This window comes from Corynebacterium gottingense, from assembly GCF_003693265.1.
In the GTDB taxonomy this organism is placed as follows: domain Bacteria; phylum Actinomycetota; class Actinomycetes; order Mycobacteriales; family Mycobacteriaceae; genus Corynebacterium; species Corynebacterium gottingense.
This window is the reverse complement of the sequence record NZ_RDRE01000007.1, coordinates 1-113,220: the sequence shown is the minus strand read 5'-3', so window position 1 is coordinate 113,220 and position 113,220 is coordinate 1. Positions and strand designations below refer to the sequence as shown.

The 113,220-nt window shown below is 66.6% G+C and carries 104 protein-coding genes, 3 tRNA genes and 2 pseudogenes (1 of these 109 only partly in view); 73 read left to right on the top strand and 36 right to left on the bottom strand.

Annotated features, from left to right (window positions below; genetic code table 11):
* Window positions 1-1,493: the 5' portion of a long-chain fatty-acid--CoA ligase gene (locus EAW56_RS06235; RefSeq protein ID WP_122085699.1), read on the bottom strand. It extends 280 nt beyond the left edge of the window; the window shows 1,493 of its 1,773 coding nt (coding positions 1-1,493); the start codon lies at window positions 1,491-1,493; its stop codon lies beyond the left edge, outside the window.
* 393 nt (window positions 1,494-1,886) lie between these two features.
* Between EAW56_RS06235 and rho the strand changes: the two genes are divergently transcribed.
* The 19 genes from rho to EAW56_RS06140 all read left to right on the top strand — a co-directional run bounded on the left by rho (window position 1,887) and on the right by EAW56_RS06140 (window position 18,623).
* Window positions 1,887-3,707, top strand: coding sequence for a transcription termination factor Rho (gene rho, locus EAW56_RS06230; protein ID WP_122085698.1), 1,821 nt, complete (start codon window positions 1,887-1,889; stop codon window positions 3,705-3,707).
* Window positions 3,707-4,780, top strand: coding sequence for a peptide chain release factor 1 (gene prfA / locus EAW56_RS06225; RefSeq protein ID WP_095553094.1), 1,074 nt, complete (start codon window positions 3,707-3,709; stop codon window positions 4,778-4,780). Before rho ends, prfA begins: the two co-directional genes overlap by 1 nt.
* A gap of 10 nt (window positions 4,781-4,790) precedes the next feature.
* On the top strand, window positions 4,791-5,621 hold the full coding sequence (gene prmC / locus EAW56_RS06220) for a peptide chain release factor N(5)-glutamine methyltransferase (RefSeq protein ID WP_122085696.1): 831 nt from the start codon (window positions 4,791-4,793) through the stop codon (window positions 5,619-5,621).
* 24 nt (window positions 5,622-5,645) lie between these two features.
* The gene (locus EAW56_RS06215; protein WP_095275998.1) at window positions 5,646-6,305 is read left to right on the top strand and encodes an L-threonylcarbamoyladenylate synthase; all 660 of its coding nucleotides are present in this window, start codon (window positions 5,646-5,648) and stop codon (window positions 6,303-6,305) included.
* Window positions 6,306-7,508: a glycosyltransferase family 4 protein gene (locus EAW56_RS06210; protein WP_095553092.1), complete on the top strand. Its 1,203-nt coding sequence runs from the start codon at window positions 6,306-6,308 to the stop codon at window positions 7,506-7,508. It abuts the gene before it with no gap.
* An 8-nt stretch (window positions 7,509-7,516) separates the two neighbouring features.
* A complete protein-coding gene (locus tag EAW56_RS06205) occupies window positions 7,517-7,984 on the top strand; it encodes a Cg1360 family ATP-synthase-associated protein (protein WP_369825011.1) in 468 nt (155 codons plus the stop codon).
* A 440-nt stretch (window positions 7,985-8,424) separates the two neighbouring features.
* Window positions 8,425-9,219, top strand: coding sequence for a F0F1 ATP synthase subunit A (gene atpB / locus EAW56_RS06200; protein ID WP_095276005.1), 795 nt, complete (start codon window positions 8,425-8,427; stop codon window positions 9,217-9,219).
* A gap of 101 nt (window positions 9,220-9,320) precedes the next feature.
* Window positions 9,321-9,566, top strand: coding sequence for an ATP synthase F0 subunit C (locus EAW56_RS06195; protein ID WP_095276007.1), 246 nt, complete (start codon window positions 9,321-9,323; stop codon window positions 9,564-9,566).
* Between the two features lie 54 nt (window positions 9,567-9,620).
* Entirely contained in the window at window positions 9,621-10,193 is a 573-nt protein-coding gene (locus EAW56_RS06190) for a F0F1 ATP synthase subunit B (protein ID WP_095536947.1), read from the top strand.
* Between the two features lie 5 nt (window positions 10,194-10,198).
* Window positions 10,199-11,032, top strand: a complete 834-nt coding sequence (locus EAW56_RS06185; RefSeq protein WP_095276012.1) for a F0F1 ATP synthase subunit delta — start codon at window positions 10,199-10,201, stop codon at window positions 11,030-11,032.
* Window positions 11,033-11,042: 10 nt separating this feature from the next.
* A complete protein-coding gene (gene atpA, locus EAW56_RS06180) occupies window positions 11,043-12,707 on the top strand; it encodes a F0F1 ATP synthase subunit alpha (RefSeq protein ID WP_095276014.1) in 1,665 nt (554 codons plus the stop codon).
* 56 nt (window positions 12,708-12,763) lie between these two features.
* Complete coding sequence (locus tag EAW56_RS06175; protein ID WP_095546156.1) at window positions 12,764-13,738, top strand: F0F1 ATP synthase subunit gamma; 975 nt, start codon at window positions 12,764-12,766, stop codon at window positions 13,736-13,738.
* A gap of 3 nt (window positions 13,739-13,741) precedes the next feature.
* Window positions 13,742-15,250, top strand: a complete 1,509-nt coding sequence (atpD, locus tag EAW56_RS06170; RefSeq protein WP_238397074.1) for a F0F1 ATP synthase subunit beta — start codon at window positions 13,742-13,744, stop codon at window positions 15,248-15,250.
* A gap of 9 nt (window positions 15,251-15,259) precedes the next feature.
* Window positions 15,260-15,631: a F0F1 ATP synthase subunit epsilon gene (locus EAW56_RS06165; RefSeq protein ID WP_095546155.1), complete on the top strand. Its 372-nt coding sequence runs from the start codon at window positions 15,260-15,262 to the stop codon at window positions 15,629-15,631.
* Between the two features lie 219 nt (window positions 15,632-15,850).
* A complete protein-coding gene (locus tag EAW56_RS06160; RefSeq protein WP_095535050.1) occupies window positions 15,851-16,309 on the top strand; it encodes a DUF2550 domain-containing protein in 459 nt (152 codons plus the stop codon).
* Window positions 16,310-16,383: 74 nt separating this feature from the next.
* The gene (gene nucS / locus EAW56_RS06155; protein ID WP_095276025.1) at window positions 16,384-17,076 is read left to right on the top strand and encodes an endonuclease NucS; all 693 of its coding nucleotides are present in this window, start codon (window positions 16,384-16,386) and stop codon (window positions 17,074-17,076) included.
* Window positions 17,077-17,092: 16 nt separating this feature from the next.
* Window positions 17,093-17,380 (top strand): hypothetical protein, encoded by a 288-nt coding sequence (locus EAW56_RS06150; RefSeq protein WP_095276028.1) that lies wholly within the window; start codon window positions 17,093-17,095, stop codon window positions 17,378-17,380.
* 25 nt (window positions 17,381-17,405) lie between these two features.
* Entirely contained in the window at window positions 17,406-17,750 is a 345-nt protein-coding gene (locus tag EAW56_RS06145; protein ID WP_122085693.1) for a thiamine-binding protein, read from the top strand.
* Window positions 17,751-18,623 (top strand): tetratricopeptide repeat protein, encoded by an 873-nt coding sequence (locus tag EAW56_RS06140; protein ID WP_122085692.1) that lies wholly within the window; start codon window positions 17,751-17,753, stop codon window positions 18,621-18,623.
* Here EAW56_RS06140 and glgB read toward each other — a convergent pair.
* Complete coding sequence (gene glgB / locus EAW56_RS06135; RefSeq protein WP_122085690.1) at window positions 18,620-20,824, bottom strand: 1,4-alpha-glucan branching protein GlgB; 2,205 nt, start codon at window positions 20,822-20,824, stop codon at window positions 18,620-18,622. The genes EAW56_RS06140 and glgB overlap by 4 nt on opposite strands.
* Before the next feature lie 38 nt (window positions 20,825-20,862).
* Window positions 20,863-22,887 (bottom strand): maltotransferase domain-containing protein, encoded by a 2,025-nt coding sequence (locus EAW56_RS06130; protein WP_122085688.1) that lies wholly within the window; start codon window positions 22,885-22,887, stop codon window positions 20,863-20,865.
* Between the two features lie 188 nt (window positions 22,888-23,075).
* On the opposite strand from EAW56_RS06130, the gene EAW56_RS06125 reads away from it, so the two are divergent.
* The 5 genes from EAW56_RS06125 (at window position 23,076) to EAW56_RS06105 (ending at window position 28,371) form a co-directional block, all read left to right on the top strand.
* Window positions 23,076-23,933 carry an ABC transporter ATP-binding protein gene (locus EAW56_RS06125; protein WP_122085686.1) on the top strand — a complete coding sequence of 286 codons (858 nt, stop codon included), beginning with the start codon at window positions 23,076-23,078 and terminating at the stop codon, window positions 23,931-23,933.
* Window positions 23,934-23,985: 52 nt separating this feature from the next.
* The gene (locus tag EAW56_RS06120) at window positions 23,986-24,858 is read left to right on the top strand and encodes an NUDIX hydrolase (RefSeq protein ID WP_095546150.1); all 873 of its coding nucleotides are present in this window, start codon (window positions 23,986-23,988) and stop codon (window positions 24,856-24,858) included.
* Window positions 24,839-26,008: a THUMP-like domain-containing protein gene (locus tag EAW56_RS06115; RefSeq protein ID WP_122085684.1), complete on the top strand. Its 1,170-nt coding sequence runs from the start codon at window positions 24,839-24,841 to the stop codon at window positions 26,006-26,008. Before EAW56_RS06120 ends, EAW56_RS06115 begins: the two co-directional genes overlap by 20 nt.
* Window positions 26,009-26,029: 21 nt before the next feature.
* The gene (locus EAW56_RS06110; protein ID WP_415528531.1) at window positions 26,030-27,166 is read left to right on the top strand and encodes a cysteine desulfurase family protein; all 1,137 of its coding nucleotides are present in this window, start codon (window positions 26,030-26,032) and stop codon (window positions 27,164-27,166) included.
* A 101-nt stretch (window positions 27,167-27,267) separates the two neighbouring features.
* Window positions 27,268-28,371 (top strand): glycoside hydrolase family 25 protein, encoded by a 1,104-nt coding sequence (locus tag EAW56_RS06105; protein WP_122085681.1) that lies wholly within the window; start codon window positions 27,268-27,270, stop codon window positions 28,369-28,371.
* A gap of 13 nt (window positions 28,372-28,384) precedes the next feature.
* On the opposite strand, the gene EAW56_RS06100 is transcribed toward EAW56_RS06105, so the two are convergent.
* The 6 genes from EAW56_RS06100 to EAW56_RS06075 form a co-directional block, all read right to left on the bottom strand.
* Window positions 28,385-29,215: a spermidine synthase gene (locus EAW56_RS06100; RefSeq protein ID WP_122085679.1), complete on the bottom strand. Its 831-nt coding sequence runs from the start codon at window positions 29,213-29,215 to the stop codon at window positions 28,385-28,387.
* A gap of 31 nt (window positions 29,216-29,246) precedes the next feature.
* The gene (locus tag EAW56_RS06095) at window positions 29,247-29,996 is read right to left on the bottom strand and encodes an ABC transporter permease (protein ID WP_122085678.1); all 750 of its coding nucleotides are present in this window, start codon (window positions 29,994-29,996) and stop codon (window positions 29,247-29,249) included.
* Between the two features lie 2 nt (window positions 29,997-29,998).
* Window positions 29,999-30,745: an ABC transporter permease gene (locus tag EAW56_RS06090; protein ID WP_122085676.1), complete on the bottom strand. Its 747-nt coding sequence runs from the start codon at window positions 30,743-30,745 to the stop codon at window positions 29,999-30,001.
* A complete protein-coding gene (locus EAW56_RS06085; RefSeq protein WP_122085718.1) occupies window positions 30,742-31,656 on the bottom strand; it encodes an ABC transporter ATP-binding protein in 915 nt (304 codons plus the stop codon). The genes EAW56_RS06090 and EAW56_RS06085 overlap by 4 nt, the downstream gene beginning before the upstream one ends.
* Before the next feature lie 83 nt (window positions 31,657-31,739).
* Window positions 31,740-32,441: a response regulator gene (locus EAW56_RS06080; RefSeq protein ID WP_173783208.1), complete on the bottom strand. Its 702-nt coding sequence runs from the start codon at window positions 32,439-32,441 to the stop codon at window positions 31,740-31,742.
* Window positions 32,438-33,496 (bottom strand): sensor histidine kinase, encoded by a 1,059-nt coding sequence (locus EAW56_RS06075; protein WP_167457401.1) that lies wholly within the window; start codon window positions 33,494-33,496, stop codon window positions 32,438-32,440. The genes EAW56_RS06080 and EAW56_RS06075 overlap by 4 nt, the downstream gene beginning before the upstream one ends.
* Before the next feature lie 242 nt (window positions 33,497-33,738).
* Here EAW56_RS06075 and mnmA point away from each other — a divergent pair, with 242 nt between their 5' ends.
* The 3 genes from mnmA to EAW56_RS06060 are packed head-to-tail and all read left to right on the top strand — an operon-like array spanning window position 33,739 to window position 36,060.
* Window positions 33,739-34,833, top strand: coding sequence for a tRNA 2-thiouridine(34) synthase MnmA (gene mnmA / locus EAW56_RS06070; RefSeq protein ID WP_122085672.1), 1,095 nt, complete (start codon window positions 33,739-33,741; stop codon window positions 34,831-34,833).
* A 10-nt stretch (window positions 34,834-34,843) separates the two neighbouring features.
* Entirely contained in the window at window positions 34,844-35,689 is an 846-nt protein-coding gene (locus EAW56_RS06065) for a uroporphyrinogen decarboxylase/cobalamine-independent methonine synthase family protein (RefSeq protein WP_122085671.1), read from the top strand.
* Window positions 35,686-36,060 carry a hypothetical protein gene (locus EAW56_RS06060; protein WP_122085669.1) on the top strand — a complete coding sequence of 125 codons (375 nt, stop codon included), beginning with the start codon at window positions 35,686-35,688 and terminating at the stop codon, window positions 36,058-36,060. The genes EAW56_RS06065 and EAW56_RS06060 overlap by 4 nt, the downstream gene beginning before the upstream one ends.
* Here the strand turns inward: EAW56_RS06060 and EAW56_RS06055 are convergent.
* Window positions 36,057-36,743 carry a 3'-5' exonuclease gene (locus EAW56_RS06055; RefSeq protein WP_095537056.1) on the bottom strand — a complete coding sequence of 229 codons (687 nt, stop codon included), beginning with the start codon at window positions 36,741-36,743 and terminating at the stop codon, window positions 36,057-36,059. The two genes, EAW56_RS06060 and EAW56_RS06055, sit on opposite strands and share 4 nt — an antisense overlap.
* Before the next feature lie 153 nt (window positions 36,744-36,896).
* On the opposite strand from EAW56_RS06055, the gene EAW56_RS06050 reads away from it, so the two are divergent.
* Both EAW56_RS06050 and ligA read left to right on the top strand, forming a co-directional pair.
* Entirely contained in the window at window positions 36,897-37,637 is a 741-nt protein-coding gene (locus EAW56_RS06050; protein ID WP_122085668.1) for a cyclase family protein, read from the top strand.
* Window positions 37,638-37,712: 75 nt separating this feature from the next.
* The gene (ligA, locus tag EAW56_RS06045) at window positions 37,713-39,776 is read left to right on the top strand and encodes an NAD-dependent DNA ligase LigA (protein ID WP_122085666.1); all 2,064 of its coding nucleotides are present in this window, start codon (window positions 37,713-37,715) and stop codon (window positions 39,774-39,776) included.
* Here the strand turns inward: ligA and EAW56_RS06040 are convergent.
* The 4 genes from EAW56_RS06040 to EAW56_RS06025 all read right to left on the bottom strand — a co-directional run bounded on the left by EAW56_RS06040 (window position 39,773) and on the right by EAW56_RS06025 (window position 42,342).
* On the bottom strand, window positions 39,773-40,294 hold the full coding sequence (locus EAW56_RS06040; RefSeq protein ID WP_122085664.1) for an ArsR/SmtB family transcription factor: 522 nt from the start codon (window positions 40,292-40,294) through the stop codon (window positions 39,773-39,775). The two genes, ligA and EAW56_RS06040, sit on opposite strands and share 4 nt — an antisense overlap.
* 5 nt (window positions 40,295-40,299) lie before the next feature.
* Window positions 40,300-40,560, bottom strand: a complete 261-nt coding sequence (locus tag EAW56_RS06035; RefSeq protein WP_122085663.1) for a hypothetical protein — start codon at window positions 40,558-40,560, stop codon at window positions 40,300-40,302.
* The gene (locus EAW56_RS06030; protein WP_122085661.1) at window positions 40,557-41,588 is read right to left on the bottom strand and encodes a serine hydrolase domain-containing protein; all 1,032 of its coding nucleotides are present in this window, start codon (window positions 41,586-41,588) and stop codon (window positions 40,557-40,559) included. The genes EAW56_RS06035 and EAW56_RS06030 overlap by 4 nt, the downstream gene beginning before the upstream one ends.
* A gap of 64 nt (window positions 41,589-41,652) precedes the next feature.
* A complete protein-coding gene (locus tag EAW56_RS06025) occupies window positions 41,653-42,342 on the bottom strand; it encodes an ACT domain-containing protein (protein WP_095548277.1) in 690 nt (229 codons plus the stop codon).
* Between the two features lie 87 nt (window positions 42,343-42,429).
* Here EAW56_RS06025 and EAW56_RS06020 point away from each other — a divergent pair, with 87 nt between their 5' ends.
* The 6 genes from EAW56_RS06020 to EAW56_RS05995 all read left to right on the top strand — a co-directional run bounded on the left by EAW56_RS06020 (window position 42,430) and on the right by EAW56_RS05995 (window position 48,548).
* Window positions 42,430-43,581 (top strand): cytochrome P450 family protein, encoded by a 1,152-nt coding sequence (locus EAW56_RS06020; protein WP_122085659.1) that lies wholly within the window; start codon window positions 42,430-42,432, stop codon window positions 43,579-43,581.
* A gap of 115 nt (window positions 43,582-43,696) precedes the next feature.
* On the top strand, window positions 43,697-43,999 hold the full coding sequence (gene gatC / locus EAW56_RS06015) for an Asp-tRNA(Asn)/Glu-tRNA(Gln) amidotransferase subunit GatC (RefSeq protein ID WP_095276076.1): 303 nt from the start codon (window positions 43,697-43,699) through the stop codon (window positions 43,997-43,999).
* On the top strand, window positions 44,000-45,511 hold the full coding sequence (gene gatA / locus EAW56_RS06010) for an Asp-tRNA(Asn)/Glu-tRNA(Gln) amidotransferase subunit GatA (RefSeq protein WP_122085657.1): 1,512 nt from the start codon (window positions 44,000-44,002) through the stop codon (window positions 45,509-45,511). It begins immediately after the preceding gene.
* A 45-nt stretch (window positions 45,512-45,556) separates the two neighbouring features.
* Window positions 45,557-46,903 carry an MFS transporter gene (locus tag EAW56_RS06005; RefSeq protein WP_244213367.1) on the top strand — a complete coding sequence of 449 codons (1,347 nt, stop codon included), beginning with the start codon at window positions 45,557-45,559 and terminating at the stop codon, window positions 46,901-46,903.
* Between the two features lie 70 nt (window positions 46,904-46,973).
* The gene (locus EAW56_RS06000; RefSeq protein WP_095276080.1) at window positions 46,974-48,005 is read left to right on the top strand and encodes a 6-phosphofructokinase; all 1,032 of its coding nucleotides are present in this window, start codon (window positions 46,974-46,976) and stop codon (window positions 48,003-48,005) included.
* Entirely contained in the window at window positions 48,006-48,548 is a 543-nt protein-coding gene (locus EAW56_RS05995; RefSeq protein WP_095553070.1) for a mismatch-specific DNA-glycosylase, read from the top strand.
* Here EAW56_RS05995 and EAW56_RS05990 read toward each other — a convergent pair.
* Both EAW56_RS05990 and EAW56_RS05985 read right to left on the bottom strand, forming a co-directional pair.
* Complete coding sequence (locus EAW56_RS05990) at window positions 48,488-49,309, bottom strand: PrsW family intramembrane metalloprotease (protein WP_095553069.1); 822 nt, start codon at window positions 49,307-49,309, stop codon at window positions 48,488-48,490. The genes EAW56_RS05995 and EAW56_RS05990 overlap by 61 nt on opposite strands.
* Entirely contained in the window at window positions 49,306-49,839 is a 534-nt protein-coding gene (locus EAW56_RS05985) for a hypothetical protein (RefSeq protein ID WP_143340105.1), read from the bottom strand. The genes EAW56_RS05990 and EAW56_RS05985 overlap by 4 nt, the downstream gene beginning before the upstream one ends.
* Window positions 49,840-49,924: 85 nt before the next feature.
* On the opposite strand from EAW56_RS05985, the gene gatB reads away from it, so the two are divergent.
* Complete coding sequence (gatB, locus tag EAW56_RS05980; protein WP_122085714.1) at window positions 49,925-51,424, top strand: Asp-tRNA(Asn)/Glu-tRNA(Gln) amidotransferase subunit GatB; 1,500 nt, start codon at window positions 49,925-49,927, stop codon at window positions 51,422-51,424.
* 83 nt (window positions 51,425-51,507) lie between these two features.
* On the opposite strand, the gene EAW56_RS05975 is transcribed toward gatB, so the two are convergent.
* Window positions 51,508-52,962, bottom strand: a complete 1,455-nt coding sequence (locus EAW56_RS05975; RefSeq protein ID WP_122085655.1) for a YkvI family membrane protein — start codon at window positions 52,960-52,962, stop codon at window positions 51,508-51,510.
* A 308-nt stretch (window positions 52,963-53,270) separates the two neighbouring features.
* Here EAW56_RS05975 and EAW56_RS05970 point away from each other — a divergent pair, with 308 nt between their 5' ends.
* A complete protein-coding gene (locus EAW56_RS05970; protein ID WP_122085654.1) occupies window positions 53,271-53,753 on the top strand; it encodes a GNAT family N-acetyltransferase in 483 nt (160 codons plus the stop codon).
* On the opposite strand, the pseudogene EAW56_RS05965 reads toward EAW56_RS05970, so the two are convergent.
* Window positions 53,750-54,710 (bottom strand): annotated as a pseudogene (locus EAW56_RS05965) (glutathione S-transferase C-terminal domain-containing protein). The gene EAW56_RS05970 and the pseudogene EAW56_RS05965 sit on opposite strands and share 4 nt — an antisense overlap.
* Before the next feature lie 105 nt (window positions 54,711-54,815).
* Here EAW56_RS05965 and EAW56_RS05960 point away from each other — a divergent pair.
* Window positions 54,816-55,592 carry a DoxX family protein gene (locus tag EAW56_RS05960; protein ID WP_122085652.1) on the top strand — a complete coding sequence of 259 codons (777 nt, stop codon included), beginning with the start codon at window positions 54,816-54,818 and terminating at the stop codon, window positions 55,590-55,592.
* On the opposite strand, the gene ilvD is transcribed toward EAW56_RS05960, so the two are convergent.
* The 4 genes and pseudogenes from ilvD to EAW56_RS05940 all read right to left on the bottom strand — a co-directional run bounded on the left by ilvD (window position 55,589) and on the right by EAW56_RS05940 (window position 60,158).
* Window positions 55,589-57,427, bottom strand: a complete 1,839-nt coding sequence (gene ilvD / locus EAW56_RS05955; RefSeq protein ID WP_122085650.1) for a dihydroxy-acid dehydratase — start codon at window positions 57,425-57,427, stop codon at window positions 55,589-55,591. The genes EAW56_RS05960 and ilvD overlap by 4 nt on opposite strands.
* Before the next feature lie 62 nt (window positions 57,428-57,489).
* Window positions 57,490-58,008 (bottom strand): PH domain-containing protein, encoded by a 519-nt coding sequence (locus tag EAW56_RS05950; protein WP_122085649.1) that lies wholly within the window; start codon window positions 58,006-58,008, stop codon window positions 57,490-57,492.
* 55 nt (window positions 58,009-58,063) lie between these two features.
* A pseudogene (locus EAW56_RS05945) lies at window positions 58,064-58,498 on the bottom strand (TlpA family protein disulfide reductase); the annotation flags it as partial.
* Between the two features lie 178 nt (window positions 58,499-58,676).
* On the bottom strand, window positions 58,677-60,158 hold the full coding sequence (locus tag EAW56_RS05940; protein WP_122085647.1) for a multicopper oxidase family protein: 1,482 nt from the start codon (window positions 60,156-60,158) through the stop codon (window positions 58,677-58,679).
* A 197-nt stretch (window positions 60,159-60,355) separates the two neighbouring features.
* On the opposite strand from EAW56_RS05940, the gene EAW56_RS05935 reads away from it, so the two are divergent.
* Window positions 60,356-60,682, top strand: a complete 327-nt coding sequence (locus tag EAW56_RS05935) for a heavy-metal-associated domain-containing protein (protein ID WP_095553060.1) — start codon at window positions 60,356-60,358, stop codon at window positions 60,680-60,682.
* Window positions 60,683-60,695: 13 nt separating this feature from the next.
* Here EAW56_RS05935 and EAW56_RS12995 read toward each other — a convergent pair whose 3' ends face one another.
* Window positions 60,696-60,956, bottom strand: coding sequence for a hypothetical protein (locus EAW56_RS12995; RefSeq protein ID WP_233126915.1), 261 nt, complete (start codon window positions 60,954-60,956; stop codon window positions 60,696-60,698).
* Here EAW56_RS12995 and EAW56_RS05930 point away from each other — a divergent pair.
* Window positions 60,882-62,990, top strand: coding sequence for a copper-translocating P-type ATPase (locus EAW56_RS05930; protein WP_239216831.1), 2,109 nt, complete (start codon window positions 60,882-60,884; stop codon window positions 62,988-62,990). The genes EAW56_RS12995 and EAW56_RS05930 overlap by 75 nt on opposite strands.
* Before the next feature lie 37 nt (window positions 62,991-63,027).
* Complete coding sequence (locus EAW56_RS05925; RefSeq protein ID WP_122085643.1) at window positions 63,028-63,714, top strand: DUF305 domain-containing protein; 687 nt, start codon at window positions 63,028-63,030, stop codon at window positions 63,712-63,714.
* Window positions 63,715-64,230: 516 nt separating this feature from the next.
* Here EAW56_RS05925 and EAW56_RS05920 read toward each other — a convergent pair.
* Window positions 64,231-65,790 carry a mechanosensitive ion channel family protein gene (locus EAW56_RS05920; protein ID WP_122085641.1) on the bottom strand — a complete coding sequence of 520 codons (1,560 nt, stop codon included), beginning with the start codon at window positions 65,788-65,790 and terminating at the stop codon, window positions 64,231-64,233.
* Between the two features lie 315 nt (window positions 65,791-66,105).
* Between EAW56_RS05920 and EAW56_RS05915 the strand changes: the two genes are divergently transcribed.
* The 3 genes from EAW56_RS05915 to ilvC all read left to right on the top strand — a co-directional run bounded on the left by EAW56_RS05915 (window position 66,106) and on the right by ilvC (window position 69,644).
* A complete protein-coding gene (locus tag EAW56_RS05915; protein WP_122085639.1) occupies window positions 66,106-67,995 on the top strand; it encodes an acetolactate synthase large subunit in 1,890 nt (629 codons plus the stop codon).
* Window positions 67,996-68,514 (top strand): acetolactate synthase small subunit, encoded by a 519-nt coding sequence (ilvN, locus tag EAW56_RS05910; RefSeq protein WP_095536910.1) that lies wholly within the window; start codon window positions 67,996-67,998, stop codon window positions 68,512-68,514.
* Window positions 68,515-68,630: 116 nt separating this feature from the next.
* Entirely contained in the window at window positions 68,631-69,644 is a 1,014-nt protein-coding gene (ilvC, locus tag EAW56_RS05905) for a ketol-acid reductoisomerase (RefSeq protein WP_122085638.1), read from the top strand.
* A 100-nt stretch (window positions 69,645-69,744) separates the two neighbouring features.
* Here ilvC and EAW56_RS12855 read toward each other — a convergent pair whose 3' ends face one another.
* On the bottom strand, window positions 69,745-70,371 hold the full coding sequence (locus EAW56_RS12855; RefSeq protein WP_208636492.1) for a hypothetical protein: 627 nt from the start codon (window positions 70,369-70,371) through the stop codon (window positions 69,745-69,747).
* Window positions 70,372-70,674: 303 nt separating this feature from the next.
* On the opposite strand from EAW56_RS12855, the gene EAW56_RS05895 reads away from it, so the two are divergent.
* The 9 genes from EAW56_RS05895 (at window position 70,675) to EAW56_RS05855 (ending at window position 81,924) form a co-directional block, all read left to right on the top strand.
* Complete coding sequence (locus tag EAW56_RS05895; RefSeq protein ID WP_122085636.1) at window positions 70,675-71,571, top strand: cation diffusion facilitator family transporter; 897 nt, start codon at window positions 70,675-70,677, stop codon at window positions 71,569-71,571.
* Between the two features lie 20 nt (window positions 71,572-71,591).
* Entirely contained in the window at window positions 71,592-73,409 is a 1,818-nt protein-coding gene (locus EAW56_RS05890; protein ID WP_122085634.1) for a DUF262 domain-containing protein, read from the top strand.
* Entirely contained in the window at window positions 73,387-74,250 is an 864-nt protein-coding gene (locus tag EAW56_RS05885) for a hypothetical protein (RefSeq protein WP_095536906.1), read from the top strand. The genes EAW56_RS05890 and EAW56_RS05885 overlap by 23 nt, the downstream gene beginning before the upstream one ends.
* An 87-nt stretch (window positions 74,251-74,337) precedes the next feature.
* Window positions 74,338-75,921 (top strand): phosphoglycerate dehydrogenase, encoded by a 1,584-nt coding sequence (gene serA / locus EAW56_RS05880; protein ID WP_122085632.1) that lies wholly within the window; start codon window positions 74,338-74,340, stop codon window positions 75,919-75,921.
* 113 nt (window positions 75,922-76,034) lie between these two features.
* Window positions 76,035-77,051, top strand: coding sequence for a 3-isopropylmalate dehydrogenase (locus EAW56_RS05875; RefSeq protein WP_122085631.1), 1,017 nt, complete (start codon window positions 76,035-76,037; stop codon window positions 77,049-77,051).
* A gap of 56 nt (window positions 77,052-77,107) precedes the next feature.
* Window positions 77,108-78,610 carry a cell wall-binding repeat-containing protein gene (locus tag EAW56_RS05870; RefSeq protein WP_122085629.1) on the top strand — a complete coding sequence of 501 codons (1,503 nt, stop codon included), beginning with the start codon at window positions 77,108-77,110 and terminating at the stop codon, window positions 78,608-78,610.
* Between the two features lie 41 nt (window positions 78,611-78,651).
* The gene (locus tag EAW56_RS05865) at window positions 78,652-80,523 is read left to right on the top strand and encodes a DUF294 nucleotidyltransferase-like domain-containing protein (RefSeq protein WP_122085628.1); all 1,872 of its coding nucleotides are present in this window, start codon (window positions 78,652-78,654) and stop codon (window positions 80,521-80,523) included.
* 1 nt (window position 80,524) lies between these two features.
* Window positions 80,525-81,094, top strand: coding sequence for a 3'-5' exonuclease (locus EAW56_RS05860; protein WP_095553048.1), 570 nt, complete (start codon window positions 80,525-80,527; stop codon window positions 81,092-81,094).
* Between the two features lie 38 nt (window positions 81,095-81,132).
* Window positions 81,133-81,924 (top strand): fumarylacetoacetate hydrolase family protein, encoded by a 792-nt coding sequence (locus EAW56_RS05855; RefSeq protein WP_095535166.1) that lies wholly within the window; start codon window positions 81,133-81,135, stop codon window positions 81,922-81,924.
* A gap of 12 nt (window positions 81,925-81,936) precedes the next feature.
* On the opposite strand, the gene EAW56_RS05850 is transcribed toward EAW56_RS05855, so the two are convergent.
* Complete coding sequence (locus tag EAW56_RS05850) at window positions 81,937-83,070, bottom strand: isochorismate synthase (RefSeq protein WP_122085626.1); 1,134 nt, start codon at window positions 83,068-83,070, stop codon at window positions 81,937-81,939.
* Between the two features lie 138 nt (window positions 83,071-83,208).
* Between EAW56_RS05850 and gltX the strand changes: the two genes are divergently transcribed.
* The 8 genes from gltX to EAW56_RS05810 all read left to right on the top strand — a co-directional run bounded on the left by gltX (window position 83,209) and on the right by EAW56_RS05810 (window position 90,413).
* Complete coding sequence (gene gltX, locus EAW56_RS05845) at window positions 83,209-84,699, top strand: glutamate--tRNA ligase (protein ID WP_095548299.1); 1,491 nt, start codon at window positions 83,209-83,211, stop codon at window positions 84,697-84,699.
* 260 nt (window positions 84,700-84,959) lie between these two features.
* Window positions 84,960-85,031 (top strand) — tRNA-Gln (locus EAW56_RS05840).
* A gap of 35 nt (window positions 85,032-85,066) precedes the next feature.
* Window positions 85,067-85,139: transfer RNA gene (locus EAW56_RS05835), tRNA-Glu, on the top strand.
* Window positions 85,140-85,296: 157 nt separating this feature from the next.
* A complete protein-coding gene (locus tag EAW56_RS05830; RefSeq protein WP_415528532.1) occupies window positions 85,297-86,355 on the top strand; it encodes an ABC transporter substrate-binding protein in 1,059 nt (352 codons plus the stop codon).
* Window positions 86,356-86,368: 13 nt separating this feature from the next.
* Window positions 86,369-87,991 carry an ABC transporter permease gene (locus EAW56_RS05825; protein WP_095536897.1) on the top strand — a complete coding sequence of 541 codons (1,623 nt, stop codon included), beginning with the start codon at window positions 86,369-86,371 and terminating at the stop codon, window positions 87,989-87,991.
* Entirely contained in the window at window positions 87,988-89,064 is a 1,077-nt protein-coding gene (locus EAW56_RS05820; RefSeq protein ID WP_122085623.1) for an ABC transporter ATP-binding protein, read from the top strand. The genes EAW56_RS05825 and EAW56_RS05820 overlap by 4 nt, the downstream gene beginning before the upstream one ends.
* A complete protein-coding gene (chrA, locus tag EAW56_RS05815) occupies window positions 89,061-90,251 on the top strand; it encodes a chromate efflux transporter (protein WP_122085621.1) in 1,191 nt (396 codons plus the stop codon). Before EAW56_RS05820 ends, chrA begins: the two co-directional genes overlap by 4 nt.
* Before the next feature lie 89 nt (window positions 90,252-90,340).
* Window positions 90,341-90,413: transfer RNA gene (locus tag EAW56_RS05810), tRNA-Glu, on the top strand.
* 306 nt (window positions 90,414-90,719) lie between these two features.
* Here EAW56_RS05810 and EAW56_RS05805 read toward each other — a convergent pair.
* Window positions 90,720-92,657, bottom strand: a complete 1,938-nt coding sequence (locus EAW56_RS05805; RefSeq protein WP_167457400.1) for a purple acid phosphatase family protein — start codon at window positions 92,655-92,657, stop codon at window positions 90,720-90,722.
* A 145-nt stretch (window positions 92,658-92,802) separates the two neighbouring features.
* On the opposite strand from EAW56_RS05805, the gene EAW56_RS05800 reads away from it, so the two are divergent.
* Entirely contained in the window at window positions 92,803-94,491 is a 1,689-nt protein-coding gene (locus tag EAW56_RS05800) for an alkaline phosphatase D family protein (protein ID WP_122085618.1), read from the top strand.
* Window positions 94,492-94,505: 14 nt separating this feature from the next.
* Here EAW56_RS05800 and EAW56_RS05795 read toward each other — a convergent pair whose 3' ends face one another.
* A complete protein-coding gene (locus EAW56_RS05795) occupies window positions 94,506-95,219 on the bottom strand; it encodes an IclR family transcriptional regulator (protein ID WP_122085616.1) in 714 nt (237 codons plus the stop codon).
* A 49-nt stretch (window positions 95,220-95,268) separates the two neighbouring features.
* On the opposite strand from EAW56_RS05795, the gene leuC reads away from it, so the two are divergent.
* Window positions 95,269-96,690 carry a 3-isopropylmalate dehydratase large subunit gene (gene leuC / locus EAW56_RS05790; RefSeq protein ID WP_122085615.1) on the top strand — a complete coding sequence of 474 codons (1,422 nt, stop codon included), beginning with the start codon at window positions 95,269-95,271 and terminating at the stop codon, window positions 96,688-96,690.
* A gap of 40 nt (window positions 96,691-96,730) precedes the next feature.
* Window positions 96,731-97,321: a 3-isopropylmalate dehydratase small subunit gene (gene leuD / locus EAW56_RS05785; RefSeq protein ID WP_122085613.1), complete on the top strand. Its 591-nt coding sequence runs from the start codon at window positions 96,731-96,733 to the stop codon at window positions 97,319-97,321.
* Window positions 97,322-97,326: 5 nt separating this feature from the next.
* Here leuD and EAW56_RS05780 read toward each other — a convergent pair whose 3' ends face one another.
* The 3 genes from EAW56_RS05780 to EAW56_RS05770 are packed head-to-tail and all read right to left on the bottom strand — an operon-like array spanning window position 97,327 to window position 99,328.
* On the bottom strand, window positions 97,327-97,782 hold the full coding sequence (locus EAW56_RS05780) for a YbjN domain-containing protein (RefSeq protein WP_095536889.1): 456 nt from the start codon (window positions 97,780-97,782) through the stop codon (window positions 97,327-97,329).
* A complete protein-coding gene (locus EAW56_RS05775; RefSeq protein ID WP_122085611.1) occupies window positions 97,782-98,279 on the bottom strand; it encodes a YbjN domain-containing protein in 498 nt (165 codons plus the stop codon). The genes EAW56_RS05780 and EAW56_RS05775 overlap by 1 nt, the downstream gene beginning before the upstream one ends.
* Before the next feature lie 14 nt (window positions 98,280-98,293).
* A complete protein-coding gene (locus EAW56_RS05770) occupies window positions 98,294-99,328 on the bottom strand; it encodes an NUDIX hydrolase (RefSeq protein ID WP_122085610.1) in 1,035 nt (344 codons plus the stop codon).
* Between the two features lie 141 nt (window positions 99,329-99,469).
* Between EAW56_RS05770 and EAW56_RS05765 the strand changes: the two genes are divergently transcribed.
* Both EAW56_RS05765 and EAW56_RS05760 read left to right on the top strand, forming a co-directional pair.
* The gene (locus EAW56_RS05765) at window positions 99,470-100,465 is read left to right on the top strand and encodes an NAD(P)H-dependent glycerol-3-phosphate dehydrogenase (RefSeq protein ID WP_095534995.1); all 996 of its coding nucleotides are present in this window, start codon (window positions 99,470-99,472) and stop codon (window positions 100,463-100,465) included.
* 42 nt (window positions 100,466-100,507) lie between these two features.
* Window positions 100,508-101,554 (top strand): D-alanine--D-alanine ligase family protein, encoded by a 1,047-nt coding sequence (locus EAW56_RS05760; protein ID WP_095546319.1) that lies wholly within the window; start codon window positions 100,508-100,510, stop codon window positions 101,552-101,554.
* Window positions 101,555-101,556: 2 nt separating this feature from the next.
* Here the strand turns inward: EAW56_RS05760 and EAW56_RS05755 are convergent, their stop codons facing one another.
* Window positions 101,557-102,516, bottom strand: a complete 960-nt coding sequence (locus tag EAW56_RS05755) for a DUF3515 domain-containing protein (RefSeq protein ID WP_122085608.1) — start codon at window positions 102,514-102,516, stop codon at window positions 101,557-101,559.
* Between the two features lie 35 nt (window positions 102,517-102,551).
* On the opposite strand from EAW56_RS05755, the gene EAW56_RS05750 reads away from it, so the two are divergent.
* Genes EAW56_RS05750 through EAW56_RS05720 form a run of 7 tightly spaced genes read left to right on the top strand, consistent with a single transcriptional unit; the run spans window position 102,552 to window position 109,722 of the window.
* Window positions 102,552-103,517 carry a thiamine-phosphate kinase gene (locus EAW56_RS05750; protein ID WP_095536884.1) on the top strand — a complete coding sequence of 322 codons (966 nt, stop codon included), beginning with the start codon at window positions 102,552-102,554 and terminating at the stop codon, window positions 103,515-103,517.
* Window positions 103,514-104,158: a uracil-DNA glycosylase gene (locus tag EAW56_RS05745; RefSeq protein WP_095546316.1), complete on the top strand. Its 645-nt coding sequence runs from the start codon at window positions 103,514-103,516 to the stop codon at window positions 104,156-104,158. Before EAW56_RS05750 ends, EAW56_RS05745 begins: the two co-directional genes overlap by 4 nt.
* Window positions 104,159-104,169: 11 nt before the next feature.
* Entirely contained in the window at window positions 104,170-105,771 is a 1,602-nt protein-coding gene (locus EAW56_RS05740) for a DAK2 domain-containing protein (RefSeq protein ID WP_122085606.1), read from the top strand.
* A gap of 3 nt (window positions 105,772-105,774) precedes the next feature.
* Window positions 105,775-107,877 (top strand): ATP-dependent DNA helicase RecG, encoded by a 2,103-nt coding sequence (locus tag EAW56_RS05735; RefSeq protein WP_095548317.1) that lies wholly within the window; start codon window positions 105,775-105,777, stop codon window positions 107,875-107,877.
* Window positions 107,878-107,909: 32 nt separating this feature from the next.
* Window positions 107,910-108,500, top strand: a complete 591-nt coding sequence (rsmD, locus tag EAW56_RS05730; RefSeq protein ID WP_095534988.1) for a 16S rRNA (guanine(966)-N(2))-methyltransferase RsmD — start codon at window positions 107,910-107,912, stop codon at window positions 108,498-108,500.
* Window positions 108,497-108,973, top strand: a complete 477-nt coding sequence (gene coaD, locus EAW56_RS05725) for a pantetheine-phosphate adenylyltransferase (protein WP_122085604.1) — start codon at window positions 108,497-108,499, stop codon at window positions 108,971-108,973. The genes rsmD and coaD overlap by 4 nt, the downstream gene beginning before the upstream one ends.
* Window positions 108,970-109,722, top strand: a complete 753-nt coding sequence (locus tag EAW56_RS05720) for a sulfite exporter TauE/SafE family protein (protein WP_338126940.1) — start codon at window positions 108,970-108,972, stop codon at window positions 109,720-109,722. The genes coaD and EAW56_RS05720 overlap by 4 nt, the downstream gene beginning before the upstream one ends.
* 18 nt (window positions 109,723-109,740) lie before the next feature.
* Here the strand turns inward: EAW56_RS05720 and EAW56_RS05715 are convergent, their stop codons facing one another.
* From EAW56_RS05715 to EAW56_RS05700, 4 genes are all read right to left on the bottom strand, one after another.
* Entirely contained in the window at window positions 109,741-110,514 is a 774-nt protein-coding gene (locus EAW56_RS05715; protein WP_269150535.1) for an amino acid ABC transporter ATP-binding protein, read from the bottom strand.
* Between the two features lie 3 nt (window positions 110,515-110,517).
* Entirely contained in the window at window positions 110,518-111,465 is a 948-nt protein-coding gene (locus EAW56_RS05710) for an amino acid ABC transporter permease (RefSeq protein ID WP_095536880.1), read from the bottom strand.
* A 6-nt stretch (window positions 111,466-111,471) separates the two neighbouring features.
* On the bottom strand, window positions 111,472-112,386 hold the full coding sequence (locus EAW56_RS05705) for an ABC transporter substrate-binding protein (protein ID WP_122085603.1): 915 nt from the start codon (window positions 112,384-112,386) through the stop codon (window positions 111,472-111,474).
* Between the two features lie 88 nt (window positions 112,387-112,474).
* Window positions 112,475-113,026 (bottom strand): hypothetical protein, encoded by a 552-nt coding sequence (locus EAW56_RS05700; protein ID WP_095276195.1) that lies wholly within the window; start codon window positions 113,024-113,026, stop codon window positions 112,475-112,477.
* Window positions 113,027-113,220 lie beyond the last annotated feature (194 nt).

Here is a 113,220-nt window from a genome sequence, read left to right as displayed (position 1 = left end):
ACCGCGAGCGGGCGCTCGCCCCACTTCTTGTCGGGGATGCCGATGACGGCGCACTCGACGACGACGTCGGACTCCATGATGAGATTTTCCACCTGTGCGGAATAAATCCACTCGCCGCCGGAGCGGATGACGTCGCGGGCGCGGTCGTAGAGCGTCATGAACCCATCGTTGGTCACGGTGCCAACGTCACCGGTGCGGAGCCAGCCGTCGGCGGTGAAGTGCTTGCGGGCGTCGGTAATCTGCTCCCCGCGGAACTCGGAGGCGATTTTTCCGGGCTCCTGGGTCGGGGAGTGGTAGTAGCCCTTGGCCACGAGGTTGCCGCGGACCTGGATCTCGCCCTGGGTCAGGTCCGTCGAGGCCATGATCTGGCCGTCGTTGACCACCCGGTACTCCAGTGACGGCGAGAACCGGCCCTGGGAGATGCGGTACGCCCAGCGAGCCTCGCCGGACGCGCCCGACGGCGGGCGTGCAACCGTGCCCACCGTGGACGTTTCGGTCATGCCCCACACGTGGACAACGTCGACGCCGTAGCGCTCCTCCCACATCTTGATCAGCGCGGGCGGGGCGGGGGAGCCGCCGACGTAGAGCTCCTGCAGGCTCATGCGCTCCGGGGGATTGTGCAGGTAGTGGACCATCAGCTGGATCCAGAGTGTCGGCACGCCGTGGGCGACGCGCGGGTGCGTGGTGGCGATGAGCTTGGCCAGCGTCGGCGCGGACATGTCCGAGTCGGGCAGGACCAGGGGCGCGCCGGCGAGGAACGCGGCGAAGGGCACACCCCAGCTCAGCACGTGGTAGATGGGGATGCAGCAGAGGAATGATTCGCCATGGGTCACGGCGAGCGAGTCCATGGCGCGCAGGCTTGTCGCCTCGAGCCACAGCGAGCGGTGCGAGTACGCCACGCCCTTCGGCGCGCCGGTCGTCGCGGTGGAGTACACCAGGGCGGCGGCCGTGTTTTCGGGGAGGGTGGGCCAGGGGAAGACGGTGCTGCGGCCGTCGAGAAGCTGCTCATAGCTCGCCGTGCGAACTCCCTCCGGAATCTCCTCCGAGGGTTCCGCGATGGGGTAGAGGCCGGTGAACACGACCGTCTCTACCAGCGGGCAGTGTGCGAGCAGGCGGCCGAGTTTGGGCGCGAGGCGCGGGTCGGCGACCACGACCTTCGCCTCGGAGTGGTTGACAATGTAGGCGATCTGGTCCTCCATGAGCTGGATATTCAGCGGCGTGAAGACCGCGCCCTTCGCGGCGACGGCGAACATCACCTCGAGGTGCTCGGCGCAGTTGTACATGAAGGTGGCCACGCGCTGGTCGCCGTCGATCCCCAGGTCATCGTGCAGTGCGTTGGCGAACGCCCCGGCGCGCGCGCCAATGTCCGCAAACGTGCATTCCTCTGCGCCGGTCGCGCGCCAGGTGGTGCACTTGGTGGACCCGTGGGTGTGCTGCCCGTAGTGCAAAATCTGCGCGACTGAGAACGGCACTTCCTGCATCGTTGAAAGCATGCGGTCTAGTCTAGCCAGTCCGACTCGCCGGAAAACAAGGGTAGGAAGTACACGTGTTGCGTCATGCGCTACACTGTTCGCGGGTTCGACATAGTGCCTGGGCGCTTGACGCGCAGTCGGGGTTCCAGGTAGTTCCCACCAACCCTCCGCACTCGTCGCGTCGCGCACGCAGGCGGCGTACGAATGGTGCGAGGCCAGTGATGCCTTGGCCACCACGACCTCGAGGCCTTTGAGGGGAACACTCGCGGTGAGCAAGTGCCGCATAGAGATTGACACGCCGGTTTAGGCGATGAACGTCCCACATATTGCGCACGGAAACGCGATCGCTTCCGGAGCGCCCGCCGGCTCCTTGGCGGGGGACACCACAACTGGTCAAGCGACGAAAGGACATTCGTGACCGACACGGGTAACGCGGCAGCAGGCGGCAACGCCGATCTTTCCGCACTCAAGATCCCCGAGCTGCGCAAGATGGCGGCGGAAAAGGGCCTGAAGGGCGTCTCCGGTTTGCGGAAGGGCGACCTGATCCAGGCGATTGTGACCGGGGAGGTTCCGCGCAAGGCACGCGCCGCGGCGGCCGAGGCAGCAGCCGAGGAACACACCAACGAAGGGCATCACCGCCGCGCTTCTCGACGCTCCGCTGGTCCCGCGGACGGTGAGCACGCAGCGCAGGACGCGCAAGCGGAACAGCCGCAGCAGGGCGAGCAGGCTGAGAGCGAGGGGCAGAAGTACGAATCGCGCTCGGCCGCGCGTCGGGCGCGCCGCAACCGCGCACGCCAGGACCAGGACGACAACAACAATCGCGACGACAAGCGCGATGAGAAGCGTGACAACAACGATCACGACAACAACAACGACAACAACGGTCGCGGCGGCAAGCACAACAATCGCGGCGGCCGAAACAATAGCAACAACAACGACGACGGCAACCAGGGCGGTGGCGGACGCCGCGGCCGCCGGAACCGCCGCAACCGGAACCGAAACCGGGACAACCGCGACAACCAGCACAATCAGAACGACAACAACCAGCAGTTCGACCCGGAGGAGCTGCAGGAAGTTGCCGGCATCGTGGACATCGTGGACAACAACGCCGCGTTTGTCCGCACCACCGGTTACCGCAAGAACAGCGCTGACGTGTACGTGAACCAGAAGCTGGTGCGCCAGAACGGCCTGCGCGCGGGCGACGCCGTGATCGGCCAGGTTCGCCAGAACGGGCAAAGCCATTCCCACGGCAACGGCCGCAACCGCCAGCGCTACAACCAGCTCGTCCGCGTCGACTCCGTCAACGGGATGACCACGGAGGAGGCGAAGCAGCGCGCCGAGTTCCACAAGCTCACCCCGCTGTACCCGAACAAGCGCCTCCGCCTGGAGACCGAGCCGAAGATCCTCACCACCCGCGTGATCGACCTGGTCATGCCGATTGGTAAGGGGCAGCGCGCGCTGATCGTCTCCCCGCCGAAGGCTGGTAAGACGACGATCCTGCAGAACATCGCCAATGCGATCGCCACCAACAACCCGGAGTGCTACCTCATGGTCGTTCTCGTCGACGAGCGCCCGGAAGAGGTCACGGACATGCAGCGCAGCGTGAAGGGCGAGGTCATCGCGTCGACCTTCGATCGCCCGCCGTCAGAGCACACTGCCGTCGCGGAGCTCGCCATCGAGCGTGCGAAGCGTCTAGTGGAGATGGGCCAGGACGTCGTCGTGCTGCTCGACTCCATCACCCGCCTGGGCCGCGCGTACAACAACTCCTCGCCGGCGTCGGGCCGCATCCTTTCCGGTGGTGTGGACTCCAACGCCCTGTACCCGCCGAAGCGCTTCCTGGGCGCAGCCCGAAACATTGAGGAGGGCGGCTCGCTGACCATCATCGCGACCGCCATGGTGGAGACCGGTTCCGCCGGCGACACCGTCATCTTCGAGGAGTTCAAGGGCACCGGTAACGCGGAGCTCAAGCTGGACCGGAAGATCGCGGAGCGCCGCGTGTTCCCAGCGGTGGACGTCAACCCGTCCGGTACGCGCAAGGACGATCTGCTCATGAGCCCGGAGGAGACGCGCATTATGCACAAGCTGCGCCGCATCCTTTCGGCGCTGGATCCGCAGCAGTCCATCGATATGCTGATTAAGCAGCTGAAGAAGACGAAGTCGAACGGCGAGTTCCTCATGGGCGTGGCCAACTCCGCTCCCATGGTCGCGGACAAAGACGAAGAGGAGTACAAGTAATGGCGAATGAAGTCTCACTTGTAGACGACTACGTCTCCGAGTACCAGGGCATCCAGGCCCAGATGAGTGACCCGGAGGTGACCTCGGACCAGAACCTGTTCCGCAAGCTGTCCAAGCGCTACGCCGAGTTGCAGCCGATCATCAAAGCGAACGACGCGCTCCAGCAGGCCAAGGACGACCACGAGGCGGCAGCCGAGATGGCTAGCGAGGACAAGGAGTTCGCGGAGGAGGCGGAGCGCCTCGAGGGCGAGATCGTCCGCCTGGAGGAGGAGCTCGCAGACCTCCTCGCCCCGCGAGACGAGCACGATGGCGACGACGTCATCATGGAGCTCAAAGCCGGTGCGGGCGGCGAAGAGGCCGCCCTGTTCGCGGGCGACCTGGCGCGCATGTACCAGAAATACTGCGAGAAGAACGGCCTGAAGTGGGACGTCCTCGACGCCGCGGAGACCGACCTCGGCGGCATCAAGGACATGACGGTGTCCGTCAAGGCGAAGAACCCGTCGCGCGACGGCGCCTGGTCCAAGCTGAAGTTCGAGGGCGGCGTCCACCGCGTGCAGCGCGTGCCCGTCACCGAGTCCCAGGGCCGCATCCAGACCTCCGCGGCAGGCGTCTACGTCTTCCCGGAGGCCGACGAGGTCGAGTCCGTCCACATCGACGAGAAGGACATCCGCGTCGACGTCTACCGCTCCTCCGGTAAGGGTGGCCAGGGCGTGAACACCACGGACTCCGCGGTGCGCATCACGCACCTGCCCACCAACATCGTGGTGACCTGCCAGAACGAGCGCTCCCAGATCCAGAACCGCGCCCGCGCGATGCAGGTCCTGCAGGCCCGCTTGGACCAGCTGGAGCGCGAGAAGGCCGAGGCCGCCGAGGCCGAAGGCCGCGCCTCCCAGGTCCGCACGATGGACCGCTCGGAGCGCATCCGCACCTACAACTGGCCGGAGAACCGCATCTCGGATCACCGCATCAACTTCAAGGCGAACAACCTGGATTCGGTCCTCGACGGCAACATGGAGGACCTGATCACCGCGCTGCAGACCCACGAGCGCCAGGAGCGACTTGAAGCCGAGTAGGCGCGCCGCAATGCGGGAGCAGCTTCTCGACGCCACCTCGATCCTCGCCGACGCCGGCGTCCCCACCCCGGACGGCGACGCCCGCCTGCTCGCCGCCCACGTGCTGGGCATGAGCCCGATGGCGGTGACGTTTGCGGAGGTGGACGAGACGTTTGCTGAGCGTTTCGCTGGCGTCGTTAAGCGTCGTGCGCAGCGCGAGCCGCTCCAGCACATCACGGGCACGGCCCCCTTCGGGCCGCTCGACCTCGCCGTCGGCCCGGGCGTGTTCATCCCGCGCCCGGAGACGGAAGTCCTGGCCGATTGGGCCGTGTGCACCCTCGCCGGCACGCCGGCACCCACCGTGGTGGACATGGGCACCGGCTCGGGGGCGCTGGCTATCTACGTTGCCAGCCATATCCCCGAAGCGCGCGTGTACGCCGTCGAGCTCTCCGCCACCGCGCGTGAGTACGCGGCGCGCAACGCCGCCTCGCACGGGGTGCGCATCACGCTTGTCGACGCCTCCATGACCGACCCCCAGCTCCTCCGCGACCTCGACGGCGCGGTGGATCTCGTGGTGGCCAACCCGCCGTACGTCCCGGACACCCCGGACCTCGAGCCGGAAGTATACCGCGATCCGCCCGAGGCCGTCTTCTCCGGCGCCGACGGCATGGACGCGATCCGCGGGCTCGTGCCGGTGGCCCAGCGCCTGCTGCGTCCCGGGGGATGGTTGGGCGTGGAGCATGATGACGTGACGTCGACAAGCACCTGCTCCGTGATTGAGGCTTGCGGCGGCTTCGGTCCGCCGACGGTACTGCGCGACCTGGCCGGGCGGAACCGGTTTGTGTGCGCGAGTAAGCTGTAGCCGAAACGGAACCGAAGGAGCGATATGGGGAGCATGATCTACAACTGCCTCGAGCCGAGCGGGCGCGAGGCGGGGCTGACCGCTGCGGTCGAACAGGTGCAGGCGGGTCGCTGCGTCGTGCTGCCCACGGACACGGTCTACGGGATCGGCGCTGACGCCTTTAATAACGACGCCGTGGCGAGCCTCCTGGCCACCAAGCGCCGCGGGCCGGACATGCCGGTGCCGGTGCTCGTCGGTTCCTGGACCACCATTCAGGGGCTTGTGCGGGAGTTCTCCGACACGGCGAAGACGCTGGTCGAGGCCTTTTGGCCGGGCGGGCTCTCCATCGTCGTCCCGGAGGCGCCGAGCCTGCCGTGGAACCTGGGCGATACGCGCGGCACCGTGCTGCTGCGCATGCCCAACCAGCCGCTCGCGCTGGAGCTGCTGCAGCGGACGGGGCCGATGGCGGTGTCGTCCGCCAACATCTCTGGTAATCCGCCGGCGCTCAACGCAGCGAACGCGAAGCAGCAGTTTGGCGACGCGATCGGCGTGTACCTCGACGGTGGCGACGCGCAGGTGGGAGAGCCTTCCACGATCATCGACATTTCCGGCCGCCACCCGCAGATCTTGCGCGAGGCAGCGATCAGCGCCGAGCGGCTCGGTGAAGTCCTGAACCTTGACCCGGAGAGCTTGCGGAGGAAGTAGATGACGGGAGCTGGCGTCCCGCTGCGCGAGCTCGGCCTCGTCCTGCTCGTAGCCGCCGCAATCACGTACCTAGCCACCGGCCCGGTGCGCTCATTGCTCGTGCGCACCGGGCGTGTCGCGGAGGTCCGCAAACGAGACGTGCACACGCAGCCGACGCCGTCCGTGGGCGGGCTTGCTATGTTCACCGGCTTCGTTTGCGCCGTGTTCCTCGCACAGCAGCTTCCCGCGCTGACCCGCGGGTTTGCGCCGATCACCCCGGAGATGACGGCGGTGCTGGCGGGCGCGTTTGCGATCGTCATCGTGGGTATCGTGGACGACCTCTACGAGCTCGGCGCGATGACGAAGCTGCTGGGGCAGTTCTTGGCCGCCATCATTATGTGCCTGATGGGCATCGCGTTCACCGTGTTCTACGTGCCCTTCGGTGAGGGCACCACGCTGATTCTGGACCAGATGCAGGGGATGGTGATCGCTGCCGTGTTTACGGTGCTGCTGGTCAACGCCGTGAACTTCGTTGACGGCATCGACGGGCTCGCCGCGGGGATCGGCGTCATCGCCGGCGCAGCGATCCTGGTGTTTTCGCTCACCGTCCTGCACGAGCAGGGCGGCGCCGTGTCCGCGTATCCGCCTGCGATCATCTGCGCGGCGCTCGTGGGCATCTGCGCGGGTTTCCTTCCGCACAACTTTGAGCCGGCGCGCATCTTTATGGGCGACTCGGGCGCGATGCTGATCGGATTGTTGCTGGCTGCGGCGTCGATCTCGGCGTCGGGCAAAATCAACATGTCGCTGTACGGGACCGCAGACCTGGTGGCGTTGATCAGTCCGATCATCGTGGTCGCTGCTGCGATTGCGCTTCCGGTGGTGGACCTGGTTTGGGCGGTGATTCGACGCACCGCGAGGGGGCAAAGCCCCTTTGCTGCGGACGCCGGGCACATCCACCACAGGCTGTTGCGCTTGGGTCATACGCACCGACGCACCGTGCTTGTGCTGTACTTTTGGGTGGCCGCAGTGGCGTTTGGCGCGGTGAGCTTCTCGATCGTCCCGGTGCGGGTGGCAGCGGTGTTCACCGCTGTACTCTTGCTCGGCGCCTTTCTGCTCACTCTCGTCCCGTTGATGGCCGGAAAGATTGGGCCGAAACCGGTCGAGGCCCCGCTGGGGTCCGGCGAGGGGAGAGGGCGCGGGGAGATCGAGCACGCGCGTAGGTAAACTTACCCATCGTGACTACTTCCAGCCCGAATCCGGAATCCCAGCCCCGCGACCTTAACGTCCGCGACGCTTCCGAATACACGGACCAGCGTCGGCCAATCATCCGAGCCCTCAAGGTTGCCGGGGGAGCGCTCGTCGCGCTCACGTTGATCAGCCTGATGGCATGGGGCGCCACGCGCGATCTCCCCGGGATCTGGGCCGTGCTCTTGGGCGTGGCCATTGGCGGTGGGTTCGTGCTGGCTACCGCGGTCACCGTCCTGGTGACCTCCGAATCCTCGCCCAGCACCACGATGGCGGTCGTCCTCGGCGGGTGGCTGGTCAAGATGGTGGTCTTGATTTTACTCTTCGTCTGGTTGCGTAACTTCAACTTTTATGATTCGACGGCGTTCGGTGTCACCACGCTCGCGGCGCTCGTCGTCGCGCTGGCCGCCGAGGCGTGGGGCGTTATTACGACGAGGACGTCGTACCTGAGCTAGCCCCGAGCTATCCCCGATCCGGCCTGCCCCCGGAGGTGCGCAACCGGGGGTAGCCAGGCCCACGCCTTGGCCAAAGAAGGGGAAAATTCCACCCCTTTTCGCGTGTGTGTGACTGATGTTACAGGAGGGCAAATCTGCAGGCTGTTGAGTCAAAGTTGGGCGCAAACTTCCCAGGTTGAGGGTGCATAGTGTCCGAGTCCCCCCAAAGTCCAGGAAACTCATGACGACCTGTTAAAGTATCCGCTGGGCTTACTTGAGGCAGGGGACTGCCCAGCGCCGCTGGGTCTCGCTGCCTGAAGAGACTCCCCTGTCCCCGCGGAAGCAGATGTGCGACGGAGTCCGCCGCGGGAGACAGCCTTGATGAAGACGTCCATCGCACCGCATTCTTTGAGGATGCGGCCCGAGAACGGGAGAGAACGCTGAGCGTTACAACTTTGGCCATGAAGGGTTCATTCCACGCACCCGAACTTGGTCCAGAAATTTTCCCGGGGCACACGTACGACCAGTTCATTGGTGAAGACTTTGCCAATGGATGGTTCGCGCTCGACCGCATTATGCTTGTCCGACTTCTTGTCGCGGCAATCCTTGTGGTCCTCTTTGTTATTGCCTTTAGGAAGCCGAAGCTGGTTCCTAAGGGGCTGCAAAACTTCGCAGAGATGGGCGTGGACTTCGTCCGCGTCAACATTGCAGAAGATACGTTGGGGAAGAAGGATGGAAACCGGTTCCTGCCGGTCATTGCCACCATCTTCTTCACCGTGCTGTTCATGAATGCCGCGACGATCATTCCGTTCCTCAACATCTCACCTAACGCACGTATCGGCATGCCGGCCGTGCTGGCGGTTGTTGCCTACATCGCGATGATCTACGCGGGCGTCCAGCGCTACGGTGTGGCGTTTTTCAAGCACTCCACCGTCATTCCTGGACTGCCTTTCTTCCTCCACTTCCTCGTGGTGCCGATTGAGATCTTCTCAACCTTCATCCTGCGTCCGGTCACCCTGGCAATTCGTCTGATGGCGAACTTCCTGGCCGGCCACATCATTTTGGTCCTGCTGTACTCTGCTACGAACTTCTTCTTCTGGCAGCTCAACGGGTGGACCGCATTCAGTGGCCTGACCATCATTGCTGCGATTCTGTTCACGCTCTACGAGCTCATCGTTATTTTCCTGCAGGCATACATTTTTGCCCTGCTGACGGCGGTGTACATCGAACTATCGCTGCATGCGGATGCGCACTAACAAAGCGCGACCAACCGGTCAAACTGAATAACCCCTCCACATTGTCACTCGCCCTCCCGCACTAGGAGCGGGGGAGCACCTAGAAAGGGAACGACTTTCACATGAACGACATCATCCTCGCCCAGGCAAACGAGTCTGTCACCGCGTTCGACGGCCTCCAGTCCATCGGCTACGGCATCGCCACCATCGGCCCCGGCATCGGTATCGGCATGCTGGTTGGCAAGACCGTTGAGGGCATGGCTCGCCAGCCCGAGATGGCTGGTCAGCTGCGTACCACCATGTTCCTGGGTATCGCCTTCGTTGAGGCCCTTGCCCTCATCGGCCTCGTTGCCGGCTTCCTGTTCTAAGAAAAGCTCGCACCACCTAGCGAACAGATTTCATTTCTAGAACAGGAGCAACCAATGACTAACGTCAACGAATTTCTCGTGGCGGCAGAAGGGACCGAGGAGATTCCGATGACTTCGGAGCCCTCCGTGCTTCTGCCTGCCCCGTACGACGTGGTTTGGTCGCTTGTCGTCTTCATCATCATCTTCCTCCTCTTCTGGAAGTACGTGCTTCCGAAGTTCCGGGAAGTGCTGGCGGAGCGCGAAGACCAAATCAAGGGTGGCATTGAGCGCGCTCAGGCTGCCCAGGCTGAAGCATCGGCTGCCCTGGAAAAGAACAATGCTGAGCTTGCTGAGGCACGCGCCGAGGCCGCCGCGATCCGCGAAGCTGCCCGCACCAAGGGTAAGGAGATCGAGGCGGAGTCCCGCGAGCGCGCGGAGGCAGAGTCCAAGCGCATTGTGGAAGCTGGAGAGAAGCAGCTTCTGGCATCCCGTGAGCAGGTCGTCGCAGAGCTGCGCAACGATTTGGGCCAGAACTCGATCAACCTCGCCGAGCGTCTGCTTGGCACCGAGCTGTCGGACTCCACCCGCCGCTCGAACACGATCGACTCCTTCCTCTCTGAGCTCGACAACGTCTCGACGAGAAAGTAGGCGAGATGAAGGCAGCGAGTCGCGAAGCACAAGCAAAGGTCTCGGAGAAGCTTGATCAGCTGATCCAGAATTCCGACAATGCCGTCGCCGTGGCGATGAACGTCGGTGCTGAGCTCTTCCTCATCGTGAACCAGCTGGACGGCGAGCGCGCACTGCGCATCGCCGTTGCTGATAACTCGGTGGAGAGCTCCCAGCGCACCGGCATTATGCGCGACGTGTTTAGCGCCAAGGTCGCAGATCCGACGCTTGAGGTCCTGCTGGCAGCAGCCGAGCAGGAGTGGTCCACGCCCCGCGAGTTCCGCACCGGGCTGGTCAACCTCGGCCGCCGCGCAATCGCGCGCGGGGCCGAGAAAGACGGCAAGCTCGAGCAGGTTGAAACTGAGCTGTACCAGCTCGCCAACGTGCTGGAGCGCGAAAAGGATCTGACCCAGCTGTTGTCCGACCGCACGGCGGCCTCCGAGAAGAAGCGAGGACTGCTGGCAAACGTGATTTACGGCAAGGTGACGATGTTCACCGAGGCTTTGGCTTTGCAGGTCATCGGTCGCCCGCGCCACAACCCGGTAGATGACTTGGTGGAGCTGTCCTCCGAGTTTGCCGGTATGCGTGGCAAGACCGTGGCACGTGTCGCCACCGCGGAGGAGTTGTCCGACTCCCAGCGCGGCGTCCTGGCGCAGAAGCTTGAGAAGATTTACGGCCGCGAGATGGCCATCCACTCCGAGGTTGACCCCAGCCTCCTCGGTGGTGTGGTTATCCGCGTTGGTGACGAAGTGATTGATGGTTCGACGCGTGGCAAGCTCACGCGCCTGCGCACCGACGTCGCTGCCAACGCGGCCCTTTAGAACGAAGATAATGCTGGAACAAACTACCGAGAGCAGGAAGAACATGGCGGAGCTGACGATCTCCTCCGATGAGATCCGTAGCGCGATAGCGAACTACACCTCGAGCTACTCCGCGGAGGCCTCCCGTGAGGAGGTCGGCGTGGTGACTTCGGCTGCAGATGGTATTGCCCAGGTTTCCGGGCTGCCAGGGTGCATGACGAACGAGCTGCTCGAGTTCCCGAACGGCGTCATTGGCGTCGCACAGAACCTCGAGACCGATTCCATCGGTGTCGTGGTGCTGGGTAACTTTGAGTCCCTGACCGAAGGCGACGAAGTCAAGCGGACGGGCGAAGTCCTGTCCATCCCCGTTGGGGAAGACTTCCTTGGCCGAGTAATCAACCCCCTGGGTCAGCCGATTGACGGCCTTGGCCCGATTGAGTCCAAAGAAGAGCGCGCCCTGGAGCTCCAGGCCGCAGGCGTTCTCGACCGCCAGCCGGTCGAGGAGCCGCTGCAGACGGGCATGAAGGCGATTGACGCCATGACCCCGATCGGCCGCGGCCAGCGTCAGCTCATCATTGGTGACCGCAAGACCGGTAAGACCGCGGTCTGCATCGACACCATCCTCAACCAGAAGGCTTTCTGGGAGACCGGTGACCCGTCGAAGCAGGTGCGCTGCATCTACGTGGCTGTGGGCCAGAAGGGCTCCACCATCGCTGGTGTGCGCAAGACCCTGGAGGATCACGGTGCGCTGGAGTACACCACCATCGTTGCGGCTCCGGCGTCCGACTCCGCAGGCTTCAAGTGGCTGGCACCGTTCTCCGGCGCTGCACTCGGCCAGCACTGGATGTACCAGGGCAAGCACGTCCTGGTCATCTACGATGATCTGACCAAGCAGGCCGAGGCCTACCGTGCGATCTCGCTGCTGCTGCGCCGCCCGCCGGGCCGCGAGGCATACCCGGGCGACGTCTTCTACCTGCACTCCCGTCTCCTTGAGCGTGCAGCGAAGCTGAACGACGAGCTCGGCGCTGGCTCCCTGACCGCACTGCCGATCATCGAGACCAAGGCAAACGACGTGGGCGCGTTCATTCCGACCAACGTCATTTCCATTACGGACGGCCAGGTCTTCCTCCAGTCCGACCTGTTCAACCAGGGCGTGCGCCCGGCTATCGACGTGGGTATCTCTGTCTCCCGTGTCGGTGGCGCTGCGCAGACCAAGGGCATGAAGAAGGTCGCAGGTAACCTGCGTCTGGACCTCGCCGCATACCGTGACCTTGAGGCGTTCGCGGCTTTCGCTTCCGACCTCGACGCTGCTTCCAAGAAGCAGCTTGAGCGCGGTCAGCGTCTGGTCGAGCTGCTGAAGCAGTCCGAGAACGCACCGCAGCCGGTGGAGTACCAGATCGTGTCCATCTGGGCAGCGAACGAGGGTCTCTTCGACGTCGTTCCCGTCGAGGATGTCCGCCGTTACGAGTCCGAGCTGCAGGAGGCCATCCAGTCCTCCGCACCCGAGGTCTTTAGCCAGATCGAGGGCGGCAAGCAGCTCGACGACGCTTCGAAGGACGCAATCAAGCGCGTCAACGAAGAGTTCGCTCGCACCTTCCAGGCTTCCTCTGGCGAGCGCGTCGTGCGCGAGCCGGAGGCGCAGGCCCTGGACGCCGGCGAAGTGTCCAAGAACAAGCTCAACGTCAGCCGCTCCTAGGTTCTGCAGCGCGCAGGACTTTAGGACCTACATAAAGGAAGGGAGGAAACAGCACCATGGCAACACTTCGCGAATTGCGTGACCGCATCCGGTCCGTTAACTCAACGAAGAAGATCACCAAGGCCCAAGAGCTGATCGCTACGTCGCAGATCACCAAGGCCCAGGCTCGCGTCGCTGCGGCGAAGCCGTACGCGGACGAGATGCAAGACGTCATGGAACGCCTCGCCGCCGCGAGCTCCCTCGACCACCCCATGCTCCGTGAGCGTGACGGTGGGCGAGTCGCGGCGATCCTCGTGGTCACCTCTGACCGCGGTATGGCTGGCGGCTACAACCACAACGTGCTGAAGAAGGCCGCTGAGCTTGAGCGCATGCTGAGCGACGCAGGCTACGAGGTGGTTCGCTACGTCACCGGTAACAAGGGAGTTACCCACTTCCGGTTCCGTGACATGGACGTCGCTGGCGCGTGGACCGGCTGGTCCCAGAAGCCGTCGTGGGAGGATACGCACAACGTGCGTCGCCACATCATCGACGGTTTCATGGCTGGTTCCGAGGACACCGCCAAGTGGCGCGAAGGCGTCAACGGCACGGAGGGCCAGGGCGTGCGCGGTTTCGACCAAGTGCACGTCGTCTATACCGAATTCGTGTCTATGCTCTCGCAGGAAGCGCGCGTGCACCAGCTGCTGCCCATCGAGCCCGTCCTCGAGGAATTCGAGTACGAGCAGAAGAGCATGCTGGAGCAGGACGGCTCCGTGAACCCGGATATGAGCTTCGAGCCAGATCCGGACACGCTGCTGACCTCGTTGCTTCCGGCATATGTTTCCAGGTCGCTCTACTCGATCTTCTTGGAAGCATCGGCTTCGGAATCCGCTTCTCGCCGTACGGCGATGAAGAACGCGACGGATAACGCCACTGACCTGGCGAACAATCTGTCCCGTGAGGCTAACCAAGCCCGTCAGGCAAAAATCACCCAGGAAATCACCGAGATTATCGGCGGCGCTGGCGCGCTGTCCGGTAGTGGAGAAAGTGACTAAATCATGACTACTGCTCAATCTTTTGATGAGCGCAACGATGAGCCGGTGGGCGAGGCCGAGACCAAGGCTGCAGCCCACGAGGCACAGTCCGCGCAGAACCCGCAGGGTTCTGACAACGGACGCGTCGTTCGCGTAATCGGCGCAGTCGTCGACGTGGAGTTCCCGCGCGGCGAGCTGCCCGCTCTGTACAACGCACTCGAGGTCGACATCGAGCTCGAGGGCATGTCCCGCACCATCGTGCTCGAGGTTGCCCAGTTCCTGGGCGACAACCTGCTGCGTACCATCGCCATGGCCCCGACGGACGGCCTTGTGCGTGGCGCGAAGGTGCTCGACACCGGCAACCCGATCTCCGTCCCGGTCGGCGACCAGGTCAAGGGCCACGTGTTCAACGCACTCGGCCAGTGCCTGGACGACCCGAGCGTCGGCGAGAGCGGCGAGCGCTGGGGCATCCACCGCCAGCCGCCGGCCTTCAAGGACCTCGAGGGTAAGACCGAGATCCTGGAAACCGGTATTAAGGTCATCGACCTGCTTACCCCGTACGTGAAGGGCGGCAAGATCGGCCTCTTCGGCGGCGCAGGCGTGGGCAAGACGGTCCTCATCCAGGAGATGATTACCCGTATCGCCCGCGAGTTCTCTGGTACGTCGGTCTTCGCCGGCGTCGGCGAGCGTACCCGTGAGGGCACCGACCTCTTCCTCGAGATGGAAGAGATGGGCGTGCTCCCGGATACGGCCCTTGTCTTCGGCCAGATGGATGAGCCGCCAGGGGTTCGTATGCGTGTGGCTTTGTCCGGCCTGACCATGGCGGAGTACTTCCGTGATGTGCAGAACCAGGACGTGCTGCTCTTCATCGACAACATCTTCCGTTTCACCCAGGCTGGTTCCGAGGTCTCGACCCTGCTGGGTCGTATGCCTTCCGCCGTGGGCTACCAGCCCACCCTGGCTGATGAGATGGGCGTGCTGCAGGAGCGCATTACCTCCACCAAGGGTCGCTCCATTACCTCGCTGCAGGCGGTCTACGTGCCGGCCGATGACTACACCGACCCGGCACCGGCGACAACCTTCGCCCACCTGGATGCAACGACCGAGCTGTCGCGTTCCATTGCCTCCAAGGGTATTTACCCGGCTGTGGACCCGCTGACCTCGACCTCCCGCATCCTGGAGCCGGGCATTGTCGGCGAGCGTCACTACGCTGTCGCGCAGAAGGTGATCGGTATTCTGCAGAAGAACAAGGAGCTGCAGGACATCATCGCCATCCTTGGTATGGACGAGCTGTCCGAAGAGGACAAGATCACCGTTATGCGTGCTCGTAAGCTGCAGCGCTTCCTCGGCCAGAACTTCTTCGTGGCGAAGAAGTTCACGGGCGACGAGGGCTCCTACGTCCCGCTCGAGGAGACGATCGAGGCCTTTGACAAGCTCTGCGAGGGCGAGTTCGACGCCTACCCGGAGCAGGCCTTCAGCAACCTCGGTGGTCTCGACGACGTCGAGGCCGCGTACCAGAAGCTGCAGGGCTAGGAGGCAGACATGGCTGAACTTACCGCGCAATTGGTGTCGGTGGACCGCATGCTTTGGTCGGGTCAGGCCAGCATCGTCACCGCCCAGACCATCGAAGGTGAGATCGGCGTGCTGCCCGGTCACGAGCCGTTCCTTGGCCAGCTCAAGGAGAACGGCGTGGTGACCATCCGTCCCACCAGCGGCGACCGCATCGTCGCCGCTGTGCAGGGCGGGTTCCTCTCCGTCCAGGGCGACAAGGTGACCATCCTCGCTGACTTCGCGAAGCTCGCGGACGAGGTTGACACCACCGAGGCAGAGTCCGGCCTGCACGCCGACGACTCGCTCGTGAAGGCCCGCTCGGAGGCCGAGCTTGCCGCGGTTCGCCGCAACAGCTCGCGCTAGACCGAGTTTGCGTCAGCGCCCGGGAGGAGGGCAACGCACGCTCCTTCCTTGTACGTTTCGCGCCCCCACCTGCCGTGAGGTAGGTGGGGGCGCGACGTCGTTAAGCGGCTGCCCCGATGATGCTTGCATTGTCTGCGCAGCAAAGTAGGATTATCGCTTAAGCGTGCTTCCACGATGCGCGGGGGCCTGGCAACAACGGAATCTCGCAGGGAGGTGTCGATGGAGATCATCGTCTCTGTGGTGCTGCTTGTGGTCATCGGGGTCACGGGAATTGCTATCTGGCGGTTTGCCATGTTCCGGAATTCCGGCGGGCGCGCGCTGATCCGCAAGCTACCGGCCCAGGGGCTGCACGGCTGGCGGCACGGGATTCTGCGATACACGGGGGAAGAGCTGCAGTTTTATAAGCTACGGTCGCTGTCGTCAAACTACGATTACGCGCTGGACCGCCGCGACCTGACCATCAACGGGGTGCGCGACCTGACTGCGGATGAGCAGGAGATTATGCCGGGGGTGTCGACGGTCCTGGAGATGACCAGCCCGCGCGGGCAACTCGAGTTTGCAGCGGATCGCCACGTGGAGATGGCGCTCATTTCCTGGGTGGAGTCTGCGCCGGATCGTCGCCAGCAGCGCGTGGACGTTCGCTCGCTGGCACAGCGCGTGCAGCGCGGCCGCGCCTAAGTGCTTCTCGACGCCACCGCGTACCCACCCGACCCGTTTCTGTTCCCCGCTGCGCGCCCGGTACCCTGTGGTGCATGCGTCTCGTCATAGCTCGTTGTTCCGTTGACTACGTTGGTCGCCTCGCGGCGCACCTTCCATCCGCGTTGCGCCTCATTTTGCTGAAATCCGACGGCTCAGTGTCCGTCCACGCGGACGACCGTGCCTACAAGCCCCTGAACTGGATGACGCCGCCGTGCACTCTGAAGGAGGAAGCGGTGGTGGACATCGACGGCGAGGATACCGGCGAGCAACTCTGGATCGTGGAGAACCCGAAGGGGGAGCAGCTGCGCATCACGGTGGAAGAGATCCTGTCGGACTCCTCCTACGAGCTGGGCGAGGACCCGGGGCTGGTCAAGGATGGCGTCGAGGCGCACCTGCAGGAGCTGCTGGCGGAGCACATCGGCACCCTCGGCGAGGGCTACAGCCTGGTGCGCCGCGAATACCCCACGGCGATCGGTCCGGTGGACATCCTCGCCAGGGATGCAGACGGACAGACCGTGGCGGTAGAGATCAAGCGGCGCGGCGGGATCGACGGCGTGGAGCAGCTCACTCGCTACGTTGAGCTGCTCAACCGCGACGAGGTGCTCAAGCCGGTGCGCGGGGTGTTCGCGGCGCAAGAGATCAAGCCGCAGGCGCGCACGCTCGCCGAGGACCGCGGCTTCCGCTGCCTGACCCTGGACTACGACGAGCTCCGCGGCATCGAGTCCGACGAGCTGCGGCTCTTCTAGGCGCGAAGGGGAAACGATGCCGAGACGGAACCGGAGACACAACGTCACCCCGTCCTACGTGCTACCGCGCGACGGGTCCACATTCATTGGGACCCAGGAGGTCGAGGGCCCAAGTTGGGCGAACGGGGAGATTTACCTCGTGCGCCAGATCGGCGCCGCAGCGGCGAATAAGTTCTACGTGTGCCCGCGATGCAACCAGAACATTCCGCCGGGCGTGGCGCACGTCGTGGCGTGGCCGCGCGACACAGGCGGGCGTGGCGACGATCGCCGCCACTGGCACAAGCACTGCTGGGAGAAGCGGTAGCGTCCGTCCGGGTAGGCTGGGCCGCATGATTGCTGCATTTTCTGTCGCCCCAACGGTGACCAATAACGCTACTGCAGAGATGTCGGAAGCCGTGTCGCGCGCCGTGCGCGTCGTGCGCGAATCCGGGCTGCCGCACGAGACGACCGCGATGTTTACCACGATCGAGGGGGAGTGGGACGAGGTCATGGACGTAATCAAGCGTGCCACGCAAGCGGTGGAGGCGGTGTCCCCACGGGTATCGTTGGTGTTCAAAGCTGACATCAGGCCGGGCTACACCGACATGATGCACCAAAAAGTCGCGTCGCTAGAGAAGCACTTTTCCAATGACGCCAATGACGCCAATGACGCCAATGACGAAGGAGCGAACTAAATGCCGGATTTCGGACCAGGCGCAGTTGACCTGAACAAGCTGGTGGAGCAGAAGGAGGCGCAGCAGCAGTTCAAGGAGGGCGGATTCGAGCCGTTTATCACGGTCACCGAGAAGGACATCGAGGCCCGCGCCTTCCAGCGCTCCGTGCAGCTGCCGGTGGTGCTGATGATTGGCACTTCCCGGTCGGAGGATTCGGAGTCGCTCAAGGCGACGCTGCAGCAGTTGGCGGCGGGGCAGCGCAAGTTCCTCGTCGCGTACGTCGACGCGGACGCCACGCCGCAGGTGGCGCAGATGTTCGGTCTTCGCGCCCTGCCGACGGTGGTGGCGCTGGCAGCCGGCCAACCGGTGACTAACTTTGAGGGCAACCAGCCCGCCGACCAGCTCAAGCAGTGGGTCGACGCGCTGGTGAAGAACGTCGGCCCGCAGCTGCAGGGTCTGGACGACGAGCCGGAGACGGATGCCCCCGAGCCGGAAGACCCGCGACTGGCCCAGGCAACCGCCGCGCTGAATAGGAGCGATTTCGAGGGAGCCACCGCGCTTTATAACGCCATCTTGGCCGACGAGCCCGACAACCAGCCCGTCAAGCAGGCGAAAGCGACGGTGGCAGTCCTGCAGCGCCTCGACCCCCAGCGCCGCACCACCGACCCGATCGCCGAGGCGGAGCAGGACCCGCAGGACGTGGACAAGCAGCTCGTTGCGGCGGACGCTGAGGTTGTCGCTGGCGCGCCGGAGAAGGCGTTCGAGCGTCTGCTGCGCTACGTCAAGGCCGAGCCGAAGGCGAAGGAGCGCCTGCTCGAGCTCTTCACCTTGTTCGAGCCGGGCGATCCGCGCGTGATCAACGCGCGGACCGCCCTGGCCAGCGCACTGTTCTAGCCACGCAGCGTGTACAGCTGCACGCTCATCGCCGGGATGTGCAGGTTGAGGGACTGGTCGAACTGGTCCCAGGTGGTGGGCTCGGTGTCCACGGTGGGGAGGAGCTCGTTGCCCGCGCCGCCGTAGACGGCGTCATCGGTGTTGATGAGCAGCTCCCACGTGCCCGCCTTGGGCGAGCCCAGGCGGTAGTTCGGCTGCGAGGCGCCGGAGAGGTTCACCACCGCGAGGACGGCCGAGCCGTCCGCGCCCCAGCGGATGTAGGCGAGGATGTTGTTTTGCGCGTCGTCGCCCTTGATCCACTGGAAACCCATGGGCGTGTTGTCCTGGGAGAAGAGCGCCGGGGTGTCGCGGTAGACCAGGTTGAGGTCGCGCACGAGGCGACGGATGCCCTTGTGGTAGTCGTGGCCCCAGTCGTCGGCAAGGTTGTCCCAGTTGACGGAGTGGGCTTCGTCCCATTCGGTGGTCTGCCCCCACTCGCAGCCCATAAACATGAGCTGCTTGCCCGGGTGCGAGAACATGTAGCCGTAGAGCGCGCGCAGTCCCGCGGCCTTGTTCCAGTCATCGCCCGGCATGCGGGTCCACAGCGAGCCCTTGCCGTGCACGACTTCGTCGTGGCTAAACGGCAGGACGTACTTCTCGCTGAACGCGTAGACCAGGGAGAACGTGATCTCGTTGTGGTGGTAGGAGCGGTGGATGGGGTCGAGGGAGAAGTACTCCAGCGAGTCGTTCATCCAGCCCATGTTCCACTTCAGGGAGAACCCGAGGCCGTCGGACTCGGTGGGCGCGGTCACGCCGGGCCACGCGGTGGACTCCTCGGCTACGGTGATCACGCCCGGGTGGGTGCGGTGGACCGTGGCGTTCATCTCCTGCAGGAACTGGACCGCGTCCCAGTGCTCGCGGCCGCCGAACTGGTTGGGCAGCCACTCGCCGGGTTCGCGCGAGTAGTCCAGGTAGAGCATGGAGGCCACGGCGTCCACGCGCAGGCCGTCGAGGTGGAACTCTTCGCACCAGTAGAGCGCGTTCGCCACGAGGAAGTTGCGGACCTCGTTGCGGCCGAAGTCGAAGACGTAAGTGCCCCAGTCCTTCTGCTCGCCGCGGCGCCAGTCGGGGTGCTCGTAGAGCGCGGTGCCGTCGAAGCGCGCGAGCGCCCAGGCGTCCTTGGGGAAGTGTGCGGGGACCCAGTCGACGAGGACGCCGATGTTGTGCGCGTGGAGCTCGTCGACAAGCGCGCGGAACTCGTCTGGCGTGCCCCAGCGCGCGGTGGGTGCGTAGTAGCCGCTGACCTGGTAGCCCCAGGAGCCACCGAAGGGGTGCTCGGCAACCGGGAGGAACTCCACGTGGGTGAAGCCGTGCTCGACCAGGTACGGGACGAGCTCTTCGCGCAGCGTGTTGTAGTTCGAGCCCTGCTTCCAGGAGCCGATGTGGCACTCGTAGACGCTCATGGGGGAGTTCGCCGGGTCCACTCCCTGGCGGCGCTGCATCCACTCGGCGTCGCGCCACTCGTACTCGGTGGTGTCGGCGACGACGGAGACGGTCTCCGGCGGGGCGAGGGTGGCCTTGGCCAGCGGGTCGGCCTTGTCCACGCGGTAGCCTTCGGAGGTTTGGACCGCGAACTTGTAGTGGGCACCGGGCGCGATTCCGGGGATGAAGATTTCCCACACGCCCGTCGACCCCAGGGTGCGCATCGGGTACTGGTTCGGGTTCCAATTGCAGAAGTCGCCGACGACCGCCACACCCTTGGCGTTCGGAGCCCAGACCGCGAAGGCGGTGCCGGTGACCTGGCCGAGGTCGGTGGTGTAGGTGTGGACGTTCGCACCGAGGACCTCCCAGAGGCGCTCGTGGCGCCCCTCGGCGATCAGGTGCAGGTCCAGCGAGCCGACGGTGGGCAGGAAGAAGTAGGGGTCCGCGATGATCTGCGGCTCCGCGTCCGGGTAGGTGACCTTGAGGCGGTAGTCGCTCGCGTGGTCGCCCTCGAGCTCGGCGATCCAGATGTCGTCGCCGGTGTGGTGCATCTGCACGGCGTCGTTGTGAATGAGCAGCTGCACGTCGGTCGCGCCGAGCAGGCGGGTGCGCACGACGGTGTTTCCTGCCACGGCGTGGCGGCCGTAGAAGTCGTGCGGTGCGTGGTGCTTGCACTCGAGGAGGCGTTGGCGGTCGTGCTCCGGGATGAGCGCTGCGGGGGAAAGTTCGTGGCCGGTCATCATCGTCTTTCTAGTAAAGCGAGTGGAGAAGGTGCTGGTTACGGGCGGTAGTCGTGGTCCGAGATCTGGCGGTACGCGAGCGCTTCACGACGCTCCGGAGCAACCTCGGGCAGGCGGAAGATATGGGCAACGTTTTGCTGCGGCACGAGCTGGACGTAGTTGTGCTCGTTCCAGGTGTAGCGGTCGCCGGTGATGAGGTCGTGGACCGGGAAGGGTTCGCCGTGGTCCAGGCCGAGTGAGGCGGCGTCGATATGCACCATGCCCTCTTGCATGTGCCAGGGGTCCAGGTTGACCACGACGAGGACGGCGTTGCCCGTGACCGCGTCGACCTTGGAGTAGGCGATGATCTGGTCGTTGGTCACCTCGTGGAAGCGGATCTGGCGCAGCTGCTGCAGGGCCGGCTGCTCGCGGCGGATGCGGTTGAGCAGGGTGAGGTAGGGCTCGAGGGACTGGCCGCGCTCGAGGGCCGACTCGAAGTCGCGGGGGCGCAGCTGGTACTTCTCCGAATCCATGTACTCCTCGGAGCCGCCGTGCACGGGGATGGACTCGTAGAGCTCGTAGCCGGAGTAGACACCCCACAGCGGGCTCATCGTCGCGGCGAGTGTGGCGCGGAGCGCGAAGGCGGCGGGGCCGCCCTGCTGCAGCGAGGCATGCAGGATGTCGGGGGTGTTGACAAACAGGTTGGGGCGGGAGACGTCGGCGACGTCGATGAGCAGCTGGGTGAAGTCGGTGAGCTCTTCCTTGCTCATCTTCCAGGTGAAGTGGGTGTAAGACTGCGAGAAACCGGCCTTGGACAGCCCGTACATGCGCGGCGGGCGGGTAAACGCCTCGGCGAGGAAGATGACGTCCGGGTGGGTCTCGTGCACCTTGGCAATGAGCCAGTGCCAGAAGTTCACCGGCTTGGTGTGCGGGTTGTCCACGCGGAAGGTAGAGATGCCCAGCTCGACCCAGTACATGATGACGCGGTAGACCTCGTCGTAGAGGGTCTCCGGGTCATTATCAAAGTTGATGGGGTAGATGTCCTGGTACTTCTTCGGCGGGTTCTCTGCGTAGGCGATGGTGCCGTCCGCGAGCACGGTGAAGAACTCGGGGTGGTCATCGGCCCACGGGTGGTCGGGCGCGGCCTGCAGGGCGAAGTCGAGGGCGATCTCCAGGCCGAGCTGGTCGGCGTGGTGGAGCATGTCGAGGAATTCTTCCTCGCCGCCGAGCTCCGGGTGGAATGCGTCGTGGCCGCCGTCCTTGGAGCCGATGGCCCAGGGGGAGCCCACGTCGCCGGGCGCCGCGGTCACGGAGTTGTTGCGGCCCTTGCGGTTGACCTCGCCGATCGGGTGGATCGGCGGGAAGTAGACGGTGTCAAAGCCCATCGCCGCCACGCGGTCGAGCGCCTGAGCGGTCGTCGCCCACGTGCCGTGGACCGGTGCGCCGCTCTCGTCGCGGCCGCCGGTGGAGCGCGGGAAGAGCTCGTACCAGGAGTTCACGAGCGCTTCGCGACGCTCCACGAGCACGTCGCACACCGGGCCGTGGGAGACCAGGTCGCGCAGTGGGTAGGCGGCGAGCACGTCCAGGACGTCCTCGCTCAGGCCGGCTTCGATGCGCTCCTGGAGGGGGAGGGAATCGTCGGCAAGCGCCGATGCTGCGTCGCTGAGCACAGCGGCGTCGGGGGCGGGGGTTTGCTCGGCGGCGGCGGTGAACAGCTCGATGCCGTGGGCGAGGTCATTGGCCAGCTCGGCGGCGGACTGGCCGGCCGCCAGCTTCTTCGTCACCGCGTTGCGCCAGGTCGCCATGACGTCGGACCAGGCGTCTACGCGGAACTGCCACAGGCCCTGCTCGTCGGGCACGAAGACGGAGTGGACGTAGTCGGGGCGGTAGGGCTCCGGGTGCATGTGCACGGAGTACTGCTCGCCGTCGGGGGAGGTGATCACCAGGGTTGCGGCCACCGCGTCGTGGCCCTCGCGCCACACCAGGGCGGAGACGGGAACGACCTCGCCGACGACCGCCTTCGATGGCAGCGTGCGGCCAGAGACCTGGGGCCGGACATCATCAATTCCGAATCTTGCAACCATGGCGTCATCTACCTCGTACGTGGCGTAGGGATCCCGCGACGCGCGTGCTGCGCCAACCGCGAGCCGGTCAGTAACACTAGCCACAGTAGCGAAACTGCAAGGACCGCACCGGCCTAAGTTGCTCCTAACTTTCGCGCTGGTGCGACGCGCACCCCAACCTCCCCACATGCGCCGGAAAATAGGACAGAATGGGAGGCGTGAATGACGCACAAGCAACCGAACCAGTGACCGACCCAGACCTCCTGCTCGACTTCCGCGACGTGGAGTTCGTCCGCGGCGGCAATACACTCGTCGGCCCCGTGGATTGGCAAGTGGAACTGGATGAGCGCTGGGTGATCGTGGGCCCGAACGGCGCCGGCAAGACCACGCTGATCCGGATGGCATCGGCCCTGGAGTTCCCGTCCAAGGGCACGGCGTTCGTGCTCGGCGAGCAGCTCGGGCGCACCGACATGCGCGATCTGCGCGCCGCGATCGGGCTGACCTCCTCGGCGCTCGCGCAGCGCGTCCCGGAGGACGAGAAGGTGGGGGACCTGGTTGTCTCCGCCGGCTACGCCATCGTGGGCCGGTGGCGCGAGGACTACGACGAGATGGACTACGAGCAGGCCATGGACGTGCTCGAGCAGGTCGGCGCGATGCACCTCATCGACCGCCGCTGGGGCACGCTGTCCGACGGTGAGAAGAAGCGCGTCATGGTGGCGCGCGCGGTGATGATCAACCCGGAGCTGCTCATCATGGACGAGCCGGCCGCGGGCATGGACCTGGGCGGCCGCGAGGACCTCATGGCCTACCTAGGCGAGCTCGCGCTCGACCCGGACGCGCCGGCGATGGTGATGATCACCCACCACCTCGAGGAGATTCCGTACGGCTTTACGCACGCCATGCTGCTGGACGAAGGTGAAGTGGTCGCGCAAGGGCTCATCGATGACGTGCTGAACAGCGTCAACGTGTCCAAGGCCTACCACCAGCCGATCGAGGTGACGCGCGCCGACGGGCGCTACTTCGCGCGCCGGGCGCGCTCCTCCCGCGCTGGGGCGCACAGGAAGTGAGTGCGGGGGCGTCGAGAAGCACTCGAGGCCCTTCGGAACTATGAGTCGAGGCATGCAGCGCAGCGTGGGGGCGTTCTCCGCCGACCGCGGCGACGAGATCGACGTCACCGAGGTCAGCGGGTTCCATGGCGCGCGCATGTCCGCCACCGTGATCCTGCTGCGCGACACCGCAGCGGGACTGGAAGTTTGGATGCAGGAACGCGTGCTGAGCATGAAGAACTACCCCGGGGTAACGGTGTTTCCCGGCGGCGGGGTGGACAGCCGCGACTTTCCGGGCCGCTCGTGGAACGACGGCGACCTGTGGCTCGGCCGCAGCGCGATCTCCATGGCCCGCCAGCTCGGCGTGACCAAGTACAAGGCACACGCGCTGGTGTTCGCGGCGGTGCGCGAGCTCTTCGAAGAATCCGGCACGTTGCTCGCCGTCGACGAGGAGGGGCAGCTGCTTGCCGACGCCCGCCCGTTCCACCACCAGCGCCTCCAACTGGAGTCGCACGAAATCTCGCTGACGGACGTGCTGCGCGACAACGACCTCAACGTGTGCGCCGACCTGCTCAAACCGTTCGCGCGCTGGGTGGGCCAATCCGCTCGCGGCGACTGGTTCGACACGTTCAGCTTCATCGCGGCCAACCCGACGGGGCAGGAACCGGACGGCAACACGGGGGAAGCAGACGACGCGAACTGGTTCCCGCCCTCCCTTCTGCTGGAGGGCTGGCGCCACGGGCTGGTCCGCTTCGCCCCCGCGACCTGGGCGCAGCTGCGGCTCATCGAGCAGTACGGAACCGTCGACGAGGTCTTGGCCGCGGCCAAGCACGCGACCATTACGCCGGTGATCGGCGACCCGGTGGACGACGAACGCTTCGCCGAGTTTTTCACGTTCAAACCCAAGGACCGGATCGGAGGCCGCTATGGCATTCAGCCCGAGTGAGGTCGCCTACCTGGCGGAGCACGCCGCGTGGATCGAGGCGCTCGCCCCGGAGATCGCGCTGACGAAGGCGAGCGTGTTCGCGGACCGGGCGCGGCTCGACGCGGAGTTTGGGCAGCACGCCCGCGCCGTGTCCGCGCTCATCGCCGCGCAGCGGCAGGCGGACGGGAAATTCCCCGGTTGGTGGCTCACCGACTCCGACGCCGCGCAGCAGGCGACTCCGGCGCTCGTGGCCGCGCACCGCGCGCGCACGCTCGCCGGCGCGGGCGCGACGCTCGTGCACGACGTGACGTGCTCGGTGGGTTCCGAGGCCCCACACATGGTGGACGCGGGGCTCACCTGGCTGGGCTCCGACCTGGACGCGGCGCGGCTGCGCATGGCGCGTTACAACCTCGGCCGCGACTCCTGGCTCGTCCGCGCCGACGCGCTGCACCCGGTGTCCGTGCCGGGGGCCGGGGGCGTGGTCGTTGCAGACCCGGCGCGGCGCAAAAACGGGCGTCGCATCTCAGACCCCGCCGACCTCGAGCCGCCGCTGCCGGCGCTCGTGGACGCCTACCGGAGTACGGAGCTGGCAATCAAGTGCGCGCCGGGCATTGATTACTCGGAGTGGGACGGGCTGGTCAGTGTTGTCTCGCTCGACGGCGGGGTGAAGGAAACCTGCCTCTACACGCCCGGCATTGGCGCCGGGCGCGAGGCGGTCGTGCTCCGCGCCGACGGGTTCGTGGACGTGGTGCGCGGCGCGGGCGACGTCGTGGGCGAGGGGGATCATCGCGCCGAAGGGCCGGGGGAGTGGATCGTCGAACCCGACGGCGCCGTCATCCGCGCTGGGCTGGTGCAGGAGTGGGCACGCCGCCACGGACTCTGGATGCTCGATCCGCACATCGCGTTTCTGACCGGTCGGGACGTACCTCCGGGGTACAGCGGGTTCCGCCTGCGCGAGGTGGTGCAGCTGAAGACGCTGAAGGCGGCCCTCCGCGCCCACGACGCCGGGTCGGTTGAGATCCTCGTGCGCGGCGTGGGCGTGGATCCCGATGCGCTGCGCAAGAAGCTCAAGCTGAAGGGCGCACACCAGCGGGCGGTGATTGTGGCCCGGGTTGGCGACGACGCACTCGCCTATATCTGCGACGCGAGGGAGCACCGCCCGGCACCGTAGGAGGCGGCTACGATGAGCGGCATGGTGTATCTGGATCACGCAGCAACAACCCCCATGCGGCAAGTGGCTATCGACGCCTGGGTGGAGCACGCACACGCCGTCAACCCGGGCGGGCAGTACGGCTCCGGTCGAGCGGCGAACGCGGTTCTCGCGCAGGCGCGCGAGGACATCGCTGAGCTGCTTGGCGCGGACCCGGTCGAGGTCGTGTTCACCGGCTCCGGCACCGAGGCGGACAACATCGCGGTGCGCGGCCTTTACCGTGCCCGGACGAAGGAGGGTGCGCCGCGCCGGGTCGTCGCGAGCACGATCGAGCACTCCGCGGTCCTGGAGACGGTCAAGTCTCTGGCACAGACCGAAGGGGCGGAGGTGGCGTGGCTGGAGCCAGACCGGGGTGGCCACGTCCGCGAACTTTCGGCGCTCGATGATCCCGCCGCGGTGGCGGCGCTCATGTGGGCAAACAACGAGACTGGCGCGATCCAGCCGGTCCGTGAGGCCGCCGAGCGTGCGAACGCCGCCGGCACGCCGTTGCACGTCGACGCGGTGCAGGCGGTGGGCAAGGTCGAGGTGGACTTCCACGCGTCCGGTGCGACGACGCTGGCCGCCAGCGCGCACAAGTTCGGCGGACCCCGTGGTTCCGGCATCCTGCTGGCCAAGCGTTCCCCGGTCCCTCTGCCGGTGGTGCTCGGCGGCGGCCAGGAGCGAGGACTGCGCCCCGGCACCGTCGATGTCGCTGCGGCGGCGGCGACGGCGGCTGCCTTGCGCGAAGCGCTGGACGAGCGCGAGGCGGAGAACGCGCGGATTGCGGGCCTGCGCGACCAGCTCATCGAGCGCGTCGTCGCCGCGGTCCCGGGGACGAAGGTGACCGCGACCGAACCCCGCCTGGCCGGCCACGCGCACCTGCTCTTTCCGGGCGCGGAGGCGGAGTCCATGCTCATGCTGCTTGACTCGCTCGGCGTTGAGGCGTCGGCGGGCTCGGCCTGCTCGGCGGGCGTGCACCGTGTCTCGCACGTGCTCGAGGCGATGGGAGTGGACGCTCGCGATGGCATGGGCGCGCTGCGCCTCACACTGGGGCGAACCACCACCGAGGAGGACGTCGATACATTCGTGGCCCACATCGCCGAGGTTATCGAGCGCGCCCGCGCGGCTGGCTCGCTGTAAGGGACGGGCGCTTGTCGACGCCTCTTTTGCTCCCAAACTTTCCGCCTCCAATGGTGTGTCTCGTGTGAAAGTTGTGAATTGAGTGCGCTAGAGTGCCGGGTATGCACGCACCCTGGACGCTTTCCCCCGCGCGCGCCTCGCGCCCGCACGCCCTGCTCAGCCACCCCAAAGCCCTCATTGCCGCGGTGGTCTCCGCCGCGATGGTGTTCACCCTGCTCGTCGTGAGCCCGATCGGTCAGAAGACCGCGGACGCGCAGTCGCTGCCCGGCTTGATCTCCGGCGTCGACGTTGCCGGCCACCAGCACCCGGGCGGTGGCCCGATTGATTGGAAGACCGTTTCTGGCCCGGGCGGTCAGAAGTTCGCCTTCATCAAGGCCACCGAGGGCGTCGGATTCAAGAACGACTTCTACGACCAGGACGCTCAGGCCGCCGCGGACGCGGGCATGCAGGCCGGCGCTTACCACTACGCGCGCCCCGCCGAAGACGCGCTGGCGCAGGCCCGCTACTTCGCCGACGTCATCAACGCGGGCCCCAAGACCGACCTGCCGCCGGTCCTGGACCTGGAGGTCGACGAGGGGCTCGGCCCAGTCCAGCTCGCAGCCTGGACCCAGCTCTTCCTGGGCGAGGTTGAAGCGCGCACCGGCCGCAAGCCCATCGTGTACACCTACCGCTACTTCTGGTACGAGCACATGAACAACACCAACGCGTTCACCAGCTACCCGCTCTGGCTGGCCGCGTACCAGAACCAGCCCCCGGCCCCGGTTGGTGGCTGGCGCACGCTGAGCTTCTGGCAGCGCTCCGATGCCGGCCGCGTTGCCGGCATCAACACCCCGGTGGACATGAACCTGTTCAACGGCACCGACGCCCAGTACAACGCCTTTGCAGCCGGCAACCTGGACGCAGCCGGCGGCCTACTCGAGCAGTTCCAGGCACCCGACTCCGGCGAGCTGCAGGTCCTGGAGCAGGACAACACCGCCCTGGTCGTCGCGATCCTCGCGCTGGCGGGCGGCGCCCTCGGCATCGCCGGGCTCGCCGAGGCCGCCGACCAGGCAGGCTTCGACGACGAGGACGCGCGCAACATCGCTGATCTGGTGGCCAAGCTCGCCGCCAACGGCGAGCTGCCGGTCGATGACCTGCGCAGCATGATGATCGGCGACTACCAGGTCGGCGACCTGCTCATCCTGTTGGATAACGCCACCAAGTAGCCCCGGGAGTTCCTCACTCGCCGGCAGGAGGTGTCGGCTCGGGGTCGTGGCGCGGAGTCGTCGCTAAGCTCCGTGCCCACTGCTCACCCTTGAACTGCGCCGGCACCGCGCCCTTGAGCAGGTTGCGCGTGAGCTGCGGGCTCGCCTCGATGGGGGTGTTGGCGCCGATGAGCACGATATTGCCGTAGCGCCGCCCCTTGAGCATCGGCGGGTCCGCGATCGCCGCAACGTGCGGGAACACCTCACACATACCGGCCAGCTCCTCCTTGGCCTCCTTGAGGTCCGCGCGCGAGCCACAGTTGGCCACGTAGACGCCGGTTTCGCTTATCGACGCCCACACGTTCCCATAAAACTCCACCGTCGTCAGCTCCCGCGGAGTCACGGCGTTGGCGAACACGTCGCGGATGATGACGTCCCGGGTCGCCGGCTTGAACGAGTCGGTGACCTCGCGCGCATCGCCCACCCGGATCTTCACGGCGGGGGCGCGGGGGACGTCGAACAGCTCGCGCGCGAGCTCGGCGAGCCTGCCGTCGATTTCCACGACGGTGTTGCGCGAACCCGGCCACGCATCCGCGAAGTACCGCGGCAGCGAGCAGGCCGCGCCGCCCAAATGCGTCAGGCGAGGCTTGGGCCAGCGGGCCTGGTCGCTCACGCCACGGTGCTGGAGTGAGTCCAGGAAGTCCGCGATCCAGCGCATGTACTCAAAATCCAGGCGCTGCGGCTCGCCGGGGACGACGTGCGAGCTGGGGACCCCGTTGACCAGCAGCACCATCGACCCGTCAGGCTCGTGGTGGACCTCGGCCTCGCCGGTGTCGATCTGGTACGTCTCCTGTTTCGCAGCCATGCCTGGCAGGGTACCCGGCAGCCCCGGGGACTTAAGCGTTCACGTCGACGCGGCGCAGGTACATCGTTGACGCGAGCCACCCTGCCACGGCGAGTACCGCGGCTGTGAGGGTGATGCTGGCGACTGTTTTCGGGTCGAGTGCGTTGGCGTCCGCGACCGCAGGGCTGCCCATCCACAGCGCCTTGGACAATCCGACGGGCGGGAGCACGAACTGCATCGCGTGTGCCCTGGCAGCGGTTGACCCGAAGGAAATGACGCCCGTGACCGCGCCGAGCGCGATCGGCATAGCAAAGTTGCGGATGACCATGGACAAAAAGCTTTGCCACGCCGCGACCGCCACCGCCGGGAGCACCGCAATGAGCGATGACGCGGGCAGCGCCCACGGCGGCATGCCGCTGAGCCCGCTCATCCACCCGCCGACAAGGCTGCACACGATGAAGATGAGCTGCATGGCCAGAGTGAGGGTGGCGATCGCCCCCAGCTTCGCGGCGGCGATGGTGCCCGCGGACCGAGACGAGGTGAGCAATGTGTGCCAGTTCCCGCCGCGGTGCTCGACGCGCCAGGCCGCTGCCGCGATGATGGCAATGCCCACCACCATGAACAGCATGCCGTAGAACAGGGTGGCCTGTGACCAGTAGCTTTGCCACCCCGCGCTGAGCGTTCCGGAGTTTGCCGAATAGTTGGCTGCACCAAACGCGACCGCGATCAGCGGCACGCCGCACAGGACCGCTGCGATGTGGGTGCGGCGGAGCTTAGCAAGATCATTGACAAGCAGGTCCATGGCTAAATTTCCTTCCTGTTGAGGTACCGGGTCGCCACGGCGAAGGCGGCAGCGAGACAGATGACGTAGGCGCCCCACAACACCCAATGGGGCTGGGTGAGCGCGATGCCGTCGTCTGCAAAGGTGTAGGGAAGTACCACCGCGAAGGAGCCGAACGGGTTGATCGCGGCGAGCCAGGCGGGGGAGAGCAGCGAGGCGATCCCGAGGAACCCGCCCACCACCCCCAAGGTGAGTACGCCGATCTGGGAATCCGTCACGGCGGCGAGGACGAGCATGATGCCCGTGATGGCAAGGCTGGTCACCACCGCTGCGGCGCCGTATGCCACCCAGGCGGTTGCGACCGAGCCCGCGGGGAGCGGCGCTCCCATGGCAGCGGGCAAGGCGACGCTTGCGCCGACTTCTATAAGCTTCAGCGCGACAACCAGCGGTGCGACAACGCGAAGCTTGCGGCGCAAGAGCGTGCCCTGCCGGATGCCCGCCACAGCGTTGAGCAGCCACCCGCCGTTGGCGTGCTCGTTATCCACGGTGCGGCTGGCAATGATCGCGGCCTGCAGGGGTGTAAGGAATGCGAGCGCGATCGCGACGCCGATGAGGTGGCTGGCCCAGGAGTCGTGCGGGTCGGAGGTGAATTGCTCGATCTGATCGCCGGCAAAGACGTTCATGTTTGCTATCAAAACGATGCCGAGCGAGAGCGCCCCGCCCAGCAGAAGGACATGTGTGCGGCGCAGTTTTAACAATTCGATGCTCATGCGCTGAGCCCCTCTCGCCCCGTCATACCAATGAAGATCTCTTCGAGGCTGCGGCGCTTGCGCACCACCTGGTGGATCGGCACGCCATGGCTGACAAGCTGCGCGCACGCGGCGGCGACGTCGTCGTCGGCAAGCCCGGTCAGCTCCACTCCGCCGGGCACGGTGCGGGGGCGCGATGCCCGCAGGACCTCCGCGGCCGCGTCGGCTGCTGAGGTTTGGATGAAGAGGTCGGGGAGGTGGGCGCGGAAAAGCTGCTGCTGCGAGCCCTGAAAGACGAGCTTGCCCTGGTTGATGATGCTCAGGCTGGTGGCCATCTTTTCAATCTCGGAGAGGAGGTGGCTCGAGACGAGGACGGTGCGGCCCTCGTCGCGTGCGAGGCTGATGATGAGCTCGCGGATCTCCTCGATGCCGGCTGGGTCGAGGCCGTTCGTGGGCTCGTCCAGAATGAGCAGCTGCGGGTCGCGCACAAGCGCGATGGCGATCCCGAGGCGCTGCTTCATCCCGAGTGAATAGTGCTTGACCTGCTTGTCCATGTGCTGTTCAAGGCGCACGAGTCGCACCGCGCGCTGCGCGTTGGCGGGGTCGGCCTTAAACAGGCGGGTGACAATGCGCATGTTCTCGGCGCCGGTGAGGTGCGGGTACGCGGCGGGCGACTCGATGAGCGAACCAATACCGGTGAGTACCTCGCCGCGGGTCGCGCGCGTCATCGGACGGCCCAGTACGGTGATCTCGCCAGAGGTCGGGGTGGTCAGTCCGAGCAGCATCTTCATCGTGGTCGACTTGCCCGAGCCGTTCGGCCCCAGCAGGCCATGTACCGCGCCCTTGGGCACTTCGAGATCAAGCTTGTCGACGACTGCGTGTTTCCCGTAGGTCTTAGTCAGACCCTTCGTTGAAATGATTGGTGTGTCCATGGCTTCCACTCTTGCCGCGCGGAGCTGCGAAAACATCGGAGCGGGGTACCATCTTTCTGGTCATACCCGGGGATGAGCGCACCTTAGGGAGCGAGCAGGTCAGCGCGGCTGACCAGGCCGGTGCGGTAGGCAAACAGCGCCGCGTGCACGCGGTCGCGCGACTGCGTCTTGGACAGGATCCGGCCGACGTGGGTCTTCACCGTCGGCATGGAAATGAACATGCGCTCGGCGATCTCCGCATTCGACCAGCCGCGGCCGATCGCGACGAGGACCTCGCGCTCGCGAGCAGTGAGCTCGTCGAGCGCCACGCGATCCCCGTCCGATAGCGGCGGGGTGTCGTGGTGCTCGGCTGGAGATGGGCGCTGGGAGAATCGCGCGAGGATGCGTTTGGTGGCTCGCGGGGAGATGACGGCGTCGCCGGCGGCCACGGTGCGGATGGCGTCGAGCAGCACCTCGGGCTGCGCATCCTTGAGCAGGAAGCCGCTCGCGCCAGCGGAAAGCGCGTTGACCACGTAGTCTTCGTCGTCGAACGTGGTCAAGATGACCACCTTCGTCGCCGGGAACCGGCGGGCGACCTCAGCGGTGGCGGCGATGCCGTCGAGGACCGGCATCTGCACGTCCATAAGTATCAGGTCGACCGGGCGCGCCTCGCGCTGCTCGAGGGCCTCGGCGCCGTTGGCGGCAAGCCACTGCACCGACATGTCCGGTTGGGAATCGATAACGCGGCGAATTCCGTGGAGGAAGAGCGCCTGGTCGTCGACGATGCCGACGTGAATTGTGCTCATGCTTGCTCCTTCGGGTGAGGGTCAGCGTAGGGGACGCGCAGCTCAGTCACCCACTGCTGCGCTCCAATGTTGGAGTGCGCGGGGCCAGCGTTCACGGTGGCGTCGATAAGCGAAGCTCGCTCGCGCATCCCCCGCAAACCGTGACCGTCCGAGGGGCCGGACGGCGGGGCTGCGATGGCGTTGACCACCTTGATCACCACGAGTTCGTCCTGCCACGTCACGTCGAGCGAGGCCCGGCCGTCGCCGTGCTTGAGCGCATTCGTGAGCGTCTCCTGGACCATGCGCCGGGTCGCGATCGCCGTGGCCAGCGGCAGTTGCTCAGGCGGGGTGCCGGCCTCCGTGTAGTCCACGTCCAGGCCGCCGAGTCGGCTCGTGCGCACCAGCTCGTCCAGGTCAAGTGAATGGGGTGACGGTGCGACCGGCCGCGTTTCTGGCGCGCGTAGTAACGTGACTACCTCGCGCATCTGGGTGAGCGACTCCCGGCCGACCTCGCCGATCGTGCGTAGCGCCTCGTCCTTGGCCGCGAGCGCGGAGTCGCCGTCCCCGCAATATCGGCCGCCGTCGGCCTGCGCGACCATCACGGCCAGCGAGTGCGTGACCACGTCGTGGATCTCGCGGGCGAGGAAGGCGCGCTCCTCCGACATGGCGTGCTCGAGTGCTATCCGTTGCTGCTGTAGCGCCTGCTCCAGTTCGCGGGCCGCGGTCTCCTCCGCGCGCCTGCGGAGCTCGCCGAAAAGCCCAGCTGCGACGAGGAGCGTGGCGCTCCACGCCAGGTAGGGGAGGCGCTCGTCGAGAGGCATGCTCCGCAGCACGGGCGACACCAGGGAGAGCGCGACAAGGTCGCCGACGACCAGCGCTGCGGCGGCGACGTCGCGAAGCACGGGGCGCAGGTTGCGACGAGAAATATACGCGGTGAAGACCGCCACGACGATCTCGGCGATGGTGACCTCCGTGCCGCAGGCGCGGATACCCAACAGTGCACACGCGGTGAGCGCCGTCGCGGCCGGCCACCGCCACCGCGTGAATGGCGCAGCGACCGTCCACACGACGAGCATGGCGGTTGCCCAGACGGGTTGCGAGGCACTGAAGGCACCTAGCGCAGCACACGCAGCTAGCGCTACGGCAATGACAACGTCTCGCACACGAACCGGCGGCGGGGGAGTTGTGCGTGGCATACCCTCAACCTAGCCAACGCGCGCAGCTGAATCGTCATGCCACGGTATGACCCTCCGGCCCGTTGAGAGCCCAGCGCCGACGGGTTTTCCCCTGCTCCTGTTGACGGGTACACTTCCGCCACATGCGAGTATTAGCAGCGATGAGCGGGGGCGTGGACAGCTCGGTGGCGGCTGCGCGCCTGGTTGAACAGGGCCACGACGTCATCGGCGTCCACCTCGCGCTGTCCAAGGACGCGCAGCAGACCCGCGAGTCGGCCCGCGGCTGCTGCTCGCTCGAGGATTCTGCGGACGCGCGCCGGGTGTGCGACAAGCTGGGCATCCCGTTTTACGTGTGGGACTTCTCGGACCGTTTCAAAGAGGACGTGATTGACAACTTCGTCTGGTCCTACGAGCACGGCGAGACCCCCAACCCCTGCCTGCGCTGCAACGAGAAAATCAAGTTCGCGGCGCTGCTCGAGCGCGCGGTCACCCTCGGCTTCGACGCGGTGGCCACCGGCCACTACGCCATCGTGGATGCGGAGGGCAATTTGCGACGCAGCGCTGATCCCAAGAAGGACCAGTCCTACGTCCTGGGCGTGCTCACCCGCGACGAGCTGGACCGCTGCCTGTTCCCAGTGGGCGATACGGAAAAGCCGCAGATCCGCGAGGAGGCCGCGGCCTACGGGTTCTCCACGGCGAACAAGCCGGATTCCTACGACATCTGCTTCATCCCGGACGGCAACACGCAGGCGTTCCTCGGACGCTCCATCGGCATGCGCCCCGGCCTGATCAAGGACCAGGACGGCACCGAGCTCAAAGAGCACGACGGCGCGTTCCAGTACACGATCGGCCAGCGCCGCGGGCTGAACCTGCGCGTGCCCGCCGCCGACGGCAAGCCGCGCTACGTCACCGACGTGGACGCCGAGACCGGCACCGTGACGGTGGGCCCGCGCGAGGCGCTGAAGATCAACCAGATCACCGCGGACCGGCTGAAGGTGCTCCATCGCGCGATGGAGCAGGCGAGCCCGGATGCGCCGCTGGAGGCGAATGTGCAGATTCGGGCGCACGGTGGCGTCGTCAAGTGCACCGCGCGCATCGGTGACGACTCAATGACCCTTGACCTGCACACCCCGCTCGAGGGCGTGGCGCGCGGCCAGGCCGCGGTGCTCTATCTGCCGGACCCTGACGGGCTGGGCGATGTGGTGCTCGGCTCGGGCACGATCTGCGCGACGGCGTAGGGGAGCTGCGATGACCGCCTTTGGACTCGGGCCCATGCCTGGCACGGACCTGGCGCAGGCCGCCGACGTGGTGCTTTCGGAAACGGCCATGCCGCACATCCCGCAGCTACCGGAGCGCGGCGTGGGCTCGGACGCGATCGGCCGCACGGCTACGCTGCTGGAGATCCCGATTGGTCGCGGTCCGCGCGGTTGGCGCGTCGCCGCCCGCAAGCGTGGTGATGCCGACCGCATGGCCCGCGACCTTGACGTGCTCGAGGAGGCCTGGCACGGCAAAGTCGACACCGTCAAGGCGCAGCTGGTTGGGCCGTTTACACTCGCCGCCGAGGTCGAGATGCCCAACGGACATCGCATGATCACCGACGCCGGCGCGCTGCGCGACCTCACGGATGCGCTGATTGAAGCGTGCGCCGAACACCGCCGCGATGTTGCAGCCCGCTTCGGCGACGTCGTGCTGCAGCTCGACGAGCCGCTGCTGCCCGAGGTCACCGCCGGTACGCTTCGCGGCACCACGGACTACGAGACGATCCGGGCCATCCCGGAACCGCAGGAAACGCTCGCGCGCTTCGGTGCGCACCTGCTGCACACGCCAAAGCTTGTCGACGCCACCCCGTGGATCACCGCCGACCCGCGCACCTGCGACAAGGACGCGCTGGCCAAGCTACTGGACCAGGGTACTCGCATCGCGATTCCGACCATGGCACCGCGCGAGCTCTACCGTGTCTTCGATGATCTGCAGATCGACCCGGCGCAGACCCGCGTCGACGTATACGCCGAACCCGCGGAGACGTTGGTGGGCACCGCCGCGAACTATCGCGCGGCCCGCGAGATGGCCGAAGAGCTTAGCATGGAGGTATGAGCGAGCCACTGCACTGGAGCAAGAAAACCGCTGACTACGCGACGGGTGTCACCTTTGGCGCGATGTTCTTTGTCGTCTTCGGTCTGGTGTTGGACGACCTTATTTTGGGTACCGCTCTCGGTGTGCTGTGGTTCGTTGTGTTCTCGGGATTCACGGAAAAACGCGAGGCTCATTTCGATGGGGAAACGCTTCGCCTGGTGGAAGACGGAGAATCCACAAATCTGCTGGCAGAAAACATCGAGTCTGTGGACCTGACTGACGGAGACATGATTGTCCGGACGAAGAACGGGGAGGAGTACGCCCTGGAGTCTGATGACGAAGGGCTACGTGAGTTTGTCGACAAGCTGCGTGCGGAGCTCACGGAGGTTTAGCCCACCATCGGCCAGCCCATGTTCACGTTGGACGCGTCGCGCCCACGCGACTCCAGCCACTTCTTCAGGTCGGTCTGGATGCGGTAGTTTTCTACCGCCTGGTACTCCATGAGCTCGTCGGTGTCCATCTCCGCGAGCTCGGGCCAGACCTTGCGCACCTGTTTCCACGCGATGCGCGCGGCCGCCATCGCGTCCGAAGTCGCCTCGTGGGCGTTGTCCAGGCGCACCCCGTAGTGCTCGCACAGCGCGCCCAGGTTGCGCTTGCCCTTGCGGTAGCGGTCGCGCGCCCTGTCGATGAGCAGCGGGTCAAACACCGGGCCGGTCACGGTGAAGTCGCCGGTCAGCGCGCGCAACACGCTTAAGTCGTAGGGGGCGTTGAAGACGATGAGCGTGAGCCCGTCCTCCCAGCCCTGCTTGATGGCGTCGACGGTCTCGCGCAGGACCTCGTCGTGGTCGCGGCCCTCGGCGCGCGCCTTCTCGGTGCTGATGCCGTGGACCGCTGCCGCGGCCTCTGGGATCTCCACGCCGGGGTCAGCGAGGGTCTCGTTGGCGGTGACCTCGCGGCCGTCGATACGCACGAGGGCTGAGGTGACAATGCGAGCCTCGAGCGGGTTTACGGAGGTGGTTTCGAGGTCGAAGGAGAGCATGCGGGACGCGTCAAAAGCGGCGGGTGCGGAAGCCATGTCCGTCATTGTATCCGCGCCCCCAACACGGGATGGGTTTCCGTTCGAACGCGCGGGGGTCGTTGCGGTGAATAGAAGTGTTGAACCGAGCTGTCTAGTGGCGAATAGTCGACTCACATCACCCCGATCTATCCCGACGAAAGGCGGCCCACCATGGCACGACTCACCGACTGGCAGCAACAGATCCTCGGCGCGAAGCGCGTCGACCTCACCCACGAGGTCCACCCCGACATCCCGCGCTTCGCGGCATTCGAGCCGATGCAGGAGCGCGACGTCCGCACGATCGAAAAGGACCGCTTCTGGGCCAAGGAGTACACCTTCGCTACGCCCTACGGCACCCACGTCGACGCGCCCGGCCACTTCGCAGCGGGCAAGCGGCTCGTCTCCGGCATCGGCGTCGATGAGCTCATCCTGCCGCTCAACGTACTGCACCTGGAGGACAAGGTGGAGGCCGACCCGGACTACGCCGTGACCGCCGACGACATCGTCGCATTCGAGGCCGAGCACGGCACGATCGAGCCCGGCAGCTTCGTCGCCTTCTCCAGCGGCTGGTCCACACGTTGGGAGGACCCAGACGCGTTTGTGAACCTGGACGAGGACGGGGTGCAGCACACCCCCGGATGGTCGCTCGAGGCGCTGCATGTGCTTATCGACGATCGCCGCGTCGCAGCCATCGGCCACGAAACCCTGGACACCGACCCCGGTGTCGCGGTCGCGGAAAGCGGCTTCCTTTACGGCGAGCTGTACGTGCTGGAGCAGGACATCTACCAGATCGAGGTGCTGGACAACCTCGCGCAGGTGCCCGCCACCGGTGCCGTGATCGTGGTCGGCCCGGCGAACATCAAGGACGCCCCAAGCATTACCTCGCGCGTGTATGCGCTCTTCCAGGAGTAGCCAACACGCCACAGAGTCGGCGCACCCCGGTCGGCGCACCCCGGTCGGCGTCGCGGGCAACTAGAATCCAACGGCATGACTACACCTGAGCCAGACGTACCGTCGCCCGAGCGCCTCGAGGACCTGCAGCGCACGTGGAGCGAGATGGCGGACGAGGTCCGTCACCACCGCGACCTGTACTACAACGGGCAGCCCGTCATCTCCGACGCGGAGTTCGACGCCCTGTTCCGTCGGCTGCAGGAGCTCGAAAAGGAGCACCCCGAGCTTGCCGTGCCGGACTCGCCGACCAAGGAGGTCGGCGCACCCACGGCCGCGTCCTCCGCGTTCGCGGACGTGACGCACCTGGAGCGCATGTACAGCCTGGATAACGTGTTCTCGGCCGAAGAGCTCGCTGAGTGGCTGGACAAGACCCCCGGCCCGTACCTCACCGAGCTGAAGATCGACGGGCTGTCCATCGACCTGGTCTACCGCGACGGTGTCCTCGAGCGTGCCGCCACCCGCGGCGACGGCACCACGGGTGAGGACATCACCGCCAACGCCCGCGTTATCGAAGACATCCCGCACGAGCTTGCCGGCGACGCCCCCGCGCTGCTGGAGGTCCGCGGCGAGGTGTTCATCCGCCCCGAGGACTTCCCGGAGCTCAACGAGCAGCGCATGAAGGAGGGCGGCAAGCCGTTCGCAAACCCGCGCAACACGGCGGCCGGTGGCTTGCGCCAGAAGAACCCGGCGGACGTGAAGAAGCGCAAGCTGCGCATGATCTGCCACGGCATCGGCGCCCGCGACGGCTTCGCACCGGAGACGCAGCACGATGCCTACCTCAAGCTCGCGGAGTGGGGCCTGCCGGTGTCCGAGTACACCAAGCCCGCCAAGACCGCCAAGGACGTCCAGGACGCGGTGAAGTACTGGGCGGACCACCGCCACGATGCCATCCACGAGATGGACGGTCTGGTGATCAAGGTCGATAGCGTGGCAGCGCAGCGCCAGCTCGGCTCCACCTCCCGCGCGCCGCGCTGGGCCATCGCGTACAAGTACCCGCCGGAAGAAGTCACCACCACGCTCAAAGACATCCAGGTCTCGGTCGGCCGTACCGGGCGCGCGACCCCGTACGCGGTCCTCGAGCCGGTCTTCGTCTCAGGCTCCACGGTGTCCATGGCCACCCTGCACAACCAGCACGAGGTCAAGCGTAAAGGCGTGCTCATCGGCGACACGGTCGTAGTGCGCAAGGCCGGCGAGATCATCCCCGAGGTGCTCGGGCCCGTCGCGGACCTGCGCGACGGTTCAGAGCGCGAGTTCGTCTACCCCGAGGACTGCCCGGTGTGCGGCACGAAACTCGCCCCCGCGAAGGAGGGCGACGCGGACTGGCGCTGCCCGAATACCCGCTCGTGCCCGGCGCAGCTGTCGGCACGCCTGGAGTACCTCGCCTCGCGCGGCGCATTCGACATCGAGGCGCTCGGCGAGAAGGGCGCCCAGGACCTCATCGCCTCGGGCGTGCTCATCGACGAAGCCGCGCTCTTCGACCTCACCGAAGACGACCTGAAGAAGTCCAACGCCTACACGCGCAAGGACGGCCAGGTCAACGCCGCCGGCAAGAAACTGCTGGCCAACCTCGAAACCGCCAAGCAGGTCGACTTCTGGCGCGTGCTCGTCGCCCTGTCCATCCGCCACGTCGGGCCCACCGCCGCCCGCGCGCTCGCCGCCCGCTACAAGAGCATGCAAGCGCTTCTCGACGCCCCCTTGTCCGACCTCGCCGAAACCGATGGCGTCGGGCAGATCATCGCCGAATCCTTCAAGGACTGGTTCACCGTGGACTGGCACCAGGCCATCGTGGACTCCTGGACGAAAGCGGGGGTACGCATGGAAGACGACCACGACGCCGACGCCACCCCGCACACCCTCGAGGGCCTCACCGTCGTCGTCACCGGCACCCTCGAAGGCTTTAGCCGAGACTCCGCCAAGGAAGCGATCCTCACCCGCGGCGGCAAGGCCTCCGGCTCGGTGTCCAAGAAGACCGACTATGTCGTCGTGGGGGAGAATGCCGGGTCCAAGGAACAAAAAGCCCGCGACCTGGGCCGCCCGATCCTCACCGAGGAGCAGTTCGTGACCTTGCTGGAGGAAGGGCCGGACGCCCTGTCTCGCTAGTGCGCCTCCGCGGCAATGATGATTGCCATCAGCGGCACGACGCGCGCCGGGCGGATGGCATACGCGCCGGCTTCCTTGGCAACCCACCCCGCGGCCTGCAGCGCGTTGAGGTGGTGGTACGCCGTCCCTGTTGAGGTGACCACCTCGGCGGCGACCAGGTCGGCCGGGGTCGCGGGGCCGGAAAGCAGGTGCCGCAGCATCTCGGCGCGCACGGGGTGGGCGAGCGCGGCCAGGCGCTCGATCTGGTCCGACCAGGCGTGCTCGGTCACCACCTCCGTCGGCCGGGCCCACTGGTATTCGTAGGTGCCGCCGTCCGTGGTGACCGAGCCGCCGAACGCGACCGCGCCGTCGTCGCAGCCCTCCAGGGCGCGCAACGCGGCGGGGAGGTCGGGAAGCTCGGTTCCGTGCGGGACCGCGGTGGGCGCTGGGGGAGTGCCGGAGCGCGCGGCTTCGAGCGCCGCGACGCGCGCCTCGAGGGCGTCCAGGCGCGCGTCGGTGGAGAAATCAGCAGATGTCATGCGTTCTAGCGTTCCAAAACCGTGGAACGCTGTAAAGCGAGTCGCGCGGCGCTCAAGCCGACGAGCACCGCCGCCCACACCGCGAGGGCCCACCACAGCCAGATGGGGAGCGTAGCGTTCCAATCAAGTGGGGTGGCGATCCACCACACTACGAGGGCGGTGAGGGTGGCGTTGGCAAGCGCGAAGCCCCTACGCTGCGGGCGACGCGCGGCGCGGAACGTCTCCCACGCCAGGAGGGCGATAACGAATGCGATGAGCAGGATCATGCGAGCTCCTTGGTGGTGTCGAGGAGGTTGATGCCTAGGTCGTCGACCCAGGCTTCGGTGTCGCCGGCGACGTACACGGCGCGGTGCGGGTTGTCCGGATCCCACACGAGCATCGTGCGAAACCCACCGGTCCCACCGTTGTGGAAGGTGTATTGATCGGCCGTGGCCCAGCCGTAGTCGGGCCGACCGTGCTCGTCGACCCACTCGATGAATCGCGCCATGTCGGACGCGGTCGAGCGGATCGCGCCCGCCGGTGCCCAGCCGTCCATGTCCCAGGGCTCCGCCTCGCGCCCGTTACTGCGCAGGCCGCGCCCGAGCACGTGCGTATCCACCCCGCCGGGTCCCGCCACGAACGATTCGTCCATGCCCGCAGGCTCAAAGATCCGCGTTCGCACCAGTTCCTCGTACGGCGTGCCAGTTTTCACCGCGAGCAGTTGCCCGAGCAGCGCGTGCCCGTAGTTGGAGTATGCGTATTCGCCGCGGCCGTGGAGCTTCATGGTCCGGGCGGCGGCAAGGATGTCGTCGGGGGAGTCGGTGCGGTACGCGTTGCCGCCCTGGGTGACGTTGGCTTTCAGGATGTCCGGCAGCCCGAGGCGGCCCATTGGCGGGAGCCCAGCGGTGTGGTTGAGCAGCTCTTCCACGGTGACTGAATCGATCGGTGCGCCGGTGGCGCCGAGGATGTCGCCGACGGTGGTGTCCAGGGTGAGCTCATTGGCGCGGATTAGCTGCCGTACCAGCTCCGCGTTGAACGTTTTGGTCACCGAGCCGATCTCAAACTCGGTGTGCTCGTCGGCGCCGAGGCCGCCGAACGTGACTCGGCCCTGGTCGTACACCAGCGCCGAGAGCGCGCGGTGCCCCGGCTCGGCGGCGGCGCTGCGCTCGAGCGCGGCCGCGAGCTGCGCGTCGCCGGTGTGCGCGGTAGCCAGGCTGATGCGCTGTGGGCCGAAGGTGAGCAGGAGGGCAGCCGTCGCGGCGGCGGTGACGGCGCCAATGGCACCGGCAATAGGTCGGGAGCATGCGTGTTTCATACCTTCTAGAATTCCAAAAATCTAGAAAGTTGTAAAGGGGGGGGCGGTGGCGTCGATAAGCCAACTAGCTCAGGATCGCCCCGATGATGCTGCCTAGGTCGCCGATTTGCGATACCTCGGAGGCCAAGAAGTCCGGCCCGCCGACGCGGCCGACCACCAGGACCAACTCGGTGCCGGGCAGGCGGGTGATGGACAGGGCGGTGTCCAACAGCCACCACGACTCGGGGACCCAGGTATCCGCGTCGGGCAGGAGGATGCGCGCGGCGTCCACGTCCTGCATTGTGGGGTGAGAGCCGTCGTCCTCCGGCGCCGCCTGCGACGCGGCGACGCGGTCCAGGCCGTGGTCGGTCGCTCGCAGCACCACCGCCCAGGACGAGGTCATCGACCGCGGAATCGCGCCCACCAGTTCCTCCATCGCGCGCTGCTCGTCGCCGGACGCCGCGACGATGCGCTGCAGCATCTGGATCTGGCCGCGGCGATCCACGCGCCCCGTGAACGGGCGGATCGAATCCACCTCTGCGCCCTCCACCGAGGCCGCGGCGGTAATCAGCGTGTCCACCATCGTGCCGGTGGGGAGCTCGACGACAATGTCGTCGGTCACGTGGCCGCTCGCCGAATCCCCCGTTTTGCCTGCGGCAACGCTGTCCACGATGTCCACGGATTGGATATTTGCGTCGACCATGCCGAACGCCGCGGCCAGCTCGCCAAGGCTGCCCGGGACATCAGGGAGAGAGACGCGAATAAGGTAAGACATGCACCTAGTTATATCAGTCAGCCCGTACAACTGACCGTGAAAACGGTGATAGGCTGGCGAATCTTTACGCAGAAAGGACCATGCACCGTGCACGCACGCGAGCTTCCAGACGCCCCCACCGCCAACACCGAACCGCGCGCGTACGGCGACGCGCACCTGAGCCGCGGGGAGCGCATCGTGCGCAGCGGCAACGAGGTCGTCGTGCTCGGCAACACCCAGGCCCGCGCCGTGGCGGAGGACCCCGCCCGCTTCTCGTCCGCGGTCTCGCGCTTCATGCAGCTGCCCAACGGCCTCGATGGGGAGGAGCACGAGCGCTTCCGCGCGCTTATCGACGCCTACCTCACCCCCGACGCACTCACCCCCTACACCCCGGCGTTTCGGGAGGCCGCGCGCAGCGTTGTCGCCGACGTCCAGGGGGCGCAGTTGGACGCTGACGGGGGAGAGGTGGACGCGGTGGCCACGATCGGCGCTCGCTACGCCGTGCGCGCCATGCTCGCGTGGCTCGGCTGGCCCGCAGGCATGGAGGATCGCCTGGTCGACTGGGTCGCGGAGAACAACGCCGCCACCCGCTCCGGCCAGCTCGAGCGCACCGCCGCGGTGGCGGAGGCGTTCGACGCCATGATCCACGAGGCCGTCGATGCCGCGAAGGAGTCGCAGACTGCGAAGACTGCAGACGCCGCAGGCCAGCCGAGCGTGACCCTGCAGCTGCTCAACGACACGAGCATCGGCCGCCACCTCGAATTCGACGAGCTGGTCTCCGTCCTGCGCAACTGGACCGCGGGCGACCTGAGCTCGATGGCCTACTGCGTCGGCGTCCTGCTCTACGCGCTGGGCAACGACGCGGCGCTGCAGGACCGTCTGCGCAGCGGAGTGTCCGAGCGGGAGTTCACCGCGATCGCCGACGAGATCCTGCGCCAGGACTCGCCCTTTGTGAGCAACCGGCGCGTGACCACCTGCCCGGTGGACCTCGACGGCGTCGAGCTCGACGAGGGGCAGCGCGTGCGGATCCACTGGACCGCCGCGAACCGGGACCCGGAACACCCGAGCAACCTGGTGTGGGGAGCCGGCCCCCACGCCTGCCCGGGCAAGTACCTGTCCATGCTAGAGCTGCGGTGCCTCACCGAGGAGTTGCTGCAAGCGTTCACCGTGGGTGAGGTCGCCGCGGACGCGGGCCGCCGCGAGCAGTTCCCGGTCGGCGGGTGGGCGAGCCTGCCCGTCACGCTGACCCCGCGGCGCTAGCGGGGCGCGGGCGGTGCTCGTCGGCAAGCGAGGGCCGTGACGTAAGATGAGGGTCGGTTTACTGACCTTGTTGGATAACGTTAGATAACTCAAGCACGAAAAGATTGGAACCGTTTTGGCTGAGATTTCACGCGAGGAGGTCGCCCGCATCGCCCGGCTCGCCCGCGTTGCGCTGCAGGACGACGAGCTCGATCAGATTTCGCAACAGCTCGACCAGATCGTCGACGCTGTCTCGAAGGTGCAGAGCGTGGACACCGAGGGCGTTGAGCCGATGAGCCACCCGCACTCCATCGAGGCGGGCATGCGACCGGACGTTGAGAAGAAGACACTGACGCAGGCGCAGGCGCTGGACCAGGCGCCGGAGGTGGAAGACGACCGCTTCGTCGTGCCGCAGATCCTCGGGGAGGGAGACGAGTAAATGAGCGAGAACACCAGCTTCACCATGCCCAGTGACGGCCTCATCGCCACGCCCGCCCACGAGCTGGCGCGCATGATCCAGGCCGGCGAGGTCACCTCCCGCGAGGTCACCCAGGCGTTCTTGGACCGCATCGCCGAAACCGACGAGACCCTCGGCGCGTTCCTGCACGTGGGCGCGGAAGAAGCGCTCGCCGCGGCCGACGCCGTGGACGCGCAGGTCAAGGCGGGGGAGGAGCCCGCGTCTCCGCTCGCCGGCGTGCCGCTGGCGCTGAAGGACCTGCTCGTGACCACCGACGCGCCGACGACCGCCGCGTCGAAGATGCTTGAGGGCTACATGAGCCCGTATGACGCGACCGTCGTGAAGCACTTGCGCGAGGCCGGCATCCCGATCCTGGGCAAGACGAACCTGGACGAGTTCGCCATGGGCTCCTCGACCGAGAACTCCGCCTACAAGGTCACCCGCAACCCGCACGACACCGAGCGCGTGCCGGGCGGCTCCGGCGGCGGCACCGCGGCGGCGCTCGCGGCGGGCCAGGCTCCGTTGGGTATCGGCACGGACACGGGCGGCTCGATTCGCCAGCCGGCGTCGCTGACCGGCACCGTCGGCGTGAAGCCGACCTACGGCGGCGTCTCCCGCTACGGCGTCGTAGCCTGCGCGTCCTCGCTGGACCAGGTCGGCCCCTGCGCCAACAACGTGCTGGACACCGCGCTGCTGCACGAGATCATCGGCGGCCACGACGAGTTCGACGCGACCAGCGTGGACCGCCCGGTGGCACCGCTTGCGGACGCCGCCCGCGAAGGCGCGAGCGGCGACCTCACCGGCGTCAAGGTGGGCAAGGTCAAGCAGTTCCAGCGCCCCGGCACCCAGGACGGGGTCAACGCGCGCATCGACGCAGCCTTTGCCCAGCTCGAGGCCCAGGGCGCGGAGATCGTGGAGGTGGACTGCCCGCACTTCGACGACGTGATGGGCGCCTATTACATCATCCAGATGTCCGAAATGTCCTCCAACCTCGCGCGCTTCGACGGCATGCGCTACGGCCTGCGCGAGGGCGACGACGGCGAGCACTCCGCCGAGCAGGTCATGGCCGCCTCCCGCGGCGCCGGCTTCGGCTCCGAGGTCAAGCGCCGCATCATCCTCGGCACCTACGCCCTGTCGGTGGGCTACTACGACGCCTACTACCTGCAGGCGCAGCGCGTGCGCACCCTGATTGCGCAGGACTTCGCCCGAGCATTCGAGCTTTGCGACGTCATCGCGGCCCCCGCCGTGCCGTCCACCGCCTTCAAGCTCGGCGAAAAGGTCGACGACCCGCTGGCCATGTACAACTTCGACCTGTTCACCCTGCCGCTGAACCTCGCCGGCCTGCCGGGCATGTCCGTGCCCGCCGGCAAGGCGGACGACACGGGTCTGCCGGTCGGCCTGCAGCTCATCGCCCCGGCGTTCGAGGACGCGCGCCTCTACCGCGTCGGCGCCGCCTACGAGACCGGCCGCGACGGCCGCGACGCAGACAAGTAGCGCGTCGCCCATCCCAACCCCCGAGACCCTGAGAGGACCCCTTTCGTGACAACTTCTGTGACGTCGGCGGGGCGCTCGGTGGCACCCCACTCTGGCCCCAACCCCTGGGTGACGCTCGCGGCGCTCGCCGCGGGCTACTTCCTCATCCTTGTGGACCAAGGCCTTATGCCGGTGATCACCCCGCGGCTGCCCTACGAGGTCGGCGACGCGGTCTGGCTCACCAGCGTTTACCTGCTGTGCACCGTCGTGCCCATGCCGGTGACCGGGCGGCTTGGTGACAAGTACGGGCACCGCCCCGTCTTCCTTACCGGCCTGAGCATCTACGTCGCGGCGCTCGCGATCGCCGCGGGCTCCTCGCACCTGTGGGGGCTCGTCCTCGCGCGCGCCATCCAGGGTGTCGGCTCCGCGATTTTCCTCCCGCAGGCTTTCGGGATGATCAACCGCGTCTTCCCGCAGCACAAGCGCGGCCGCGCGTTCGCCGCGTGGGGCGTCATCGGTTCCATCGCCTCGCTCACCGGCCCGGTGGTCGGTGGTGCGATCATCGACGCCGGCGGGTGGCGCGCCGGATTCATCGCCCAAGCTGTCCTGGGCGTCGTCGCGCTGTGCGCGGCGTTCGCGTGGGTGCCGCGGCTGCCGTCGTCGCCCGCGCAGATAGACCTGGCGTCGGTCGCGCTCTCCTTCGCCGGCCTGGGTTTGCTCATCTACGGCATTCAGTACGGCAACGTGGTCGCCATCGTGCTCGGCCTGTGCGGTGTCGCGCTCATCATCTGGCGCGGCGTGAGCGGGCGCGACCACGGGTTCCTGCCCGTCGGGCTGTTCCGCGACAGCAACTTCGCCCTGGGCACCCTCGGGGTCGCCGCCCTGGGCTTCACGGCAGCGTCGATGTTCATCCCGATGATGTACTGGCTGCAAACCGTCATGGAGGTGTCGTCGGCACGCGCGGGCCTGCTCACCGCCCCGATGTCTATCGTCGCGCTCGTGCTCACGCCGGTGGCCGGCGTGCTGTCGGACAAGATGCGCCCCAAGGTGCTGTGCGTGTTCGGCTTCGGCACGATGAGCATCGCTCTGCTCGCCACGTACGCCGTCGTGCGCACCGGTGCGAACCCGCTCTGGGTCGCGCTGCTCGCCGCGGTCTTCGGCGTGGGCAGCGCGTTCACGTGGGCGCCGAATGCCACGACCACGATGCGCTCGGTGCCCGAGGAGGACTCGGGCGCGGCCTCCGGGCTGTACAACACGTTGCGCCAGGTGGGCAGCGTGCTCGGCGTAGCGCTCGTCGGCGCCGTGCTCGTCTCCGGCGACATCGCAGTGTCGGTGCGCTGGGCTGTGCTCATCCCGCTCGCGGCGATGCTCATCGGTGCGGTCAGCTCGTTTTTCCTCAAGAGCGACCGCTAATTCGCTTTTCGACGCCCACGCCACCAGCTCGGTCGGCCAGCTTCCTGGCAAACGCGCTAAGGTGGCAGTTATGCGACTTGCGACACTAACTTCCGGCGGCGACTGCCCAGGGCTCAACGCCGTCATCCGTGGAATTGTCCGCACTGCCAGCGCCGAGTACGGCTCGACCGTCGTCGGCTACCAGGACGGTTGGGTCGGCCTCATGGAGGATCGCCGCGTCGACCTGTACGACGACGCGTTCATCGACTCGATCCTGCTGCGCGGCGGCACGATCCTGGGCACCGGCCGCCTGCACCCGGACAAGTTCAAAGCCGGGATTGACACCATCAAGGAAAACCTGGCCGACGCGGAGATCGACGCGCTGATTGCCATCGGCGGCGAGGGCACCCTCAAGGGCGCGAAGTGGCTGGCGGACAACGGCATCCCCGTTGTGGGCGTGCCGAAGACCATTGATAACGATGTCGCGGCGACCGACTACACCTTCGGCTTCGACACCGCCGTCTCCGTCGCCACCGACGCGATCGACCGCCTGCACACCACCGCAGAATCGCACAACCGCATCCTTATCGTCGAGGTGATGGGCCGCCACGTCGGCTGGATCGCGCTGCACGCCGGCATGGCCGGCGGCGCGCACTACACCGTGATCCCCGAGGAGCCGTTTGACATCGCCGAGATCTGCAAGGCGATGGAGCGCCGCTTCCAGATGGGCGAGAAGTACGGCATTGTCGTCGTCGCAGAGGGCGCCACCCCGAAGGAAGGCACCATGGACGGCAGCCTGGGCGAGGAGGACGAGTTCGGCCACATCACCTTCAACGGCATGGGCCAGATCGTCGCTGACGAGATCAAGAAGCGCCTGGGCTACGACGTGCGCACCACCGTGTTGGGCCACATCCAGCGCGGCGGTACGCCCACCGCGTACGACCGCGTCCTGGCTACCCGCTACGGCGTCCACGCGGCGCGCGCGGCGCACGAGGGCAACTTTGACACCTGCGTGGCGCTGCACGGCGAGGACATCGACCTCGTCCCGCTGGAGAACGCGGTTGCGCACCTGAAGAGCGTGCCGGAGCACCGCTACACCACGGCGAAGGCGATGTTTGGCTAGATGCGGGATCGGATCCCGGACCCCTGCCGCCTGCTGGTGGTGGGGATTAACCCCGGTCGGCTGACGGAAGAGGTCGACGCCCCGTTCGCCCACCCCGGAAACCGGTTCTGGCCCGCGCTCGAGCGCGCCGGCATCACGCCGTACCGGGTGCACGCCGAGCGAGGGCTCGCAGATGAAGACGCCGCCATGCTCGCCGGAATGGGCATCGGTTTTACCAACTTTGTTGACCGCATGACGCCGCGAGCCTCAGCACTGACGCGCGAGGAGCTCATTGCGGGTGGCGACAAAGTACGAGCGTGCGTCGCGCGGCATCGTCCTGACGTGGTTATGGTCGTGGGCATCGGTGCTTTTCGCGACGCCTACCGTGCTCCGAAAGCCAAGCGCGGACTGCAGCCCGAACGCCTTGCCGGGGTACCCGTGTGGGTGGTGGGCAACCCGAGCGGGCTCAACGCCCACGAAACAGTGGACAGTCTGGCCGAGAGCTACCGCGAAGTGTGGGACTCAGTCGCCGCGTCGGCGCCGACTGCCCGTGAGCGTCGGTAGCACCAAACCAGCAAGCACCAGCTGGCCACAACGGTGACCACCATCGCGATGAGTCCCGCGGCCCCGGGGAGTTCTGACGACGCGTTGAAGGCGCCGTGGACGCACACCGCGAGGAGGAACCAGCCAGCGACGCGCTGCAGCCTCCACGACAGCGGGCGGTCAGTCCGGCACAGCAACGCGCCAAGGCCCCACGTGGCGAGCCCCGTGTACAGCGCGTGGGCGAACGGCGACATGATGAGCCGTACCGCGTAGGTCAACGTGCCGTCGGCGAAATCAGACTGCAGGTCGGTCGCGGCGGCAATTGCGGCAAACGACATGGTTTCTGCGATAAAGAAGCCGGCTCCGACGGCCATGCCGACGACCGCCACCTCGATCCGGCGGGCCACCGGCGCGAACGCCGACACGGTGGCAAGCACCAGCAGCAGCTTCGCCGTTTCTTCCGGGAACGGCGAGACGGCGTAGAAGACCACGCTCGGCAGGCTCGCCGCAGCCTCCTGGAATGCGGAGTTGACCGGGCCCATGGGGCCGGTGAGCGCCATGCCCACGAGTACGGCTGCGGGGAGGCACCAGCGCGAATCCGGGCGGCCGGGGTGGCGGCGCAACAACACCCATGCGATGAGCAGCAGCGCGAGGACAATTGCCACCGAAATACCGGCGAACACGGGGCGCCACGGGATCTGCGCGTAGCTGTAGCCGGAGTAGGCCAGCAGGGCGGTGAAGATCAGCCCGACGAGTACTTGGGGGAGGCGGAAACCACTCACTCGTGCATCGCCTCCTCCGCGGCGAGCCGGGAAATGAGGTCGACGCCATCGCCACCGCTCGCACTGAAGTAGGTGGTGGTGTTGCCGCGTTGGACGGAAGCGGCAGCGATGTCACCGCGCTGGCCCACCGCGACGTGGGGAGCGGGGTGGGTGATGTCGTCCGGGCGGAGGTCCTCGCCGCTGGTCATCTGCCAGAAGTAGCGTGTCAGGGCCGCGGGCGCCTCGCCGTCGGCGGGGGAGAGCTCGACGCGGGCGCTCGCCTTCACGTCATTGGCGCAGTTCCACGTCCACATACCGCCGACGCCGGTGTCGTCCTGCGCCGGGCGGTTCTCGGTGCGCGGGCAGACGAGTGGGGTGCCGTGGGCGTCGACAAGCGTGACACTGCCTGCGGAAACCGGTTCTGCCTGCGGGGCGGGGGTGCTCACCACGGCGCGGGCGGCGAATGGTGCCGCGAGTACGAGGAGGCCCACGAGCACTACGATCACCACGCCCGTTCTGGTTGGGGAGTCTGAGAAATCGGGGTAACGCACGGCGACGATGATAAGGAAGCGTATGTTCGCTCGCAATGGTGCACTGGCGGGGAGAACGTGCGCGTGGATTAGTAGAATGGGGCGCATGACTGCCTACGACTTGATGGATTACGACGAAGTACTGGAAAAGTACGACCCCGTGATGGGCCTTGAGGTGCACGTGGAGCTGGCCACGGAGACGAAAATGTTCTCCACCGCCTCCGCGCACTTCGGCGCTGAACCCAACACCAATATTGACCCGGTTTCGCTCGGCCTGCCGGGCGCGCTGCCCGTGGTCAACGCGAAGGGCGTCGAGTGGGCGATCAAGATCGGCCTGGCGCTCAACTGCGAGATCGCGGAGAGCTCCCGCTTCGCGCGCAAGAACTACTTCTACCCGGACCAGCCGAAGAACTACCAGATCTCGCAGTACGACGAGCCGATCGCGCACGACGGCTACCTTGACGTGCAGCTGGAGGACGGCACCGAGTGGCGCGTGGAGATCGAGCGCGCCCACATGGAGGAGGACACCGGCAAGCTCACGCACCTCGGTTCCTCGTCCGGCCGTATCACGGGCGCGACCGCCTCGCTGGTGGACTGCAACCGCGCCGGCATCCCGCTCATTGAGATCGTGACCAAGCCGATCATCGGCGCCGGCGAGCGCGCCCCCGAGGTGGCCAAGGCGTACGTCGGCGCGCTGCGCGAGCTGGTCAAGGCCCTCGGCGTGTCCGACGCGCGCATGGACCAGGGCTCGATGCGCTGCGACGCCAACCTGTCCCTGCGCCCCATCGGCCAGGAGAAGTTCGGCACGCGCACCGAGACGAAGAACATCAACTCGCTGAAGTCCGTCGAACAGGCGATGCGCTTCGAGATGCAGCGCCAGGCCCAGGTGCTTGACGACGGCGGCGAGATCGTCCAAGAGACCCGCCACTACCAAGAGAAGGACGGCTCCACCTCCAAGGGCCGCCCGAAGGAGGAGGCGAGCGAGTACCGCTACTTCAACGACCCGGACCTGCCGCCGGTGATTGCGAAGCCGGAGTGGGTTGAGGAGATCCGCCAGACGCTGCCGGAGCTGCCGTGGGTGCGCCGCGCGCGCATCCAGGAGGAATGGCAGCTGCCGGAGAAGGAGTTCCGCGACCTGGTCAACGCCGGTGCGCTCGACCTGGTGGTGGACACCGTCGAGGCCGGCACGACGCCGGACGAGGCCCGCGCCTGGTGGGTCTCCTACATCCAGGCGAAGGCGAACGAGGCGGGCAAGGACCTCGACGCGATCGGCGTCGCCCCCGCCGACGTCGCGCGCGTAGTTGAGCTGGTCAAGGAGGGCAAGCTGACCACCAAGCTCGGCCGCCAGGCGATCGACGGCGTCATCGCCGGCGAGGGCACCGTGGACGAGGTGGTCGCTGCCCGCGGCCTCGAGGTCGTGCGCGACGACGGCGCCATCGAGAAGGCGATCGACGACGCGCTGGCTGCGAACCCGGACATCGTGGAGAAGTACCGTGCGGGCAACAAAAAGGTCACCGGCGCGATCGTGGGCGCTGTCATGAAGGCCACCCAAGGCAAGGCTGACCCAGGCGAGGTCAACAAGATGATCGCCGCGAAGCTCGCCTAGGCGCAGTTCGCTTCACGACGAAAGGCGCTCCCGGTCTTGGACCAGGAGCGCCTTTTTGTGTGCGCGGGGGCGTCGAGAAGCTGCTACTTCACCGCGGTGCTGCCGCCCGGGGTGTCGTCGTTGCCCTTGACGCCGTTGGGTGAGTTCGGGTCGACGGCGGGGAAGCTCCCGGTCTCGTAGACCTCCTTGTAGGCGTCCCAGTCGATGCCGTCGCCGTCGGACTCCGGCGCGCCCTCGTAGTCGTCGTGATCCGGGTCGAGGGAGGGGGCGTCCTCGAGGTTGAACTCGTTCTCCTCGTCAGCGTCGAGGTTTGCTGCGACCTCCTCCTGGACAGAGTGCCACAGGTCGGAGTCCTCGACGTGGGACTCGGACGCGAGCTTCTCCACTTCCTTGCGCTCCTTGGCGGTCAGCTCGTCCTCGGACGGGTCGAGCGCGGTCTCGGCGAGCTCAGCGAGACGCTCGCGGCGGCTGGTCTCCTCCTTGATGTTGTCGCGGTCGTTGAACCAGCCGACGATGATGGCGATGGTCAGGATGATGCCCAGGTAGCCGATCGCCGGGTAGACCCAGCTGATCAGGTCAGCGAAGCCGACGAAGGACAGCAGGAAGCCGATGCCGACCACGATGAAGTACACCATGCGGAAGCGCTCCGGGTGCTTGTTGGTCAAGCGGCGGGCCATGGCGTAGAACATGCCGACGGCGGTGTTGTAGATCATCATGTAGATGATGATGGAGACGATGACGCCGACAACCGGGTGCATCGAGTCAAACACGGCGAGCAGCGGCATGTCCTTGCCCGCGACTTTGTCCATGTTGAAGAACAGGATGAAGTTCAGGATGACCAGCATGATGGCGAAGATGAGGCCGCCGAGCAGGCCGCCGACGCCGGCGGTGCGCGGGTTCATCTGCGAGCCGGCGATGACCAGCATCATGGACACCGCCATGATGTTGACGAGGGTGCCGTAGTTGACGGCGGAGAGCAGCCAGTTGTTGAACACGCCGTCGGCGGGGGACTGCTGCAGGGCGATGTCGTTCATCGCGTGCAGGCTGTCGGGCATGTTCATGATGGTGATGCCAAACGCCACGAAAACGGCGATGATGAGGAACGGCGTGATGACGGAGATGACCTGCGTGATGCGGTCCACGTCGAGGAAGCCGGAGAGGACGAGCAGGACGGTCATGATGGTCGCGCCGATCCACGGGGCGAAGCCGAACTGCTGGTTGAGGTTGGAGCCGGCGCCGGCGACCATGACGAAGCCGAACGCGAAGAGGCTGAACATGGTGGCGTAGTCCATGTACTTGGACACGATTGGGCTGGACACGCGGTTGAACACCACGGAGTGGTCGTCGGCAAGGTAGTACGAGCCGAGCTGGAAGATGGTGGTGCCGACGACGAAGATGATGATGCCGGAGATCACGGCACCGACGATGCCGATGTAGCCGAAGGCGAGGAAGTACTGGATGACTTCCTGGCCGGAGGCGAAGCCGGCGCCGACGAGCAGGCCGACGAGCGCCATGGCCACCTGAATTGTCTGTTTCATGGAATGATCCTAGAAAAATAGTCGTACGATAAAAATGAACCGGGGCGATATTAACAAAGCACGCTCGCCCCCGCGAATGGCCATTTTGCGTGTGTACGGGCATTTTTCGCTTCTCGACGCCACCACGCACCCCAAGAAACGCCAGCGTATCGCCCCGCACGCGCGCTCAGCGTGCGCACAGCGCTGCCTCGGCCGCGGGATCGTTTCGCACAGTAAAACGTGACCTTCTCGTGACATTATGGGCGCAGCCGGGTCGTTGGTGTCTCCCAATTCTGGAATCCGCCCGCTCTCGCCTAAGCTAACGACCCATGACGACAATCCGCCAGGCCACCGACGCCGATGCTGCCGCCATCTACGCCATGATCAACGAGCTCGCGCTCTACGAGAAGGAGCCCGACGCGGTGACGTCGACCGAGCAGGACGTCCGCGACCACCTCTTCGGTGAGAACCCGAGAGTGTTCGCGCTGGTGGCGGACAACGACGGCGAACTCGAGGGGATGGCCCTGTGGTTCTTGAGCTACTCCACCTGGGAGGGCCGTCACGGCATCTGGCTGGAGGATCTCTACGTCCGCGAGGAGTGTCGCGGCAGGGGGATCGGCACGGCGCTGCTGCAGGAGCTCGCGCGCATCGCGGTCAAGAACGACTACCGCCGCGTCGAGTGGTCCGTGCTGAAGTGGAACACGCCGTCCATCGGCTTCTACAACGCGATGGGCGCCGACGACATGGGCGACTGGTCGACGATGCGCCTCGACGGGGCGGCGCTGCGCGTCCTCGGCGGCACGCGCGACTAGCGCTGGAACGGCGCGGGGTGCTTGACCTCCTCGCCGGCGCGGACAGGGCGCGGCGGGGTGACCCCGTCGGCGAAGGGGGAGCCGGGGAGGAGGTGGCGCTCGTGGGCGTCGATAAGCCAGCGCATGTCGGGGCCCACGGGGACGACGCCGGTGGGGTTGATCTCCGCGTGGGTGATGTAATAGTGCTCCTTGATTTCTTGGAAGTCGGTGGTGTCGCCGAAGCCCGGGAGCTGGAAGAGCTCCTGGAGGTAACCACGCAGGTTGGGCATTTCCGCGATGCGGTTGCGTGACGCCTTGAAGTGGCCGACGTAGATGGGGTCGAAGCGGACGAGGGTGGGGTAGAGGTAGACGTCGGCAAGCGTGAGGTGCTCGCCCACGAGGAAGCGGTGCCGCCAGAGGTGGTCCTCCAGCCAGTCCATGTGCTCCCAGAGGTCGGCGTAGGCCTCCTCGTACGCGTCCTGCGAGCCTGCGAATCCTGCGCGGTACACGCCGTTGTTGATGTGGCGGTAGACGCGGTCCGCGACCTCGTCGATCTCGGCGCGCAGCTCGCGCGGGTAGAGGTCGGGGGCGCCGTCGCGGTGGTGGGCCGCCCAGGCGTCCTGGAAATCGACGGGGATGCGGCGGAAGTCGTTCGTGACCGCGGCGCGCGTTTGCTTCTCGACGATCACCGGCACCGTAATCCCACGCGGATAGCCCGGGAAACGCGCCTCATAGGCGCCTTTGAGGAAGTGCAGGCGAGGAGGCGGCGGACGATGATCGCGCGGTGCGCCCCGGGCAGGCGCGCGCCGCCATGAGCCGGTAGCGGCCCGGCTCGACGGGCCAGGTGTAGGTGCCGTCGTCGGCGGGATGCGGGGCGCTGCCCGGGGCGAGGTCGGCGCTGAAGGAGTCTGCGATATAGGTGGTGTCGCGGACTAACTCGCCGTCCGGGGACGCGTTGCGGGCTGGGTTGGAGATCATGGACTCGAGTATCCACGCGAGACAGTGACGTGTCAACCAAGATTTGCGGGGGCACGCCGAGGACATTGCCAGCGGCGGTGGGGTGCGTGGCATAGATTTACAGGCATGGACAAGAAGAACGCACGCGACGTCACTCCTGATGATTTCGATCCGCTCGACGGTCTGCCGTACGCGCCGCTCGGCAATGAGGACACTGCCGGGAGTACGGCGGTGGGGGCGTCGACAAGCGAACAGCCCGCGACGCTGACCGGCAAGGCTGCGCCGACCGAGGTGTTCCCCGAATCGCCGACCGAGACCGTACACCTCGACCCGACCCCAGCTGTGGCCGAGCCGGAGCCGGTGCGCGTCGAGGAGCCGCGGGCGAAGCGCGGCACCATTGACTTCGGGCTGCTGTTGCTGCGCCTCTTGCTCGGCGGCTGGCTCATCGTCGCGTCCGTGACCACGCTCTTCCGTCTCGGTGGCTCCGACGGCATCTCCGGGCTGCGCGACGCGTTCGGCGACTACGCGTACGGCGACGGCCTGGCCATCGTGGTGCCGATCCTGCAGCTCGCCGCCGGCGTCTTCCTTGTGCTCGGCCTGCTCTCGCCGATCGCGTCGATGGTGGCGGTCGCCGTGACGGGGTTCATGGCGGTGCACGGCATCGTCGACGCCACCGACTCCTGGAACGTCTTCGCCTGGGGCGCCGAGGCGTGGCTGCCGATCATCCTGCTCGGCCTGGCACTGGGCCAGCAATTCACCGGCCCAGGCTTCTACGGGGTGGACGCCACCCGTTCGTGGGCGCGCCGCCCCATCGCGTGGAGCTGGATCTGCGCGCTGCTCGGCGTGGTCGCCGCCGGGTTGATCTGGTGGTTCGGCACCGGCGTGAACCCGCTCGCGAACTAATCCACCTGGCGGACCGCGCCTTTGTCGGCGCTGGTCGCCATCTTTGCGTAGGCGCGCAGCGCCTTCGACACCTCTCGGACGCGGTTCGGCGTCCAGGGGCGCTCCGACGCCTCCATCGCTTCTCGACGCTTCTGCAACTCCGCCTCCGGCACGTCCAACTTCAGCTCGCGGTTCGCCACCGAAATGGCGATGGTGTCGCCGTTCTCAATCAGGCCGATCAGGCCGCCGTGCGCAGCCTCGGGGGAGATGTGGCCGATGGACAGGCCAGAGGTGCCGCCGGAGAAGCGGCCGTCGGTGATCAGCGCGCACTTCTTCCCCAGACCAGCGCCCTTGAGGAAGGACGTCGGGTGCAGCATCTCCTGCATACCCGGGCCGCCCGACGGGCCCTCGTAGCGGATCACGACGACCTCGCCCTCGAGCACCTCGCGGTTCAGAATCATAGATACCGCCTGCTCCTGCGAGTCGACCACGCGAGCCGGGCCGGTGAACTCCCAGAGCCCTTCCTCGACGCCCGCGGTCTTGAGGATCGCGCCGTCCGGGGCGAGGTTGCCGCGCAGGACGACCAGGCCGCCGTCGGAGGTGATGGGGTGCTCCAGGTCGTGGATCACGCCGTTGGCGGAGTCGGTGTCAAGGCAGTCCCAGCGGGCCGACTGCGAGAACGCCTCGGTGGTGCGGTTGCCGCCCGGGGCTGCGTGGTAGAGCTCGACGGCCTCGTCGAGCGGGTGGTCGCCGCGAATGTCCCAGTCGCCGAGCCATTCGGTGAGGGAGTTGTAGGCGACCGAGTGGACGTCGTCAAGCAACAGGCCCCCGCGGTGCAGCTCGCCGAGGATGGCGGGGATGCCGCCGGCGCGGTGCACATCCTCGACGTGTGCCTCGCCGTTCGGCGCGACCTTGGACAGACAGGGGATGACGTGGGAGAGCTCGTCGATGTCGGTGAGGTCGAAGTCGACCTCGCCCTCCTGCGCGGCGGCGAGGATGTGCAGGATCGTGTTGGTCGAGCCGCCCATCGCCATATCCAGGGCCATCGCGTTGCGGAACGCGTGCTTCGTAGCGATGTTGCGGGGCAGGACGCGCTCGTCGCCGTTGCCGTAGTAGCGCTTGCACATCTCGACGATCATCTCGCCGGCCTTGGTGAACAGGTCGCGGCGGGCGGTGTGGGTGGCCAGCGTCGTGCCGTTGCCCGGCAGCGAGAGGCCGAGGGCCTCGGTGAGGCAGTTCATGGAGTTGGCGGTAAACATGCCGGAGCAGGAACCGCAGGTGGGGCAGGCGCCGTTGGCGATGTCGTCGAGCTGCTCGTCGGAGACCGCGTCGTTGGCGGAGAGCGCGATGGCGTCGATGAGATCCGACTTCGGCTTGGTCACACCGTCGACCGCGAACGCCTTGCCGGCCTCCATCGGGCCGCCGGAGACGAAAACCGCGGGGATGTTCAGGCGCATCGCGGCGTTGAGCATGCCCGGGGTGATCTTGTCGCAGTTGGAAATGCACACCATCGCGTCGGCGGTGTGCGCGTTGACCATGTACTCCACCGAGTCTGAGATGATCTCGCGGCTCGGCAGCGAATACAGCATGCCCGAGTGGCCCATCGCGATGCCGTCGTCGACGGCGATCGTGTTGAACTCCTTCGGCACGCCGCCCGCCTTGCGCACCGCGTCCGCGACGATGTCGCCGATGTGCTTGAGATGCACGTGGCCCGGCACGAACTGCGTGTACGAATTGACGATCGCGACGATCGGCTTGCCAAACTCGCTTTCCTCCGTGCCAGTTGCGCGCCAGAGGGCGCGGGCACCGGCGGCTTGGCGGCCAACAGTGGTCACGCGCGAGCGAAGGGGAATCACGAAAAGCTCCTTACGACGAGGGATGGGGTGGGGGCACGGGGGCGTCGATAAGCGAAAGGGCGCTAGCTCGGACGCGGGCCCGGCGTATCAGGGTGAGACTTAAGGTACTCCTCATACTCTTCGCGCGACAGCAGAACGTGGTGGTTGTCCTTGTCGATGATCTCGTACTTGCCGTCCGCAGCCTCCTGCGCGCCCGTGATCACGTCCGTTATTCGTCCGCGCGACGCCTCCGCGAGCTCTGGCAGTGAATTAAAAGTCACGCCGGGCATGGGGTACTCCTTGCCGGAGGTGGTCGTCGCCATCGCGCGCGCACCCTTAAACCCGATCCCCTCGAGCTCATCCCAAGCGATGCGCGTATTCGGTCGTACGACATAACGCAGTGCGATGCCACGCTCATCGACAGTGGTTGAAGACGAAAGCACCCACACAATCCACCCGATCGGGAACAGCAGCAACCACCCCAACGCCAACGGCGCCCACGAAATACCAATCAACGCGATACCAATCATGAGGACAATACCAATGATGTGCTCGCGAGACGGACGAAAAACCTTCGGCTGATGATCAGGCTGCTCAGTCATGCACAACATGCTAGTCGGCGCGAGGCTGGACGCGGCGATTGGTGCGCGGGTGCGTAGCGATACGAAACGGCGGGTCGTAGATCGAGAGATAGGTCACCGCGTTGTCGAGTTTGAAGTCCTGGGCGATGGTCTGGTTGTAGTCACGGACGTTGATGCCTAGCACCGTGCCGCCGAGGGGATCGAGAGTCTCCTGGACAAGCTGCAGGTCATCGACTTCCGCCTGACACGGTGCATACCACTGGCCCTAAGCGTTGAGGACGACGACCTCGCCTTCAAAATCAGACAGGCTTATCTCATCACCCTTCTCCATCAGCGACGGGCCGGAGAAATCCGGCAGCGGGGCACGTTCCTCCTTTACGCAGATAATCTCGGTTTGGCCTCCTGGTGAGTGGTACTGGAAGGTGCCCCCGACGGCGACGGCGTTTCGGGCGCCGTCGCCTGAGGAACAGGCCACCAGGGTTACGGCGGTGAGTACCGCGACAACCGCGATGGCGGCTCTACGGGGGTGTGCTCGGCATCGATTAGATTTCCTTATTCCGGGGCGGTGGGGAAGAGGACGGTGTTCTGGTTGTCCCGGAAGACCACAACACCGAGGAAGCTCATCGTGCTGCCCGGCGGGTGGTCTGCAGCGACTCTGCCCACCTCGGCACTCAATCCTGCTGTGGGGGTTACTCGTAGCGAAGCGAGCTGAACATCCCGGTTTCCATGTGATAGGCGTTATGGCAGTGAAATGCCCACTCACCGGGGTTGTCAGCGATCATGTCGGCGACCATGGTTTCACCGTGGCGGAGAAGGACGGTGTCCTTGCGTAGCCCGCCGCTGCCGGGCAGCGCCCACGTGTGGCCGTGGATGTGCATGGGATGGGGCATCATGGTCCTGTTGCGCATGACCAGTCGCAGGCGCTGGCCCTCCTGCACGGTTGCGGAGGAGGATTGGCCGTCGGTGAGAATGCTCCATTCATACGGCATCATCTGCCCGCCCAGGTCGATGCTGACTTCTCGGTCTGGTGTGCCCTCGGGCAGGAGTGCACGGTCCGCTGGCTTCAGGGAGGACAGAAGCAGTCCGGTGGACGACAACTCGGGGAAGTCGACATCGGGGTTGGGGGCCTGGCCGCCGGCGGTGCGGATGACGGCGAAGGCGCGGTCGTCCTTACCCACCGCCAAAGCCGTGAGCGGGAAGATGCCGTCGTCGAGGATGACCTCGACGTCGACACGCTCGCCCATCGACAGGTAGATCGATTCGGTCTCCGAGGGCTGGACAGGGAAGCCGTCGGTGTGGGTGACGGTCATGCGGTGACCACCGAGGGCCACCTTGAAGATGGTGTCACCGCCGGAGTTGATAAACCGCAGGCGGGCCTTGTCGCCCGGGCGAGCCTCGAAGGTCCGGTGAGCGCGGGGGATACGTCCGTTGATGAGGTAGTGCGGATACATCACATCGCCGGCATCCCCGCCCAGTACCCGGTCCGGGGTGCCGTGCATCATCTGGCCGTGACCTCCCATTCCCATCCTCCCGTTATGGTCGCCCGAACCCATTCCGGTGAGCTTGTCGAGCTCATCTTCGGGAGTGCCCTGAATGCCATCGACCCAGTCGTCGAGCACGATGGTCCACTCGACGTCGTGGTCCTCAGCGTCTTGCGGGTCACGGATGATCAGTGGGGCGTGGAGGCCGCGATCAAGCTGCAGGCCGGTGTGAGAATGGTAGAAGTAGGTGCCACCGTGGGGGGCTTCAAAAACATAGGAGAAAGACTCGCCAGGTTCAATGGGGTCCTGGGTCATGCCGGGCACACCGTCGGCTGCGTTGTGGAGTGCGATGCCATGCCAGTGGATGGAGGTGCTCTCAGGCAGTTCATTGGTGATATCGACCTGGAGGACGTCGCCGGCGGTGGCCTCAATGGCCGCATCCCCGGTGTCAGAGACGTATCCCCACGTCTTGGCTTCGATGCCGCCGATATCCAGCGAGAGGGGCCGGGCGGTCAGTTTCCGGCGCACCGTCGGCTCACCGAGCGCAGTGGGGGTGGGAGTGGGGCGAAGGGAGGGACTTGGTGCCGAGGCAGTGGGTCCAGGATCGCTGGTGCAGGCGGCCACGGCCCCGGTGCCGGCGAGGGCGAGCCCGCCGAGCAGAATCTGTCGTCGGGAATACGCGTTCATCATCATTTAACCTTTCTTGGTGCAAGATTTCAGTGACACGGGAGACAGGCGCAGGTGAGGACCCAGCCCCGCGTGAGAGCCGTGCCCTCCACTCCTTGAAAATATACCCTGGTGGGGTATACGCTAGGGAAATATACCCCAGGGGGGTATACGATAAAGGGCGGCATCGCCTCACCCCACCGAACCGAAGGAGCTTTCCCATGATCACCTCCCAGCCCCGCCTCTTGCCCATGGCCTCCCACGGCTGCAGCTGTTGCGGACCTGCCTCACGCGCCGACACCGCCTCCAGCCCTGCCACCGGCGACTCGTCAGCAGGAGGATCTACCCCTAGCTACCAGGTCACCGGCCTGACCTGCGGGCACTGCGCGAAAAGTGTGACCCAGGCCCTTCAGGCCCTTCCCCAGGTCGACGACGTCCAGGTTGATCTCGCTGCTGGTGGAGTTTCCACCGTCACGGTCACCGGTGTCGTACCTCCGGAGATGGTTCGCCGGGCCATCGAGGACGCCGGCTACACCGTCTTATCCTGATCAGTTTTACCCGTCATCTCGACCCCGACCGGGTTGAGTGGAAAGGAACGTCATGAGCACTCCCCACCATTCCGGCGATCACCATGGTGATCACCCTGCTCCGGAAACAGACCACACCTACCACCCGGATCATGCAAGCCATGAACACCACCATGCCAGCCACGAACACCACGCAGATGCCGACACCCACGGCCAGGCGATGCCCCACGATCACCCGCATTCCGCCCTGGACGACGACCACCACGTTCATGGTCACGGCGAACACGCCGGACACAGCACCGCAATGTTTCGGGACCGCTTCTGGTGGTCGCTGATTCTGTCCATTCCCGTCGTTATTTTCAGCCCCATGGTCGCCAACCTGCTTGGCTACCACCTCCCGGCATTCCCCGGATCCACCTGGATCCCCCCGGTGCTGGGCACGATCATCTTCGTCTACGGCGGAACGCCTTTCCTCAAGGGCGGATGGAAAGAACTGAAATCCCGCCAACCCGGGATGATGCTCCTGATCGCCATGGCCATCACCGTGGCGTTTGTCGCCTCCTGGGTCACCACTCTGGGGCTGGGCGGTTTTGAGCTGGACTTCTGGTGGGAGCTGGCCCTGCTGGTGACCATCATGCTGCTGGGCCACTGGCTGGAGATGTCTGCTCTCGGGGCCGCGTCCTCCGCGCTTGACGCGCTGGCTGCCCTGCTGCCGGATGAGGCCGAGAAAGTCATCGACGGGACCACCCGCACCGTGGCCATCTCCGAGCTGGTCGTCGACGACGTCGTGCTGGTGAGGGCCGGTGCCCGGGTGCCGGCCGACGGAACCATCATCGACGGAGCCGCCGAATTCGATGAGGCGATGATCACCGGCGAATCCCGTCCCGTCTTCCGCGACACCGGTGACAAGGTGGTCGCCGGTACCGTGGCCACCGACAACACCGTCCGCATCCGGGTGGAGGCTACAGGCGGGGACACCGCCCTGGCCGGGATCCAACGCATGGTTGCCGACGCCCAGGAGTCCTCCTCCCGGGCCCAGGCCCTGGCGGATCGGGCGGCGGCGTTGTTGTTCTGGTTCGCGCTGATCTCCGCTCTGATCACCGCGGTGGTGTGGACCATTATCGGCAGCCCGGACGATGCCGTGGTGCGCACGGTCACGGTGCTGGTCATCGCCTGCCCGCATGCCTTGGGCCTGGCGATTCCGCTGGTCATTGCGATCTCCAGCGAGCGGGCCGCGAAATCCGGGGTGCTCATCAAGGACCGGATGACGCTCGAGCGGATGCGCACCATCGACGTGGTGCTCTTCGACAAAACCGGCACCCTGACCGAGGGTGCGCACGCGGTCACCGGTGTCGCGGCAGCTGGCGGCGTCACCGAGGGCGAGCTGCTGGCCCTGGCCGCCGCCGCGGAGGCCGACAGTGAGCACCCCGTGGCCCGCGCCATCGTGGCGGCCGCGGCCGCCCATCCCGAGGCCTCCCGTCAGCAAATGCGTGCAACTGGTTTCAGCGCCGCCTCCGGCCGGGGGGTCCGGGCCACTGTCGATGGCGCTGAGATCCTCGTGGGCGGGCCGAACATGCTGCGCGAGTTCAACCTCACTACCCCGGCCGAGCTCACCGACACCACCAGCGCCTGGACCGGGCGTGGGGCCGGTGTGCTCCATATAGTTCGCGACGGTCAGATCATCGGTGCGGTGGCCGTCGAGGACAAGATCCGCCCCGAATCTCGCGCCGCCGTGAAAGCCCTGCAGGACCGCGGGGTGAAGGTCGCGATGATCACCGGTGACGCCCAGCAGGTGGCCCAGGCGGTTGGCCAGGACCTGGGGATCGATGAGGTCTTCGCCGAGGTCCTGCCCCAGGACAAAGACACCAAGGTCATGCAGCTGCAGGACCGGGGTTTGAGCGTGGCCATGGTCGGTGACGGTGTCAATGACGCCCCCGCTCTGACCCGCGCGGAGGTCGGTATCGCCATCGGTGCCGGCACGGATGTGGCCATGGAATCTGCCGGGGTGGTCCTAGCCAGTGATGACCCGCGGGCAGTGCTGTCGATGATTGAGCTGTCCCAGGCCAGCTACCGCAAGATGATCCAGAACCTGATCTGGGCCTCTGGCTACAACATCCTCGCCGTGCCGCTGGCCGCCGGAGTGCTCGCCTCGATCGGGTTCGTGCTGTCCCCGGCCGTGGGCGCGATCTTGATGTCTGCCTCGACCATCGTGGTGGCCCTGAACGCCCAGCTGTTGCGCCGGATTGATCTGGACCCGGCCCACCTGGCTCCCACCGAGTCGAAGGAGGAACACACCACGCCTACTCCGAAATCCACCGCCGTCCACTGATCCACCAGACCCCATATGACCCTGAAAGGGCTCCACCATGAAGCGCACCCTTGTTCTTTCCGCTCTCGCCGTGGCCTCCACCCTGGCGCTGGCCGCCTGCGGTGAGGCCACCGAGTCGAGCAACACCGACGCCACCACCTCGGCCACCAGCACTGCGACGACTACCGCTGAGACGACCAAGACCACCACGGCGACGACTGATGCGGACGGGGAGATCTCCGCCGATCACAACGACGCGGACATCATGTTTGCCCAGATGATGATCTCCCATCACCAGCAGGCCGTGGAGATGAGTGAGATGCTCCTGGCCAAGGAGGGTATCCCCGTCCAGGTCGTGGAGTTTGTCCAGGGGGTTATTGACGCCCAGGGACCGGAGATTGACCGGATGACCGCCATGCTCGAGGCCTGGGGCCAGCAGCCGGTCACCGACTCTGGGGGCATGGGAACCATGGACGAGATGGGTGGAATGGATCACGGCGAGATGGGTGGCATGAGCGGGATGATGAGCCAGGAGGACATGACAGCCCTTGAGGAAGCCCAGGGCACCGAGGCCGCCCGCCTCTACCTGGAGCAGATGACCGCCCACCACGAAGGTGCGGTCGACATGGCCCGTGACGAGGTTGCTGACGGCCAGAATCCCCATGCGATCACCCTGGCCGAACAAATTATCAACGACCAGGAGGCCGAGATCGCTCAGATGCAGCAGATGCTCACTGACCTATGACAGGTCCCCGTCTTTTTCTGACCCCGAGGACAGGAATCTGAAAAAGAAGGGTAACCGTGACGATTGCCACCTGCTGCGGGCGATGGGTCGTTGTCACCGCAGCGGGTGCACCGGGGTGGATGTTTCTTCTCCTTCTGGTCGCACCACTGAGCAAAGGGGAGAGCTCCTGTGTCCAGACCCTTGGAGGACTACGCATTATTGTCCGATACTCACACGGCCGTAAAACACCCCGGCCGTATCCACCAAGTGCTCGGCACGGTCCTGGTCTCACCCGCGAGAGCTGAGCGCATCAACGCTTGCGCCGGCGGCATCGGCAATGATGGAGATGCCGTTCCTGTCGGCGGTAACAAGCGCGTCAATGTAGTCCATGCCCCACACAATAACCGCAACAAGCACCCCATGACCAGGGAAAACGGCAAAGTGTGAGAAGTATTCCAATATCGCCCCGAAACAGAACCGAGCCCCTGTTTCCAACGTCTAATACAGTTTGGGGCTTTTCAGCAGAGGACGGTCGTTTTAAGGCTCGGTGGAGAGCGTTGCGGACTCAGTGACCTGTGGGAGTGCAGACTCAGAGGCGGTCGGGCTCTGAAGCGCGTCGCTGCTTCGGACGGTTTCGTCTGAGCTCGAGGTTTCCAAAGGTGTGTGCTCAGTGGACTGTTGGGCCTCAGTGGTGGGCTGGGCTGGGGCAGTAAACTCCGGTTCGGTTTGCTCGTAGGTGGGGGCGACGTCCTCAGCGTCCGGCACGGTCTCGGTCGTCTGCGCGGTGGTGCGGGCGGGAGGTGCGAGGAAGCCGCTGTTTGCCTCGCTTTCTTCGCCCGGTTGCACCATGAAGCCACGGATGAGCAAGAGGACGCCGAAGATCGCCAGCAATACGAGGGTAGACATTCGCATGATGCCGTTGAGTACCCGTTGTGGCGAAGAGAAGAACCAGGTGCGGTGGTCGCTGCCTGTATCGGTGCTGGGGGCGTCGTCAGTGCGCGCGTTGTCGCCGTGGGCAGCGAAGGAAGCGGGGTCAGACCGGGTGGGTGCTGCGGCCGGATCGTCTACTGGGTGTGGAGGGGTCGGGCTGTTCGTCGCTTCGGCGGAGGGCGACGGTGCTGGTGTTTCCGTCGTGTCTGTCGCATCCAGTGCATCGGGAGGACGAACAGGAGAGGGTGCCTCGGGCGGGTTGACGCCGGAGTCATGCGTGGTTGGAGGGGTGACGGGGGCGTCGACAAGCGTCCCGTCGAGCGTCGTTGCGGAGCCGTACTCGTTCCAGAATTCGTCGAGGATGGCGACGCGGATTGCGCGCTCGACCATCCACTGGGCTAGCGGGTCGACGCGCACGAGGAAGCGCATGTCCACGGTCCAGGGCGAGCCGACGGTGGCGGGCGGTGCGATGCCGACGGCGGGGTGGACCTGCAGCTCGTCGCGGACGGTGTCGGCGATTTCCGGCTGGGCGAGGGCGCGGCGCGCGGCGCGTTCGGAGCGCGCGATGGCCTCGTCGGCGGAGCGGGATCCGAGCAGCGGGACGGGGATGACCACCATCGCGTTGGACCAGTAGTTGGATTGGTTGATGCACACGCGGGCGGTGGAGTTCGGGATGGAGACGGTCGCCTGCTCGATGGTGCGGATCTGCGTCGCGCGCATGGTGATCTGGATGACTTCGCCCTCGATGTCGACCCCGCTGCCTTGGAACGAGACGTAGTCGCCCACGCCGTACTGCTTTTCGGTGAGGATGAAGAAGCCGGCGAGGAAGTCCGCGATGATGCTCTGCGCGCCGAAGCCGACGGCGGCGGAGACGACGGTGGCGGGGATCGCGGCGCCGGCGAGCGAGAAGCCGATCTGTTGTAGCGCGAAGATGAGCAGGAGGAAGTAGGCGACGATTTCGCCGATGTAGACCGCCACGCCGACGAGGGCAAGTCGGCTCTTGCCCTCGTCCACATCGGTCGTGCGCGTGACCTGGCGCTCGAAGTAGCGGTTAATAAACCGGCCGGCGCGCGGCACCAGCAGCGCGAGGACGAAGAGGAGGGCGAGGTTGATGCCGGTTTCGGCGATCCAGTGCCACCAACCGAGCAGAATATATGTGAACGGCATAGTCTGTTTGAGTTTAGTCCGGGGCAGGGGGGCCTGAACGGTGCCGTCGGTCACACTCGCGCGGCTTCCCAAAAAGTGGGATGTGAATTTTAATCAGTGAAATCGGCGCGGTAGTCCGCCCGGCTGTGTAACGTAGCGCACATGATCACACAGCGACTAGTAGTACGAATTCCCTCGCGGCGCTTGCCGTAGCGGGTTCGTTTTCGTACGCCGCTGACACAAGCGCCCTCGACAGCACTCACGAGAAGTGCTCGCCGGGGGCTTTTGTTTTGATCACCCTCACAACCGACACATTGACCCAAGGAGTTTGGAAACGTGGCAGCTTCATCGAATGCGCCGGACGGCAACTCGCAACCGGCGCCGAGCGTCGAGCCGGAGCGAATCACAGGCGCGGACGCGGTCGTGCGAAGTCTTGAGGAGTTGGGCACCCGGTTCGTCTTCGGGTTGCCGGGGGGAGCGGTCCTTCCGCTTTACGACGCCCTGTTTCAGGCCGAGAAGCTGCGCCACGTGCTCGTGCGCCACGAGCAAGGTGCCGGCCACGCGGCGGAGGGGTACGCGGTCGCCTCGGGCCAGGTAGGCGTGTGTCTGGCCACCTCGGGCCCGGGCGCGACGAACCTGGTCACCGCGATCGCGGACGCGTACCTGGACTCCGTCCCGATGATCGCGATTACGGGCCAGGTCGGCTCGCCGCTCATCGGCACCGACGCTTTCCAGGAGGCGGACATTCGCGGCATCACGATGCCGATTACCAAGCACAACCTGATGGTCACCCGCGCCGAGGACATCCCGGCGGCGATCGCCGCCGCGCACCACATCGCGTCGACGGGCCGTCCGGGCCCGGTCCTGGTGGACATTCCGAAGGACCTGCAGGCCGCGGAGATCGAGTTCGCGTGGCCGCCGGTAGTGGACCTGCCCGGCTACAAGCCGAACACGAAGCCGCACAACCGGCAGATCGCGCAGGCGGCGAAGCTGATCGCCGCCTCGGAGCGCCCGGTGCTCTACATCGGCGGCGGCGTGGTGAAGTCGGGCGCGCACGAGGAGCTGCTCGCGTTTGCGGAGCGCACCGGCATCCCGGTGGTGACCACGCTCATGGCGTTGGGCGCGTTCCCGCAGTCGCACCCGCTGTACATGGGCATGCCGGGCATGCACGGATCCGTCCCCGCGGTCGGCGCTCTGCAGGAGGCGGACTTGCTCATTGCCATCGGCACGCGTTTCGATGACCGCGTCACCGGCGACACCAGCACCTTCGCCCCCTACGCCAAGGTCATCCACGCCGACATCGACCCGGCCGAGGTGGGCAAGATCCGCGAGGCGAACGTGCCGATCGTCGGCGACGCGAAGAAGGTCCTGTCCCAGCTGTTCGATGCGTTTAGGGACGAGAAGAGGAACGCTGCGCCGTCGATAAGCAATTGGCTCGCGCGCCTCAACGACTTGAAGGGGCGCTTCCCGCGGGGCTACGACCCGCAGTCCGACGGAAAGCTCTCGCCGCAGTTTGTGATTGAAACGCTGTCGAAGACGGTGGGGCCGGACGCGATCTACGTCTCGGGCGTGGGGCAGCACCAAATGTGGTCGGCCCAGTTTGTTGACTTTGAACAGCCGCGGCACTGGATCAACTCCGGCGGCCTCGGCACGATGGGCTTCGCGGTGCCCGCGGCCCTCGGCGCGAAGGTCGCCTGCCCGGATAAAGAGGTGTGGGCGATTGACGGCGACGGCTGCTTCCAGATGACCAACCAGGAGCTCACCACCGCCGCGATGGAGGGCTTCCCGTTCAAGGTGGCGCTGATTAATAACGGCAATCTCGGCATGGTCCGCCAGTGGCAGACGCTGTTTTACGACGGCCACTACTCCCACACCAAGCTCGGAGGGGAGGAAGTCTACGTGCCGGACTTTGTGCAGCTGTCGCAGGCGCTCGGCGCGGAAGCGATCCGCGTGACCAAGGAGGAGGACGTGGTGCCCGCGATCCAGAAGGCGCGCGAGATCAACGATCGCCCGGTCGTGGTCGAGTTCATCGTCGGCGAGGACGCGCAGGTGTGGCCGATGATCGCGGCCGGCGCGTCGAATTCCGATATGCAGTACGCCCTGGGCATGCGCCCGTTCTTCGACATGGAGGAGTCCGCAGGGGAGACCCCGGAGGCGATCAACGAGGCCATCGAGGCCGTAGAAGCTACAGAGGCTGCCGATACCACCACCCAGGAGGCAAAGTAGATGTCTGACCAAACCATTTCTCGCAACACGCTGTCGGTGCTGGTGCTGGACGTCGACGGCATCATCACCCGCGTCACCGCGCTGTTTACCCGTCGCGGCTACAACCTGGTTTCGCTCGTGTCGGCGAAGACGGAGACCGAGGGCATTAACCGCTTGACCATCGTTGTCGACGCGTCCGAGTACGCCATCGAGCAGATCACGAAGCAGCTGCACAAGCTGGTTCAAGTGCTCAAGGTCGCGCGCCTGGAAGACGACTCGATGATCGCGCGCCAGCTCATGCTGGTCAAGGTGGCCACGACGAACCAGAACCGCCCGCAGGTGGTGGACGCGGCGAACATCTTCCGCGCCCACATCGTCGACGTGTCGCCGGAGTCCGTGGTCATCGAGGCCACCGGCTCCTCCCAGAAACTCAAGGCGTTCCTCGAGCTGATGGAGACCTTCGGCATCAAGGAGCTCGTCCGCTCGGGCAACGTCGCGCTGAGCCGCGGCCCGAAGACGATGGCGCCGACGAAGGGGTAGGCGGTGGCGTAAAGAAGCAATCGCTTGCCGACGCCACAACATCCCCACACAACCCAAATCTGTGCCATAATATGAAATGGCTGTCCCATATAATAGGAAAGGTGAGTGTTTCACTCATGGCAATTGACGTTCTGTACGACAACGACGCGGACCTGTCCATCATCCAGGGCAAGAAGGTCGCCATCATCGGCTACGGCTCCCAGGGCCACGCCCACGCGCAGAACCTGCGCGAGTCCGGCGTTGAGGTGGTCGTCGGCCTGCGCGAGGGCTCCAAGTCCGCCGCGAAGGCCCAGGAGGCCGGATTTGAGGTCAAGACCAACGCGGACGCCGCGGCGTGGGCCGACGTGATCATGCTGCTGGCCCCGGATACCTCGCAGGCAGAAATCTTTAGCAAGGACATCGAGCCGAACCTGAAGGACGGCGACGCCCTGTTCTTCGGCCACGGCCTGAACATCCACTTCAAGCTGATCGATCCGGCCAACACCATCACTGTTGCGATGGTAGCGCCGAAGGGCCCGGGCCACCTGGTCCGCCGCACCTACGTCGACGGCAAGGGCGTGCCCTGCCTGATCGCGGTCGAGCAGGACCCGACCGGCAATGGCAAGGAGCTGGCGCTGTCCTACGCCGCCGCGATCGGCGGCGCACGCGCGGGCGTCATACCGACCACGTTCGAGGCGGAGACCGTCACCGACCTGTTCGGTGAGCAGGCAGTCCTGTGCGGCGGCCTGGAGGACCTGATCATGAAGGGTTTCGAGGTGCTGACCGAGGCCGGCTACGAGCCGGAGATGGCCTACTTCGAGTGCCTGCACGAGATGAAGCTGATCGTGGACCTCATCTACGAGGGCGGTATCGCCAACATGAACTACTCCGTCTCTGACACCGCAGAGTTCGGCGGCTACCTGTCCGGCCCGCGCGTGATCGACGAGGGTGCCAAAGATCGCATGCGCGACATCCTGAAGGACATTCAGTCCGGCGAGTTTACCAAGCGCCTGGTAGCCAACGTCGAAGGCGGCAACAAGGAGCTCGAGGGCCTGCGCGCGAAGGTTGCAGAGCACCCAATTGAGAAGACCGGTGCGCAGCTGCGCGACATGATGACCTGGGTGAAGAACCCGCTGAACGAGACCGCGTAAACGCACACGCGAAGGCGCACACGAAAAACACCGCCCCAGCATCCTGGTCAGTCCAGGAGCTGGGGCGGTGTTGTATGCGACGTGATTCTGTCGCTACGAACTAGTTGGTGGCGCCGGAGACAGCGTCGCCAGCCTTGTCGGCCGCGTCGCCTGCAGCGTCCTTCGCGTCGCCCGCGAGGTCGCCAGCCTTGTCGGTTGCGTCGCCTGCAACCTCGCCAGCCTTGTCGGCCGCGTCGCCTGCAGCGTCCTTCGCGTCACCCGCGAGGTCGCCAGCCTTGTCGGTTGCGTCGCCTGCGGCATTGCCAGCCTTGTCGGTGGCGTCAGCCGCTGCGTCGCCGGCACCCGCGGTAGCGTCCTCGCTCGGGTCAGCGGTGACGGTCTCGCTGCTGGTCTCCGTAGCAACGGTGGAGGTCTCGGTGACGGCAGCGCCGTCCGAGTCGTCGCTGCCGCCGCTGAAGAGGCTGATCAGCAGCCAGACCAGCAGAGCTGCGACGATCAGGCCGAGCAGCCACTTCCACCAGCCGCCACCGCCGTTGCCGGCGTCGGCTACAGTGGTGCCGGAGGTTGCTTTCGTGGTGCCCTCAGTCTTGGACACGGTGGTGGAGCCGGTGCCGCGAACGCCGTCGACAGCGTCGCCAGCCTTGCCCTTTGCGGAGGTGAAGGTCTCGCCGACCTTGTCCTTTGCGTCGTGTGCGTGGTCGCCGATGTGCTTCGCGGCCTTCTCCACGCGGTTCGGATCCTTCGGGTTCGGGTTTGCGGAAGTGATAGTCGTATCCTTTCGTATGTGGCCCCATGCGAGCGGATGAACATTGCGTAAATTGGCTCACTGCTCGAGACCATTGTGCTATTGCGCCTATCAACGGTAGCAAAAGTTGTTGAGGCATCGCCCAAATAGTCAGCAACTTGTACGGTTGTGTGGGGTGGGCAGGGCGTGGCGTCGATAATGAGCCCTGCTCACCGCGTGTTTTTTGAAACCGGGAGCCGTTTTCATTTAATTGTCATTAACTGTGTGGCAGCTTAGGGTTGAGCTATGGCACACGACCACAACCACGATCACGCCCCGTCGAGCGATACTCCGCTGCGCGCGCTCCTCGTTGCGCTCGCCGTCACCGCCACGGTCTTCGTTGCGGAGCTGGTTGGGGGATGGCTCGCCGGGTCCATGGCGCTCATGGCGGACGCGATGCACATGCTTTCCGACGCCGCCGGGCTCATCATCGCCGTTCTCGCGGTGCTTGTGGGGCGGAAACAGGCCTCGCGCCACGCAACGTACGGCTACCGGCGTGTGGAGGTGCTCGCGGCGCTGGTCAACGCGGTGCTCGTGCTCGCGATCTCTGTGTGGATTGTCGTTGAGGCGATCCGTCGCCTCCGCGCACCCGCCGACGTGCACGGCGAGACCATGCTTCTCATCGCCGTCATCGGTTTTGCGGCCAACGGCATCTCGGCGTGGGTGCTGCACGGTCACCGCGGCGACTCGCTCAACGTCCGCGGCGCGTTCCTTCACGTGCTGGTGGACTTGCTGGGATCGGCCGCGGTTATTGTCGCGGGCATCGTGGTCATGGCAACCGGTGCGGCCGTGGCGGACGCCGTGGCCTCGCTCATCATCGCCGCGCTCGTGCTGCCGCGGGCGTGGCAGCTGATGCGCCAATCTGCTGGCGTGCTCCTCGAACAGGTCCCGGAGGGTTTCCGCACCGCCGAGGTGGAGGAGGCGCTGCGAGCGACCGCGGGGGTTGCAGACATCCACGACCTTCACCTTTGGAGCCTCGACGGCGTGAACGTGTTGGCTACGGTGCACGTGGTCGGCGCGGCGGGTACGGATAGTGGGCCGCTTCTAGATGCAGTACAGCACGCCCTGCGCGAGCTGGGCATCGAGCACTCCACGATCCAGATCGAGCGCCCGGAGCACGAATCGCACGAGCAGGTTTGCTGATTCCGTTCTAAGGTTGGGGCATGGGTTTTACGACGCCAAGCTATTCCTTGAAGGACTTGTTCGCCCGTGCTGAACGTGGCGAATTGCAGTTGCCCGACTTCCAGCGCGAATACATCTGGGATGTTGACAGGATTCGCACCCTGGTCACCTCAGTGCTTCGCGGTTACCCCATCGGATCTTTCCTTGCCCTGGACACCCGAAACGCGCCCATGCGTTTCCGCCCGCGCCCGCTCGACGGTCTGACGACGGGGGATCGGGAGCCGGGGCTTTTGCTTCTCGACGGTCAACAGCGCCTCACCTCGCTCTTCTACGCCCTGAAGGGCGCCGGCGAGATCCCGACGGTGGACTACCTGGGCCGGCGCATCCGTCGCCGCTTCTTCGTCGACGTGCGCGCCGCGGTGGCCGCCGACCCGATGCCGGTCGAAGCGGTCTTTGCCGTCGACCCGGACGGTCAGGTGCGCTCCCACTTCGGCCCGCAGATCGACGGGGGCATCCACTCCCGCGAGGACATGTTGGCGCACGGCGTCGTGCCCGTTTCAATGCTGCTGTGGAAGGAAGGCAACGACCTCCTCATTGATATGGCCGCCGACACGGACGACCCGGAGATGCGCGCCGCGGTGAAGACGTTCCAGAACGAGGTCCTGCGCTGGCTGCCGGCGTACGACGTGCCTGTGATCCGGATTGACCGTGAAACCTCGCAGATCGGCGTCGGCCAGATCTTCGCGCACGCCAACTCTGCCGGTGTGCAGATGGATGTCTTCGAGCTGCTCACCGCCGTATTCGCCACTGAAGACCCCAACTTCCGCCTGGCCGACCACTTCGCGCACATCGAACACACGCTGCGCCTGTACCCGGCGCTGGACGGGATCGGGCGCATCGAGTTCCTGCGTGGGCTGTCGCTCCTGATCACCAGCAGGAAGGGCAACGCGGTGGGGCACCGCGGCGACATCCTGAATATCTCGCTGCACGACTACCTGACGCACTGCGACGAGCTGGCCGATGCCTTCGTTGCCGCTGCCGAGTTCCTCGCGGAGCGGTGCATCCTGGCCATCGACCAGGTCCCGTACTCCTCGCAGATCATTCCGCTGGCCGTCATCCTCGCGCGACTGGCCGAGCAGCCCGGACTGCTGGACGAGAAGGAGCCGCGCGACCGACTCAACCGTTGGTACTGGTCCGGCGTGTTCGGCGAGCTCTACGGCGCGCACGCGCCGACGATTCGCGCCGGCCTCGACGTCACCGAGGTCACCCCCTGGGTCCGCGGGGACACCGACGAGGTGCCGCGCACCGTGGGCGACGCGCAGTTCCACGAGTCCCGCCTGCAGTCCGCGACGGCGGAGAGCGGCGTGTACCGCGGGCTGTACTCCCTGCTGATGGCCCGCGGAGCGCTCGACTGGCGCACCGGGAAGCCGCTCAACCGCGACACCATCGCCGAGCTGCAGCCGCGCTTCCACACCGTCTTCCCGCGCGAGTTCTGCCTGCAGGCCGGCGCGACCGAGGAGCTGGCTGACTCCGTGCTCAACCGCACCCCGATGGGGCGGCGCACCGACGTGGTGATGGAGAACAATGAGCCGAAGCGGTACCTGCCGCGCCTGCAGTCGAAGTCCCTGATGGATGACGCAGAGTTCGACGCAATGCTGGAGGGCCACGAGATTCGCCCGGCCGACCTGTTGAACTCGGACTGGAACAGCTTTATCCATGACCGCCGCGACCGTTTCGTGGGCATCATCGAGTACGCGCTGGACAAGCCGGTCGTCCGCGACCTGGACGGAGCCCTCGGGGCCCTCGGCACGCGCACCAATCACGCAGACGGGGAGAATGGCAGCGAAGCAGAAAGCTAGCCGGGGCCTCGCCGCGGCGATGTGCTGCGTGGCGCTCGCCGTCGGCGGGTGCGCGGGCGAGGACACAAGTACCCCGTTGGACCAGGCCCGGGCCGCGAATCAGTCGCGGCACGTCTCCACTGCGTTTGATGATCACCCGGTTGTGCTCGATGACACGAACGGGCTTGTCAGCTCCGAGTACTTCTTCAACACGTCCGAGACGTTGGTGGTGTCGGATTCCAGCGTGGAGGCGCAGCTGCGGGCGGCGTCGATTGCCGCGTACGCGCACGCGCCGATGCTGGTCTACGACGAAGATCACCACGGGCAGATCACGCAGGAAGTGAAGCGTCTGAAAACGTTTACGCTGCTCACGGTGGGCGATGTGGCGATCGCGCCGGCGTCCGGGAGCGTGCGCGTCTACCGCGATCCGGGCGGGATCGACGCGCTGGGCAAGATGACCTCGGTACGGTTCCACGAACGGCCCGTGCACGACCCGGCGGACGCGCAGGAGGTGATCGCCGACCTGGATACGTCGGTGCCGACGTGGCTGCACGCCAATTGGGCGGAGCCGCAGGTGATGCCGAACGCGGTGGCGAAGCCGTTCCCGGTCCATTCGCGCCGCGATGCGGATATGGCGCCGCAGGTGGTGGCCACGCGGGCGTCGTCAATTGCTTCGATTGCAAACGCCCGGGCGTTCGGCGCGCGGGTCACGATGGTGGACAACCCGGACCCCCGCGAATCCGAGGACACGCTGCTGGCGATGGCGGGCCTGGCGGACGCACCGCTCATTGCACTCGGGACGCAATTCGAGCCGGCGAGCGACATTCCGGAGCGAATTATGCAGGCGGAAGAAAAATATTAGCGCGGATGGCAGACAAGCGTGCCTGCGGACATTAAAGTTACCCCCGTACCTATTCCTTTATTGAAATACCGCAGGAGACGATCCCCAGTGTCCAAACCGGTCGTGCTGATCGCAGACAAGCTGTCCCAATCAACCGTCGAAGCGCTTGGAGACTCCGTGGAGGTGCGCTGGGTCGATGGCCCGAACCGCGACGAGCTGCTCGCCGCGGTGCCTGACGCGAACGCACTGCTCGTGCGCTCCGCCACCACCGTGGACCGCGAGGTGATCCAGGCAGCGCCGAACCTGAAGATCATCGGCCGCGCCGGCGTCGGGCTGGACAACGTAGACATTGACGCCGCGACCGAGCGCGGTGTCATGGTGGCCAACGCGCCGACCTCCAACATCCACTCCGCGTGCGAGCACGCGATCGCGCTGCTGCTGTCCACCGCGCGCCAGATCCCGGCGGCGGACAAGACGCTGCGCGACGGCGAGTGGAAGCGCTCGTCGTTCAAGGGCGTTGAGGTCTTTGGCAAGACCGTCGGCATCGTCGGCTTCGGCCACATCGGCCAGCTTTTTGCGCAGCGCCTCAGCGCGTTCGAGACCACCGTCATCGCCTACGACCCGTACGCGAATCCGGCGCGCGCCGCGCAGCTCGGCGTTGAGCTCGTGGAGCTGGAGGAGCTCATGGGACGCGCCGACTTCGTTACCATCCACCTGCCGAAGACGAAGGAGACCGCAGGCATGTTCAATGCGGACCTGCTCTCCAAGGCGAAGGAGGGGCAGATCCTCATTAACGCGGCCCGCGGTGGCCTGGTCGATGAGCAGGCGCTTGCCGACGCCATCGTGAACGGCCCCATCCGCGGTGCCGGATTCGACGTGTACGCCACCGAGCCGTGCACCGATTCGCCGCTGTTTGCCCTGGACGAGGTCGTCGTCACCCCGCACCTGGGCGCGTCCACGGTGGAAGCGCAGGACCGCGCGGGCACGGACGTTGCGGACTCGGTACTCAAGGCCTTGGCCGGCGAGTTCGTCGCCGACGCGGTGAACATCACCGGCGGCCGCGTGGGCGAGGAGGTCGCTCGCTGGCTCGAGCTGTCGCGCAAGCTCGGCCTCATCGCCGGCGAGCTGCTGGACGGCGCGCCGACGTCGCTGAAGGTGACCGCGCGCGGCGAGCTGTCCACGGAACAGATTGATTCGCTGGGGCTGTCCGCTGTGCGCGGCCTGTTCTCCGGCATCATTGATGAGCCGGTGACGTTTGTGAACGCGCCGCAGATCGCGCAGTCGCGCGGGCTGGAGTACTCGGTGGAGACGCAGACGGAGGCGCGGGCGCACCGCAGCGCGCTGGAGGTCCAGGTGGTCTCTGCGGCGGGCAACGCCGTTTCGGTCACGGGCGCGCTCACCGGCCTCGAGGGCGTGGAGAAGATCGTGCGCATCAACGGCCGCGGCGTGGACATGCGCGCGCAGGGGCGCAACCTGTTCTTCCAGTACACGGACGCGCCCGGTGCGCTGGGCACGGTGGGCAGCAAACTGGGGAACAAGGGCATCAATATCGAGGCCGCCGCGCTCACGCAGGCGTCCAAGGGCGATGGCGCAATCCTGATTCTGCGCGTCGAGGCCGAGGTGCCGGAGGCCCTGGTCAACGAGATTGCACAGGAGCTCGGCGCCTCCGCGCTGCAGATCGACCTGGACTAGGTCGTTCCGGGCTGGACTCGGTCCTGAATCCTTTTCCGCGCAGCGCCGATTTTTCGCCGGCGGAGCTGTTACGCTATCCCGTAGTCCAATATGTGGGAAAGGAATCTCAGAAAATGAAACTGGCTGTGATTGCTGGCGACGGCATCGGGACCGAAGTCATGGCGGAGGGCCTCAAGGTGCTCCGCGCTGTCCACAACGACGTGGAGACCACCGAGTACGACCTTGGCGCGCGCCGCTACCTCCGCAACGGCGAGCTGCTCACGGACGCGGACCTGGACAGCCTGAAGTCGCACGACGCGATCCTTCTCGGGGCGGTTGGCGACCCAGCCAACGTCCCCGCGGGCGTGCTGGAGCGCGGTCTGTTGCTGCCGCTGCGGTTCAAGCTTGACCACTACGTCAATCTGCGCCCGTCGCGGTTGTTCCCGACGTCGACGAGCCCGCTGGCCAACCCCGGCGACGTGGACTTCGTCGTCGTGCGCGAGGGCACCGAGGGGCTCTACGCCGGCAACGGTGGCACGCTGCGCCAGGGCACCGACCACGAGGTGGCCTCCGAGGTGAGCCAGAACACCTACTTCGGCGTGGAGCGCGTGGTGCGCTACGCCTTCGAGCTGGCCATGACGCGTCGCAAGAAGCTCACCCTGGTGCACAAGACGAATGTGCTGGTGAACGCGGGCGGGTTGTGGCAGCGTGTCGTCGATAAGCTTGCTTCGGAGTTTCCCGAGGTCGACGTGGACTACAACCACATCGACGCCGCCACGATCTACATGGTGGATGATCCGTCGCGCTACGACGTGATCGTGACCGACAACCTGTTCGGCGACATCCTGACGGACCTCGCGGGCGCCATCACGGGCGGCGTGGGGCAGGCGTGTTCCGGCAGCATCAACGCCGCGGGCGAGTTCCCCTCCATGTTCGAGCCGGTGCACGGTTCGGCGCCGGACATCGCGGGGCAGGGGATAGCGGACCCGACCGCGATGATTCTTTCCGTGGCGATGATGCTGCGCTTCCTCGGCGATGAGGAGAACGCCACGCGGATTGAGCGCGCGGTTGAGGATGAGGTGGCTGCTCGCGACGGCGGCGCGGTGCGCACCGAGGAGGTCGGAACCCGGATCGCGGCAGCACTGCAGTAATCTGTCAGCCAGCTTTAGACAGATGAAAGGTGCACTCCCGTATGAGCGTTCCCGCGATGTCCGCCAGCACGAACCGAGCCCGTAGGAAGGTAATTGGGGCGGTGGGGCTGGCCGTAGTGCTGGCCTCCAGCCTCGCCCTGACCGCGTGCGGTGAGGGCGGCATCGGCGCGGCATCCTCGCCGCAGCCCGACAAGCTGGAGACGCATGGTGCCGAGGCGATTGACGACGCCGACGGCTCCGGCGTCGAAGTGTCGCGTCGGCTTTTTGACGCCGCCGACACCGCCGTGGTGTCCGGCCCGAAGCGTGAGGACCAGCTGAAGGCGGCGGCGCTCGCCGTGGACAAGGGGGCGCCGATGCTCGTGCGCTACCCGGCGACGGACGACGCGGTGAGCGCGGAGCTGGAACGGCTCGGCGCCGACGAGGTCATCGAGGTCGGTGCGGGCGCGCAGGACACCGCCGACGACGCCACCGAGCCCGTGCAGAGCGACGCGCCGGAACAGGACGTCGCCGCGATCGCCGCGCTCGATGCGCCGAACAAGGGCGAGCGCGAGCTCCCGCCTATGCTCGCCACCGCCGAGACCTCGCGCGCGGCGGCCGCGACGGCGCGCGCCGCAGGCGCTGACGTGCAGGTGGTGGCATACCCGGATCCGCGTGTGACGTCGGAAAGCATGCGTACCGTCTCCGACCAGGACACGCTCGCGCTTGGCCTGCAGTGGGGCGGCACCGATGCGTTCGCGCGCCGCGTGGAGCTGGCGGGCAACGGCGAGCTGCCGGGCGGCGGCGGCCTGGTCTTCCCGGGGCGCAGGATGATCGCGCTCTATGGTCACTCGTTCGCGCCCGAGCTGGGAGTGATGGGCGAGCAGCCGCCGCAAGAGGCTGCCGCGATGGCCAAAGACTACGCCAGCAAGTACCAGCCGTTGGCCGGGGAACCGGTAATTCCGGCGTTTGAGATCATCGTGACCGTTGCGTCCAACTCGCCGGGCGAGGACGGCGACTATTCCAACGAGGCGCCCGTAGAATCGGTCGTGCCGTACATCGATGCGATCACGGAGGCGGGCGGCTACGCCGTGCTGGACATGCAACCGGGCCAGGGCGACTTCCTCCACCAAGTGCAGATGTACGAGGAGCTGCTGAAGCGACCGAACGTCGGCCTTGCACTCGACGCGGAGTGGAAGCTCAACCCGGGCGAGGCGCCGCTGTCCCGCGTGGGCTCCGCCACCGCCGAGGAGATCAACGTCGTTGCCGATTGGCTCGCGGACCTCACGCGCGACAACAACTTGCCACAGAAGGCGTTTGTGCTGCACCAATTCCAGGTACAGATGTTCCCCGACCGGCAGAACATCCGCACCGACCGCGACGAGCTCGCGTACGTGCTGCACGCCGACGGGCACGGCGACCCGGGGCAGAAGTTTGATACCTGGAACGTGCTACGGGAGGGCCTGAACCCGCGCTTCTTCATGGCGTGGAAGAACTTCCTGGACGAGGACACCCCGACCTTCAGCCCGGAGCAGACGTTCAACGACGTCCAGCCCCGCCCGTGGTTTGTGAGCTACCAGTAAAGCCGCTGATATTGTGCGCTGCCCCACGCTAGTGTTGGGGCATGAGCGTCGAACTTGAAGAAGTCGCAGGTTTCCTCGGCCAGCACGAGCCGTTCTCGCACCTGCCGGAGGAAGTGCTCGCCGGCCTGCCTGCGCAAATGACAGTGACGTACGTCCGTAGGGGCGAGACGATCGTGGCGCCCGGGCAGGTCAACGACGCACTCCACATCATCCGCTCCGGCGCGGTGGACATCGTCTCCGGGGACGGCGTGCTGCTGGACCGCCGCGATGCCGGCAAGAATTTTGGCTACTCCACGCTGCTCGGCGCGCGGGAATCGCAGTACGGCATGGTTGCGGTGGAAGACAGTTTGCTCCTGCTGCTGCCGCGCGCGTCGTTTAGCGAGCTCCTTGCCAGCTACCCGGACCTGGGGCGATTCTTTCAGTCCGCCTCGCGCCGTGTGCGCGCTGCTGCGGAAGAGGTCCGGAGGTCGAGCTCCGCGGAGGTGCTGCGCACCGAGCTGGACCAGCTGCTCCGCGACCGCAAGCTTGCCACCGTCCACCCCGGCACCTCGATTGCGGAGGCCGCTGCCGAGATGGACCGGCAGGGCGTGACGTGTCTGATCGTCGCCGATGCAACGGGGACGCAGCGGCCCGGCATCCTGACGGACCGCGACTTGCGCTCCCGCGTCGTGGCGCGGTGCAAGGACCCGCGCGGGCCGGTGCGCGAGGTGATGACTGCGCCGGTGCGTACCATCGGCGCGGACGCCCTCGTGTTCGAGGCGATGTTGCTCATGGGCGAACTCGGCGTGCACCACCTGCCGGTCACCGGCACGGGCGGGATCGTCGGCGTGGTGACCTCCAGCGACATTATGCGCCTGCTCCAGGCGGACCCGATCTACCTCGCCGCCGACGTGGAGCGCAGTAGCCGCTCCGGCCTTGACGGCGCTTTTCGCCGCGCCGCCGAGGTGTCGGCGCGATTCTTCGAGCGCGGGGCCACCGCCGCCGAGTCGCAGCGTCTGCTCACCTCGATCACTGACGCCATCGCGCGGCGTCTGTGCGTCCTGGCCATCGAGGAGCTCGGCCCGCCGCCGGTCCCGTTCGCGTTCGTCGCCGTGGGCTCGCAGGCGCGCGGCGAGATGGGGCCGGCCTCGGACCAGGACAACGCGTTGGTGTTGGGCAACGCGTACGACCCGGAGGCGCACGGCGAGTACTTCGCCGCCCTCGGGAGGTTTGTTTGCCAGGGGCTCAGCGAGGCGGGGCAGGCGCTGTGCCCGGGCGAGATGATGGTGTCCAACGCGGCGTGGCGGATGACGCAGGCACAGTGGGAGCGCACCTTCCACCGCTGGGTGACCGCGCCCGACCCCGACGCCTTGCTGCACGCGCAGGTCTTCTTCGACTTCCGCACCGTGTTCGCCTCGGACGACGCGGCGCGGAGGGTGGCCCGGGAGGTGCGCGAGTCCGCACTTGCGTCCGCGCACGGCTCGCGGCGGCTCCACACCCATTTGGCGGCGTTGGCCACGTTCCGCGAGCCGCCGATCGGGTTCTTCCGGGGGCTCGTCGTCGAGCGCGGTGGCGAGTACGCCTCCACCCTGGACGTGAAGCGCGGCGGGACCGCGGCGGTCGTCCAGATGGCGCGCCTGTACGCCATCGTCGCGGGGGTTGGGGAGGTGGCGACGAGGGAGCGCGTGCGGGCGTCGATAGGCACTGCCCTCTCCGAGAAGGGGGCGCGCGAGCTTCTCGACGCCTCCGACTACCTCTCCGACCTGGTCCTTCGTCACCAGGCGCGGCAGCTGCGCGCGGGCGAGCGGCCCGACTACCACATCGACCCGCGCGAGCTCACCGAGCGTGACCGCGCCGCGCTGCGCGACAGCTTCCGCGTGATCAAGTCGCTGCAAAATGCGCTGGCCAGCAAGTACCCGGTCCAGGCGGTGTGACATGTTTGGGTTCACGAGAGCATCACGCAGGACGCTTGTCGACGCCGCGCTCCTGGCCGTCGACGTCGAGACCACCGGCCTGCGCCCTGGGCGCGACCAACTGGTGGCCGTCGGCTGGGTGCCGCTTGACGGGCGGGTGATCGACCTCTCGCGAGCCGAATACCACGTGCTCGCTGGCGCGCAGGTGGGCGATTCCGCCACGGTGCACGGCATCACCGACGACGACGTTGCACGCCTGGGCGAGGACCCGGCCGAGGTGTGGGCGGCGTTCGCGCGCGCGATCGACGGGCGAAAGCTGCTGGCGCACTTCTCCCAGATGGAGACCGGGTTTCTGGGGCGCCTGGGCGGGCAGGTCACCGGCACGAAGTGGGTCCTGCGCGACAGTGAGGTGGTGGATACGATGGCGCTGGAGCGGCGTCACATGGAGCGGATGGGCACGTACCCGCGCGGGGAGGATTTGCGGCTGGCGCGGGTGCGGCAGCGGTACAATCTGCCGCGGTACTCAAGCCACAGCGCGCTGACGGACGCGCTGGCGTGTGCGGAACTTTACCTTGCCCTGTCTGGTGAGTGATGTATCACTGCACTATGTAATTCGGTATGCTCGTCAGCATGCGTTTTGGACGAATTGCAACACCCGAAGGGATGACCTTCGCGGTCATCGATGACGAGGGGAAGGTGGCCAAGGCAATCGCCGGCACCCCCTACACGGACCCCGAGTACACGGGCAAGGAATACAAGCTGGAAGACGTGCGCCTGCTCGCGCCGACGCTGCCGAGCAAGATCGTGGCGGTCGGCCGCAACTACGCGGACCACGTTGCCGAGGTGTTTAAGGAATCTGCCGAGCACCTGCCGCCCACCATCTTTATCAAGCCGCCGACAGCCGTGGTGGGCCCCGGTGCGCCGATCCGCATCCCGGACTTTGCCACCGGCGTGGAATTTGAGGGTGAGCTCGCCGTCGTCATCGGCGTGCCGTGCAAGAACGTCAAAGCGAAGGACTGGAAGTCAGTGGTACGCGGCGTGACCATTATCAACGACGTCTCCTCGCGCGACCTCCAGTTCGCGGACGGACAGTGGGCCCGCGCCAAGGGCATCGACACCTTCGCGCCGCTTGGCCCCTGGATTGAGACGGACCTGGACAAGTTCGACTTCACGGACCTGCCCATCAAGGCCCACCTCACGCACGACGGCACCACGGAGACGAAGCAGGATTCCAACTCGAAGCAGATGATCATGAGCATCGGTGAGATGATCGAGTGGGTCACCCAGTCGTTCACGCTGCTGCCGGGCGACGTCATGGCCACCGGCTCCCCGGCGGGCACCGCGGAGATGGTGCCGGGTGACTTCATCGAGGTTGAGATCCCCGGGATCGGCTCGCTGGGCAACCCGGTCGCGAAGGCGTAGCGGCAGGCGGACCTAGAGCCCGAGCGCGCGCATGATGGTGCGCAGCTTTGCGCTCGTCTCGTCCAGCTCCGCCTGCGGGTCGGAGTCGATGACGAGCCCGCCGCCGGCCCAGGTGCGGGCGGTGGCGCCAGCGGCGTCGACCTCGGCGCAGCGGATGGCCACCATGTACTCACCGTCGCCGCTCGCGTCGGTGTAGCCGACCGCACCGCCGTAGAAACCGCGGTCGGTCTCCGCGGTGGTGATCAGCGCCTCCGCCGCGTCGGAGGGGGTCCCACACACGGCCGGAGTGGGGTAGAGGCGCAGCGCCAAGTCCAGCGCGCTCGGCGCTGGATCCTTGATTTCGCCGCGGATCGGGGTGGCAAGGTGCCACATCTCGCTGGTCTTCTCCAACTCCGGGCGGTCGGGGATGTCCAGGCGCGAGCACAGCGGTGCGAGTACGCGGCGGATGTGTTCAACCACGTAGGCGTGCTCACCCAGGTCCTTCGCCGAGTTGTACAGGGCTGCGGCCGCCGCCTCGTCGGCGTCGCGGTCGTGCGGGATGCGCGCGGCAGAGCCGGCCAGCGGGCGCGAGGACACCTCCGAACCGCGCCGCTTCACCAGCACCTCGGGGGAGGAACCGACAAAGAAGTGGCCGGTGCGGCCGGAGGGGGTGAGGTCCGCAATGAAGCCGTCGCGGGTGTACGACAGGTCAATCAGGCGCGCGGCGACGAGCCGGGGATCAACCGGCGGGTCGAAGGCAATATCGACGGCGCGCGCCAAGACCACCTTGTTCAGTTTGGAGGATTCGATCGTGCCGATCGCGGCCTCGATGCGGCGCAGGTGCTCCTGCGGCGAGGGGTCGAAGCTGGTCACCGACGCGCTGAGCTGGGCGCCCGGGCCCACTCGGTAGTAGGGGTGGGGCTCGAGCGTGCCGGACTCGCGCACAATCTTTTCCGGGGCGGTGAGCGCGGCGGGGCAGTCCTGGTCGAACGGCAGGGCGCCGACGAGCATGTCCACGTCGCCCGCTTCGAGCGCGTCGATTGCGTCCCACGCGTCGGAGAACCGGCGCGCGGCTCCTTGGGTGCGCACAGAGCCGCCCGGGCGTGAGAGCAGGAAGTCGGGTGCGCTCGCGGGGCGGAGGGAATCGGACGCGGGGGTATGCGGCATAAGGGAAGACTTTAGCAACCGCAATGTGTGCGGCAACTCTTGGGGATTTGGCGCTCGTGGTCGGGGGCGTGGGGAGGGGCGTCGAGAAGCAATTGCCTGCTAATTGACGCTGTTTGCGTCCGCGCTACTATTTACCCCATGACTGATTCTGCAATGCGCGTACGTTTCTGCCCATCGCCAACCGGCACCCCGCACGTCGGTATGGTGCGCACCGCCTTGTTCAACTGGGCGCAGGCGCGGCACAGCGGCGGTACGTTTGTCTTCCGCATCGAGGACACCGACGCCGCCCGCGACTCCGAGGAGTCCTACCAGGCCATTATCGAGTCGCTCGAGTGGCTCGGCCTGAACTGGGACGAGGGCATCAACGTCGGCGGCCCGCACGAGCCGTACCGCCAGTCGCAGCGCATGGACATTTACAAAGATGTGCTGGACAAGCTCATCGAGGCCGGCGAGGTCTACCCCGCGTACTCCACCAACGAGGAGGTGCAGGAGCGGCACAAGGCCGCCGGCCGCGACCCGCAGCTGGGGTACGACAACTTTGACCGCGACCTGACCCAGGAGCAGATCGACGCGTTCGAGGCCGAGGGGCGCAAGCCCGTGTGGCGCCTGCGCATGCCGGATCAGGACTGGACCTGGAACGACCTGGTCCGCGGCGAAGTCACGTTCAAGTCGAACACACAGCCCGACTTCGTGGTCGCCCGCTCCAACGGCGCCCCGCTGTACACGCTGGTCAACCCGGTCGACGACGCGCTGATGGGCATCACCCACGTGCTGCGCGGCGAGGACCTGCTGTCCTCCACCCCGCGACAGATCGCGCTTTACGCGGCACTGCAGCGCATCGGCGTCGCGGAGTTCACGCCCGAGTTCGGCCACCTGCCGTTCGTGATGGGGCAGGGCAACAAGAAGCTGTCCAAGCGCGACCCGGAGTCCAACCTGTTCAACCACCGCGACGCCGGCATCATCCCCGAGGGCATGATCAACTACCTCGCGCTGCTCGGCTGGTCGCTGTCCGCGGACCAGGACATCTTCTCCGTCGACGAGATGGTCAAGGCCTTCGACGTGCACGACGTGCTGGGCAACCCCGCGCGCTTTGACCAGAAGAAGCTCGAGGCCATCAACGCCGACCACATCCGCCAGCTGGACTCGGAGGACTTCCGCGATCGCCTGCGCGCCTACCTCACGGAGTACACCGATTTCCCGGCCGACTACCCGGCCGACAAGTTCGCGCTGGCCGCGGAGCTCGTGCAGACGCGCATCAAGATGCTTGGCGACGCCTACGGGCTCCTCAAGTTCCTTGTCACCCCGGACGCCGAGCTGCAGCTGAACGAGAAGGCCGCGAAGAAGAACCTCAAGGAGGACGCGGTCCAGGCGCTCGACGAGGGCATCGCCGCCCTCGAGGCGATCGACGAGTCCGCGTGGGCCACCGACGCCATCGACGAGGCGCTCAACGAGGCCCTGATCCAGAAGCTGGAGCTCAAGCCCCGCAAGGCCTTCGGCGCCCTGCGCGTGGGCATCTCCGGCGAGCAGGTCTCCCCGCCGCTGTTCGAGTCCATGGAGCTGCTGGGCAAGGAGTCCACGCTGACCCGCCTGCGCGCCGCGCGCGAGGTCACCCCGTTCACCGCCGCATAGGCGCCCATCGCTTCACGACGCCCGCGTGCCAGGCCCACCGCCTGCCACGCGGGTTTCGTTGTTGTGCAGGGTTGAGCACAGGACAGGAGAGGGCCCGCAAAAGCACACTTACAACGGCGTGATTTAAGACGACGAAAATGCGCATTGACCAGGCGATTTGGTATGTATAGCGCGTTCTGGTTATAGTAATCATCGTTGTTCAGAGCGAACACGGAAAACAACTTCACAGAGAGTTTACTCCGGTAAGCACTGAAAAGCGATGGCCTATGGTGTAATTGGCAACACAGCGGTTTCTGGTACCGCCATTCTTGGTTCGAGTCCAGGTAGGCCAGCAACAGAACTTCACATTGTTGTTCTGTGTCCTTAAGCCCCGTTCGTCTAGTGGCCTAGGACGTCGCCCTCTCACGGCGGTAACACGGGTTCAAATCCCGTACGGGGTACAAGATACTGAGGCGGTCAGCGAGTTTGCTGGCCGCCTCAGTTTTTTGCGTTTGGGGCGGGGGAGTGGCGTCGAGAAGCAATAGTGCGTTCGCGCTGCGAAGTACCCGGGTCCTTGCTACGGTATTGGTCGTTAAAAATGGCCGAGTGCGAGGAACGATTGACATGCGCATGACTGCGAAAACCACCCTGACCGCCCTGTTTGCCACGGGATCCGTGGCGGCGCTGCTGGTTGGCTGCTCCGAACCTTCCGCTGAGGATTCCACCGAGAACGGGTCCACGGCCGCGGCCGATGGCGGCGAGACCACGATCACCGTCTACACCTCCGAGCCGGAAGAGAAGGTGGACGAGATCAACCAGGCCTTTGAGAAGGCCAACCCGGACGTGAACGTGGAGGTCTACCGCGCTGGCACCGGTGACCTCACCGCGCGCCTTGAGGCGGAGAAGACCGCGGGCAGCATCGAGGCCGACATCTTCTGGGCCGCCGACGCGCCGACCTTTGAGACGTACAAGGAGGCGGGCGACCTGGCTGAGCTGAAGGACGTGGACACCTCCAAGGTGATCGAGGAGGCGCAGGACGCCGACAACATGTACGTGGGTACCCGCATCATCCCGACGGTGATTGCCTACAACACCGGCGTGTACGACCAGGGCAACGCGCCCGCCTCCTGGCAGGCGCTCACCGACCCGGAGTATCAGGGCAAGATCGTCATGCCGGACCCGTCCGTGTCCGGCGCCGCCGCGTACAACGCGACGGTGTGGAAGGGTAACGAGGCGCTGGGCGACGAGTGGATCACCAAGCTGGGCGCGAACCAGCCGATGATTGCCAAGTCCAACGGCCCGACCTCGCAGGAGATCGCGGGCGGCGGCCACCCGGTGGGCGTCGTGGTGGACTACCTGGTGCGCGACCTGGCGGATGCGGGGTCCCCGATCGCGACGTCCTACCCGGAGGAGGGCGCGCCGTTTATCACCGAGCCCATTGCCGTGTTCAAGGACTCCGATGCGCAAGACGCTGCGCAGCGCTACATCAACTTCGTGCTCTCTGAGGAGGGGCAGAAGCTGGCGGTGGAGCAGAACTACCTGCCGGTGATTGATTCGGTGGGCACACCTGGCGACGCACCGAGCCTCAAGGACATCCCGCTGATGGCGGCCGACCTCGAGTCGGTGACCAACGACCGCGAGGAAGCGGTCTCGTTCTTCCAGAACGCGGTGAAGTAGCCCGACTAATACCGTGCCCACTCCCACCTCTCGCCGTATCACCGGCGTCGGCCTCGCGCGCCTCGGCGTGTGGCTGGTCGTCGCCGCGCTGTTTCTCACTCCGCTCGCGCTCGTCGTGTCGCTCGCGCTCGGCGGCAACCAGATTCCGCTCCTGCTGGAGCAAGGCCTTGGAAAGGCGACGCTGAACTCGGCGGTGACCACGTTGGCGTCGTCAGCCTTTGCGGTGCTTCTCGGCGGGGCAGTGGCGCTGCTGCTCGAGCGGACAGACGTGTACGGCAAAGGCGCGCTGCGGATCCTGCTGTTGTCGCCGCTGCTCGTCCCGCCGTTTGTTGGTGCGATTTCTTGGCTGCAGCTGTTTGGCAACAACCAGGGCCTCAACGCTGTGTTCGGCCGCGAGATCTGGAACCTCTACGGAGCGGACGGCGTGATCTTCCTCATGACGCTGCACTCCTACCCGCTGGTGTACGTCATCGTCGCGGCGGCGCTGCGCTCCATCCCCGCCGACTTGGAGCTCGCCGCGCGGATCAGTGGCGCCGGCAACGCCCGCGTGCTACGGACGGTCACGCTGCCGCTGCTCGGCCCCGCGTTCCTCAGCGCGTTTACGCTGACCGCGGTGTCGAACCTGGCCGACTTTGGAATCCCGTCGATCTTGGGCTCGCCTGTCCGCTTCGAAACGCTGGCCACCATGGTCTACCGCATGATGGAGTCAGGCATCGTGGCCAACCCGCTGCAGGTGGTCTCCACCATCGGCACGGTGCTGCTTGTCCTCGGGATCGTGGCGGTGGTCGCGGACTACGTCGTCTCCGCCCGGGCCGCGAACACCACCCACACTGGCGCGTCGATGCCGCTGCCGCTGGGGAAGTCGCGGGCGGCGGTGTCCGTCGTCGCCTGGATCGTCGCGCTGGCGCTCACCCTCGGGCCGCTCATCGGCCTGACGTACCGCGCGCTGCTTCCCGCACCGGGCGTGCCATTTACGCTGGAAAACATCTCGCTGTCGAACTTCCAGTCCACCCTGGAGAACCCGCGTGTGATCGAGGGCTTCACCAATTCGGTCACCCTCGCGCTAGGTGCTGCGCTGCTGTGCGGCCTGCTTGGTTGGGCAGTCGGGTTGTTGGTCACCCGCACACGGGCGCGCTCGAACACCGCCCTGACGCTGATCGTGCTGCTCCCGACGGCGCTGCCCGGGCTGATCATCGGCGTCGGATGGGTCATCTACGGCCGCTACACCGACCTTTACAACACCCGGTGGGTGATCCTCCTGGCGTACGTGTGCGCGTTCACCGCGCTCGTGCTGCAGGCAGTGCGTGCCCCGCTGGCGTCCATGCCAGCCGCGGTGGAGGAGGCGGCGCGCATCTCCGGTGCTGGCCGGCTCCGCGCCATGCTTGATACGACCGGCCGCATGGCCATCCCCGCGGTCGTCTCCGGCGCGGTGCTGGTTGCGGTCACCGCGGTGCGGGAACTCACTGTCTCCATCCTGCTCATCGCGCCCGGCACCACCACGATCGGTGTGCAGCTGTTTAACCTGCAGCAATCCGGCAACTACAACCAGGCGTCCGCGCTGGCGCTCATGTTCGCCGTCATTGGCATCGTCGCGCTCGCCCTGACCATCCGCAACCCAGAAAGGAGCGCCAAGTGAGCGAAATCCAGCTCGAGCACTTGACCGTGGCGTTTCCCGACGGCACCGTCGGCCTCAACAATCTCGACGCGAACGTGCAGAGCGGCGAGTTCCTCGCGCTCGTCGGCCCCTCCGGCTCTGGTAAGACGACGCTGCTGCGCACCCTCGCCGGCTTCCTCAGCCCCACGTCCGGCACGATCCGCATCGGCGGCCGCGATGTGTCCGCCGTGCCGCCGGAGCACCGCAACATGGGCATGGTCTTCCAGCAGCACGCGGTCTGGCCGCACATGACGGTGGAGGCCAACGTGGCCTACCCCCTCAAGCAGGCCAAGGTGCCCGCATCGCAGCGCCGCAGCAGGGTCGAAGAGGTGCTCGAGCTCGTCGGCCTGGCGGGGTACGGCGCGCGCAAACCGGACTCGCTGTCGGGCGGCCAGCGCCAGCGCGTCGCCCTCGCCCGTGCCATCGTCGCGCGGCCGAGCGTTTTGCTTCTCGACGAAGCCCTGTCCGCCCTCGACGAGCCCCTCCGCGACGGCCTGCGGCGCGAGCTCGTCGCGCTCACGCGCACGCACAACCTCACGACAGTCCACGTCACCCACGACCGGAAGGAAGCGCTGGCGATCGCCGACCGCATCGCGGTCCTTCGCGACGGCGTCATCGAACAGATCGCTGCCCCGGCGGACCTGCTCGCGCGGCCGGCGTCGGCGTGGGTGGCGTCGTTTATGGGCGACGCCACCGTGCTGCCAGGGCGGATCAATGGGGGACGGGTGGTCGTCGATAGCCTACCCGAGCTGTCCTGGCCCGCCGAGCTCTCGGGCACCGCCGCGGCGGACGGCACCGAAGTCGAGGTGGCGGTCCGGCCATCCATGGTCCACCTCGACGGCGCCGGGCACGACGGCGCGACAGCGACGGCGATGACGATGATCGTGACATCCGCGCTCTACGAGCGCGACGGCTACTCGGTCTCGCTGCGCGCGGGCGACCACGAGTTCCGTGCCTTCGCCCCCGGCAGCGCACGCCCGGAGATCGACACCGCCGCGGTGGTCCGCATCGACCCACCACTGGTCTTCGCGTCAACGCCAAAGGAGCAGGAGTGAGCCAGCGCGGCAGCGTCGCCGAGGTATTCGGCGTCTTCCTCAAACTCGGCTGCACCTCCTTCGGCGGCCCCGTGGCGCACCTCGGCTACTTCCGCGACGAGTTCGTCGAGCGCCGGAAGTGGCTCACGGATTCCGAGTACGCCGATCTCGTCGCGCTCTGCCAATTCCTCCCCGGTCCCGCCTCCAGCCAGGTCGGCATGGCGCTCGGCCTCCGCCGGGCCGGGTACCTGGGCATGGCGGCGGCGTGGGCGGCCTTCACGTTGCCGTCGGCAATCGCCCTGGTGTGCTTCGCTCTGGGGCTCGCCACGCTTGACGACGCCACCCACGCCGGCTGGCTCACCGGGATGAAAGCCGCCGCCGTGGCCGTGGTTGCGCACGCGGTGATTGGGATGGCGGGTTCGCTGGTGACAGACGCGTCGCGCGCGCTGATTGCGGTGTCCGCGATGGTGCTGGTCTTACTCGTGCCGAGCCCCTGGGTCCAGGTGGCCGCGATCCTCGTCGGCGCGGCGGCCGGGTTCGGTTTGCTGCGCGGGGACGGCGGCACGGCCGATGCTGCGTCGCGCGACCGCGCCGTGTACCAGCAGTCCAAAGGCGTGGGCGTGACGTGCCTGGCGCTGTTCGCCGGGCTGCTGGTCGCGCTGCCGTTGATTGCTCGAGGCGGCGACGTCGGCCTCGGCATCGTGGATACCTTCTACCGCGCTGGCGCCCTCGTCTTCGGCGGCGGGCACGTGGTGCTGCCGCTGCTGGAACAGGCCGTGGTGCCGAACGGGCTCGTGGGCGAGGACGTCTTCCTCGCCGGCTACGGTGCCGCGCAGGCGGTGCCCGGGCCGCTGTTCACGTTTGCCTCGTTCCTCGGCGCGAGCGCACACGGCATCCACTGGGCGCTGGGTGCTGTCCTGGCCACGGTGGCGATCTTTTTGCCCGCTGCGCTCCTCGTGGCGGGGGCGATGCCGTTTTGGGACCAGCTGCGTGCCCACCCGGCAAGCCGCAGCGTGCTCGCCGGCGCGAACGCCGCGGTAGTGGGAATCCTGGCAGCGGCGCTGTACACGCCGGTGTTTACTTCGGGGATCGGAGGGCCCGCGACGATGGCGCTCGCCGCGGTCGCCTTCGTTGCGCTGCGGTCGTGGAAGGTGCCCGCGTGGGCCGTTGTCATCGGCGCGGCGCTTGTTGGTTTTGTCGCGTTGTGATCCGCGCGAAAAACGGGGAATGAGCTGGCGATTTGCTAAGTGGTAGGGTCTGCCTTTATTGTTTACAAAGTCGCAAGGACAGCGAACGAGCCCCGTTCGTCTAGTGGCCTAGGACGTCGCCCTCTCACGGCGGTAACACGGGTTCAAATCCCGTACGGGGTACAACGTAGCCGGACCGGTTTTCACCACAGCGTGGAAGCCGGTCCGGTTTTGTCGTGTGGGCCGTAACTGGCCCGGCGTGCCGGCGGGGTGCAGTTTGGACTGTTTGACGAAGACAGGTTGACGAGATCACGGAGTTTTTCCAGCGTCTTCGTCACGGAGATCTCGTCAACTGGGCACCGTCGGGGCGGCTCCGGATTCATACACCCCTGCCTGGACGTCGCCGATTCCGGGCGCTTCATACACAGTGCGCCGCCCCTGGCCCCTCGTGGAGGCAGGCGGCGGCGCAAAGCGGCAATGGCCGTTGAGCTAGATGTTGAAGTAGTTGCGGATCTGCTGCACCAGGTCGGGGTACTGGTGGGCGAAGATGCCGGCGATGACGGCGAGCAGGGAAGCGAACAGGCCGAGCGCGAGCAGGACGGCGCCGGCGACGCTGCTGCCGCTCGATGCGCCTTCGGTGTCGTCGCTCGGCTTCTCGCTTGGCTGCTGGTCCGGCTTCTCAGTGGGCTCGGCGGTGGTGGTCACCGTGGCGTGTGCGGTGGTAGCGACGGTCTTCTCAACCGTCTCCTTGACGGTTTCCTTCGCGGTGGAGGCGACCTCCTCCGTGCGCGTGATGGTGGTGGGCACCAGCTTGGTGGTGGTCTTCGCCACCTCCTCGCGCACGGTCGTCGGGACCGCAGTAGTCACCGTGGTCGGGGCCGGGGAGCCCTTGATGATCGTGGTCGGGACCTCGGTGGTCTTGTCCACCGTCTGCGTCGTGGTGACCGGCTTTTCCACGGTGGTGGTGACCACGCTGGTCTTCGGCTCCTGCCGCACGGTGGTCGTTGCCGTCGTCGTCTCGGCCGGGCTGGTCTTGCCCGTGGTCGGCGTCGCCTGCGCGGAGGTCGCGGAGGTCGTGGCCTCGGACGGCTTGGCCGGGGTGGTGGTCTCCTCCGGCTTCGCCGCGTCCTTCTTCTGCAGCGTGACTTGATCGACCGTGTACGGGGTATTGATGTTGTAAGTGGTCAGCTTCAGGGACTCCGGGGAGACATCGATGCTGGTGTAGTCCGGGTTGTAGTCCTGGCGCCAGCGGGCCGTGGACTTGTGCACAAGGTCCGTCGCGCGCTCCTCGCGGATGCGCGGGTGCTTCTCCTTGTTCTCGTCCTGGAAGTCGTAGTACTTGCCACCGGTCGCGGTGGTGGAGGTGACGTAGAGGACCTGGTTCTCGTCCGGGATGAGTACGTCCCCCGCCTTCGCCGCGCTTTCAGGGACGACGGGGTCGGCGCCGTTCATGAGGTGGGTGCGGGTGTAGATGTGGTCGTGGCCGCTGAGGACGAGGTCCACGCCGGCGCTGGACAGCTCTGGGGTGAGCTCGTTGCGCATACGCACGACGTCATTGTCGGTGTAGTGGGTGCCCTGGGAGAATGGCGCCTGGTGAATGCCGGCGATCACCCAGTCCGCGTCCTTGCCCTGCTCGGCGATGGTCTTCTTTACAAACTCCGCGTGCTTCTGAATGTCTTCGCTGGAGCTGCGGTTGCCGTCCAGGCCGATGAACAGCACGTTGTTGTAGGTGAAGAAGTAGTCGGTGGTATCGGCGTCCTCGTTGGGGAGGTAGAAGCCGTCGTCGAAGATGCTGGCCGGGGCGTAGGTCTCGTGGTTGCCGCGCAGCACGGCGAGGCGGTACTCCTTGAGCTTCTCCGGAGCCAGGAACGCCTTCATCTGCTGGTTCGGCGCACCCCAGCCCTCGATCTGGTCGCCCAGATGCATGATGAATGCGGAATCCGGGTGCTCAGAGGTGGCGGTAGTGACTGCCTTGTCCCAGGCGGCGGCCTGCTCATCGATCTTGGTGTCCACACCGATCTGCGCGTCTGCGAACGCGAGGAAGTTCCAGGAATCCGACTCCTCGCCGGTGGTGAAGGTCGCCTCATCGGTCCAACCGATCTTGTCGCTGCCAATGCGGTAGGTGTACTCAGTCTCCGGCTCGAGGTTGGTCATCAGCGCCTCGCGGGGGCCCTTTTCCGACGTCACGCTCTGCTTCGACGACGGATCGTCGCTTTTCCAGTACTCGAGGTACTGCTCGCCGAGTCGCGCGGACTGCCAAGCGACGTTCGCCTGGGTCTCGTCAGCGCCGATACCGAGGGCGACGCGGTCGACCGCATTGGTCGCGGCGTGCGCCGTGGGCACTGCGACGGGAGCGGCGAAGAGGGACACTGCAAGTGCGGCTGCGAGTGCGCCGCGGCGGGCGGGGGAACGGTGAGGGGTACGCATGAAGGCCATGGTCCTTTACTTAATCTGAAGATTCTGAACAGGCGGTTACGTGCAAAGCAGCGGAAAGCTGAAATTTAAGTGAACAGTAACTTACTTTGCGCTGTTCGTCTTGCGGAGGCATGAGCGTTGGGTAAAAGTAACGGTCATGAGCTCAGAGTTTCGTGTGAATCGTCGCGTCGTCCTGCAGGCGGCCGCAGCGTCCGCTGCCGCCGCTGCTGTGGGGGCCACCGGGGCGTACGCCGCCCGCACCGGTACCGTCTCCACCCCGGAAACACCCACCACTGCGGACCAGTGGGGCCTGCCGTTCCTGCACGGTGTCGCGTCCGGTGACCCGCTGCCGGACCGGGTCGTGCTCTGGACGCGCGTCACCCCGTCGCGCGAGGCGCTACCGGGTTCTGGTCTGGGCGAAGATGTGGAGCTGGAGTGGCAGCTGGACACCTCTGAGGACTTCAAGAAGCCGAAGACGGGCTCCGTCATGGCGGTGGCGTCGTCGGACCACACCGTGCACGTGGACCCGACCGGACTGAAGCCGGAGACGGAGTACTTCTACCGATTTGTCGTGAAAAGCGGCGAGCATGAGGGAGCGGTCTCTCCGGTCGGGCGCGCGCTGACGGCGCCGAAGGAGGACGCGGACCTGGATCAGCTCAACCTGGCCATCGCCTCCTGTGCCAACTGGGAATCCGGGTACTTCCGGGCGTATGCGGACATGGCCGAGCGCGGACGCAGTGGCGAGATCGACCACGTGGTCTTTTTGGGCGACTACATCTACGAGTACCCCACGGGCGAGTACGCGGGCAAGAGCGGTGTCGCTCGTATGCACCACCCGGAGTGGGAGATCACCACGCTGGAGGACTACCGCCAGCGCTACGGGCGCTACCGTACGGACCTCAACCTGCAGGCGGCGCACGCGGCCTGTCCGTGGATCGTGGTGTGGGACGACCACGAGGTGGCCAACAACAACTGGCGCGAAGGCGCGGAGAACCACACGGACGGCCGCGAGGAAGGGCAGTTTGATGAGCGTCGCGACGCTGCGATGCAGGCCTATTTTGAGTGGCTTCCGGTTCGCGCGGAATCCCTGTCGGGAGAGCGCCGCATCTATCGCCGCTTCAACTTTGGCAAGCTCGCGCAGCTGACCATGATGGACCTGCGCACCTACCGCGACGAGGAGTCCGGCAGCGACCAATTCGACGATCCAGATCGCACGATGCTGGGCAGCGAGCAGTTCAATTGGCTCGCCGAGCAGCTGCAGGAATCCAACGCCCGCTGGGATGTGCTGGGCAACTCGGTGATGATTTCCCCGATGCGCTTTGTCACCATCGCGGACAACGACAAGGCGAATGAAGCCGTTGGGTTCATTAGGGAGCGCTCCACCGGTATCGCGGTCAATTCGGACCAGTGGGACGGCTACGCTGCCGAGCGCAACCGCCTGCTCACGATGCTGGACGAGCAGGAGAGCAATGTCTTGTTCCTCACCGGCGACATCCACTCCGAGTGGGCGAACTCAATCTCCTCGACCTACGGCGAGATCGGCTGCGAGATGGTTACCACCTCCATCTCGGCGCCCAACGTGGACGAGATTCTTACCAGCGCGTTTGGCACCTACCACGAGGAGGACAACTCCACCTCGCTGCTGGTGGAGAAGGTCATTCGTGACAACAACCCGTGGGTCAAGCACATCGATTTTGACGGGCACGGGTACGGGGTCGCCAGCATCCACCACGACTACGTCGACATGCTCTACTACCGCGTGTCCGACGTCGAGGACCCGGACGCCACCGTGTCGCTCGCGCACGAGCAGCAGTGGCGCATCGGCGAGGGCTTCGTCGAGGCCTAACTTAGAGGCTTAACTTAGAGGGCGGCCTCGAGCCGGCCGCGGGCGCTTAGGAGCTCCGCGCCCCACTTGTCGGCGGGGCTGGGGGAGAACCGCTCCGCCGGGCCGGAGATAGAGAGCACCGCGATGACCGAGCCGTCGGGGTCGCGCACCGGCGTCGAGACGGACGCGAGGCCGACCTCGCGCTCGGCGACGGATTCTGCCAAGCCCGTCTCGCGCACGGAGTCCAGTTCGGAGGTGGGGAACGGGGTGGCGTCGATAAGCGCATGTGCGGCGTAGACTCGCGCGGCCGATCCCGCAGAGAGCGAGAGCTGCGAGCCGACCGGCACGGTGTAGGTCAGGCCGGCCGCGGGTTCCTCGGCGGCGATGCACGTGCGGGTGTCGCCGGTGAGCTCGTAGAGCTGGACCGCCTCGCCGGTCGTGGCGACGAGTTCGCGCATGATGGGGGACGCCGCACTGAGCAGCCGCGGCGGCGTACCTGAAGAGAACGACTCGAGCGCGGGGCCCACCGTCCAGGCTCCCGTGTCGGTGCGCGCGAGGATGTGGTGGACCTCGAGCGCGGTGGCAATGCGGTGGGTGGTGGCCCTGGGCAGCCCCGTGTCCTCGCTGAGTTGCGCGAGGGTCTTGTCGCCCCGCGCGACCGAGCGGACGATTGCTACGGAACGGTCGAGCACTTTGATGCCGGAGTCTTCGCTATACTGTCTCACGTAATGGATAGTAGCATCTCGCATTTTGGGAAGCAGCGCTTCTCGACGGTGCGTTGACCCAAGGAGAATCACCATGGAGCAACAGCCCCTGACGCTGGCCGAAAAAGTGTGGAACGACCACGTCGTTTCCGCAGGCAAGGGCGACGAGCCCGACCTTATCTACATCGACTTCCAGCTGCTCCACGAGGTCACCTCCCCACAAGCGTTTGACGGACTGCGCATGGCCGGGCGCACCATGCGCCACCCCGAACTGCACCTGGCCACCGAGGACCACAACGTACCCACTGAAGGCATCGTGAACGGCAACCTGCTTGAGATCGCCGAGCCGACGTCGCGCATCCAGGTGGAGACGCTGCGCAAGAACTGCGAGGAATTCGGCGTGAGGCTGCACCCGATGGGCGACGTCAAGCAGGGCATCGTCCACACGGTCGGCCCGCAGCTGGGACTCACCCAGCCCGGCATGACGATTGTGTGCGGCGACTCGCACACCTCGACGCACGGCGCGTTCGGCTCCATCGCCATGGGCATCGGCACCAGCGAGGTCGAGCGCGTGATGGCGACGCAGACCCTGTCGCTCAAGCCGTTTAGGACGATGGCCGTCGAGGTCACCGGCGAGCTCGCCGAGGGCGTGAGCGCGAAGGACCTGATTCTGGCAATCATCGCCAAGATCGGCACCGGTGGCGGGCAGGGCCACATCATCGAGTACCGCGGCGAGGCGATCCGCAAGCTGTCGATGGAAGCGCGCATGACCATCTGCAACATGTCCATCGAGGCGGGCGCGCGTGCGGGCATGGTCGCCCCGGACGAGACGACGTTCGAATACGTTAAGGGCCGCGAGTACGCGCCGAAGGGCGCCGACTGGGACGCGGCCGTCGAGTACTGGAAGACGCTTCCCACGGACGAGGGTGCCACCTTTGACACCGTCGTCGAGATCGACGGCTCGGCGCTCACCCCGTTTGTTACCTGGGGCACGAACCCCGGCCAGGGCCTCCCGCTGGGCGAAAACGTGCCGGACCCGGAGGACTTCACCGACGACAGCTCGAAGCAAGCCGCCGAGAAGGCGCTCGCGTACATGGACCTCACCCCGGGCACGCCGCTGCGCGACATCGCCATCGACACCGTCTTCCTCGGCTCCTGCACCAACGCGCGCATCGAGGACCTGCGTGCCGCCGCCGAGGTCGTGCGCGGCCGACGCATTGCCGACGGCACCCGCATGCTCGTCGTGCCGTCGTCCACGCTGGTCAAGCAGCAGGCCGAAGAGGAGGGGCTGGACGCGGTCTTCACCGGTTTCGGCGCGGAGTGGCGCACCGCCGGCTGCTCGATGTGCCTGGGGATGAACCCGGACCAGCTGGCGCCGGGGGAGCGGTCGGCGTCGACAAGCAACCGCAACTTTGAGGGCCGACAGGGCCCCGGCGGGCGCACCCACCTGGTCTCGCCGCTGGTGGCCGCCGCGACTGCGGTGACCGGGCACCTGGCCAGCCCCGCGGATCTCTAAGCCCATAAGCACTCACACACGACAACGAGGAGTACACATCATGGAGAAGTTCACCACCCACACCGGCGTTGGGGTGCCGCTGACCAGGTCCAACGTTGATACGGACCAGATTATCCCCGCCCGCTATCTCAAGCGAGTTTCCCGCACCGGCTTCGAGGACGGCCTGTTCTCCAATTGGCGCGAGAACCAGCCGGACTTCGTGCTCAACCAGGAGGACTTCGCGGCAGGCTCGGTGCTGTTCGCCGGCCCAGACTTCGGCACCGGATCCTCGCGCGAGCACGCCGTGTGGGCGCTCATAGACTACGGCTTCAAAGCCGTCTTTAGCCACCGGTTTGCTGACATCTTCCGTGGTAACGCCGGCAAGGCCGGCCTGCTCGCGGGCATCATGAGCGAGTCCGACATCGAGCTGATCTGGAAGCAGCTGGAGCAGACGCCGGGTTTGGAGGCCACGGTCTCGCTCGCGGACCGCACGGTCACCGTCGGCGAAAACACCTACACCTTCGACATCGACGACTACACCCGATGGCGCCTGATGGAAGGGCTGGATGACATCGGGCTGACGCTTCGCGACGAGCCCGCGATCCAGGCCTTCGAAGCGAAGCGCCCCGCGTTCAAGCCGGCGGTGCGCTAGACGCGCTACTCGGGCAGGTTTTCCAGCGCCTCCGGGGCGAACTCCTTGAGGAACGCCTTGGAGGTGTTCACCAGGCCGAGCACGCCGCGGTCCACGAAGTCGCGGAATTGCTCGTCGGTGTGCTTCCAGTGGCACGGCAGCGCGTAGGTCACGCCCAGCGCGGCGAGGTCGCGCTCCGGGTCCTCCAGCGCCACCGCGGTGGGGAAGGAGCGCACGTTGTTGAACTCCTCGCACCAGGTCAATACCTCGTCGAAGCGGGATGCGGTGACCTCGCTGACGCCGACGGTGGTAAACAGCACGATCGAGTTCGACGTGTACGAAATTTCCATCGAGATGCCCGCGAACCCCGTCTGGAACGAATCCGGGTTCTCGGAGTCGGTGTAGGTCCAGCCCTGCTGCCGGAAGTACTCGCGCACGCGGTCCAGGTCGGTGTTGCGGTAACCGGTTGTGTGGTCGGCCATTACTGTGCCCCCTCGTCGGATGCGTCGGATGCGTCGGATGCAGTGCTGGATTCGGCGGAACGCTCGCGCGCGATGTCGTCGCGAAGCTCGCTGAGTTCCTCGTTGAGCGCATCGGTGGCGTATCGCAGCATGGAAAAGTAGAAGTCCAGCATGCGCTTGAGCTGCTCGTCCTCTGCGCCGCCGTTGGGGAAGAACGGGGAATCGACGAAGGCCAGCAAGGCGTCGTCTTCCCACGGGGTGGGGTGAATGCGCAGGCGGGGCAGGGAGCGGTTGATGGTGTTCACGCAGCGTCGCAAAGCTTGCTTGTCTTCTTCGGTGCGGGCGGTACCCAGCCACCGGGCGACGATGTTGAACATATCGCCGTCGAAGCGGAAGAAGCACACCGCGCTGGGGAACGCGGTGACCGTCATGTCGTCCGACTCGCTGCGGTAGTGCTTGAGGCCCAGCTCGTCCAGTGTGGCCTCGACGCGCTCCTGCGTAATCGGGGCGAAAGCCATAATTGTCCTTTCTGCTACTTCACCGGTAGCGCCGAAGGCAGGTAATCCGCACCCGAGAGCTGGCCCTTGTGGAACGTCAGCGACCACACCGAGCCCTTTTTCGCGTTGATTTCCGTATCAATCGGCAGCGTACCGCTTGCTGCCAACCACGCTATCAGCCCCGGGATGGCCTCGCCTTGGCTGCAAATCACGCTCGTGCCCTCGGCGTTGATCACGTCCTCGAACGCGCGTTTCGCGCCGACCATATCGCCCAGCCAGGACTGGTCCCCGAAGCGAGCGTCGACGGTGACGTCCAGGCCCAGTTCGTCCGCAAGCGGCTCGACGGTGGCCTGGCAGCGGTCCGGCTCCGCCGAGAAGATGCGGGTGGGTGCGAAGGGGGAGAGCATCGGCACCAGCATTTCCGCCTGGCGGCGGCCTTTCTTGTCCAGCGGGCGCAGATTGTCATCCCCGGACCACTTCGCGTGCTCGTGCGCGCGAGCATGGCGCACGAGGAGGATGCGGGTATCCGCAGAGCGCGAGAAGCGCTTCTGTGCCTTCTCTAGCACCTGGCGGTCCAGGTTGTAGCTCATCAGCGGCTTCGCCTCGGGGATGGGCAGCCAGCGGATCTCGTCCACCTCGTCGTTCGGGGTGAACTCGCCGCCGGTGACCTCGCCCGTCCAGTAGTAGACCACCTTCGTGGTGTGCTTCACCGGGTAGATGGTCTTGCCCAGCAGCTTGCCCAGGCGCACCTCGTAGCCGGTCTCCTCGCGGATCTCGCGCACCGCGGTGACCACCAGGGACTCGCCGGGGTCGAGCTTGCCCTTGGCCAGGGACCAGTCGTCGTAGTGCGGGCGGTGGATGCACGCCACCTCGATGGATTCCGGTTGGGTGCGGTCGCCGCGCCACAGCACCGCGCCCGCGGCCAGGGTGGTGCGGGGGAACTCGTCCAGCGGGCGCTTCGGGATCTCCTGGTGGCGCCCGGTGAGGAACATCTCCCCGGCGATGTCCTTGTGCTGCTCGTGCAGTTTCCCCTTGCGCGGCGCGCCCGCGCGCGATTTCTTGTCAGCCATACCCGCTATTTTTGCGCACGCTGTGCTCGCGCGCCAATGCGCCCGCTGCGCCCGCGTGCCGCGCACGGCGTGCAAAACTCTTGATAGGCTGACAAAGTTTGTTGAGGCACAGCGAGGAAGAATGAGGAAGGCAGCAACGCAATGGTGAATGTGGCAGTGCTCGGCGCCGGGTCGTGGGGCACCACGCTGGCAAAGGTCTTCGCCGACGCCGGCAACGCGGTAGACCTCTGGGCGCGCCGCCCGGAGCTCGCCCGCACGATAGAGACCACACGCGAAAACCCCGACTATTTGCCGGGCATCACGCTTCCCGACGCCGTGCGCCCCACCTCCAACGCCGCAGCCGCACTCGGCGCGGACATCGTCGTCTTCGCGGTGCCGAGCCAGACGATGCGCGACAACCTCACCGGGTGGGCGCAGCATTTGCGCACCGATTCGACGCTGTTGTCTATCTCCAAGGGCATCGAATCGGACACGCACCTGCGCATGTCCCAAATCATCGGCGAGGTCACCGGCGCGACCGAGGATCGCATCGCCGTGCTCTCCGGCCCGAACCTGGCCAAGGAGGTCGCGCTCGAGCAGCCGGCCGCCACCGTCATCGCCTGCTCCGACCTCAACCGCGCAAAGCTGGTGCAGGCCGCCTGCGCGACGAACTACCTGCGCCCGTACACCAACGAGGACGTCGTCGGCTGCGAGATCGGCGGGGCGACCAAGAACGTCATCGCGCTCGCCTGCGGCATGGCCTCCGGCCAGGGCCTCGGCGAGAACACCTTGGCCTCGCTGATCACGCGCGGCCTCGCGGAAATCACCCGCCTCGGCACGGAGCTGGGCGCGGACGCCCGCACGTTCTCCGGGTTGGCCGGCCTGGGCGACCTCGTCGCCACGTGCTCGTCTCCGCTGTCCCGCAACCGCACGTTCGGCGCCGCGCTGGGCAAGGGGGCCACGATCGAGGAGGCGAAGGCTGCAACGAAGGGGCAGGTCGCGGAGGGCGTCGTGTCGTCGAGAAGCATCTTCCAGCTCGCGCAGGAGCGGGGCGTGGACATGCCGCTGACCCAGGCGGTGTACGCCGTGTGCCACAAGGGAGTGAAGGTGCCGGAGACGATTGCGGCGCTGATGGGGCGGAGCAAGAAGTCCGAGTAGCTGGGGAGCTGGCTGGGTCGCTGGCTGGTGTAGTCTCGATCTGTGATTCGTATAGCCGTCATTTACGGTGGCCAGTCCACCGAGCACTCGATTTCCTGCATCTCGGCCGGCGCAGTCATGGCGCACCTCTCGTCCGAGCGTTACGAGATTTACCCCGTGGGCATTACGCGCAGCGGCGCCTGGGTGGAGGGCGCGCTCGACCCGGTCGCGGGCGCCACGCTGCCGGAGGTATCCGGGAAGCGCGAGGTGGCGCTCTCGCTCAACCCGGACCGGCGCGGCGTGTTCGTCGACGCGGCAAGCGGCGAGGCCCTGGCTCAGGTCGACGTTGTCTTCCCGGTCCTGCACGGCAAGTTCGGCGAGGACGGCACCATCCAGGGCCTCCTCGAGATGGCCGGCGTGCCCTACGTCGGCCCCGGCGTCCTCGCCTCCGCGTGCGGCATGGACAAGGAGTACACGAAGAAGCTCGTACGGGCGGAGGGGGTCGCTGTCGCCGAGGAGGTGGTGCTGCGCGCAGGGCAGACGCTTGACGACGCCCAGCGTGCCCGCCTCGGACTGCCCGTCTTTGTCAAACCTGCCTCGGGTGGTTCGTCGATTGGCGTGTCCAAGGTGGAGTCATGGGAGGCCCTCGACGAGGCGATCGCGCTCGCCCACGAATCGGACGGCAAGGTCCTCGTCGAGTCGGAGCTGCACGGTGACGAGGTAGAAGTCGGCGTCATCGAGCACCCGGACGGGCGCATCGAAGCGAGCGTGCCCGCCAAGCTCAACGGCACCGAGGATTCCGCCGAAGGCTTCTACGGGTTCGAGACGAAGTACCTGGACAACGAGGTCACCGCGACCATTCCCGCGCCCTACGGCGAGGCAACGATCGCGGAGCTCAAGCGGCTCGCGCTGCGCTGCTTCGAGGCGCTGGACTGCAAGTCCCTGGCCCGCATCGACTTCTTCGTTACCAAGGACGGCCCGGTGCTCAATGAGATCAACACCATGCCCGGGTTCACCCCGATTTCCATGTACCCCCAGGTGTGGCAGGCCAGCGGTCTGGCGTACCCAGACCTGCTGGACCTGTTGGTCACCACCGCGCTGAAGCGGTAGCGCTAGCCCTGCTCCGGCAGCTGTTCGGCGATGAGCGCGGAGAGGTTCGAGATTGCCTCGTTGCCCGCCGATTGCGGCAGCGACACCGCCACGCCCGTCGCACGACCCAGCGCGTACCAGGTCGAGGCGGTCGTCCCGTTCGCCAGTGTCGTGTCCTCGAACCAGGGGACGTCATCCACCTGTGAGAGCTGCGCCCCCGCGGCGTAGCTTGCCGGGTCCGCGACACCGCAGCGCACCACGATCGGCTCCTTGCCGTCCGCGATCCAGCCGATGACGTGGGCGGACTCGGGGACGTCGCGAGGCGCGCTGCGGCGGTAGCCTTCGGCAATCGAGTCGGGGGCGACGTCCGTGAGCGCGCGGCACGAGTCCGCCGCGCCCGACTCGTCGGCAGCGAGCTGCGTCAGCGGCGCCGGCGCGTAGACGTGTTGCTGCGCCGGCAGCCCGGAGAGGTCCAGGCCGTCGAGCGGGGTGTCATCGCGCCCGAGGGATGCCTCGTCGGCGGTGACGGCCACGGCGGGCTCGCGGTCCACGGTGTACCAGGTGGACATGGTGGAGCCGGGGGTGGCGTCGTCGACGCGCAGCCAGCGGGCGCCCGCGGCCTCGAAGGTTAGGGGCTCGACGAACGCGGTGTACTGCTGCGGCATGGCCACCCCGCAACGCAAGGTCACCCGCTCGGTGGAGGAGGACTGCCACGCGGCAGCGCCCTCGGGCGCGGGGTCCGCAAGTGCTGCGCGGCGGTGGGAGAGGAGGCGGTTGGGGAGGGCGTCGATAAGCGTGCTGCACTCCTGAGACCCGGCCTGCGGCGAGTCGAGCTGGGACATCGCTACCGGCTGGTTCGCGGCCTGGGTGGCCACGAAGCGCGCCCCGCCGAGCACCGCCACAACGAAGACGACGGCGAGCCCAAGGCTGACGTACGCCGCTGTTCTATTAACCTGTGATTCGTTCGCCGGGGAAGCACTCATGGCGCCACAGTCTAACGAAAGGCGGTATAGCAACCGTGATCCGAACCGGGTTTCCCACCGTCGGGCCCACGCTGACATCCGTGGGCGAACACGCGGTGATCGACGCCATCGTGCGCGCCTCGCCATCGCCCATCAACGGCGACGACGCCGCCGTGCTCACCCCCTCGACCCCGAACTCGCGGGTCGTGGCCGCCACCGACATGCTCGTGGAGGGGCGCCACTTCCGCGCCGACCTCACCACGCCGGAATTCGTGGGGCGCAAGGCCGTCGTCCAAAACTTCGCCGACATCGAGGCGATGGGCGCGCGCCCGATCGCCGCGCTGCTGGCCATCGCCGCGCCGCCGGAGATGCCGCTCGCCGTGATCGAGGGGCTTGCGCGCGGCGTGGGCCAGGCAACCGCGGACTATTCCACCGAGCTCGTCGGCGGCGACGTAACGCAGTCGGACCAGCTCGTGGTCTCCGTCGCCGCGATCGGCTCGCTCGGCGGGAACCGCGATCCGCTCTCGCTGGACCACGCGCGGCCCGGGCAGCGCGTCGTGGCCCACGGCGACATCGGCTACTCCGCCGCCGGGTTCGCGCTGCTCAACGCCGGGGTGCGGATCCCGGAAGCGCTCGAGCCGCTCGTCCACGCGCACCAGGTCCCGCGCCTGACCCCCGGCCGCGGCGTGGTTGCGCGCGCCGCCGGCGCCACCGCGATGACGGACAACTCCGACGGACTGATCCGCGACCTGTCCCAGATTGCCACGCACTCCAAGGTGGGCATCGACCTGTCCAGCCTGGCCATCGCGCCGGACGACTTGCTGCGCAAAGCCGGCGAGCTCCTCGAGCAGGACCCCTGGGAGTGGGTGCTCACCGGCGGCGAGGACCACACGCTCCTGGGCACCTGCGACGGCTCCGCGCCCGTCGGCTTCCGCTCGATCGGGAGGGTCACACGCACAGGGCAGGTGCTTATCGACGCCACCGCGCCCCACTACACCAACGGATGGGAGAGCTTCGGATGAATCTGCCCGTACACGAGACCTGGCAGGCACCGCTCGCGGGAGTGGAGGACCGCATCCACGCCATGGGAGACTTCCTCCGCGGCGAGGACGCCTACCTGCCGCGCGGTAACGACATCCTGCGCGCGTTTGCGGACCCGTTCGACGCGGTGCGCGTCCTCATCGTCGGGCAGGACCCGTACCCTACGCCTGGCCACCCGATGGGCCTGGCGTTTTCCACCCAGCCGGGCGTGAAGCCGCCGCGCAGCCTGGTCAACATCTACAAGGAGCTGCAGGAGGATCTCGGCGTCGCCCCGCGCGCCGACGGCGACCTGTCGTCCTGGTCCGCCCAGGGCATCCTGCTGCTCAACCGCGTGCTCACGGTCCGGCCCGGTGCGCCCGCCTCGCACCGCGGGAAGGGCTGGGAAGCGGTGACCGAGGCGGCGATCCGCGCGCTCGCGGCCCGCGACCAGCCCCTCGTGGCGATCCTCTGGGGCCGCGACGCGCAGTCGGCGGCGCGCTTCCTTGGTGATACGCCGCGCATCGAGTCCCCGCACCCGTCCCCGCTTTCCGCCAACCGAGGGTTCTTCGGCTCCCGCCCGTTTAGCCGGGCCAACCAGGCGCTTCAAGACCAAGGTGGGCAGCCGGTGGACTGGGGCCTGTAAGATAACCGCTCATGGTGACTCCTCGTGGCTTCGACGGTGACCGCCTGCGCTCATGGGCCAGGCGCGCCGCCAGCGAACTCGAACGCCGCAGGGTGGAGATCAACGAGCTCAACGTGTTCCCGGTTCCCGACGCGGACACCGGCTCCAACATGGCGCACACCATGCATGCTGCCGTGGAGGCGACCGAGCAGATCGGCGCGGACGCCACGGCCGCCGAGGTCGCTGAAGCCCTCGCCCAGGGCGCGGTGCGGGGCGCACGCGGCAACTCCGGCGTCGTGCTCTCCCAGGTCATGCGCGGCCTGGCGCAGTCCATGACGGAGGAGACCTCCGGTGGGGCCATCGTCGCCGACGCGCTCGCCGCCGCGGTGCGGTTTGCGGACCGGGCGATCGCCGAGCCCGTCGAGGGCACAGTGATCACCGTGCTGCGGGCCGCCGCCGTCGCCGCAGAGGAGGCGGCTGCCGGCACCACCGCGAACACGCTCAGCGACGTCGCTGCCGCCGCAACCGGGGCGGCGCAGCAGGCGCTGGCGAACACGCCGTCGCAGCTCGAGGCCCTGCGCCAAGCCGGAGTCGTCGACGCGGGCGCGACGGGGCTGGTCATCCTCCTCGAAGCCCTCGTGGCCGAGGTGGCGGATGGCGCTGCGCAAAACGCGCCGGGGGCAAGCGAGCCGGGGGAGGGGGCGCCCAGAAGCACTGGCTCGGCGGCGCACTCGCACGGTGCCGCGGGAAACCTTGAGGTCATGTTCTACTTCCGCGGCGAGGTCGGTGCGCTCGGGAGGCTCGAAGACGCGCTGGTCGGGCTGGGAGACAGCCTCGTCGTCGCGCGCGCCGGCGAGGACGAGGGAACCGTCCATATCCACACCGAGCGCGCCGGCGAGGTGATCGAGCAGGCCTTCGGCGCCGGGAAGGTCAGCGACCTGCGGCTGGAGATCCTGCCCGCGGAGCCGGTGACGCACGCGCCGAAGCGGGTGATCATCGCGGTCACGCCGCCCGGTTCGCTCACCGAGCTGTACGGTCAGGCCGGCGCCGTGACCATTGCCCCCGGCCCTGATGTGGTGGCGGACATCCTCGCAGCGATCCGCCGCTCCCGCGCCCAGGAGGTGATCCTGCTGCCAAACGGGCTGCTGGACAGCCGGAACCTGGTCGCGGTCGAGCGCGCGACGCGGGCCTTCGAACAGACGATCACGCTGCTTGCCACCGTGCGGCTGGTCTCCGGGATCGCTGCGCTGACCGTCCACGACGCGAACCAGCCCCTGGCGACCGCCGCGTTCACCATGTCTGAGGCCGCGGGCGAGATGCGCACGGCCGTCGCGCACCGCGCCGAAAAGGCGGGGCTTATCCAGGGTGGCCCCGTGGGCAAGGGCGACATCATCGTTACTGCTCACGGAGAGACCGTGCTCATCGCGGACACGCCGGCGGAGGCGCTCGAGGGCGCGTGCCGGCGCCTGCTCGACCACGGCGGCGAGCAGGTCACGGTGCTCTACGACCCCACCTACCTGCACGCCGACGAGTTGGACGCGCTCGCGGTGCGGTTCGCTGAGTCGCTCGGCGTTGAGGCGGTGGCGTACCCGGCAGACGGCCTCGGCGCGGTCGCCGAGATCGGGGTGGAGTAGTCCATGCTTGGGTTTGCAGACTCGCGTCCGCTGAACCTGGTCATCCCGCTCAAACAGGCGCGGGCGATTGCGAAGCACCTGGACATCACGACCTGCGGCGAGCTCCTGCAGTACTACCCGCGCCGCTACCTCCAGTACGGCAAGGGCGCAGACTTGACCGGCATGGAGGAGGGCTCCACCGCGACGATCATCGGCACCGTCGTGAGCACGACCCTGATCCCGAACCGCAAGACCCCGAAGCGCCCCATCTTCCGCATCGAGGTCGACGACGGCCGCCAAACCATCCCCGCCACCTTCTTCGGCTCCGCCTACGCGCAACGCATGCTCCGCGAGGGTCGCCGCGTGATGCTCAACGGCAAGCTCAATTTTTTTCGCGGCCGCCCCCAGCTCCAGCACCCGGACTTCGTGCTTCTCGACGGCACGTCCCAGGCCACCGGCTCACTGAAACAACTCATGCACTTCGGGTCGTTGGAGCAGATCCTTTCCGGGCGCGACTGGCTGCCCATCTACCCGGCGAAAAAGGGGATCAACACCTGGACGATTATGGGCGCGGTCCACATGGTCCTGCACTCGCTGCCGACCATCGAGGAGCCGCTCGGGTTCACGCCGATCGGGATGCTGCCGCTGAACTCGGCGGTCCGCCAGATCCACGAGCCCGGTCCCGAGGGGCCCGGCAAGGCGCTGCACCGACTGAAGTACGACGAGGCGCTGTCCGTCGCGCTGGCCATGGGGGTGCGCCGGGCAGACCTCTCGCACCGTCGCGCGGAGGCCCTGCCGCGGGTGGCGGACCGGGACCAGGCGAGGCTGCTGGACCAGCTGCCGTTCGCGCTCACGGAGGGCCAGTCGGCGGTGTTCGGGGAGATCAGCGCGGACATGGCCTCCGTGCGGCCGATGAGCCGGCTGTTGCAGGGTGAGGTCGGCTCCGGCAAGACGATCATCGCGCTGATCGCCATGCTGCAGGCGGTGGACAACGGCGCGCAGGCCGCGCTTCTCGCGCCGACCGAGGTGCTGGCGATGCAGCACGCGCGCTCGCTTGCAGAGACGCTGCTGCGCGCCGGCGTTCCCGCGCGCGTCGTCGCGCTCACCGGCTCCATGGGGGCCGCGCAGAAGCAGGAGGCGCTGCTCAAGATCGTCTCCGGCGAGGCGGACATTGTCGTGGGAACGCACGCGCTGATCCAGGACACGGTGGACTTTTTCAACCTCGGGCTGGTCGTGGTGGATGAGCAGCACCGGTTCGGGGTGGAGCAGCGTGATACGCTGCGGGCGAAGGCGGGGGAGCGCACCCCGCACCTGCTCGTCATGACCGCGACCCCCATCCCGCGCACCATCGCTATCACCGTGTTCGGCGACCTGAGTGTGTCCACGCTCAAGGAGCTGCCGGGCGGGCGCAAGCCGATTCGCTCCTCGGTCGTGCCGGAGTTTCGGCCGTCCTGGGTGGCGCGCGCGTGGGAGAAGATCCGCGAAGAGATCGCGGCGGGCCACCAGGCGTACATTGTCTGCCCCAGGATCGAGGGCGAGGGTGGCGTGCACGAGGTGGCCGAGTACCTCGCCGACGCGGAGTTCCCGGACAGCACGGTCGCCGTCCTCCACGGCCGGATGAAGGGCGAGGAGAAGGACGCCGTGATGGCGGATTTCGCCGCGGGCGCCACGGACGTGCTCGTGTCCACCACGGTGATCGAGGTCGGCGTGGACGTGCCCAACGCCACGGTGATGATGGTGCGCGAGTCCGAACACTTCGGCGTCTCCCAGCTGCACCAGCTGCGCGGGCGCGTCGGCCGTGGCGGGTTCGAGTCGTGGTGCCTCTTCCATACGCTGGCGGACCAGGGCTCCCCGTCGTTTACCCGGGTACAGCAGGTCGCGGCCACCACGGACGGCTTCAAACTCGCGGAGCTTGATCTGCTCAACCGCCGCGAGGGCGACGTGCTGGGCAAGGAGCAATCGGGCCTGCACCGCACCCTGCGGCTGATCAATCTTGTGGACGACCGAGCACTCGTCGAGCGCGCCTACCGGGACGCGGGCAGCATCGTCGCCGACAACCTGGAGTTCGCGCGCAGCGCCACCGCGGACTTTGTCGCCGAAGACTTCGAATACCTAGACAAAAGCTAAACCCGCGCTACCTGCCCGCTACAGTGTGTGGCATGAACCGCATTATTTCCGGAGACGCCCGCGGCAGGAAGATCAAGGTCCCGCCCGAGGGCACGAGGCCGACATCCGACCGCGCCCGCGAGGGCCTGTTTTCGTCCCTCCAGGTCCGCTTCGGGTTCACGGGGGCGAACGTGCTCGACCTGTTCGCCGGTTCCGGCGCGCTTGGCCTCGAGGCAGCGTCGCGCGGCGCGCAGCAGGTGGTGCTGGTGGAAAATGACCCGCGTGCGGTCGCCGTCATCGAGCACAACGCCGAGGTCGTCGGCCACGCGGACGTCCGCATCGAGCCGGTCAAGGCTTCCACCTACGTTGCGCGCGCCCCGCGCAAGCACTTCCACATGGTGCTCGCAGACCCGCCGTACGCGCTCGATGACGCCACCGTCGCCGAGATGGTCCGCGCGCTCGAGCCATTGCTTATCGACGGAGCCGTGGTCGTCGTCGAGCGCCACCGCGACAGCCCAGAGACCGATTGGCCGGCGACCTTCACCCCGACGGGCCAGAAGCTGAAGAAGCGCACCTACGGCATTGCCCGCATGGACATGGCCGTCTACGCGGACCCCGAGACCAACGAAAGCGAGGAGCAATGACCACCGCTGTCTGCCCCGGGTCCTTCGACCCGATCACGAACGGGCACCTCGACATTGTGCGCCGTGCCTCGCACAGCTTTGACGAGGTCGTCGTGCTTGTCACCGGCAACCCGTCGAAGAAGTCGGGCCTGTTTAGCGTGGAGGAGCGCATGGCGCTTATCCGCGAGGTGACCGCCGACATCCCGGGCGTGCGCGTGGACTCCTGGGGAGGCCTGCTCGTCGACTACACCAACGAGCACCGCGTGACCGCCCTGGTCAAGGGCCTGCGCTCCTCGCTGGACTACGACTACGAGCTGCCCATGGCGCAGATGAACCGCCGCTTGTCCGGCATCGACACCTACTTCCTCATGACGGACGAGAAGTACGGCTACGTCTCCTCCTCCCTGTGCAAAGAGGTGGCCAAGTACGGCGGCGACGTCACCGGGCTGGTGCCGCACACGGTCCGCGAGGCCATGCGGGAGAAGTTCCAGTGATCTGGCTCGCCGTCGGCGTGTTCGTTGCCATCGCTGCCGGCGCCATCTCCCAGCGCGTCTCCGGCATGGGGCTCGGTCTCATCGCCGCGCCCGCGCTCTCGCTCATGCTGGGGCCGGTCGTGGGCATCATCCTCATCAACGTCCTCGCCACGATCAACGCGGTGCTGAACACGTGGTCCATGCGCGCGGACGTCGATTGGGGCAAGTTCGCACCGATTGCGGCGGCGCTCGTCGTCGGCGCGGTGCCGGGTGCGTTCCTCATCCGCGCGGTGTCGCCCTCGGCGCTGCTCGTGGTCGTCGGCATCGTGCTCCTCATCGCGCTGAGCGTGGTGACCCTGGGTAAGCGCTACGTGCCGCCTATCGAAGGCGCGCTGCCCGCGGCCGTCTCCGGCGCCGTCGGCGGGTTCATGAACACGCTCGCTGGCGTGGCAGGGCCCGCCATCACGGTGTACTCGCAGGCGGCGCGCTGGCCGCAGCGCACCTACGCGGCCACCCTGCAGCCCATCTTCATGGTCTCCGGCGCGGTCTCGTTCCTGATCAAGGAGCTCACCGGGGCTGCGAACCTGGCGACCATCCCGGCGGCGTTCTGGGTGGCGGCGGCCGCGGGGCTCATCGTCGGCCAGGTTGCGGGCACGAAATTAGCCCCGCACATCCCGAGCGCCAAGGCGCACACCGTGGCGCTCTCGCTCGCGTTTTTCGGCGGGTTTACCGCGCTCGTGCGCGGGCTGGTCGGGATGTTCGGGGCGTAAAGGGCGCTAGAACGAGCGTTAGAACAGCGTCGAAACGAAGGCCTTGGTGCGCTCCTCGCGCGGGTTGTCCAGGACCTCGGCGGGCGTGCCGTACTCGATGACCTGGCCGTTCGCCATGAACGCAACGTGGTCGGCCACTTCGTGGGCAAACGCCATCTCGTGGGTGACCACCATCATCGTCATACCCTCGGCGGCGAGGTCCTTCATCACGCGCAGCACTTCGCCGACGAGCTCGGGGTCGAGGGCAGACGTGGGCTCGTCGAAAAGCATGAGCTTCGGCTCCATGGCCACGGCGCGCGCGATCGCGACGCGCTGCTGCTGGCCACCCGAGAGCTGGATGGGGAAGGCGTCGGCCTTCGCGGCGAGGCCGACCATCTCAAGCAGTTCCATCGCGCGCGCCTTCGCCTTCGCCGGGTCCTCGCCCTTGACGTGGATCGGCGCCTCGATGATGTTTTCCAGCACCGTGCGGTGGCCGAAGAGGTTGAAGTTCTGGAACACCATGCCGATGTCGCGGCGCTGCTTGGCCGCATCCTTCTCGCTCATCTCGTAGAGCACGCCGTCGCGCTCGCGGTAGCCGATCAGGTCGCCGTCGACGTACAGGCGGCCCGCGCTGACCTTTTCCAGGTGATTGACGCAGCGCAGGAACGTCGACTTGCCGGACCCCGATGGGCCGATGAGGCAGGTGACGCTGCCCGGCATGACCTCCAGGTTGATGCCTTTGAGCACGTCCAACTGGCCGAACGACTTCCACACGTCCACGGCCTGGATCATCGGTGTTGCTTTGACCGTCATGGCTTAGCGTCCCTTCTTCTTGTCCGGTGCGGTGATGATTTCCACGTTGGAGGGGATGGTGCCCTCCGCGTCGGCCAAGCTGGCGAGCTGGCGGGCGGTGAGCTGGCGAGTCGCACCGCGCTCGAAGTAGCGCTCCAGGTAGTACTGGGCGACCATGAGCAGCGAGGTGATGACGAGGTACCAGGTCGCCGCGACGAGCAGCAGCGGCACCGGCTGGAACAGGGCCGCCGCGATGTCCATGGAGCGGCCGTACAGCTCGAGCGAGTAGGGGACCGCCACGACTAGCGACGAAGTCTTGAGCAGCGAGATGAACTCGTTGCCCGTCGGTGGGATGATGATGCGCATCGCCTGCGGGAGCACCGTGCGCGTCATCGTTTGGCGCCAGCTCATGCCGAGTGCCTTCGACGCCTCGACCTGGCCCTCCGGCACCGAGGACACGCCCGAGCGGACGATCTCCGCCATGTACGCGGCCTCGTTCAACCCGAGGCCCACGACCGCCAGCGCGAACGCGGAAGAGGTGAACGGCTCGAGCGGGATCTCGGTGAAGCCGAGGTTGATCGAGTCATAAATCGCGCCGATCAGTCCCCAGAACATCAGCTGCACGTAGACCGGCGTGCCGCGGAAGACCCAGAGGAAGAGCCAGGCGACCGCGTTGAACACCGGGTTCGGGCTCATGCGCATGACCGCGAGCAGGATGCCGCCGACGACGCCGATGATCATGCCTAGCAGCGTGATCGCGAGCGTGTGCAGGCCGGCGATGGCGATGCGGGTGTCAAAGAGGTACTGGAAGTAGGTGTCCCACCCGTAGGCGTCGTTACGCGCGGCGCCGATGATGAACCAGGCGACGAGCGCGACCAGGATCGCGGCGAGCACCCAGCGGCCGGGGTGGCGAAGCGGCTTCGCCTCGATGCGCTCCGGCTTGCTCCGCCGGCTGTATACCTTGTTGCTCATCTGGTGTTACCCCAGCCCTTCTATCGGTTGTTCGTTCAGGAGTGCGTGTTCGAGCAGCCCACTATCGACGTTCCACTGCTCCAGGATGCGGGCGTATTCCCCAGTGTCGATCAGGTGCTGCATGGCCAGCGCCATGACGGGGCCCAGCTCCGAGTCCTTCGGTACGGCGATTCCGTACGGCGCCGCGTCAAACATCTCGCCGACGAGCTCGAGGTCGCCGCCCGAGCGCTCCACAGCCCACGCGGTGACGGGGGAGTCGGCGCTGTACGCGTCCGCGCGGCCGACGAGCGCGGCCAGCGCCGCGTTATCGGCGGTGTCGAAGGAGAGGACGGTGATCGGCTCCTTGCCCGCCTCGACGCAGGCGTCGGACTTGGGGCGCACGTCGTCGGTTTCGGAGACGGTCGTGCGCTGCACAGAAACGGTGAGCCCGCAGGCGTCGTTGGGGTCGACGGCGCTGCCAGTCTGCCGCGCCCACTGGATGCCGGCGTACAGGAAGTCGACGAAGTCGAACGATTCGCGACGCTCCGGGTTGTCAGTGAATCCAGACATGCCGGCATCGAGGCTGCCGGCTTGCACCGCGGGGAGGATCATGGAGAAGTCCATGTCTTGCGGGTCGTATTCCAGGCCCATCACGCCCGCGAGCGCGCGTCCGATGTCCATTTCGAACCCGATGAGTTCGCCCTCGGAGTTCTTAAACTCGAACGGGGCGAATGGCGGGTTGGCGCCGATGGAAAGCTTGCCGTCCGCGGCGACCTGCTCGGGCACGAGGGCCGCGATCTCGGGGACTTCTTCCGGGACGATCGGCTCCCAGGCATCGGGCGTACCGTCCTCGGTGTTAGTCACGCAGCCGGTCAGCAGGGTCGCTGCGGCGAGGCAGGCCCCGAGGACGCCTGCCCGGCGTGCGGTGAATGTTGCGTGCATGGAACTTCCAGAAGCGTAGAAATATACTGTTCACCGTATATTACTCGCAACGGCGTCGGTGGGGAAGTTGCCATGCCGTGCGGCGTAGCTACTGCTGCGCCATGCGGATGCCGCGCATCACCAGCTCCACGAGCTGGCCGATCACCAGCAGGCCCAGCATGACCGGGATGACGGACGACGCCGCGCGGCTCGAGCCCGCGGAGCTCTGCGCAAAGTCGCCGGTAAAAAAGCCGGACGACATCATCGACGAGCCCTGCACCTCCTGCTTCGCCAGCTCCCACGGGTTCGCGGTATCCGGCACCGACGAGTTCTTCGCCCACGCCTGCACGACGTCCTTGCCGTCGCCCTCCTCCATGTCCTTGGTCCAATCCAGGAACATCTCGGAGCTCGACACCTTCTTCACCGGGTTCTTGTCCGGATCCAGGTGCATGGGATCCTTCTCTTCGTCGTAGTCCAGCGGCTTCAGGCCGGGCGCGGGGTCGCCGGGCTTGTTGCCCTTGGGGCGAGTGCTTGATGACGCCCCATCGCCCCCGTTCTCTCCCGCCTCCGCAGCGGCGGCGGCCGGGACGAGGGGGCTGAACTGGACGGTGGATACAGCGAGTGCGGCAGCGATGGTGCCGGCAAGAATGGTCTGGCGCATGCGAACATCCTAACCAAGCGGGTGGACCATTGTCCCATCGGCGAGGCACGCGGAAAACCCTTAACCCGTATTAGACGCAGGGAACGGGCCCGCGGTTCCCTTCGGTGGGTGTTTTGGGAGTCTTCTCACAAGTGCTTGTTTGCGCTGGTCACAGGCCCGTATGGTGCTGGGTATGGATGTGATTGCAGACCTTG

Excerpts from the sequence above, each read along its gene's own strand:
- EAW56_RS06055 (WP_095537056.1), bottom strand. The coding sequence starts at position 36,743 with ATGGCTTCCGCACCCGCCGCTTTTGACGCGTCCCGCATGCTCTCCTTC.
- coaD (WP_122085604.1), top strand. The coding sequence starts at position 108,497 with ATGACCACCGCTGTCTGCCCCGGGTCCTTCGACCCGATCACGAACGGG.
- EAW56_RS05940 (WP_122085647.1), bottom strand. The coding sequence starts at position 60,158 with ATGATGAACGCGTATTCCCGACGACAGATTCTGCTCGGCGGGCTCGCC.
- EAW56_RS05700 (WP_095276195.1), bottom strand. The coding sequence starts at position 113,026 with ATGCGCCAGACCATTCTTGCCGGCACCATCGCTGCCGCACTCGCTGTA.
- EAW56_RS05770 (WP_122085610.1), bottom strand. The coding sequence starts at position 99,328 with ATGGCTGACAAGAAATCGCGCGCGGGCGCGCCGCGCAAGGGGAAACTG.
- EAW56_RS06075 (WP_167457401.1), bottom strand. The coding sequence starts at position 33,496 with ATGCTCGTCGTGTGGACGGTCGCTGCGCCATTCACGCGGTGGCGGTGG.
- EAW56_RS06065 (WP_122085671.1), top strand. The coding sequence starts at position 34,844 with ATGACCGCCTTTGGACTCGGGCCCATGCCTGGCACGGACCTGGCGCAG.
- atpA (WP_095276014.1), top strand. The coding sequence starts at position 11,043 with ATGCTGGAACAAACTACCGAGAGCAGGAAGAACATGGCGGAGCTGACG.
- rsmD (WP_095534988.1), top strand. The coding sequence starts at position 107,910 with ATGAACCGCATTATTTCCGGAGACGCCCGCGGCAGGAAGATCAAGGTC.
- EAW56_RS06150 (WP_095276028.1), top strand. The coding sequence starts at position 17,093 with ATGCCGAGACGGAACCGGAGACACAACGTCACCCCGTCCTACGTGCTA.
- mnmA (WP_122085672.1), top strand. The coding sequence starts at position 33,739 with ATGCGAGTATTAGCAGCGATGAGCGGGGGCGTGGACAGCTCGGTGGCG.
- gatB (WP_122085714.1), top strand. The coding sequence starts at position 49,925 with ATGACTGCCTACGACTTGATGGATTACGACGAAGTACTGGAAAAGTAC.
- EAW56_RS05745 (WP_095546316.1), top strand. The coding sequence starts at position 103,514 with ATGAATCTGCCCGTACACGAGACCTGGCAGGCACCGCTCGCGGGAGTG.
- EAW56_RS05975 (WP_122085655.1), bottom strand. The coding sequence starts at position 52,962 with ATGAAACAGACAATTCAGGTGGCCATGGCGCTCGTCGGCCTGCTCGTC.
- gatA (WP_122085657.1), top strand. The coding sequence starts at position 44,000 with ATGAGCGAGAACACCAGCTTCACCATGCCCAGTGACGGCCTCATCGCC.
- EAW56_RS06210 (WP_095553092.1), top strand. The coding sequence starts at position 6,306 with ATGACGGGAGCTGGCGTCCCGCTGCGCGAGCTCGGCCTCGTCCTGCTC.
- leuC (WP_122085615.1), top strand. The coding sequence starts at position 95,269 with ATGGAGCAACAGCCCCTGACGCTGGCCGAAAAAGTGTGGAACGACCAC.
- EAW56_RS06175 (WP_095546156.1), top strand. The coding sequence starts at position 12,764 with ATGGCAACACTTCGCGAATTGCGTGACCGCATCCGGTCCGTTAACTCA.
- EAW56_RS06025 (WP_095548277.1), bottom strand. The coding sequence starts at position 42,342 with ATGTCTTACCTTATTCGCGTCTCTCTCCCTGATGTCCCGGGCAGCCTT.
- EAW56_RS06035 (WP_122085663.1), bottom strand. The coding sequence starts at position 40,560 with ATGATCCTGCTCATCGCATTCGTTATCGCCCTCCTGGCGTGGGAGACG.
- EAW56_RS05800 (WP_122085618.1), top strand. The coding sequence starts at position 92,803 with ATGAGCTCAGAGTTTCGTGTGAATCGTCGCGTCGTCCTGCAGGCGGCC.
- EAW56_RS05780 (WP_095536889.1), bottom strand. The coding sequence starts at position 97,782 with ATGGCCGACCACACAACCGGTTACCGCAACACCGACCTGGACCGCGTG.
- EAW56_RS05885 (WP_095536906.1), top strand. The coding sequence starts at position 73,387 with ATGGCAGCGAAGCAGAAAGCTAGCCGGGGCCTCGCCGCGGCGATGTGC.
- ilvN (WP_095536910.1), top strand. The coding sequence starts at position 67,996 with ATGTCTGACCAAACCATTTCTCGCAACACGCTGTCGGTGCTGGTGCTG.
- EAW56_RS05920 (WP_122085641.1), bottom strand. The coding sequence starts at position 65,790 with ATGCCGTTCACATATATTCTGCTCGGTTGGTGGCACTGGATCGCCGAA.
- EAW56_RS05765 (WP_095534995.1), top strand. The coding sequence starts at position 99,470 with ATGGTGAATGTGGCAGTGCTCGGCGCCGGGTCGTGGGGCACCACGCTG.
- EAW56_RS06215 (WP_095275998.1), top strand. The coding sequence starts at position 5,646 with ATGGGGAGCATGATCTACAACTGCCTCGAGCCGAGCGGGCGCGAGGCG.
- EAW56_RS05715 (WP_269150535.1), bottom strand. The coding sequence starts at position 110,514 with ATGACGGTCAAAGCAACACCGATGATCCAGGCCGTGGACGTGTGGAAG.
- prmC (WP_122085696.1), top strand. The coding sequence starts at position 4,791 with ATGCGGGAGCAGCTTCTCGACGCCACCTCGATCCTCGCCGACGCCGGC.
- nucS (WP_095276025.1), top strand. The coding sequence starts at position 16,384 with ATGCGTCTCGTCATAGCTCGTTGTTCCGTTGACTACGTTGGTCGCCTC.
- EAW56_RS06130 (WP_122085688.1), bottom strand. The coding sequence starts at position 22,887 with ATGGTTGCAAGATTCGGAATTGATGATGTCCGGCCCCAGGTCTCTGGC.
- glgB (WP_122085690.1), bottom strand. The coding sequence starts at position 20,824 with ATGACCGGCCACGAACTTTCCCCCGCAGCGCTCATCCCGGAGCACGAC.
- ilvC (WP_122085638.1), top strand. The coding sequence starts at position 68,631 with ATGGCAATTGACGTTCTGTACGACAACGACGCGGACCTGTCCATCATC.
- EAW56_RS05930 (WP_239216831.1), top strand. The coding sequence starts at position 60,882 with ATGCCCCACGATCACCCGCATTCCGCCCTGGACGACGACCACCACGTT.
- atpB (WP_095276005.1), top strand. The coding sequence starts at position 8,425 with ATGAAGGGTTCATTCCACGCACCCGAACTTGGTCCAGAAATTTTCCCG.
- EAW56_RS05735 (WP_095548317.1), top strand. The coding sequence starts at position 105,775 with ATGCTTGGGTTTGCAGACTCGCGTCCGCTGAACCTGGTCATCCCGCTC.
- EAW56_RS05870 (WP_122085629.1), top strand. The coding sequence starts at position 77,108 with ATGTCCGCCAGCACGAACCGAGCCCGTAGGAAGGTAATTGGGGCGGTG.
- EAW56_RS06190 (WP_095536947.1), top strand. The coding sequence starts at position 9,621 with ATGACTAACGTCAACGAATTTCTCGTGGCGGCAGAAGGGACCGAGGAG.
- EAW56_RS05795 (WP_122085616.1), bottom strand. The coding sequence starts at position 95,219 with ATGCGAGATGCTACTATCCATTACGTGAGACAGTATAGCGAAGACTCC.
- EAW56_RS05805 (WP_167457400.1), bottom strand. The coding sequence starts at position 92,657 with ATGCGTACCCCTCACCGTTCCCCCGCCCGCCGCGGCGCACTCGCAGCC.
- atpD (WP_238397074.1), top strand. The coding sequence starts at position 13,742 with ATGACTACTGCTCAATCTTTTGATGAGCGCAACGATGAGCCGGTGGGC.
- EAW56_RS06125 (WP_122085686.1), top strand. The coding sequence starts at position 23,076 with ATGGGAGGCGTGAATGACGCACAAGCAACCGAACCAGTGACCGACCCA.
- EAW56_RS05935 (WP_095553060.1), top strand. The coding sequence starts at position 60,356 with ATGATCACCTCCCAGCCCCGCCTCTTGCCCATGGCCTCCCACGGCTGC.
- EAW56_RS06140 (WP_122085692.1), top strand. The coding sequence starts at position 17,751 with ATGCCGGATTTCGGACCAGGCGCAGTTGACCTGAACAAGCTGGTGGAG.
- EAW56_RS05895 (WP_122085636.1), top strand. The coding sequence starts at position 70,675 with ATGGCACACGACCACAACCACGATCACGCCCCGTCGAGCGATACTCCG.
- EAW56_RS05850 (WP_122085626.1), bottom strand. The coding sequence starts at position 83,070 with ATGCCGCATACCCCCGCGTCCGATTCCCTCCGCCCCGCGAGCGCACCC.
- prfA (WP_095553094.1), top strand. The coding sequence starts at position 3,707 with ATGGCGAATGAAGTCTCACTTGTAGACGACTACGTCTCCGAGTACCAG.
- EAW56_RS06195 (WP_095276007.1), top strand. The coding sequence starts at position 9,321 with ATGAACGACATCATCCTCGCCCAGGCAAACGAGTCTGTCACCGCGTTC.
- EAW56_RS06185 (WP_095276012.1), top strand. The coding sequence starts at position 10,199 with ATGAAGGCAGCGAGTCGCGAAGCACAAGCAAAGGTCTCGGAGAAGCTT.
- EAW56_RS06160 (WP_095535050.1), top strand. The coding sequence starts at position 15,851 with ATGGAGATCATCGTCTCTGTGGTGCTGCTTGTGGTCATCGGGGTCACG.
- EAW56_RS05995 (WP_095553070.1), top strand. The coding sequence starts at position 48,006 with ATGCGGGATCGGATCCCGGACCCCTGCCGCCTGCTGGTGGTGGGGATT.
- EAW56_RS05960 (WP_122085652.1), top strand. The coding sequence starts at position 54,816 with ATGGACAAGAAGAACGCACGCGACGTCACTCCTGATGATTTCGATCCG.
- EAW56_RS05740 (WP_122085606.1), top strand. The coding sequence starts at position 104,170 with ATGGTGACTCCTCGTGGCTTCGACGGTGACCGCCTGCGCTCATGGGCC.
- EAW56_RS06030 (WP_122085661.1), bottom strand. The coding sequence starts at position 41,588 with ATGAAACACGCATGCTCCCGACCTATTGCCGGTGCCATTGGCGCCGTC.
- EAW56_RS05755 (WP_122085608.1), bottom strand. The coding sequence starts at position 102,516 with ATGAGTGCTTCCCCGGCGAACGAATCACAGGTTAATAGAACAGCGGCG.
- EAW56_RS06060 (WP_122085669.1), top strand. The coding sequence starts at position 35,686 with ATGAGCGAGCCACTGCACTGGAGCAAGAAAACCGCTGACTACGCGACG.
- gltX (WP_095548299.1), top strand. The coding sequence starts at position 83,209 with ATGACTGATTCTGCAATGCGCGTACGTTTCTGCCCATCGCCAACCGGC.
- EAW56_RS06040 (WP_122085664.1), bottom strand. The coding sequence starts at position 40,294 with ATGACATCTGCTGATTTCTCCACCGACGCGCGCCTGGACGCCCTCGAG.
- EAW56_RS06050 (WP_122085668.1), top strand. The coding sequence starts at position 36,897 with ATGGCACGACTCACCGACTGGCAGCAACAGATCCTCGGCGCGAAGCGC.
- ligA (WP_122085666.1), top strand. The coding sequence starts at position 37,713 with ATGACTACACCTGAGCCAGACGTACCGTCGCCCGAGCGCCTCGAGGAC.
- EAW56_RS05710 (WP_095536880.1), bottom strand. The coding sequence starts at position 111,465 with ATGAGCAACAAGGTATACAGCCGGCGGAGCAAGCCGGAGCGCATCGAG.
- EAW56_RS06085 (WP_122085718.1), bottom strand. The coding sequence starts at position 31,656 with ATGGACACACCAATCATTTCAACGAAGGGTCTGACTAAGACCTACGGG.
- EAW56_RS05950 (WP_122085649.1), bottom strand. The coding sequence starts at position 58,008 with ATGACTGAGCAGCCTGATCATCAGCCGAAGGTTTTTCGTCCGTCTCGC.
- EAW56_RS06165 (WP_095546155.1), top strand. The coding sequence starts at position 15,260 with ATGGCTGAACTTACCGCGCAATTGGTGTCGGTGGACCGCATGCTTTGG.
- EAW56_RS06145 (WP_122085693.1), top strand. The coding sequence starts at position 17,406 with ATGATTGCTGCATTTTCTGTCGCCCCAACGGTGACCAATAACGCTACT.
- EAW56_RS05860 (WP_095553048.1), top strand. The coding sequence starts at position 80,525 with ATGTTTGGGTTCACGAGAGCATCACGCAGGACGCTTGTCGACGCCGCG.
- EAW56_RS06095 (WP_122085678.1), bottom strand. The coding sequence starts at position 29,996 with ATGGACCTGCTTGTCAATGATCTTGCTAAGCTCCGCCGCACCCACATC.
- EAW56_RS05865 (WP_122085628.1), top strand. The coding sequence starts at position 78,652 with ATGAGCGTCGAACTTGAAGAAGTCGCAGGTTTCCTCGGCCAGCACGAG.
- EAW56_RS06000 (WP_095276080.1), top strand. The coding sequence starts at position 46,974 with ATGCGACTTGCGACACTAACTTCCGGCGGCGACTGCCCAGGGCTCAAC.
- EAW56_RS06120 (WP_095546150.1), top strand. The coding sequence starts at position 23,986 with ATGCAGCGCAGCGTGGGGGCGTTCTCCGCCGACCGCGGCGACGAGATC.
- EAW56_RS05890 (WP_122085634.1), top strand. The coding sequence starts at position 71,592 with ATGGGTTTTACGACGCCAAGCTATTCCTTGAAGGACTTGTTCGCCCGT.
- EAW56_RS06105 (WP_122085681.1), top strand. The coding sequence starts at position 27,268 with ATGCACGCACCCTGGACGCTTTCCCCCGCGCGCGCCTCGCGCCCGCAC.
- EAW56_RS06100 (WP_122085679.1), bottom strand. The coding sequence starts at position 29,215 with ATGGCTGCGAAACAGGAGACGTACCAGATCGACACCGGCGAGGCCGAG.
- EAW56_RS05925 (WP_122085643.1), top strand. The coding sequence starts at position 63,028 with ATGAAGCGCACCCTTGTTCTTTCCGCTCTCGCCGTGGCCTCCACCCTG.
- leuD (WP_122085613.1), top strand. The coding sequence starts at position 96,731 with ATGGAGAAGTTCACCACCCACACCGGCGTTGGGGTGCCGCTGACCAGG.
- EAW56_RS06110 (WP_415528531.1), top strand. The coding sequence starts at position 26,030 with ATGGTGTATCTGGATCACGCAGCAACAACCCCCATGCGGCAAGTGGCT.
- EAW56_RS05855 (WP_095535166.1), top strand. The coding sequence starts at position 81,133 with ATGCGTTTTGGACGAATTGCAACACCCGAAGGGATGACCTTCGCGGTC.
- EAW56_RS05705 (WP_122085603.1), bottom strand. The coding sequence starts at position 112,386 with ATGCACGCAACATTCACCGCACGCCGGGCAGGCGTCCTCGGGGCCTGC.
- EAW56_RS06115 (WP_122085684.1), top strand. The coding sequence starts at position 24,839 with ATGGCATTCAGCCCGAGTGAGGTCGCCTACCTGGCGGAGCACGCCGCG.
- EAW56_RS06090 (WP_122085676.1), bottom strand. The coding sequence starts at position 30,745 with ATGAGCATCGAATTGTTAAAACTGCGCCGCACACATGTCCTTCTGCTG.
- EAW56_RS05875 (WP_122085631.1), top strand. The coding sequence starts at position 76,035 with ATGAAACTGGCTGTGATTGCTGGCGACGGCATCGGGACCGAAGTCATG.
- EAW56_RS05970 (WP_122085654.1), top strand. The coding sequence starts at position 53,271 with ATGACGACAATCCGCCAGGCCACCGACGCCGATGCTGCCGCCATCTAC.
- EAW56_RS05775 (WP_122085611.1), bottom strand. The coding sequence starts at position 98,279 with ATGGCTTTCGCCCCGATTACGCAGGAGCGCGTCGAGGCCACACTGGAC.
- EAW56_RS06080 (WP_173783208.1), bottom strand. The coding sequence starts at position 32,441 with ATGAGCACAATTCACGTCGGCATCGTCGACGACCAGGCGCTCTTCCTC.